Below are 109,326 nucleotides of genomic sequence, written 5' to 3'. Positions count from 1 at the left end.
TTGGTAAATATAGATAGCTAACAAAAGTATCTAGTTCCCAAGAAGCTCCCACTTCAATCAGACCGCAAGGTCGATAAGTGGTGAGTAGTTCACGGAAAGATCGTTAAAGCTTGGTCATAGTTCCAAGAAAGTGAAGTCAATATGGAAAATTATAATAGGAGACGTAGACTCGTTTGTCTTTTTTTGCTACATGAAAATCAGGGATCACTCGCGAGAATGTGAGAATAAGATTTTTCGTAAATTGACCTATTTTTAAATCGAGGGAGGAAAAATAATCATGTCATTTCAATCAAAGTCTTATCGTCATTTTTTAGCGACCTCAATGACTGCGGCATTGATTGCCACGGCTGCTGCACCTGCAACAGGATTGGCGGCGACAGAATTTAGTGATGTTAAAGAAGGTACAGCTTACTATGGCCCAATCACCGAACTTGCCAAAGCAGGGGTTGTGAATGGGTATAATGATGGGACATTTAAAATTAGAGGAAAAGTAAAACGAGCGGAAGCAGCTCAAATTATTGCAGCTATTCGCGGCTTAGATTTAAATGCCAGCAAGGCGCCATTTACAGATGTAAAACAGGATGCTTGGTATGCAAAAGCAGTTAATGCAGCTTTTGAAGCAGGTGCGATTTCTGGCGAAAATGGAAAATTTAAACCAGATGGAAAGCTGACTCGGGCTGAATTTGCACAAATGGTGATGGCTGCTTATGATATAGAACCAGTAAAAAATGCGGTGCATCCTTTCACAGATGTAAAAAAAGACGCATGGTACGAGAGTGCAATCGCTACACTTTCTTCTTTAGACTTAATTTCAGGGAAATCAGAAACAACTTTTGCTCCATCTGAGCATATCGATCGCGGCGATTTAGTATTGCTCATTTATAAAGTAGATCAGAAATACGGTAAAAACCAAGCAGAAACGCCAACAACACCACCGAAAAAAGAAGAGGAAGTAAAAAGTGTTAAAGCACTAAATACGACAACTGTAGAAATTACATACAAGGATGAAGTTGGTGCGATAAAAGCATCTGATTTTTCAATCGAAGGTCTAGACATCAAACAAGTAACGATGAAGCAAGATGATGATAAAACAGTTGTATTAACGACTTCTAAGCAGGAAGGCAATAAGACTTATCGCGTGAAGAAAGCTGGCATGGAGATTGGTACTTTTACAGGCTATTCAGCTGTTGTGCCAGATAAGTTAGAAGTAGCAAACACTACCCAACAAGGGATTGTTGGAAAACAAGTAACAGTGAAAGCCGATGTCAAAATGAAGACTGCTGGCATTCCTGTAACATTTCAAATTAATGCTGGCGACCATGCCAATAAAAGCGAGGAAATTCAAGTACTGACAAATGCTGATGGCATTGCAGAACTTAATTATACTCAATATAATCCAGGCGTTGATGACATTGCTGTCTATCCAACAGACGATCCATCTAAACGCGGCTTTGCCAAGGTATTTTGGGGTATGAAAGATATCCTTAAAATAACTGCTGAAGATAATAAAGGTACTAGCTTAAACAATAATGAAAGCAAATTTTATAAAGTTACTTATCTTGATCCACGAACTGGCAATCCATTAGCGAATGAAACATTGCATATCACTTTAGCAGAAAATATTGATGTAACGATTGACAAAGCTTCACGAGCATTAGTTAACGGGGATACGCCGATGCAGCTGACAAACGGCTCTGTTAAGACAATGAAAGTAATGACAAATATGCGAGGCGAAGCCACGTTTACGCTTAGCGGAGTAGAAACGAAAGCAACACCAATTGTCTTTGTAGATACTGCTCCAGCTAATAACATGTTAGATGCTGGAGATCTCCAACATAAAGCAGAAACGGTCACATTCGGTGCTGCTCAAGGAGCATACCAGATTAGCGTCACTCGCGACGGCAGTGAATATGCGGCAATTGGTATGGATGGCGGCCGTAAATATAAAGTAGTCGTCAAAGATAAAAATGGTAAAGCTGCTTCAGGAGAACGAGTCAACATTGCTTTCAATGAAAACATGGATAACAATCCTTCCACAAACACGAATGCCTTTTTCATTGAGAATGGAATACGTAAGGAAAAAGAGCTTACAATTCAGCTCGATAAAAATGGTGAAGGCAGCTTCATTGTTGGCAGCCTTCTTGAAAATGACTATGCAACGCCTTTCCTTTGGATTGATATTGATTCCCCGAATTCAAGAAGAGGGGTGTACGATAAAGGCGAACCAAGTAAACTGGCAGATATTGTCTACTTTGGCAAAGGAATTCTAGATAATGCATCATTAAATGTGTATCGCAATGAATATCAATTGAAAAAGGACGAAAAAGTCAATACGAGCGATTCTGTTATATTTAAATTTGAAGCACTAAACCAAAGCGGCAACACGCTGAGTTCACATCCTAGTTTAAGAGTTACTTTCACAGTTTATAATGCCGGTGGCGAAGAATTAACGGTACGAATTGGGAATCTCTCGGAGAAAACACTTCGTCCATACGAAAGCTATACGGAGACAATTGAGACAAATCGAGGACCTGGTCAAGTTTATGTAACTCCACGCTACAATGGTACAACGACAAAAGTAAGAGTCGAAGCTAATGCGACAACGATTCCAGCAACAAGCAATGAGCTTGCCAACTATTTAGGCAGCCATATTAGCGAATTGACATTTTTATCTGCGCGGGATATAGATGATACGATTTATACAGGCTATGTATCCAATATTGATGAAAACAAGAGAGAAATTACGTTTTCTGGTAAAGACCCAATCAGCTATGATGGTGCATCATTTTTCGCTGGTGGTGGAGAAATATCACCAAGATCGTTTATAGATGAAGTCAACAAAAATAAAAATAGCTATCAAGTAACATATAAAAAAGATGGAGACAAAGTTACGTTTAACATCGTTTATCCTTATCGATAAGTTGTAACTTAAATAGTTTATCTCTGATCAAATTAAAGGAATAAGGGTGCAGTCCATTTTAACGGATTAGCACCCGTTTTTGTGTTGTCAACCAGTTTTCCCCATCCCCTTATAGAGGTAATTCAGCCAATCTACGATCCTACTGTCATTTGAATATCTTGAAATAAATTCATTTTTTACCCAAATAAATGAAACCAAATAGGAAGATATACGTAAATATAGTATACTTCTCATAAGGAAGTAATCATTTCCAATGGGGAAAGGAAGGGAATTTATATGATGAAAAAGTATTTTTCTCTTGTTTTGGCATTCGTTTTTGTTTTTTCGCTTGCCTTCGGTCAGCAAGCAGCTTCTGCTAAAGCAGTAAAGCTAGTTGTTGATGGAAAAGAGGTAAATGACGAAGTAGCACCATTACTAGATAACGAGAAAGTATATCTGCCAGTCAAGAGTTTTGAGAAACTTGGAGCTAAGGTGGAATGGGATGGCAGCAGCAAGACAGCTACTATCACTAATGGAAATAATAGTTTAAAAGTAACCATTAAATCTGATGCATTTGATGTATCTTTAAATGGAAAAGCAGAAACTCTGAATGATCCTGTTAAATTAGTAAATGAGCGCCTTTATCTTCCACTTCGTTACGTTGCAACAACATTAGGTTTTGACGTGAAGTGGGATAAAGCTGAATGGATTGTTCAGTTAAACACAAAAAACGCTGAAAACAGCAGCCAACAGCCAGTTCCAGAAAAACCATACAATAAAACACAAGAACTATTAGAAAAGTTTGTTTCAACTGATTTAAAAAGTTTTTCTAGTAATATGAAAATCGATCAAACAATGACAGCTTCTTCTGAGCCTGGAGCGCTAAAAATGGGCATGGATTTCAAGATGGATGTTACACAAGAACCGATGTCCATGTATATGAAAACAAAAATGACGATGAATGCAGATGGAGAAACAATCACTGTTCCTGATTCAGAAACATATTTTACAAAACAAGGGTTCTTCCAATATGAGCCAATGAGTAAAACTTGGATTAAATTCGATGATAGCTTTGCAAAAGAGCTTGTAGATGCTTCTATGAATCAAGCAGATCCAGTTAGCCAGTTAAAAATGATGGAGAAATATATTACTGATCTTAACATTACAGAGCAAGATAATCATTATTTGATGACGTATTCAATGACAAATGAGCAAATGCATGAAATGATGGATGAGATGTTTGGTATTCTAGGCGACGACTTTACGGAAGAATTAGATGGCGCTGCTTTAAACATGAAGATTGACCAATCATCTATTTCAATTAAATTTGATAAAAAGACTTATTACCCAATTAGTGTAAGTGGAAAAACGGTTATGTCGATGACAATCGAAGGCGAAACAATTAAAATCAACCAAAATATTACTGGCACTTACAGTAATCATAATCAAGTAAAAGAAATTAAAGTTCCTGCAGATGTAGTGAAAGGTGCTAAAAGCATAGATAGCTTAGAGTTTTAAAAATAGAATTCAATATTCATAGAAAAGAGCCTGGCGAAGTCGCCAGGCTTTGTGTTTGGCAAGCACACGAACTGTTTCTACGAAAAAGTAGTTATGAGAAGCCTCCCATTGCATGAGCTAACATATATGAAAATTCGGCCTTGTTTATTGTTTGATCAGGCTTAAAGCTGCCATCAGGGTAGCCTGCTGCCAAATCATTTGCTGCCAAAATACTAATAAATGCTTTTGCCCAATGCTCTTCAGTATCTGAAAAAATTACATCTGAAGCACCTTTTAAATGAAAGGCATCGACGATTATTTTCGCTGCTTCGGCACGCGTTAATGTTCTTTCTGGATAAAAATAGCCATTTTCACCTGTTAAAATCCCATGCTCACTTAGCTTAGCAACGTCTCCATAGCCAGGCATATCTTTCTTCATATCGATATAGCCTGGGTCTTTAATCGGCATTAGATCAAAAATGAGACTGCGTTTTATCATAGAAGCAGCATGTAATCGTTTAATAGGTTCTTCGGATCCAAAATCATTAAGTTCATATTCTGCTGGAATAATGCCTTTTGCAGTTAGAAATGCTATTTCCTTTTCTGCCCATACTGGCACTTGATCATTTAAAATAACCTGATCATTCATATTAAATGCTTGCCAGAAACGATTTGCTATCACGAGATAACCTTCTCTGTTTGGATGAATGTCTAGGGGATTTGGCAAGTAGGCTTTTGCGTTTTCATTAAATGCTTCTGCTGTTGAGACATAGATTGCATCTCCATGATTTGCCGCCTGCTGCAACGTTTGATTCAAAGAATGAAGCAGCATTTTCACTATTAATTGCTGACGTTCAGGTAAATGCGGAAGAGGATTGTAATATCCCATCACGTGAATGACTGCATTCGGTTGCATTTTTTTAATTTCAGCGATGATCTGAGATGTATTTAAATGAACTTCTTTTAAAGCATCTTCGATGATGCCAAGGTCAATAGTGATACTGCCAGTTTTGTCATCAATCACTTTTTGGAGAAGGTCGTTTGCTCCAGCACTAATTGTAATATAGGTTGCGTTTGCTAGTACGTCTTGAATGGATGCACTGTTGCCGCTTACATCGGGTCTTTCAATATTTGCAATCATATCATCAAGTACATTCTTTGTTGTATACCCCGAGACAGCAAAGCGTTTATCAAAGCTACCCAGCGCATCGATTTCCTTTAGATGATTAGCTAAATAATCGCCGTAGCTAAGATCAAATTGTTTATTTGGTGTTTGTCCTGCAGCTAAGGAATCCCCTAAAGAAACATAATGAATTTGTTTGTTGTTTGCTAAAGAGACGGATGGAGCAATAAGAAATAACACAATAAATAATAAAATGTACTTTTTCATTTTTATTTCCCCCTGTAGGAACTTTCGATAAGAAGAGAAAATATCCTGCTTTGCGAAGACAAAAAAACTGATCCGAACATCGTGCTGGATCAGTTTTTGCAAGTTTACTGTTTTGGTGGATATGCTCTCCACTTTGAAAGGTCTGGTTTTGTTTTTTGAACAATTTTTTGTGGAAAGATAAAGCTCCATGGTTTGCTTGTATTTGCTTTCACTTCTAAGTTCTCAAGTGTAAAGCCGCCTTCTGCGACAATGTCGCCTGCTGCGTCTTCAATGATCAACGGCAATTTTTCAATTTTGATGTTTTTATGTGAGCCGTTGCGAATAAGCATGGTTACATGTAAATCGCCTTTATCTACTAGTTTCGCTTGTAGTCCCATGAAATTTACTTCACCAGGCTTTGGCGGATCAATTGTTTTCAGAAGTTCCTGTAGTTTGTCTTTATCTTGTTCTGAGAGGCTTTTTTCCCAGCTTTTTGCTAAATCTAATTGGTGTTCTTTTTTTAATTCAAAGGCCAGCTTCCATCCGTCTTCAGGGATAGTGTTGATATCAATTTCGCTTGCGTGAAAGATAAAGTTCCAAGGCCGGCTGCTTTCACCGGGAATATCGCCAACAACACTTAAATCAAATTCTTTTCTGCCGATTGTTCGTTCTTGATGATCAACAAGGATCAGTGATGTTTTTTCTAGTTGAATGGCTTGTTTAAGACTGTTGCGAATAAAAGCAGTCACATATAAATCGCCATTCGGCCCTATGTTTATCTCGATGCCTGACAACGAAATTTGGTTTGGCTTTAATGGTGGACATTCATTATTTAAAAACCGAAAAACGTATTCTTTTTCTTTTGGCAAATCCCAATCTGGATGTACTGAAAGAGCAGTTGTAACAGTTGTGTCTTTATCTGTTTCTTTGACGCTTTTACCAATTAGCTCTTCGGAAGAGACAGTGGCATCTTTTCCTTGCTTCTTATTATTTTTTAGAAAAAACATTGATTAATCCTCCTCGGTTACTGACTGTGCCGAATTTCTTTGGACGTTGGCAAGTGTCGCAATTTGTCTGCAATAGTCCATTTCAATTTGTCGATATGTATAAAGAAAGATTTCGTATCCTTCTTGTTGATACAATCTAATCGGATCTTCTTGGCCATATCCTCTTAAGCCAATGCCTTCTTTAAGGCGGGTCATTGATTCTAAATGATTCATCCAATGGTAATCAATAATAGAGAGCAGCTGCCCTTTTGCTTGCAGAAATAATTCTGGATCTGCAGCTCCTGCTTGTTCTATCAATGTGATTGTTTCATCCATATAAGAGGCAATGATCGCTTTTAATGCTGAAAGATTGTCAGCCGTTTCTTCTGAAAAATTCTCCATTTCTACTAATGAGAGTTCACTAATACTCTTCGTCAATCCTTCATAATTCCAATCCTCTGGATCTTCTCCTTCACAATGCTGTTTCATATAATGGTCAGCAACATGATGGTACATATCTTTAACATAATGAAGAATATCATCGCTTTTTAACACATTATCACGAAGCTTGTACACAATATTCCGCTGTTCGTTGACGACATCGTCTAACTTTAACGTATATTCACGAGCTCCGTAATTGCTTCCCTCACAGATGCGTTGGATGCGATCAACAAATTCATCAATGTTCTTATTAAGGATGATTCCTTTGTCATCCGTTTTTAATGATTTTTTCATCTTTTGCAGCTGTTCACCTGCAAATCTTGCAAAAAGATCGTCTTCAAGCGAGATTAAGAACTGACTGGATCCCGGATCACCTTGCCGGCCAGCCCTTCCTTTTAATTGGTTGTCAATTCGTCTGCTTTCATGCTTTTCAGTTCCAAGTACATGAAGGCCGCCTAATTCAGAAACGCCTTCTCCTAGCAGAATATCCGTTCCCCTTCCGGCCATATTGGTAGCAATCGTAATTTGCCCTTTTTGTCCTGCTAAGGAAATAAGCTGAACTTCCTTTTCAACACTTTTTGCATTTAAAAGTTCAAATGGGAGCTTTGCCTTTTCCAAATACTCAGCGACCAAGAGCGATTGTTCGATTGATGTAGTACCGATAAGCACAGGGCGCCCTTTTTCATGACACCGCTTTGCTTCAGCAGCCATTGCTGTGTATTTTTGATCCTTTGTTTCAAAGACGAGATCTTTCATATCGACGCGGATTTTTGGTTTGTTAGTCGGAATTGGAATAACATCCATTCCATATATTTTTTGAAATTCTTTTTCCTCTGTTTTTGCAGTACCTGTCATCCCTGAAAGGATCGGGTACATCCGAAAATAATTCTGAATCGTGACAGTTGCCTGCATTTTATTTTCCTCTGTAATAATGAGGCCTTCTTTTGCTTCTATTGCTTGATGAAGGCCATCGCTTAACGATCTGCCTTCCATAATCCTGCCAGTGAACATATCTACTAATTCGATCTTGCCTTCTCTAACAATATAATCGACATCTTTTCGGAAAATGACGTGAGCGCGCAACGATTGAATCATATAATGATAGAGTGTCTGATGCTCTAAATCATAAAGGTTCTCAATGCCAAAAGATTGTTCAATCTTTGTAATCCCATCTTCTGTAAAGTTCGTTGCCTTTGTCTCGGGATCATAAATATAATCCTTCTCATTTTTAAATCGTTTCACGAGCTGGGAGGTGACGCGAAACAACTCTGAATTTAGCCCGACTTTACCAGCAATAATAAGCGGCGTTTTTGCTTCATCAATTAAAATACTATCGACTTCGTCAATGATAGCGAAATGATAAGGCCGCTGCACGAGCTGGCTGGCATCTGTCGCCATGTGATCGCGCAAATAATCGAAGCCGAATTCATTTCCAACCCCGTAAGTGATATCTGCATTGTAGGCAGTTTGTTTCTCGCCTGCCGAAAGTTGGGCGACATTCAGTCCAACAGTCAATCCGAGAAATTGATGGATTTGCCCGATAATTTCATAGTCACGCTTCGCTAAGTATTCGTTTACGGTAATAACGTGAACACCTTTTCCTTCTAGTGCCCGCAAATAACTTGGCAGCGAGGCAACGAGCGTTTTTCCTTCCCCAGTAGCCATTTCAGCAATATTTCCTTCTAGTAAAGCAAGGCCTCCGAGCAGCTGAACGTCAAAATGGCGCATCCCTAAGACGCGCTTGGAAGCTTCGCGGACAACTGCAAATGCTTCAGCTTTTATATCATCAATTGTTGCACCTTCTGACAATTGCTCTTTAAATGCAACCGTTTTTGCTTGTAATGTTTCATCAGTGAGTTTTTCTATCTCTGGTTCTAGCTGATTTATTTTATCTACTATCTTTAAGTATTTTTTCAATGTGCGATCATGTTGGGTGCCAAAAGCTTTTTTCAAATATGTAATCATACGTTACGCTCCTTAAAAACTGGTATTTATAAGTATAACATAGAAGATTTTATTGCGCACTAACTGTTGATAATACACTGTTCCAGCCTTGGAAAGCAGAACTAAGCGATCGGAGCTCCACTTTAAACTTGTATTGAATATTTATTAAGATAGGAGGAATGAAATGCGAGTGAGTGAGGAGGAAAAGATAGGTAAAGCTTTTTTGCTATAAAGAAGAAATGAGATAAAAAAGAAAGGTATGTGAGTGCTGGAATGATAAGCGATTTAGGTTGTTGCTTCTGCTCTTATTCTAAGTCGTAATTGAAAAAAATCAACTGGTGAATAATGGTGAAATTTGATAGAGTAAGAGATAGATTCACAGATAGGAGGACTGCTCAACATGAAAAAGTGGAAGTTGTTTTTTGTCGCCTTTTTGATGGCCATTTCTGTTTCTTTCCCAGCGGCTGCTGCACAGAAAGACGATATTACCGGCCATTATTATGAACAAGACATGCGAACATTAATAAGCAAAGGAATTATTGCGGGAAATGGGAATGGTGTGTATGCTCCTGATGGAAATGTGACACGTGCAGAATTTGCAGCTTTTATTGACAGAATTTTAGGTTTAACAGACGATTCCGCTGAACCATCGAAGATGATTTTTTCAGATGTAATTCTAGGAAAATGGTATACAGGTTCTATCCACGCTGCCGTAAAAACTGGGATTGTCAGCGGTTATCCTAATGGAACATTTAAGCCAAATAACAAGATTACGAGACAAGAGATGGCAAGTCTCGTAGATAGAGCTCTGCAATATAAAGGAATTTCGGCAGAAAAAGCACCGCTAACCTTCAACGATAGCCGGCAGATCAATCCGGTCTTTCATGATTCAATTCAACGTTTGCTTTCTTTAAAGGTGATCATCAATGATGGCACATTTGGTCCTGAAGTGAAGGCAACAAGAGGTGAAACAGCAGCGGTTCTTAATCGAATGCTGCAAATAATTGAAACACCGCCTAAGGAAGAACATCCGTCGATAGAGACACCATCAAAAGAGGAACCGGCAACACCAGAACCTTCTAAACCGGATGCATCAAAAGATGAACCCGACAAACAAGAACCATCCAAACCAGAATTGCCAAAGGAAGAAGCGCTAGCTTCTGATTATCAGTTGGCAGTCATTAGTGAAAATGGCGATCTTCAGAATAATAAAATGTTTAAAACCTTTGAAGAGGCAAGAAACAATGCAACAGATAATCATGTCATTATGAAAGGCAAAGACATAGTCTGGATGAAAACGGGTGTTGCTGCAACGAATAAATTTACAATACTCTATGACTCGCCTGCATTAAAAGGGGAAGGTCGTACATATGTAAATGCAGGAACAGAAATGAAATTTTTAGATGCTACAGAAAAAGCGGTAAAAGTTGAGTTGGCTGGCGCCGTTAGCTATGTTGCACAAAGCAATGTGAAACTAATTCCTCCTGCATTAAGCAAAGGACGTTCCTATTATATAGCTTCCAGAGGCGACCTGATTCACTACATATACAACCCGATTGCAAATACCACTGTTGCAACAGGTGTCATCGGAAAAGCGCCGGCCTTTATGGCAGAAGGCCAAAAATATTACAGCTGGGATGGCATTTCTTTTACAAATGAAAGTGGACAAGAGGTTGGAGAAGCCTATCAATACTTTACTTTCTTGCCGCTTCATTCAAAATCGAATTATACAGCTGAAGAGCTGGACAACTATTTACTGCATCAGTATCCTGATACGTATAAAAAGCAATATCCGACTAGTCCACTGCTTGGAACTGGAGCCATTTTTAAAGAAATGGAAGAAAAGTATCATGTCAATGCCTTATATTTTATGGCGCACGCTATACATGAAAGCGCCTGGGGAACGAGCAAAATTGCCCAAGATAAGAAAAATCTATTCGGTATGGGTGCAAGCGATGGCAACGCTTATGAAAAAGCATATACATATGCAAGCTTCGAAGATTCTATTAAAGAAGTAGCAGAATATGTGTCGAAAGCGTATCACAATCCGACTAGCAAATATAGCAATACAGTTTGGGGCAGGACCAACTTAAACTATTATCAAGGAGCAGCAATTGGTAATAAAGCAGTTGGCATGAATGTTAGATATGCGTCTGATCCTTACTGGGGAGAAAAAATTGCCGGCTATATGTACCGCGCTGATCAATATTTAGGCGGCAAAGATCGCAACCAGCTTACACTTGCTGTCGTTAATACTGAAAATTTGAAAGTGCGCTCAGGAGCAGGTACTGGCAATGCCGAGCTTTACACATATAAGATAGTAGGAATACCAATGATTATACATGAAGAAGTTCAGGCAGAAGGAGCCACTTGGTATAAAATTAGCCTGGATTCGAATCCTAATGAGCATGGTTTTGTTTATAGTAATGGCTCACTTGGTCAATATGTGAAAAAAATACCATTGGCAAACTAAGCATTAAAAACAGGTGGAGAAACGCTTCACCTGTTTTTTTAACCAGTTCTAGAAGTGAGGAGTCATGATATGCCTGATGAGGAGAAAATTTCCTGAACCAGCATCAATGAAAAAATTTTTTTAAAAAAGTGAAGATTATCAAGGATTGCGGGTTGAACATCGTACTTTTAGCTTAGGATTTTATATTGGAGAAGAAATAATTCAAATGGTGAAGTCTCATTGTACATCTAAAATTCTTTAACCTGCTTCGTGCATCTTTTTACATAATTGCCACTGTAATCCTAATAGAAAGAATAATTAGACACAAAATAAAGAGAGTATAAGGATAGGCTGTCTAAAGTCCAAGTGTATTTCTAAGGAGCTGGATGTCCTTTTTATTTTTCCATAGATCAGAAACAAGAAGAGATTGACCAGTTGTTAAGTCATTTAACTGTTCATCAATGTAATCAAGACGTTTATTTATACCCACGGCAAACTGGTTCACCTTATTTGAATGATTCTGTTGAACTTCTGTGAACGAATCCATTTTATTTGAATGTTCCTGTATTTTTTTCAAATGCTCCTTCTGAACTTCCGTTAACGAATCTATCTTTTTCGAATGTTCTTGTTGAGCGTCTATGAACGAATCCATCTTTTTCGATTGTTTCAGAAGAATTTTCTCATGTTCTTGTAGAATTTTTCCTCGTTTTTGTAAAGCTTTCATCATGTCTTGTTGATTTGTATTTAATTCTTTAATTACTTGCAGCAACATTTCATTTGTTACCTCAGCCACTTTTTATCACTCCTTTGAATAAAATGATAGTATATTGAGGTTGCATCGACAACGAAGGAAAATGTAGATTTAGTAGTAGTGTCTTATTGAAAAATGGCATTTTAAAAGCTCTTTCTCACATTTTTGACTAAAAAACGAATAAAATGACAATTATCGACAAAATTGTCGTTAAACTTTTATCCCAAATCTACTGGCAGTAAGACCCCTACCCCAATTGTTAGATCTGTGTCTAACAATTGGGGTGCAGTTCAGAATCAAAGAAATCTAGGTGGGGGATAACTGAAAGTCAAATGTCCGATTGGTTCGGGCCGACAGGATAAGGAAAGCTTCTTGAATCAACATCGCACGAAGAAAAGGGGTTTCCTTTTCGAGGACGCCTGCGATCTTAGCCTTTGTTCTACTTCTTATCCCTGGGGGGATGAAAGAACCCCCACTCATGGAAGTTTCACTTTATTCCTGTGTTCGTCTTTCTGGATAGGTGCAAGTCCTTTTGAGCCGGCTTTTTCTGAAATAATCGATAGGATTTCTTCGACGAGAGTAAATAGAAGGATACTTGATAGAAGTATCATATATTTGAAATGGATGGAAAATTGAACAGCGAAAAGGAAACATCCATGTCGATTCCTCTATTTGTTTCTTTCTATTTTATGTTATATTTATTGAAGTAAAGGATAGATGTACAGCAGCAGGAGATGATTGATATGAAACGAGTCTCAATTCTTGGGGTTCCATTTATACATACAACAATGAAAGATTTTATATACTTACTGCAAGAAAGGATTGTACAAAAAGAAAAGACTTTTATTGTTACAGCTAATCCCGAGATTGTAATGAAAGCAAATGAAGATGAAGATTATATGAATATAATTCGGAAAGCCAATTTTGTAACAGCAGATGGGATTGGTGTTGTGAAAGCGGCAAAGCTTCTAAATGATCCACTGCCAGAGCGAGTGACAGGCTTCGATATGATGCAGGAACTGTTAAAAGCTGCTGATCAGCACCATCACCGTGTATATTTGTTAGGAGCGGAGGAAGCTGTTTTGCAAGGGGCAATGACAAAAATTGTAGAGGAATTTCCTGGCGTCGAAATCGTTGGCGGCCATCATGGTTTTTTTGATTGGGAACAAAATGATATTGCAAGTGATATAAAAAGGCTAGAGCCTGATCTTGTTTTTGTCGCTCTAGGGCTGCCTCGACAGGAGCAATGGATTGCTCAGCACTTCGCTTTATTTGAAAAAGGAATTTTTATTGGTGTTGGCGGATGTTTCGATGTGCTAGCTGGAAAAGTAGAGAGAGCGCCTGAATTTTGGCAGAAGGCGAATTTAGAATGGTTTTATCGGTTAATGAAGCAGCCAACCCGATTGAAAAGAATGCTGGCATTGCCGCACTTCGTGTTCAAAGTTTATGGACAGAAACTGAAGGGGAAAAAATGAGTAGAACATTTATTAAAAGTACGTTTATTCTAACTATCGCCACACTTGTTTCGAAAATATTGGGCAGTATTTTTCAAATACCATTGCAAAATATCGCAGGGGATGAAGTTTATGGGATTTTTAATCTTGTTTATCCAGTGTATATGGTTGCTTTGACACTATCAGTTGCTGGAATCCCTGTTGCGATATCGAAGCTAATATCGGAAGCTCGTGCCAAGCAGGAAGAAAGAGAGATTCGTGATATCTTTTTAACAGCTGGGATTCTTGGCATTTTGTTTGGGATTATAAGCTTCTTATTGATATATGTGTTTTCACCACAGATTGCTGTATTGTTAGGGGGCGAATCAACACGTTTAGCGTTAATTATTGTTTCAATTACGCTTTTAATCGCACCATATATGGCAGTGTATCGCGGTTATTTCCAAGGCTATGAAGATATGAAGCCTACTGCTATTTCCCAAGTGTTGGAGCAATTTGTTCGTGTTGCTTTCATTCTCGTGATCGCTTACGTACTTGTCCAGCAAGCACGTTCAAATGAAATGATTGCCGGCGGCATTATGGTTGGCTCCTCTATCGGTGCTTTATGTTCCTTGTTTTTTTTACGAGTGATCTTCCAGAAATCTTCGCTGAAGCCGAAAAAAACGGCAAAGTATACGTTCCAAACATTTAAAAAGGTTAGTAAAACGATATTAAAAATATCATTGCCTATTTGCGTGGGCGCGATTACGATGGCGTTATTAAAGTTTGTTGATTCCATCACCCTTCCTTATAGCTTAAAAGCATTCGGTTATCAGTCTGAGGAAATCCTTTATTTATCTGGTATTTATGCGAGAGGGACAGCGCTAGTCCAAATCGCAACGGTTGTTTCTTCTTCCATTGTATTGCCGATTATTCCCCTGATTACAGGAAATTTGCTGAAAAATAAATGGAAGGAAACAAAAGCAGTCATCGTAAAAGCGCATCACATTTCGCATTTTATTTCTTGGCCGGCTGCATTTGGTTTGTTGGCATTAACGCTGCCACTTAACCTTGCTTTGTTCCGGGATTTAGAAGGAAGCACGGTGCTTGCCATTATTGGGTTCAGTTCTTTGTTTACTTCGTTCACGATTTTAGGTACGGGGATTTTGCAGGGGATGAATCGCGCCAATCTTGCTGCTTTCATTATTATCGGCGGTGTACTTGTGAAGATTGGAACGAATCTACTATTTATTCAGCTATTTGGATTAGAAGGAGCAGCCATTTCGACATTAGTTGTTTACGTGCTGTTATGTGTTGTAAATACTTATTTTATCTGGAGAGAGATTCGCTTCCCAATTTGGCAGCGACAGACGATGATGATTGTTCTCTCTTCCACTATTATGGGAGCTATTGTTGGCTTGCCTACCCTATACTTTAATATTTCGTCTTGGGGGCGTTGGCAAGCATTAGGATATTCGACAGTTGCTATTATTGTAGGTGGAATCATTTATGGAATATTAGTGATTCTATTAAAAGGAATTGACAGAGAAACATTACAATCGTTCCCTGTCATTGGGAAACTATTCCAAAAAATGAGAAGACGTGCATAAAATTGCTTGTTGTAAAAAATAGGAGTAGGTTGACGCAAATGATAAAAAAGTGGTAAAATTTTCGAGAGTGAATAAAGACCGCTTGGAAATCGCCTGTTTAGCAGGATTATATTGTACTAAATGTGGGATAAAATTTCATTTACATAAGAATTGGCATCAGTATAGATTAATGCTGATGTCATTTTTATGATTTTTTGTTTCAAGTCTGCGATCAGCAAAAAAGATCGTACGGCATCATAGTTACCTAATGAATATTCAGGAACTATGAAGGTTAAATGTCTAATTAATCTATCAATCAGATGAATGAAAGGTTCAACTTAAAAAAGAATTTTAATGAAAAGGGAAAGGGTGTTGATTGATGAAAAAATGGCTTTCGATCATTTTAGTGCTTTCCATTATATTAACCATTCCTTCTATCTACAAGCGGGCAAAAGTAGAATGGAAGAATAATACATATGAAATGATCATTCCTTACGACGAGATTATGGAAATGATAGATACGGATTCTGAGTTCACTGTGGATGATGTGTTTCTCCTATTAAAAGAATCTGGCTTGACCTCTATAAGTATTGAAGTAGAGACATTAGATAGTTTACAGAAGCGAGGAATTATTTCCTATATCAATCGTGAGAAACTGTTAGAATCAATAGTATTGAGCGGGAAAAACATTGATTCTTTCGATATCCCAGAGAAAAAAGGATTGTTTATTTATGTAGATGAAGGTTCAGAGTTTATCGATAAAATTGAGTATGTTTTTGATGAGATCGAAACAATTACAATTGGAAAGAATCAGTTATATTTTGTTCCTGGCGAAGAAAAAAAGCTGAAAGAAAAGCCGATTGGCTTTAATGAGGATGCTATTGCCTTGATTAAGGGACATGGTTTTCAATTAGTGCCTCGTTTGCCAAGTTTGACCGCTGATAAGGATGGCCGTTTTGTTATTGATCAATTGTTAGCGTTGAAAGATGACCAAGTAAATAGCATGCTATTTTCAGGAAAAGAAGTATTAAGTCATCCAGATAAAAGTGCAATACAAAAATGGGCGAATCAATTTAAAAAAGCAGGATTTACCATTTACTCCATTGAAGGTTTTGAACAGAAAAGTTTTTCAACTGTTGCAACGATCATGGACTATGATGTCATTAGATTACATAGCCTCGACTTAGGCAGCGATAAAAAAACCTTTGCTGAGCTAGTGGATATAGCTATTCGTGCAGTAAAAGAAAGGAATTTGCGAGCACTCTTTATCCACTTAAACTCAGGGCATCCAGATAAGGTGTTAGAGGAAACAGTAGACTATTTAACAACGGTTCGTTCTGAAATGCCTAAACTGTTTAAGTTAGGGAAAGCGGAAACTTTTGACGATTTTAAAATCCCGCTTTGGGAAAAAGCTGCCGCACTCCTTGCTGCAATTGCTTTCGCTGGATTAGCGGCACATCAAGTGCTTCGGAACCGACTTGCGTATGTTGCGATTGCAGGTATGGCGCTGTTATCGGTGGCACATCTCGTTACAGGAAGGGCGATGTTCATTAAACTGGTGGCACTGGCGATTGCGGTTATCGCACCAGTCTATGCGATTATTCCAAAAAAAGGCCAGTTGGAAAAGCGGCACATCGTGCTGATTTATGCGCGGGCTGCGCTGATTAGTTTAATCGGCATTTGGATTATTGTTGCATTGTTAAATGGGAATCAATTTCTCATTAAGATCGATGCTTTTAAAGGCGTAAAATTAGTTTATATAATTCCAATCTTGTTTATGGTCGTGTATGCGGTATGGGGAAGTATAAGGCTTTCATTAAATGCAAGTATACGTTATTGGCATTTAATCATTATTGGAATTCTTGGCGCTGTTGTTTATTATTATATTAGCCGTACAGGAAATGAAGGGACAGCTAGTTCGTTGGAACTTTCATTAAGAGGAATGATGGAAAATATTTTATATGTAAGACCAAGATTCAAAGAAGTGTTAATCGGGTTTCCGTTTTTCGTGTTAGCCCTGTATGTGATGAAGCAACATAAACAGGCTGGTTTATATTTATTAATTCCGTCTGTCATTGGCCACCTATCACTTGTTAATACTTTTACCCATTTGCATATTCCATTATATGTATCATTGCTCCGCAGCGTTTATAGTTTAGCAGGAGGTCTTGTTATTGGTTTGATTTTTATTTGGCTCTATAAGCTTGGCGTCAAAGGCTATCATCTTCTAAAATTGAGGTTGCAGCAATGAAGGTAGTCATATCAGGATACTATGGTTTCGATAATATTGGGGATGAAGCAATATTATATGCAATCATCCATGCACTCCGACAACAGCAAGCGGATGTGGATATTACTGTTTTATCGAACAATCCGTCTGTGACTGAAACTACCTATGATGTAAAAGCTGTGAATCGTTGGAAATTAAAAGAGGTTATGAAAGCTATTAAACATGCAGATGGTTTCATTAGTGGAGGCGGGAGCTTGCTTCAAGATGAAACAGGCTTCAAGAGCATCCCTTATTATACTGGGATCATAAAGTTGGCGCAGTGGCTTGGGAAACCTGTTTTCGTTTATGCACAGGGCATGGGGCCAATTCATCGGGGCTTCAATAAATGGATCACGAAACAGACGCTGCAAAAAGCGGGACAGATTACGGTGCGAGATCGTGCTTCGAAACAATTACTTGAATCGATTGGTGTTCGGAAACAAATCGAGGTCGTACCTGACCCTGTCATCGGCCTTCATGCTGAAGAGTTTCACAGCAGCTGGTTTGAAGCCGCCTCTCTTTCGCATCCTGTTATAGCTGTATCTGTCCGTGATTGGCCGACGAATGTTGATTATAAAAATAAAATTGCAGATGGATTGGATCAATGCGTGCAGCAAGGAATGGAAATCGTTTTTGTGCCAATGCATGGAGAGCATGATGATCGCACTTCAAAAGAGTTGGCAAAAATGATGAAAGAAAAAAGCAAAATAGCGCCATATGATGCTTCCATTGAAGAAAAAATCGCGATTATCGGAAAAAGTGATGTGCTGTTTGCGATGAGGCTGCATGCACTCATTTTTGCAGCGATTACGTATACCCCGTTTATTGCGCTTTCTTACGATCCAAAAATCGATGCCTTTGCCGAGCAATGCAGCCAATGTTTAATTGGCCATGTAAAAGAGGATACGTGGGGAAGTGCAGATGTTCTTAAAGAAATAACTCGACTGCTTGCTAATGAAGAGGCAGAACAGCAGCGGCTGCGAGATATTGTTGCTCCTTTGCAAGCAGCTGCCAATAAGACCGCCTTGCAAGCAATCAATACATTTAGAGGATCTAAAAACTAAAAAATAAGAGCCCTTTTTCTAGTAAGCTATCATCAAGTATGAATAGCTTACTTTTTTTATGGCAAGAAAGGAAAAAGTATCAAGTAAAAATAAAGTGTTTTTCTAAACAATTTTCACAGTATTTTTTTGTATGAAAATTTAAATATGATGATGGAACAATCAGTGTCTAAAAGAAAATGGAGTGGACAGTAAATCAGGTCGCCGCTTCGAAAAAACGTTACTGCACAAAGAAAAATGATTGTCCTATTGATTAATTGCCAAACCTTAATTTTTTGTTTTTTTATTGATACTTTTTACTAAAAGCTGTATCGTTTAATGTGAACATGTTTTACAAAAATTTTACGAAATTTTTACATTTGAAACTATGGATTGATTAATTCTGGAAATCGTTCATAAAAGAAAAGTTTTGGGAAACAACCAACTGACGAAGGAAATCGATGCATTTATATCATAATTAGAGGGTGAAATGGAGTTTTTTCTCATTTCGTTAAAAAAGCAGAAAAATGGAGAGCTTCTTTTTTCAACATATCTGATTATATTCTAAAGTAAAGCATCTTTATTGTGGAATTAGTCTAGTTTGGGGAATGGAGGTTATTTTTTGCTTAAAAAAGCAACTCATTTTTTGAAAAGCAACATTGCTTTTGTTGTTTTTCTGATTGTGATTACTGTGAAGCTGCATTTATTTGCCAAATATACGGATACTCTTTTTGTGCTAAAAGATGCAGCATATTTTAAAGAAGCATTTAAGGCATTGTTTAAAGGGAATTTTGAGGTTTTCTATGAAGGGCTATTCTTAATTAGTATCGGCTCCATACTTGTGTTATCATTTTGGACCATTTTACTTAAAGGCAGAAAACATTATGTAACGCTTTTGATCTTGGATGTAATCATATCCTTTTTAATGTTTGCCGACTTAGTCTATTATCGTTATTTTCAAGATTTATTATCCGTCAGCGTGTTGGCACAGGCAAATCAAACGGGTGATATTAAAGACAGTATAATAGATTTAATAAAAACAAGCGACATCTTGTTTTTTATTGATTTGCTCTTGTTTATTCCAATTGTGGTTTATCTGTTTATCAAGAAAAAAACAGTGAACAATTTATCCTTCATGACAAGGTCTATTACGGCTGGTGCTGCCTTAGTTATCGGGATTTTGTTTATTAGTGGTCCGATTCAATCATATATTGATAAGTATGGCAATCAGCTGTTTACTCAAAATTGGTATAATATGGCTGTTTATTACCGTACTGGACTCATCGGGTTTCATGCGCTTGACGTGTACAATTATGTTGATGATCATTTTATAAATAAAAAAGTGATTGCAGAAGATCAAGAAGAGGCAGCAAAAAAATGGTTTAAGGAACACCAACAAAAATTGATGGAGCCAACACCATTTGCTGGTACTGCTGCAGGGAAAAATGTACTAATCGTTCAATTAGAAGCGTTTAATAATTTTTTCATAAACAAAAAAGTAAATGGCCAAGAAATAACACCGAATTTAAATCGTTTACTAGAAGAGACCATGTATTATGAAAATTTTTATCACCAAACTGCACAAGGAAGGACATCAGATGCCGAATTTTTAGCCAATGAATCGCTTTACCCGCTTTCTTCAGGTTCCGTCTATGTACGCTTTGCTGATAAAGAATATGATGCACTACCACGTATATTAAGTGAAAACGGCTATGAAACGGCTGCATTTCATTCATATGAAAAAAGCTTTTGGAATCGCTACGTCATGTATAACAATATCGGTTTTAACCACTTTTATGGGGAGTCCGATTTTGAACCAGGAGAAATTGCAGGGTGGACGTTGGGAGACAGACCTTTCTTTCAGCAAGCGGTTGATAAGTTAGTTACTTTTGAAAAGCCTTTCTACGGATTTCTCGTTGCATTGACGAGTCATCACCCTTATAATATCCAGGCAGAATATCAAAAGTTAAATGTAGAAGGCTATGAAGGGGTTTTTGCAAATTATTTGCATGCTGTCCATTATGTCGACCAAGCAGTTGGCGAACTGGTGGAGCGGTTAAAAAAAGAAGGCCTTTGGGATGAAACGATTTTTTTAGCGTATGGCGATCATGACTATGGAGTCGAGGAATATGAATGGATGCTGGGAGTCGCAGAGTTGGAAAATACACCACTTCATGCAGAAATGCTCTTAAATCAAATTCCATTTTTCATGCATCTTCCTCATGATGAAGGAAAAGGCATCTATTCCCAGGCTGCTGGCCAGATAGACATTGCTCCAACGATTTTGCATCTATTGGGGATTGACACTAGCCAATTATATATGATGGGAAATAATATGTTAGTTGAAGACCCTCATATTGTAGCTTTTCGCTATGGTTCTTTTACAGATGGCCAAGTCTATTTCAAGGCTTCCCCAGAATTCTTATTTGAAAAAGGTACTTGCTATGATTTGGAGTCAATGGAAGAAATAGAAGTAAATGCTTGTCGGTCTCGATATTTTGACGCTCGTGAGCAACTGTTGATTTCAGACGATATGATTACAGGAAATTTAATAAAAAAATTTAAGAAAGAACAATAGTTATTTCGTTTTGCCATAAGGAAAGGCTTCTGAATCCAATGTTGCCTTTCCTTTTCTATGCATTAATTCTATGAGATTCATAGGTCATGGGATGCAACTTTTGGTTAAGTTACTGAATCTAATATTTCGATGAATCTTTTTGTCTGTATTCAACGTCTATATATAGAGGTCTTATTTTCTAATTGCCTAAATAACTGCTTAAAAGATGGGAAATATGTTGAGTCAGAAGATGAAAGTATCATTGAACTAATAAATAAAATAGTGAAAAAAAGAATGGAAGATTTCTATCAGGGGAGTTACTGTCATTCCTCCCATACAATCCTAAAACATTGCGTCCTCGAAAAGAGCACTCACTTTTTCACCATGCGGTTTTTTTAAGAAGCCTTCCTTATCCTGCAGAGCTGAACTAATTGAACTTAGAATAAAATCAGAAGGGAGAAGAAAAATTACGTTCTACTTTTATAGGGGGATTACTGCAAGTTACAATGTTATAATAAATGATGCAAATATGTTATGGATAGAACAAAGTTTGTTTGCATATTTCATCTTGCAAGCAGTTTTGTTGCAAGGTATTTAGGAGATGACTTCAAATAGCATTAAAATACATAAAAGGACGAAAAAAATGAAGCAAAAAAAATTTTTATTTTTACTCTTGTTTGTCATTATTGTGTTAGGCGCTATTATTGCGTATAAGAAGGTTTGGGGGACAGAGGATAATACGATTTCTGTCGAACCTTATAAAAAACCAACATTTCAAGATGAGTATGATGTTATTGTCATTGGAGGAGAGCCGGAAGGAGTTGCTGCAGCCGTTGCAGCTGCTAGAAGTGGATCGAAAACACTCTTAATTGAGCACCGTGATGGACTTGGCGGTTTAATGACATTTGGCGAACTCAATTTTTTAGATATTAGCTATGATCAGAAAGGCAAGTTTGCTAATGAAGGAATTTTTAAAGAGTGGCACCATTTAGTAGATGAGAAGATTGGTTTTGATATTGATGATGCGAAAAATGCTTTTTTAAAGCTTGTGCAAGATGAGAAAAATCTTACACTTGCTTTAGAGACAAAAGTCTCTTCCGTCATCCGTGAAGGAAATACGCTAGTAGGCCTTGAAATAGAAGATGACAAAAATAATGTCAAACAAATAAAAGCCAAAAGATTCATTGATTCTACACAAGATGCTGATATTGCAGTAATGAGTGGAGCGCCTTATTTTGTTGGCGGCGGTGATATTGGTGTTGAAGATAAGAAGATGGCTGTTACGTTAATGATTCATTTAAAAAATGTAGATTGGAACAGCGTTAAAAAAGCAGCAAAAGATGGTCTGTACGGCGGTGCTGATATAAAAGGAAATGTAGCTTGGGGATTTACTGAATTACATGATGAATATCCACCGAAGTTTGAAAACACACGTTTACGTGGCTTAAACATTATGCAAGAAAAAAATGGCGATGTTTATATTAACGCATTACAAATATTTGGTATTGATGGACTTGATGAAGCTTCCAAACAAAAAGCGATTGATTTAGGGAAAAAAGAAACGGAGCACGTACTTGCTTTTCTAAAAGAAAATTTCCCTGGTTTTGAGAAAGCATCTATTGCTGATTTCCCAACAGAATTGTATGTGAGAGAAACGAGACATATTAAAGCAGAGTATCAATTGCCGATGTCAGATGTCTGGGAAAATCGCGATCATTGGGATAGCATTGGTTTTGGAAGCTATCCAGTAGATGTACAAGCAACATCTCCAGACGACTATGGATACGTATTATCCCGTCCAACTCAATACGCCATTCCATTCCGCTCTCTCATCCCGCTGGAAGTGGACGGATTATTGGTAGCAAGTAAAGCATCAGGATACAGTTCTTTAGCAGCAGGGAGTGCGAGGATTATTCCTACAGGGATGACAACCGGCCAAGCTGCAGGAGTTGCTTCATCACTATCCATTAAGCACGATGTTAGTTTCAAGAAGATGAGTGAAGATAAAGAAATCGTTGCGGAACTGCAAGAGCAGCTTAAGGAACAAGGGGCACGCATTTATGAGTTTGAAATTCCTTATTCTTACGAAGGTGAATGGTTCTATCCTGCAGTAAGAACACTTGTTAATTATGGTTTAGTCGTTGGCGGCTACGATAATACGCTTCCTGTAGATGATCCATTTAAAGAAATATCCTTTTTTGGCTTAATAAATGGCATCCAGCAGCGTGCTTATCCTGATGACTTTGAAAGCCGCAAGGACCAGCTTGCAGGTATCTATGGAATGATTGAAAGCGATACGACAGTGTTAACAAGAGATAAAGCAGCAGAAATGATGTTGGCGCTATTTGGCATCAGTGTTCAAGGAGAGGAAGCATGGAACATGCTTCAGGAAAAAAATATCCTTGATGATATGATAGTAGAAAAACTCACTTCAAACCGTGAATTAAAAGGGAATGAAGCATATTACCTCGTACATTTAATGCATGAGGGATATGATAAGTTTAAATAAACAAAGCATGAAACGCATACCCACTGTCATTTTGTTTATGCGGAATGACAGTGGGTATTTTAAACTGTTCTTTCAAGAATTTTTCACAATTACTTGAATAAAGGCTGTATCAGAGATGTTCATTAAACAATTGGCTGTTCTTTCTCTTTGCCGTTGAAATGTATATAATGAGCAATTCAGCTTAAGCATCTGTCCATTTTGAAATAAGACATAGAGGTCTTTGCCTTCGATAACATGTGTTTTAATATGTTTTGGAAAAATCCATATACAGTCATAAGCATCAGGTGATTTTGTTGGAAAAGCGGATAAATGATCATGATGACCAAAAACAAGAGGTGTTTTCTTGGGGTAGTATAATATTTTTCTAGCGGCTTCTATTCTTCCATTATAGGTATTAAAACGGTCCATACATGCTTCATCAAGCAGTTCTCTAGGAGTTTTTGTCGAATAGAAAACACCGTCTACATCATGAATCTCTACATTATATTCAGGAGTCAGTGCTTCTTTCAACGCCATTGTACTTTGGGAAATGCGATAATTTTCTTTTACAATCATGTTTATCCTCCTTGTAAAAAATAATTACGACAATTCCTATTATATCAATTATTTTTAAAAATGGGCACATGATCATATTAAAATAGATGATTGACTAGAAATAAGATTATTTTGTATTATTTTTATCCTTCTAAAAAGAGATATTAAAGTCTTATATGGTTGTGAGGATGGCAATAGCTTTCAAATATATACACTTGTTAATCGTAATCTTTTTGAGGACCCGATCGCACCATGCTTAACGAGTCCCCAATTAATTCAATGACTACAAATTTACTCTTTGAAACGCATTTTTATCTTTTCTATGGCAGTTTTTCGCCACTTTTTCACTGCGGAAATGGAGACTTTTTCTAACTGGGCAATTTCTTTTATATCCAAATCGTGATAAAAAGTATAGATGACCCACAATTTTTCCTTTTTCGTTAACGATCCACAGTAAGCAAGTAACATCTCTAATTCTAACGGCTGTTTTACTGAAAAGTCATGTGCTGTTTCGAAAAAGGCATGATCTTGACATACGCAGCGCTCGTCATGTCTATTCATTTTCGTCAATTCTGACAAGATTCGGCCTCTAATAAAAGAATAGGCATAAGTAGCAAAGGATGCTTTTCCTGGAATATATCGTTTATGTGCTTCCCATAGCCCAATTAACCCAATTTGATAATATTCTTCGATATTTTTGTAAAGATGCAGTCGATGAATGATGTGATAGATCATCCGCTTATATTGATTTGCCAGTTCTTCAAAGTTTTGCATCATGCTTTCCCTTTCTTTAGAAAGCGCGCTATCTAGTGGATTCCTAGGTCTATTTACATTAAGCAAGGAAAAGTAGTTTGGCGAATGGATAAAATGGAAGAATCAATCAAACAATCAACTTTTTATCTATGAATAGAAGAAGATTATTAAGTTTTACGATAGGATTTTTTTTGTATCATTGTTTTTACTGCTTTTTTTCTTATTCGTAGTTTGTAAGCTAAATGTAATATTAACTCTATTGGTTTTGCTAGTTTGGAAGTTTATAATGGTAGAAGGAAAATGTTACAACTAGAAAGGAGAAACTAGAAGGTGACAAAAAGAAGTTGGATGAAGCTGTTGTGCATGCTTCAAATATGTTTCTTAATTTTCGGCGGCTTAACAATTGTATTACCGCATCAAGCTCAAGCAGCATCGAATGTAAAAGAAAATTTTCAAGTATCAGGAGGTGTAAGTTATAAAGATACACGTTTATCTACTTCTTCAACAAAGCAAGCAATTCGAATGTTAGAAGTAAATATGAATGACCCATATACAACAGTCGGAATCGGAATCCCAAATCCATTGAATAGACTAGCAAAAACGACAACACAGGCTCTTGAACATCATACACAAGGAAATTTAGTCGTTGGTGCAATAAATGGAAACTTTTTTGATAGGGGCCTCCCTATGAATTTAATTTCAAAGGATAATCGCCTTGTCCACGCAGGAACTGTGTATAGCGGGAAAGATAAATATGTGAATGAGCCGATTGCATTTGGTGTAACTGCTAGTGGAAAAGGTTTAATTGATCATTACAACATACAGATGAGCTTTGTACATAATGGCACACCATATCCTATTACAAACACAAATTTCGAGCGCTCCGTAAATGAAACCATTTTATACACATCTAGTTATACGAAAGAGTATCCAAATACGAATGAATACGGGACAGAACTTGTTGTGACAATGCCTAATGCCCCAACATTTGAATTTGGGGCAGGAGAAACAGGAGTCGTAGAATCCATTAGGCATACTGGAGATAAAAATCATGTATATATTCCTAAAAATGGATTCGTCATTTCGGCTCATGGTGATGCAGGAGCTGCGATTAACCATATTCAAGTAGGCGATAGTATTACACTTTCTATCGATATAGATGAGAAATGGAAGAACTCAGCATACATGATTGCAAGCGGACCAATGCTCGTGAAAGACGGGCAAGTATCTCTCAGCATGGATCCGAACAGTCCAAATGCCAAGCAGCGTGCACCGCGAACAGCTGTCGCAACTGACGCTACTGGGGAAAAAGTATATTTGGTTACTGTTGACGGTCGACAAAAGGGCTATAGCAATGGTATGACTTTAACGGAATTTGCAGAGTATCTAGTCAGTATCGGAGCGAATCGAGCACTTAACTTTGATGGCGGCGGCTCAACGACAATGGCGGTACGTTATCCAGGAACAACCGCAGTGAAGCTTGCAAACAGCCCTTCAGATGGAAAAGAACGCTCTGTTTCAGCTATATTGATGGCTGTTTCTACTGCTCCTCCTGGAAAAGTCAAAACGTTGGACGTCAAAAAATCAAAAGAGGGCTCCATCTTAGTTGGAGAAACGATTACCGTATCACCTACCTTCGCCATGGATGAATTTTATAACCCAATAACGGTAGCAGCATCCGACTTAGCATTAACGGAAGCAAATGGATTAGGTACGATTAATGGCAATACGTTCACGGCCACACAAGTTGGGAAAAGCAATATTACAGTAACGGTTGGAGATGCTACTGTTAATGTTCCAATTGAAGTAGTGGATAAACCATTATTTAGTGATATAAAAAGTCCATTCTGGGCTGAGAAGGAAATTGCTTATTTAGTAAAAAAAGGCGTTATTTCCGGCTACCCTGATGGGACATTCAAACCAAATGCAACGATTAATCGCAGCCATGCTGCTATTATGTTAACAAAAGCATTAAACTTAGATACAAATAACGTTCAAGATCCAGGCTTCAAAGATGTTCCAAAAAGTTATCCTTATTATAAAGAAATTGCAGCAGCGGCCAATGCTGGCTTATTAAAAGGGAAAGGCTCAGGAAAATTTGATGTGAACGGTCAACTGACACGTGCTGAAATGGCAGCTATTATCCAAAGAGCATTTGAAATTCCAAATGTAAATAACAATTATTTTTCTGATGTAAGCAAAAATCATTTTGCTTATAACGCCATTAACGCTGTTACCGCACAAGGTATTGCAGCTGGCTATCAAGATGGGACATTTAAACCTTCAAAATCTGTCATAAGATCAGAATTTAGTGTTTTCTTGTATCGTTCTTTAACAAAATGAATAAGTTTTCGGGGATGACTCAACTTTTGATGAGTCGTCCTTTTTTTGATTAAATGATGGGGTCATTCATTTTCATTAAATTGTTGATCATTCGAATAAAAAAAGCTAAGGATAGATGTTTCCTTTTTTAGTAAAAACATGACAAAATTTGCAATTTTATTAATGCTGTAATAAATAGTTAGCTACTTCATTTCACAATGTGTCTCTGTTTTACGTTTTGCTTTTGGACAATCATGAGACGTATTTTTCCAAAATTCTACTTAACTCTTATTATATAGTTGATTATTATAGGGAAGATGACTATTATAGAAGATAGCGGTAAAAAAGAATTTTATAAATAATATTCAAAAAGTTTCTGAACATCAACAGTGTATTTCAATGTTCTGGCAAGAGTAGCTGTTATCTGAAAGACAATTTTAAGCCACGCTTAAAATAACTGGCTGTCATGAGCTTACATAATAGCAGGGGGGAGCAGAGCTTGAGTGACTGTCGATTGATGACTTTTTGAGGATGTACCTAATGAAAAAGCTAGATTTGTAATCTCATTGTTTTTCCTAAAAATAAGAAAAAAACGTCTATCTTGTATGAAAGTAACATTTTTAATTTCTTTTCATCTGGACATGATATGTACAAGGAGGTATTATATTGGTTTATCTTACCTTATTCGTTTGTTTGATTACCTCGATTATTTTAACACCAATTGTTAAAAAAATAGCGATCAAAATTGGAGCAATCGATAAACCAAACCATCGTAAAGTTCATAAAAACATAATGCCCCGTTTAGGTGGATTAGCGATCTATTTTAGTTTTATTATCGGAATTCTAGTATTGCGCCCTAATGATGAATTTACAATGCCTATTTTACTGGGAAGTCTTGTTATCATCATTACTGGGGTGTTAGATGATTTACTGGAACTGTCAGCTAAGATGAAGCTGTTAGGACAATTGCTTGCTGCATCGATTGTTGTATTTGCAGGAGTAAATATAGAATTTATTAATTTGCCGTTTGACGGACAGTTGCAATTTGGCTATTTGAGTATTCCGATTACAATCTTATGGATTGTTGGTATAACAAACGCAATTAACCTTATCGATGGCTTAGATGGCTTAGCAGCGGGTGTTTCATCAATTGCATTAATTACGATCAGTTTAATGGCGTTTATAAAACAAGATGTGTTCACGATGAGTATGGCTCTTATTGTGCTAGGCAGTACGCTTGGATTTCTGTTTTACAATTTCCATCCAGCAAAAATATTCATGGGTGATACAGGGGCATTATTTTTAGGCTATATTATCTCTGTTCTTTCACTGTTAGGATTTAAAAATGTTACATTCATCTCATTAGTCATTCCTGTTATTATTCTCGGAGTGCCGATTTCTGATACATTTTTTGCGATTATCCGCCGCATTGTGCATAAAAAGCCGCTGTCGGCGCCTGATAAATCTCATCTTCATCATTGTTTGCTAAGGTTGGGATATTCTCACCGACAAACGGTATTAATCATTTATGCAATCGCAGCAATGTTTGCACTTGCAGCTGTCATCTTCTCAATGGCAACGATGTGGGGAGCAATAATCGTTGTTGGTATTTTGCTTCTAGCAATTGAACTGTTTGTTGAAAGCATCGGGCTTGTTGGAAAAAATTATCAACCACTCCTAAAATATATACGGAATGCAACGAATATGAAAAACCGCTAATGATATCGTGAAACTTCCATCAGTGGGGATTTTTTCTTCTCCCTCACTGATAAGAAGTAGAACAAAGGCTAAGGTCGCAGGCGTCCGCGAAAAAGGAAACCGCTTTTTTCTTCGTGAGATGTATCACTGCCGAACCTTCCTTATCCTGTAGGGTCGAACGAATCGGACATGTACTGGTAGACTTCTTCGATTCTTCAAACTTTTGAAGGGCCTGTTAAATGTGAGATAAAAGAGAATGCCTGTCTTGAAGAAGGCATTTTTTTAATGTAAAAAACCCCGCTTCATCGTTTTGATGATGCGGGGTTTTACATTTTCTCATTTTAGCTTGCACTGCTGTCGTCTTTAATTCCGATTATTTTTTCTTCCTCTTGATTTAATTTATCTTTATGACGATCTTCTTTATTAGAAACATGCAAGTGTTTTTTTAACTTTGTTTTTAACTCTTCAAGGGATTGGTCATTTACTTGATAATAATAGACATCTTTAATATAAGAATCTTCCCCTTCAAGTACTAGCGTTTCAACATTTAATTTTCCAGAAACACCGTAGTCAATAAGAGCTTTCATTTCGTCAAAAGCCATGTTTGTTTTCATATTAGAGCCAATGGCATCAATGATTTTACCGTATTTTACTACTGATTGCAGCGAAACGGCTTTATCGAGGACTGCTTTCATTACTTCCTGCTGGCGTTTTCCTCTTTCTACATCACTGTCTTTTTTACGTGTTCGCGCAAATGCCAACGCTTCTTCCCCATTCAGCGTTTGCAAGCCAGCTTTTAAAGAAATCGCGTTCTGATTATCTTTGGAGTCCTGTTCTGTAAAGGCGTAAGGAACATCTACTTCAATTCCATCTAATGCTTCTACAACGTCCATGAATGCATTAAAGTCCATTCGAACATAATAATCAACTGGAATGTCGAGCAGTTTTTCCACCGCACGAATCGATGCTTCTGGACCTGCATAGGCGTGTGCGTGATTAATCTTTGTCTTATAGCCTACCTCTTCAATATACACATAAGTATCACGGGGGATGCTGAGTAATTTAACGGATTTTTCTTTTTGATTTAGTGTTGCAAGCATTAATGCATCCGTTCGTGCAGTTTCTCCATAATCTCGATGCTCACTAGTGTCAATACCGAGAAATAAGATCGAGATATTATCATCATTCGGATTCACTATTTCTTTACGCAGATCCGATTTTTTCCTGCCTTCAATCGCCTCATACGATTTATCCATGGTAACTTCCGCTTTTTTCACAAGCCATGTTCCATATGCGATTGTCGAAGAGGCGATTAATAAGATCGGAAAAAGGAGAAACCAAAATACGCGCTTCCGCCTTTTCTGCTTTTTCGCTTTCTGCTTCATCTGACGTCGATTCATCTATTTAGCCCCTTTTTTAACTGATACAAATCATGCTCATCTTTTCATCCTAATCGAATTAAAACTCCCACTTTGGAAAGGGGAACTCCCTTTGGCTGCTAATATAAAAAATATATCCGCCATTTCCACTTTTTTTGACATAATTCTACTTGTTTTATACAAGCCACTTTTCATTTTACTACTTTTTCTGCTCTTCGTAAAACAAAATATACAAACGATAAGTGGAAGGGAATCCCAAAGATAAGCTTTGGCGTCTTTTTTATCCCACATCTAACTGGCAGTAAGACCCCCACCTCAAGAGTTAAGAGGATTCGAAGAAGTCTAGGTGGGGGATAACTGCCAGTAAATGTCCGATTGGTTCAACTAACCATCAGTGGGGATGAGAGAAAACCCCCACTGATGGAAGTTTCACTTTATTCCTCCTGATGAGCAATTGGATTTTCTAAATAAAGCTTGTCACCTTCTACTATCTCTGCTTGACCATTCGTAAGTTCAATTATCCAATCGATAAATGGTTTTTTTTGATGATCAGTGACATATACTTCGATCTCTACCTTGTCTAAATAATGAATGTCGTTCAGTAAATATTCTGAAGCACGCAGCTCATTTTCAATTTTTCCAAGCCATGTATAGTCAATCGTAATGTGCATCGTGGAGACGAGCTTTCTTTCGACCAGGCCAGTTGCATTAATTCCTTCAGAAGTTGCTTTTCCATAAGCGCGTATTAATCCGCCTGCGCCGAGTTTGATCCCGCCGAAATATCGAGTAACGACAACTACCGTGTCTTTTAGATCACGTTTTTTAAGGACTTCAAGCATAGGGATACCTGCCGTTCCACTGGGCTCTCCATCATCGTTTGCTTTTTGAATTTGATTATGTTCTCCTATCATATAAGCTGAACAATTGTGTGTAGCATTCCAGTTTTTCTTTTTAATCTCTTGAATAAATTGCTGTGCTGCTTCTTCTGTAGTACTTCTATTGATGTAAGCAATAAATCGTGATTTTTGAATCACTATTTCATGCTCTCCATATCCTTTTATTGTATAATAGTGAGGTAACATATTTTTTTGCTCCTTTTTTCAGGTTGTTCAAAAGTCTGTGAATCATAACTGTTAAAATTTAAGTGGCGCGCACTCGCTTGATCTTCACGTATTCTTGCATACAGCTGCAATTTGATTAAGACGTTTTGTTTCCAATAAACCGACATTGTTCGTTTTATTTTTTAAACTTTTGTACTCAAAATTAAAAAAATGGGAAAAATATCAACAATATGTTTGCATCCTCTTTCATTGCTCTTGATGGATTTACTCTGATCGTTACGTGGCAGCCCAAGCTTTATGGTTTAGAAAAAACATCTCTATTTTACTATACAATGTTGTGAATAAGAAAAGAAGGAAGGTTTATACATACCCACATCATTTGCATCGTTTTCCTCTCAAACAGTATGTTCATCATCCATATTAAACATCAAACTGTAATACAGATTACAAAGAACTGCAAATAAAATTTAATATTCGTCAATAGGCTGGATGGTATAATAGATGCAGTCTTGAAAATAAACAATGATATCGGTAGATCTTGTTCGAAAAAATTTGGGGGAACTATTTTATTGATGAATGGATAGTAGTATCTTTATACTAGAAGTACATGATTAAAAAGAAGGATATAAAGAGCGTATATGTTCTAGCAGCGTGGACTTCAAACGTTGGATAGAATATGTGAGGGCGAAAAGGCAAGCTGACAAAGAAGTTTGCTGCAATTTTTCCAGCATTCTCGTGCTCTTGTCGTTGCGCAATCAGTAATTATTAAAATAAAAATAGTGAACTCACAGCTTTTCGATAAGATGAAAGTGGCTGAAAGGGGAGTAGCCCTGGAGGTAAAACAGATGACATTGAAAAATTTCGATACGAAGGAATTGGATAAAATTCTCGAAAAAATGCTTCTAACGGTTAATGACAGCAAGGATGAGGTTTTTCAAATAGGAGAGCAATGCCGTCAAGACTATGAAACGCTTTTAACTGAATTGAAAGATATTAGAGCTTTGGTGCTGCGAACGATTCAAGAAGGCGATGTTTTAGAAACAAAAGCAAAATTTGCAAGACAACGCTTATCTGAATTAAGCAAGCATTTCAGTAAATATTCTGAGGATCAAGTTAGGGACGCTTATGAAAAGGCACATATTCTTAATATGAAGCTTGTCGTAAATCGGCAAACAGAACAGCAGTTAAGGGTGCGTAGAGATGAATTAGAGAGAAGATTGCAGACTTTGCAAGACACAATCGATCGAGCGGAGCACCTTGTTTCGCAAATATCTGTCGTTTCAAAATATTTGACAAGCGATTTGAAAGAAATTGGTGAAGCAATTGAAAGTGCAAAAGCGAAGCAAGATTTTGGCTTAAAAATCATTGAAGCACAAGAAGAAGAGCGAAAAAGAATTTCACGTGAAATCCACGACGGACCTGCCCAATTAATTGCAAATGTTCTCGTAAGATCTGATTTAACCGAAAAAGTATATAGAGAAAAAGGAATGGAGCAAGGAAAACAAGAACTTCGCAGCTTAAAGGAAATGGTGCGTGCTGCTTTATCCGAAGTCCGTCGCATTATTTATGATTTGCGGCCAATGGCATTGGATGATTTAGGACTTATCCCAACCCTAAGAAAATATCTGGATACGATTGAAACGTACAATAAAACAGCGGAAATTACATTTAGTAATATTGGCGAAGAGACGAGATTGCCCTCTAAATATGAAGTAGCTCTTTTTCGTCTCGTACAAGAGTCGGTTCAAAACGCACTAAAGCATGCAGAAGCAAGCGAAATTCAAGTGAAAATTGAAGTTCAAAAGTCACGGGTAGTGCTCATTGTTAAAGATAATGGCAAAGGCTTTGATGTTGCAAAAAAGAAAAAGGATTCTTTTGGGATTATTGGAATGAAAGAAAGGGTAGAACTATTGACAGGAGAAATAAAGATTCATTCAAAGATCGGCAGTGGAACCCTTGTCATTATTCAAGTGCCAATTGAAAAAGAGGATAAATGAAAAGATTAGCAGAACATTCTTTTCTCACATGGAAATTATTAGTGTTTTTACCTCTAAATATCATAAAGACAAAGTACTATTTTCCAATATATTGAAATGATGAAGAGGTGTGGAAATGTCCTATTTTTTCTATACTTTGGCCTAAATTGTCCCATATTCGTGACAGAAAGGGAAGTTCATAGTAAAGTAAGGATAGCAGAAAGACACCAAATTAAATAAAAATCGCCTTTGTATCGTTCTTCACAAAAAACAAGGTGAGATACACTAGAAAAAGTATGGTAATAAATTTGTATAAGGAATATTCCATGAATTACCAACTATTATGACACCAGCTTTCTGTTATGCTCAATACAAACACTAACGATATATAACACCTTATCATAATGGAATTGTTTTTGGAGAGGGGAGATTTTGAATATGACGACGAAAATTGTGATTATTGATGATCACCAGTTATTTCGAGAAGGAATTAAACGAATATTAGATTTTGAAAAGTCATTTGAAGTTGTTGCTGAAGGCGACGATGGCCGTGAAGCAATTGCTTTAGTTGAGGAAAGCAATCCTGATGTTGTATTGATGGATATTAATATGCCTGAAGTAAACGGTATTGAAGCAACAGCTAATCTTGTCAAATCATTTCCAAATGTAAAAGTGATTATTTTATCTATTCATGATGATGAAAGCTATGTTACACACGCTCTTAAAACAGGTGCGACAGGCTATCTGTTGAAAGAAATGGACTCAGATGAACTAATAGAAGCGGTAAAAGTAGTTGCTGATGGCGGTTCATACATACATCGAAAAGTGACACATAAGCTTGTAGAGGAATACAGACGTTTGGCTAATCAACAAAATCAAGGCAGCGGCTATCAGCAGCCAGAAGTGCAAAGACCTTTACATTTGCTGACACGACGTGAGTGTGAAGTGCTGCAGCTGCTTGCAGATGGCAAAAGCAATCGAAATATAGGCGAGACATTATTTATAAGTGAAAAAACAGTCAAAAACCACGTGAGCAGTATACTGCAAAAAATGAGCGCCAATGATCGTACACAAGCGGTTGTCACTGCAATTAAAAATGGCTGGGTAGAAGTCCGTTAATCTTTTGCCAACAAAAAAACACACAATTTTGTGTGCTTTTTTGTTGGTGTTGTTTTTTCTTTCACTCTTCTAATGGCTCTTCAAAATGAAGGTTAGTCGGCTTATCTAACAGTTCAAATGAAAATTCGAGATTAGTAGAAGGAACATGATGATCCACTTCTTCGAAAATAAAGGCATCCGCCCAAACTGTTCCAGTGCCAGTTAGAATAATCCCAAATGAGATAATGGCACTGTTCTGAGGAACATCCAATACAATAGAATAATGATTCCAGTTGGTGTTTCCAACAATTGGGCGATTGTGCATATTGTCGAATTGCAACACATCTTCACTCGCACTATCTACACGCATCCACATCCCTGAGAAGATTTTAACTTGTTCCGTTTTCATAAAGCACGATAATCTCATTCTTTTTCCTCGGTACTTATCTGCTTTAAACTGCTGCATCATCGTAGCAAACTCATCATCATCTTTAACTGTGAAAGATTTTAAATAACCGGATGCCTTCCCTTGATGAAAAACTTCCCGATCAATTCCGATTTTGTAATGAAAAGGATGGCTTCCACTTAAAAACCAGCCGTTTTTAGCCTGTTTTTCCAATTTCATTTCCTCCTTTTTTTGATTGAACGCTGCCATAATCTTCCGATATTGTCCTGGCGGCAAGTGGTATACTTTTTTAAACGCCCTAGTAAAAACTTCTTGTGACTCAAATTGATAATAAAAGGCAATATCAATAATGCGTTCTTTCGTATGCAATAAAAGAGAGGCAGCATTTGCCAGCCTCCGTATCCGAACATACTCTGTTGCTGACATGCCAATATGTTTTTGGAAAAGACGATGAAAATGAAACTTTGAAAATCCAGCATAAGCTGCAATAGATTCCAAAGAAAGTGCTTCATGCAAATGCTGTTCAATATAATGAATAGTTTGTTGAATGGTGACTTTATGCTGCATAGACATCTCTCCTTGCTGTTATCATAACAAAGCGGAAGGAGATGCGTTTTGACTTTTTTTGCGTTGTTTTTTCTTCAGGAATGCACATTATGAAAGGAGATAGATTACATGCCGGAATATATATGCTAGTTTTTAAAGGAAGAAATATATTGTACGAAAAAAATAATTGTCTGTATGAAGGAAATGAGGATATGGAATGTTATCAAAGCTGATCTGTTTGAAGATCATGCTCTGACAACATTGTCTAAGACAGGGACTAATTGATCAAAATATGGTTTAACGATAAAATCTTTTGCGCCATTTTCAAGGGCTTCCATGATTAGGTTTTTTTGCCCCATCGATGAGCACATGACAATGTTAGCAGCGGGATCTAATTTTATCATTTCCTTTAAAGCAGCAATTCCATTCATGGATGGAAGCGTAATATCTAACATGACAATGTCGGGCTGCTTTTTAAAGTAAGCAACAATTGCTTCTTCGCCGCTCTCTGCTTCTCCAATGACGATATATCCATTTTTTTGCAGAATATTTTTCAACCAAGCCCTCATAAAAAAGGAATCATCAACAATTAAAACGGTTTTGTTCATTTTCTCACCTTCCCCTATAGGAAAATAAGCCTATGTAAAATCATAACATAGATTTTTTTACGAATAAAGAGAAAAATAAGTCTAAAAGCATATTTTAAAAGTACTATTTTTATATGTAGCAAACAAATTATTTATCAAGCTGTTTGATAAGAAAGATAAACTAGAATGTTAGATGTGATATGTTTCTACTATTTATCCCACATCTAACTGGCAGTAAGACCCCCACCTCAAGAGTAAGAGGGATCAAAAGAAGTCTAGGTGGGGGATAACTGAAAGTCAAATGTCCGATTGGTTCAACTAACCATCAGTGGGGGATGAGAGAAAACCCCCACTGATGGAAGTTTCACTTTATTCAATGAAAAATAGGTTTTTATTTACAATACTATCGTGAGTTTGTTGCAAACAAATGCGTTGTCGTTTACTGTGAAAGATATAAGCGGTTAAAACTAGAAAGGTGGATAAAAGTGAAGAAAAATTGGTGTGGTATATTGGTTTTTATGTTGTTAATAAGTATTTTACAAGCATGCGGAAAAGAAGATAATAACAAACAGGAAGCCGAGTTGCCAAAACAAAAGGAAGAGGAGATGCAAGCACCAGCTTTAAAAGAGGTAGAACATATTCCTGCTGAAGAAAAGGCTGCATTATTAGCCGTAATGGAGCAGCAAGCAGCAGCATTTAATAAGCGTGATTTAGAAGCATATATGACGCTCATATCCAAAGAACCGTCTTCATTTGATTACGATGAGGAAAAAGCATATATTAAAACGGTTTTTGAGACAATGGATATTAAATTAGAACCAGTAGAAACGGTTGTTACAGCGTTTAAAGCGACAGAAGCAACGATTGTAACAAAAATGAATACGATAATAAAAGATCATGCGAGCGGAAAAGAATTGACAACTCCATCAAGGCAGGTAAACACTTTAGCAAAAGAAGAAGGGCAATGGAGAATAAAAGCTGTCTTTGCAATCGGTGAACAAGATAGCACGAATTCGTAATTTAGCTAATGGAAAATAAAGAAGTCACCCCTCTCATTCACTAGGTAAGAGACATTCCTGCTATCCTAAACCAAACTTCCGCTGCTTTGAAAAAAACAGTCATTTCCGCTAAAATAAAAGAATGCGATCCAACATTTTCGCTCTGTTCAAAAAGCATGAAAAACCGAACTAGCTACTATTTATTATCTCTTTTTTCGATTCTGTTAGGATACGCTAGAAAACTTAAAGTCATAGAAATGTTAATAAATATAAGGAGATTCATCCATGAAGACAGCGATTGTGACAGATAGTACTTCCTATATTCCTGAAGAATTGCGGAAGCAGCTAGATATTTATATGATACCTTTGAGTGTCGTAATGGGAGGAAAATCATATAGAGAGGAAATCGACCTTTCTACAGCAGCATTTTATGAAGCGATTAAACATGAAGATCAATTGCCTACGACTACTCAACCTCCTATCGGAGAGTTCGTAAAATTATTTGAAACTCTTGGAAAAAAGTATGATGCGATTATCAGCTTTCACCTTTCCAGCGGGATAAGCGGGACATATCAAGGCGCAGTTTCAGCGGCTGCAATGGTTGAAGGGGTAGAGATTTATCCTTATGATTCAGAGACAAGCTGTATGGCACAAGGTTTTTTTACTCTAGAAGCAGCAAAAATGGCTCAAGAAGGAAAAGATGTAAAAGAAATCTTAGCAAGGGTTCGCGAGCTGCATAAGCATTTACGTGCTTATTTTATGGTCGATGACCTTGCCCATTTACAACGAGGCGGGCGTTTAACTAATGCTCAAGCTTTTATTGGGAGCTTGTTGAAAGTAAAGCCGCTGCTTCATTTTGTAGACAAGAAAATTGTTCCTTTTGAGAAAATCCGTACAAATAAAAAAGCGTTAAAGCGAATCGAAGATTTATTAGGAGAAGATGTACAAAAAGCATTGCCATTACAAGCTTCTATCATTCACGCTAATCGAGAACAAGAAGCACTGGAATGGAAGCAAGAGCTTGAAAGCAAATTTCCTCAAGTGGCTTTTTCCATCAGCTATTTCGGTCCTGTCATCGGAACCCATCTTGGTGAAGGGGCGATGGGACTTGCGTGGACGCTTAAATAAAATTTCACTATATAATGAGTTTCCTATATTGGGACGAAGAGTAGCGCTATAGAAATTTTTACAATAGAAATGGGATGTAAGAGGGAGAAAGCAGTTTCACTTCTTACTTCCCTCATTTTATCCCACATCTAACTGGCAGTAAGACCCCCACCTCAAGAGTAAGAGGGATCAAAAGAAGTCAAGGTGGGCGATAACTGAAAGTCAAATGTCCGATTGGTTCGGGCCGACAGGATAAGGAAAGCTTCTTGAATCTACATCGCACGAAGAAAAAGTGTCGAGGATGTCGGTCACAAAGGCGTTGCAACAGGACAAGGAAAGCTTCGACAGCGATACATCGCACGAAGAAAAAGCGGTTTCCTTTTTCGAGGACGTTGCGACCTTAGCCTTTGTTCTACTTCTTATCAGTGGGGGATAAGAGAAAACCCCCACTGATGGAAGTTTCACTTTATCTTCTATCTTTCTGCTACAAATGTTTATCGTAAAAAGGAGTGACCATGATTGCAATCAAAGAAATCACAACCTCAAAATCCCTTCTCACCTTCTAAGGAGCTGCAATTGTTTCTTGCAGGCCGCTCCCTGCTTCGCGAAGAACTCCCCTTTTCTCCAACAATAATCGAAACACATCTCCAACAAGGTTATTTGCAAAAACAGTCTGGTTTAGAAAAGATACAATCAAACTGGCAATGTAGACGCTGTGGAACTCAGAAGCCACATCGAATCGGAAGCTACCCCTGTGCAGTCTGTAAAAAAACTTGTTATTATTGCCGCCATTGTCTCATGATGAGAAGGGTAGCAAGCTGTTCCGAGCTCTTCCAATGGACAGGGCCGCCTCCTACCTATACAACTTTTTCCAAAAAGATGCTGCAATGGGAAGGTACGCTCTCACCAGGCCAACAACAGGCATCAGACAGCATCGTCAATAGAATAGCGAAAGCAGGAAAAAAAGCGGAAAAAATGCTGGTCTGGGCTGTATGTGGGTCTGGAAAAACAGAGCTACTATTTGCAGGCATTCATACGGCATTACAGCTTGGTATGAGAATATGTATTGCCACTCCTCGTACAGACGTTGTCCTTGAGCTTGTTCCCCGTCTCCAAGCAGCTTTCCCGAACACGGTGATAGCAGCTCTTTATGGCGGCAGCACTGACCGTGATAAGTTTGCTCCTTTAACGATTGCGACGACGCATCAACTATTTCGATTTGCGAATGCTTTTGATGTAATGATTGTGGATGAAGTGGATGCCTTTCCTTTTTCTTTTGATGAATCCCTTGCCTTTGCTGTAAAAAAAGCAAGTAAGGAAACGACTGTAACAATCTATTTAACAGCGACGCCAACGTCCGTATGGAAGCGTGCATGTCGAAAAGGAACAGCATCATGCATCACGATTCCTGCCCGTTTTCACAAACATCCCCTTCCTGTACCTACTTTACAATGGTGTGGAAATTGGCGTAAAAGCTTAGAAAAACAGCGTCTTCCACTAAACGTTAAGAACTGGGTGCTGTACCGTCTTAAAACCAAAAAGCAGGCGCTATTGTTTTTTCCAAGCGTTGCCTCAATAAAGCAAGCCCTGCCGTATTTTCAAGCAATCGATCCCCACATTCATCTCGTATATGCCGAAGATCCATTACGGAAAGAAAAAGTCCAGAAAATGAGAACAAAAGAGATCATGATTCTTTTAACCACAACGATTCTTGAAAGAGGTGTGACATTTCCTAACCTTGATGTAGCTGTTATTGGGGCAGAAAACGCTATTTTTACAGAAGCTGCACTTGTACAAATTGCGGGTCGTGTTGGCCGCAGTGCTCAATATCCTTTTGGAACTGTCACTTTTTTTCATCATGGCAGAACGAAAGCAATGCTTGCTGCCCTCTCGCAAATTGAAGGAATGAATCGCCAAGCAAGGCGAAGAGGCTGGTTAATGAATGATTAATATGATGGAAGGGGGATTTGTGGGGCCTAAATGTAATTTTGGTGAAAAACCGATTACGTGCTCCATACAGTAAGATTGATGAATGAACGTTGTTTATATTGTGAAAACCCGTGTATCCCAGAAACAAGCTGGGCATCGTTGTTTACATTCAAATCAAGGCAAATATATCTTTGTCAACATTGTCTCAGTCAGCTTGAATGTATTCAAGGAGAAGTATGTATCAAATGTTGCCGAATCTTGCATCATCTTCCTGTATCTTATGTTCAACAAGATGTTTGTCTGGATTGCATGCGCTGGGAGAAAGAAAAGAATTGGCGAGGCGTACTGCAGCGTAATGTTTCCCTTTATGTATATAATGCATTTTTAAAGGAAGTGTTAGCTCGCTTTAAATTTCGTGGAGACTATATATTAGCAAAAGCATTTTCACCTGCAATTCAAAAGGTGCTGCATCGTACACCATATGATTTACTTGTTCCGATTCCATTAAGCAGCGAACGCATTGCTGAACGGGGCTTTAACCAAGCAAAGGCCTTAGCTGATGAAGCATCACTGCAAACAACGGAAGTCCTCACTAGAATTCATACAGAAAAACAATCGAAAAAAAAGCGCTTTGAGCGGATTCATGATGTCCAAATTTTCCATGTTTCTGAACAGGCGAAAGTAGATGGGAAGGTCATTCTGTTAATTGATGATATTTATACAACAGGTGCGACATTGCATCAAGCGGCAAAAGCCTTAAAAGACGCGGGAGCAAAAACGGTAACATCTTTCACTTTGGCACGTGGATAGGTGAAAAGTCTGAGAATAACGTACAAGCAGAATGCGAGCAATTTGTATTTTTATGTAGTTGGTTTAAGAAGTAAATAAGACTTGAATCATCCTCCTTTTGACATCATTTTTATAAAAGTGATGTGGAAAAACAAGATAAACTTATACAATTTAAGATGAGTTGACGATATAATAGGAAGAGCGAGATGTCGAATAAAAGGAGGATGAATGATGGCAGAGTTGTCAAACTGTCCAGATTGCGGAGATATTTTTGTAAAAAACCTATTCAGAGAAAACTGTGAAAAGTGTTTTAAAGAAGAAGAAAGAATGTATGAAATCGTTTATCAATTTCTGCGTCAACGCAAAAACCGTGCAGCAACGATGGACGTCGTGATACGTGAAACTGGTGCATCGGAAAAGATGCTTTATAAGTGGATACGGAAAGGCCGTTTGCAGCGAGCGCTGTTTCCAAACCTTGGCTATCCATGCGAAAAATGTGGCAATCTGATCCAAGAAGGGAAGCTATGCAAAAATTGTATTTCTCAAATAAAAAAAGACCTTGATATTTTTGAAGAAGAAAAGAATAGACAACAAGAAATACAAGAACGTGAAAGAAGCAGAACCTACTATTCTGTTGATGATCGTTTTAAAGGGAAATAGCCCGAATTTAAAAAGTCAATGAGCCTCACAATCGAATACTAGCTCACTGCCAACTTAAGTCCCCACCCTCATTCTAGTGGCGCTCGTTTCTTGACTTTTGCATAACATGATTATTGTTAATAATAGGTATTTTTTTTGAATCTTCGTTGTCTGCTACTCTTCCGTTTTCCCACATATTTGAAGTGAGAAATGAAAAAGTAGGATGAAAGTGTTTTTCTCACTTCTCACACCTAATCAACAACTATCGATTGGTTCGACTCGTCAGGATAAAGTAATTTTTATTGGATCGGCAGCGTAAACTTTTGGGGTGTACTGGTCTTGCGCTCTTTTTTACACGTAGTTGAAAAAAAGAAGAAAAATCGCCTGTAAACTTTCTAAACAATCATAGTGAACGGCCGATATAAGGACTAGAAAGCAAAAGATGCTCGAAAAAGAATCATCATACTAAAAACATCAGAGCTTGTTTTTTCGGTTATAGGCGGGAAATATCTATTATGAATTAAGAACCTTTAAAATAACAATGAAATGTTGCCGTATCTCTTATAGGATTGTATATCGTAAAAAAACAATTAAGAGGAAAGTGAGGGGAGCAAAATGAAAATCAATCAATTAGGTCTGTCTGGACTGAATCCTTATAAAAATCAATTAAATAAGTACGAACAATTCGAGAAAGAAAACGGAAAAAAAGCCGATAAAGTGGAAATATCCTTAACAGCTAAAGAGATGCAGCAAGTATCACCGCTCGTGAAGGATCGTCAGGCCAGAGTCGAGGAATTAAAAATTCAAGTTAAAAACGGACAATATCAAGTCGACCCTCAAACTGTGGCAAAAGCGATAAAAAAATATTATTCCTCTAAATGAATTTGACAATAAATAAGGAGGCTAGCGTATGTCTGCTGAAGCACTCATCACAGCCTTAAAAAAATTACGAAGTTTACATGAGAGTCTCTATCAGCTTGCACTAAAAAAAACAGATTTGTTAGTAAATAATGAGATGGAGGCTCTTCAGCAAATTGTAGCCGACGAACAACAGCACATCAAGGCGATTGATATCCTTGAAAAGGAACGGCAGCAAGCTGCTAAAGACTTTTTAGGTAGAGAAGAGAATATCACGATTTCTGATTGTATCGACGCTGCCCCGCCAGAAATGGCAGCATCTCTATCTGAATTAAAGGAAAGCATTGTCGATACGGTGACTCAGCTTCAAAAGAAAAATGAATTAAATCAATCTCTCGTTTTTCAGTCTTTACAGCTCGTAAACTTCAGTTTGGATCTGCTCAGACCCCAAGAACAAAAAGCCACGTATGGCAGACCAGATCAACAACAGCGAAAATCGTCTTTGAGAGGATTATTCGATTCAAAAGCATAGATTTGATAAAGGTAATCGAAGAGAACTTGTTTAGGCTTTAATTATACTACGAGCAATAAGATGGAGATGTTCTTATAAGCAATTCCATCATTAGAATAAGTACGACATCATTTTAATCTGTAGGAGGCAATGACATGCGTTCCACTTTTCAAGGCTTAGAAATTGGAAAACGCGCCCTGTTTACTCAGCAAGGTGCATTACATACTGTTTCACATAATATTGCCAATCAAAATACTCCGGGCTATTCTCGCCAAAGGGTTAATTTTATCCAAACAGAGCCATTTCCAACGGCATCTTTGAATAGGCCGGATATTCCTGGACAAATGGGAACAGGCGTAAAAGCTGGCTCTATCCAGCGAATACGCGATTCTTTCTACGATTTTCAATATCGTGGGGAAAATACGAAGTTTGGCTATTATGCTTCAAAATCAGACGCGTTAAGTAAAATGGAAGATGTTTTGAATGAACCATCGGATAGCGGTCTCGCAAAAGTATTAAATTTGTTTTGGAATTCGCTAGAAGATTTAAGTGTTCATCCAGAGAATGAAGGAACCCGTAAAGTAGTCCTTCGGCGTGGTGAAGGGGTTGGGGAAACTTTTAAATATTTACGCAACTCCTTGGAAAAAATTCAAGGTGATCTCAGTAATGAAATTGATGTTTCGATGAAAAATGTTAATTCTATTTTAGCACAGATTGCCGATCTTAATAGGCAAATTGCGGAAGTAGAACCACATGGCTATTTGCCGAATGATTTGTATGATAAACGCGATCTATTAGTTGATCAACTATCCGGATATTTTGATATTGAGGTACGAAAAGAAAGCAACGGCGGTAATTCACTAGATATTGCCGAGGGAAATTATAAGATCTTCATCAAAGGTGCGGATGGTAAAAATATTCAGGTGGTTGGAAAAGATAGCTATGAAGCGATTACAGTAGTAAAAAAAGGTGGCAATTTGGGTCCTGTTACCGATGTTAAAGTTGGCGATAGATCAATCATGGAAGGTACGAAAGAAGACGGCGTTAAAATGCCATCAGGTAAAATCCAATCACTGATCGAAAGCTATGGTTATGAATATAAGGATGGCACAGACACAAAAGTAACAGGATTATACCCTGAAATGATTGATGACCTTGACAAAATGGCCTATTCGTTCGTAAAGATGTTTAATGAAGTGCATAGTAGAGGCTATGGTTTGGATGGGAAAGAGGGTAAAGATTTTTTTGAGTATCTAGGCGATGATTATAAAGGTGCAGCCGGCAAGATAAAAGTGAATGCTGACCTTAAACCGAGTGAAATTGCTGCCTCTACTGATGTAAAAAAAGCTGATCCAAATGATCCAAATTACGACCCTAGTGATCTAGATAAGGTGAAAGCTGGAAACGGGACTAATGCGATTAACCTTGCTAATATTAAGGATATCTTGATTGAAGGTGGTAGTATTGAATTTGAATTGGAAGGATTCGATGATCCTGATGAATCGAAATTAAGTATGAGTGATTTGGCAATTACAGACGGAACCGTGATGACGTTTTATGAAGGATTAATTGGTGGACTAGGTGTAGATGCGGAGAAGGCGAAGATGCTCGCAAGCAACAGTGCAACGCTGCGGCTATCAGTCGATTATGATCGTTTATCTGTTAGTTCCGTTAACATAGATGAAGAATTTATTGATATGATTCGTTTTCAAAGTGCATATAACGCAGCGGCGAGAAGTATTACAGTTGTCGATGAAATGCTTGATAAAATTATTAACGGCATGGGAATTGTCGGAAGATAGGTGGATGAATGATGCGTGTCACACAATCAATGCTAACAGGAAATATGTTGCGAAACTTGTCCAATAGCTATGAAAGACTTGCAATCTATCAAGAACAGGCTTACACTGGGAAAAAAATTACGAGGCCATCGCAAGATCCGGTCGTTGCCATGAAAGGGATTTATTATCGCACTAATTTAGGAGAAGTAGAACAATTTAAACGGAATTACGCTGAAGCAACCAATTGGTTAGAAAATGCAGATGAGGCATTGGATCAATTAGGCAAGGCCTTGCATAATATTCGTGAACTTGTTACACAAGCGGCAAATGATCCTCTTTCCGATGAGCAGCGCGGGTATATCGGAAAAGAAATTGAGGAAATTCGCAATCATATTGTCGAAATAGCAAATACAAAAGTTGGCAATAAATATATTTTCAATGGAACCGATACGTTAGAAAAACCAGTAGATCTTAGCGTAGAACCTCCTGTATATCCAACCAATCCGTATAAACCAGTAACAATTGAATTAGCAAAAGGTGTGTATATAGACGTCAGCGTAGATACATCCGATATTTTTGGCGACCAAGACGGCAAGCTTTTTAGTGATTTAGATAAAATTGTCAGTATGCTGAATGAAGGAACAACTGGAGAGGAATTAACATCTTTTATTCAGAAAATAGAAGACCATACGGATTCTGTCCTGTCGACACGCGCTTCCTTAGGGGCACAAACGAACAGGATCGAATTAATGCAAGAACGGATTGAACATCAAGCAGTCATTGCAGAGAGAATGATGGCTGATAATGAAGGTGTAGATGCCGAGAAAGCAATCACGGATTTAATTATGGAAGAGAGTCTCTTGCGTGCAGCATTAGGAGTAGGGGCACGGGTAATGCAGCCATCGTTGCTTGATTTCTTACGTTAAAAGCTATCTAGTTAGATAGCTTTTTTCTAACATATATCGTGACAAGGAAGAAAGTTTGAAAGAGGAGGTGTTAAGGATGCTATTACCTCAAATCCGTTTAGAATCGACGTTTGCTCGCATTGGCATCGAGTCTCCACGGGGCCAACAATCGATTGAGCAGCCACGTGCTGATATTGATATTCAACAGCCGCAGGCAGAAATGACGATTGATCGTACACCATCCAAGCTATCAATTGATCAAACGCAAGCGTGGGAAGAGATGGATTTAAAGCATATCTTTAGAAGAATTGAAGAATTTGCTGATCTTGGCTACCAGGATCATCTAACAGGAATTGCCCGTCGCGCTCAAGAAGGCGATGCGTTAATGCGCATTGAGAATGGCGGCAATCCAATTCCCGAAATCGCAAGACGGAATACTGAAAAAGTATATGACTACAAGCTTGGCTTTGTTCCTTCCCATTTTAGTGTCAAAATCGACTATCAACCATCTAAAGTGGATATTCAATGGAAGGTAAACAAGCCAATCATCAACTCAAAAGCTCGTAAAGCAATCACAGAATATAAACCTAGTCCAGTAGAGATTTCTATGAAACAAGACGCATCCTTGAAAATTGACTTTGCGTATTTAAAGTACAAAGGCTATCGCTACGAACAACACATTTAAGCTGGGAGAGGGAGGTGACACAAAGGGCGTAATAAGCGTGCTTTGGGTCACCTCCTTTATCGTTTCATTGCAGCAGACTCTGTTGGTTTTAACCTTATTGGTGTAAAATATAGAACATATTATATATATCCCCTCTAGTGCAGGGGCAGAACGGAGTTTGATAAGAATGAAGATTGAAACGAAGTACCATGGGGAAATCGTAATCAAGGAATCTGATATTTGGAAGTTTTACTATGGCCTGCCGGGGTTTCCAGACGAAACAGCATTTGTGATGCTGCCGCTTCCAAATAATGATCTGTTTTTTGTCCTGCAATCGATTGCCAATCCGTTGCTTGGCTTTGTAATTACAAATCCGTTTTCGTTTTTTCCTGATTACCATTTTAAACTGGATGACCAAACGCTTGAACAGTTAAAAATTGCAGGTGAAGAGGATGTCAACGTCCATATCATCTTAACAGTACAAAAACCATTTTCAGAAACGACTGCAAATTTACGTGCACCACTGATTTTTAATATGAAAGAAAAACAGGCAAAACAGATCATTTTAAATGAGGAACACTATACGACAAAGCACTTGCTCTTTCAAACACCTGCGGGAAAGGCTGGCGAGTGAATATGCTTATTTTAACGAGAAAAAAAGGCGAAGTGATTCAAATTGGCCCTGATATTGAAATCACGATTGCTGAAATCCGTGGCGATCAAGTAAAGATCGGCATTCAAGCACCGCAAAATATCGAAATCCATCGCAAAGAAGTCTATCTTCAGATTCAAGCGGAAAACGAAGCTGCTTCCGAAGCGATCGCTGATCTCTTCACACTCCTGCCGAAAACAGATAAGGAATGAACATAACAAAATCGTCCAATATTCAAACTTAAAATAATAGAAATTCGGGGACGTAGAAGCTGACGAAAACAACAGATTCTTATTTTAAGATGTACACGCTATAGAATCTGTCTAATAAACATGTATTTAGCGAATGAATAACAGGAGAAATTAAGCACCGGCAAAGCATATTTTGTCTTTATCATGAAGAAGAAATCTGTCGTTCATCTATTTTTTCGCCAAAAAGAAAAAATAAAATCGAAAAAATGACAAAAACGATTAAACAATTGTAAATGGAGCCGATATATATGTTGTAAGCAGGAAGGCAGGGGACGGCCGCCCTTGGCAACCTGTTTACGACCAATAAAACAATGGTCCATACGGATGTGGACCACACATTCAAGGAGGAAATCGAACATGATTATCAATCATAACATTGCCGCGTTGAACACTCATCGTCAACTTTCTATGGGATCAACCGCAGCATCCAAAAACATGGAAAAATTATCTTCTGGATTAAAAATTAACCGTGCAGGCGACGATGCAGCAGGTCTAGCAATTTCCGAAAAAATGCGCGCACAAATCCGCGGTTTAGACATGGCATCTAAAAACGCTCAAGACGGTATTTCCCTTATCCAAACAGCTGAAGGTGCATTAAACGAAACACACGCAATCCTTCAACGTATGCGTGAACTTGCAGTTCAAGCTGGTAACGATACAAACGCTGACAGCGACCGCGCAGAAATCCAAAAAGAAATCAACCAATTAACATCAGAAATCAACCGTATTTCCAACACAACTGAGTTTAACACGAAGAAATTGTTAAACGGTGGTGTGGAAGATATTGCAGTGACAACTACAACACCTGGAAAAGTTGCAACATATGACCCTGCTCCAGTAAAGGGTGTATACGAAATTGACCTTACTGGGTTAGCTACAGGTGAAAGTGTTACAATTGATGGCGGCACAGCAATTAATTGGACAACTGATATTGAAACAACTATCAAAGCTATTCAAGCTGACACTACTATAAGTGGGAATTATGACATTCAAGTTAATGGAAATAAAGTAACGTTCACACAAAAAGTTGCTTCAGATACAGCATTAGCTTTCGACAGTACTAATAATACTGTAAAAGGACAATTTGAAGTAAAAACAACAGGTGTTACAGGTACAGAAAAAGAACCGGGAACAGAAGGGGTTTACTCATTCAAATTAGATACATCAGAACTTAGAGATGGCCAAAAAATAGTAATTGATGACGAGACTTATGTTTACAATGGTGAAGGTGCTAACGGTTTTAAAGACTTGACTGAGCTAGCTGATAACATTGCCGCTTCTGGAAAGTATACAGCTTCAGTTGGTACTGATGAGAAAAGTATCACCTTAACGCAAGTAACAGCTTCTGAAGATGGACCAAAAGTTAGCAAAACAACTGGTGATGGAGAATCATTTAAAGCTACGTTGCAAATCGGTGCAAATAAAAACCAAACAATGCAACTTGACATTGGCAATATGAGTGCTAGCAAACTAGGATTAGTTGGTACAACTGTTACAGAAGGATTGGAAGTAACAAATGGTACAAACAACGTTGCAGTAGGAAGTGCATTAAATGTATTAGATCACGATAGTGCGGCTGATGCAGTTAAAATAATCAACGATGCAATTGAAAAAGTTTCTGCAGAGCGTTCTAAGCTTGGTGCGTTCCAAAACCGTTTAGAGCACACTATTAACAACTTAGGTACATCTTCAGAAAACTTAACAGCAGCTGAATCACGTATCCGTGACGTTGATATGGCGAAAGAAATGATGGAGTTCACGAAGAACAACATCCTTACACAAGCATCTCAAGCTATGTTAGCGCAAGCAAACCAACAACCACAAGGTGTACTTCAATTATTACGTTAATCTTTGATAAAATGGGGACTCTAGTTTTACTAGGGTCCCCATTTTTTACTTCGGAGTGAAAAGGATGTGATGTTTGGTTACTGTTCAAGTGAGAAATGGTGATGGGAAGGAGATTAGTGAGATAGCTTTTATACTATTATGCGTCTTTATTCTATAGGATGTACTTCAAAAACAAAGAAAATGCCCGATATATAAATAGTAGCATGATAGGTTTTTAAAAAAGGAGCAATGAAAAATGACAGCGAAGCAGCGAAGCATCTTAGTACCTTCCTATATCAAAACCTTTTCTTGTATTGGCTCAGCATGTGAAGACACTTGTTGCCGGGGCTGGCGTATTAGTGTCGATCATGATACCTATAAAAAGTACACCAATCTTGCCAATAAGGAGATCAAACAAGATTTAAAAAAGCATATAAAACGAAATCGATCTACTCCAAGTAAAAAATATTATGCGAAAATAAACTTAAATGCAAGTGGGGATTGTCCCCTTTTAAATGAACAAAAGCTTTGCAGCATTCAAGAAAAATTAGGAGAAGATTATCTATCTGTCACTTGTAGTACTTATCCAAGAATAACGAATCAAGTGAACAATACCCTCGAAAAGTCGGCAACGATGTCTTGTCCAGAAGCGGCTCGGCTTGCTCTCCTCAATACAGAGAGAATAGAGTTTGAAGAAATAGCAGCGTATACAACAACGTTGCGTGATGAACCATCCAAAAAAATAGATACGATGAATAGAGATGTCAATCAGATAGAGCACCACTTCTGGGACCTGCGGATTTTCACCATCCAAGTAATCCAAAATCGTCACTATTCGTTAACTGACCGCTTAATTATTTTAGGAATGTTTTATCAAAAGCTGCAAGAATATGTGAATGAAAAAAAAATCGAATATATACCACAACTCATCGCTTCTTATACAACAATGATGGAGAAACACGAGCTAGACGAAAGTTTATCGACTATTCCTGCTTTAACTACGATTCAGATGAAATTAGTGAAGGAACTTACGGATCTACGGTTGTTTAAGGGGGGAAATCACGAGAGGTATATGCAATGTTTTAAAGAGATGTTGATAGGAATAAATTATACAGTAGGGAATACTATCGAAAACATCTCTGTGTGCTATCAAGAAGCACATGATACATATTATTTGCCATTCATGAAAAAGCATGATTATATTCTTGAAAATTATCTTGTTCATTACGTTTTTAAGAACTTGTTTCCAATCAACAGGGGGAAACATGTTTTTGATGAATATGTGCTGTTCATTGTACATTACGCCATGATTAAACTCCATTTGATTGGGATGGCGGGGTATTATAAAAAGGAATTTTCTCCTGATCATGTGATTCGATTGATTCAATCCTTTTCAAGAGTAGTAGAGCACAATCATTCTTATCTTAGAGAAATTGAAAAATTATTAACGGAGAATGGTTTTACCACGATGGCATTTATGGCCATTTTAATTAAAAACTAACGGATAAAACTTCTATAAACAGACCAAAGGATGTGCAAAATTGGAAAAATATATAGATGTAATGAGACGAATAAATGAATTATTTGAAACGTGCGAAGAAGCTTTGAATCATATTCATTTGCAACTAGAATCAGGATATTTTGAACAAGCGCTGCCGTTATTTAGTGATGTCTTCACTGCAATATTTGAAATCGAAAAGTCAATTTCCCCTTTTTCAAAACAACTATCTTTCAACCATCTTGAAGAGTACTACAGTCCATTGAAAGATGCAATGGAAGACGTCATTAAAAGCTATGAAAATAGCCGCTTTGAAGAAATCAACATCATATTAAAGAGAAAGATAATGCCTCATTTTCAAAGCTTGAAAGAAAATATATTGACCAATTTACGTCCTTATATACTCTCGTAAACAGTACATCATCAGCAAGGTTTAGTTAGAACTGTAGTAGAACATTGCTGATATGATTGAACGAAAAGGAACTCTTAAAAACGAACGGTCAATGAAGACGTTATTGTTATTCATTTTTGCTGATTCATTGATAAGGCATGATGTCAAAATGCTCATAACAACACTTGTGTGAAAACGCTATTAACACACTTCGATAACCGGAATGCGATGATAGGCATATCCGGTTTTTTGCGTGAGTTTATAGGGGAAAAGTAATGATCGAATGAATCATTGAAGGTAACAGATACAACTGCAAACGCAGTTCAAATAATTACTCATTACACAAATAAACAGACAACTGATGTTGAACCGTCATATGATTCAAAGAACAGTGGAGTAGATATAAGACGGTAACGACTTGAAACAGATTCTTAGGAAATAACACAGATTATAGCAATGATCATAGTGCTGAGCAAACAATCCTTCGGAACTCAGCGCTTTTTATTGAAGCATCACAAGCAAGGGGAGAAAGGAAAGGGATGGGCGAGTTGTTACCGAGGAAATTCGGAAGCAGAACAATCTTCTTATGACACCAAAAAGGTAAATAAGACATTGGGCAAATTCAGCCAAGAAACAAGTGAAAAGATAAAGGAGATGTGGATGTAAAGCAGCGAGTTTAAGCTGGTGAAGTGAACGATCCTAAACGGGAAGTACATTTGCGTACATCTTGAAAACAGTAAATCAAGCGTTTAAGTCGGTTCAGTATGTTTCTGCAAAAGGATTTGAATGATTATCTAAGCTAATAATAAGCTCAAAAACTCATCTTCTGAAAAAATGTACACACATCTGGTAAAGCTTTGAGCGCAAAGCCCATTATCTGCAAAGTTCCCTATATGAAAGGGAAAATAATACAGGAGAGAGGTTTGATAAAATGGAAGATTGGAAGCGGTAAGCGATGTCTATTCTCCCTTACCACTTCTATTTTACTAATGTCCGTGATGAAAAAAAATTTATTTTACGTCTCTAAAGCTGACGATCTTCATTTTCTCTATTTACCATACATATCCATAAGGATAATATGGTGGACCATAAAGGTATGGATTAAATAATACACTCCCTGCTAATCCGCCTAATACCCCGCCTAAAAAAGGAGCTCCGAAAAAAGGTCCTCCGAAAAAAGGTCCGCCAAAAAATGGGCGACCAAAACCAAATGGTCGAATTCTTTCATCCGCTTCTCTGTTTCGAAAATAATAAGGTTCTTGTTGATAGGATGAATCCATAGAGAGATGGCTATATGAGGGTGCCTCATAGTAACTAACATCCATTTCAGGACCGTAAGTTAACGTCGTTTCATAAGGCATAGGTTGCATCTTTTTGTTCCTCCTCTAATTTCATTTTTTTGCTTCCCTACAGGATATGTACCTATACCTTTAAATTCTTGGGTGGATGCCCCTTTTATGGAGAATATGTTAAAAAGCACGAGTTTTCTCTCGTGCTAAGTGCTAAGCAAATAAAAATACCCTCTACAATAAGCTAGAGGGCATTTCAACATACATACTTCGGAGGTCATACATACTTATGGATAATTCTCTCAGAGCCCTTTTCCTATCATCTATATAAGAGAGGTTAAGTCTTTGAGAAATTATTGATTGTCTACATCTTAGCACCTTTTCAAAGCAACGTCAAGATGAATCATGATTAATTTAAAAAATGTCAAGTGTGTTCTATTTCCATTTATGGGTGATTCCTCATGAAACATCACTTATTCTTTACATCAAACAAAGTGAAACTTTCTAGTAGTGAAGGGGTTCTCAACATGTATAGAGTTCAAGCTAAGAACGAACATCCTCGAAAAAGAAGGAATCGTTTTTCCACGTACGATTTATGGATGCCGAAGCACTTCTTGTCATGTGACAATGCCTTTTGACCAAGCATTCTGCTGACCCGAACGAAACGGACATATAAATTTCCGTTATCCCTACCCAGCGCTTAGATTTTTTTACTCTTTAGGTAGGGGCTTACTGCCAGTTAGATGTGGGATAAAAATTTTCGATGATTTATTAAGTTTGTTTGTAAAACCATTTCATTAAAGAAGGTGGAGTCTTACGATTAAATTTAATAGGGGAAAATTTGTGCATGTAAGTAATTCATTTTCGCTTCCATTTGCTAAACAATAAGAAGTCTAACCCGATAATATAATTAGACAATTTAAAATGGTGAAGGGAAGAGAACGTTATGATTGAACGATTTGGGGGCAAGATTGGTTCTACTAATCTCATCGCTGATAGTCTTAAGAGTGAAATAAGTAAAGCAGCGGCTGTATCGAACATAGTTCAGTCTGATGCAAAGGATTGGAGAGACGGGATTTTTCCAAAAAAAGAAATCGATCATGTAGTTCAAGTCATGAACGAAGTGATGGAAAACTCTCATCGTCACTTGAAATTCGAGTTTCATGATCAATTAAATGAATATTATGTTACGATTATCGATCAAGAAACGAACGAAATTATTCGAGAAATCCCACCAAAAAAATTATTGGACATGTTTGCCGCAATGACAGAATTTGTAGGCTTGATGGTAGACAAGAAAATCTAGTAAAAGGAGTTAAGTATTACTAGAATCAATTTGTATTTTGGGAAACATAACGAAATAAAAATTTAAGGAGTGTTCAACATGGTGATGCGCGTGGGTGGATTAGCAAGCGGTATGGATATTGATTCTATTGTCCGCGATTTAATGAACGTAGAGCGGATTCCACTAGATAAGCTGAAACAAAAGAAACAAATATTGGAATGGAAACGTAATGATTATCGAGAAATAAATGCATCATTTTTCCAATTTAGGAATTTATTATTTGATATGAGACGAGAATCCTCATATAAAACAAGAACAGTAGCATCTAGTGATGAGGCAAAACTAAGCGCGGTTGCTTCTGCCGCAGCTAGCAGAGGATCTTATACAATATCAAATGTAAAGCAGCTAGCTAAAGCAGCTTATATGCTAAATGATGATGCTATCTCAAGTGGAGAAAAAATCGATGTCAATAAAGGCTTGTATAGCCAAATGGATAAATTCGCAGCAGGGAACGACTTTCAGTGGTCGGAAGGTGTTGTGCAACATAAAAACATTGATACCAAGGAAGATACAAAAGAGATTAATCTCAATATCGAAAATGCTAAGTTGCAGGATTTAGCTAAAATGTCTGTGAAAGTAAACGGAAAAACGTTTCAAGTTGTCACCGATGAAAGTGCGGTTTTAAAAGACAATGAAGTGTTAGTAAAAGAAGATGGCACAATGCAATTCGGTTCGGAAGTCAAGAAAGGCAGTACGGTTAAAGTCGATTATATCCTTGATGAAAAAACAGATACGCGTACGGCTTCAGAGAATGGCATTAAAACGTGGAATTTAGGTAGAGGGTCGATTGCAGAATTGACTGTTCAGATTAATAATAAGAAATATGAAGCAAAGACAAATAGCGAAGGGTTGACAGAGCTGATAAGCAGTGATGGCGAGGTTATTGGAACTGTCGATAAAGAAACAGGTGTTATTACTTTCACAGAAAATCAAGAAGAAGGAACAGAAATTTCTGTTTCTTACAAACAGCATTATGCTACATTTAACCTGACAACTCATACATCAAATGGGGAAATGAGTGAAAACTTTATTATCCAAGGGAATGAAACGCTAAATCATGTAATGAAAAAGGTAAACGAATCAAAACTTGGTGTCAACATGTTCTATGATGCTCATACGGACCGCATCTCACTTACGAGGTCGGAGACAGGGAAGTTTAATGAAGTCAATGACGAGCCTGATATCATTACCAATGGCGACTTTCTTCATAAGCTGTTGCAATTTGAAAATAAGCACTATACGGAAGGGCAAAATGCAGTGCTTACCATTAACGGTTTGGCTACAGAACGGAGTTCAAACACGTTTACGATGAATGGCGTTACGATTACATTAAAGCAAACATTTGATGAAGAACAAACGATAACGATTGGCAACGATAATCAAAAAACATTCGACAATATTGTTAATTTCGTTAATGAATACAATAAGCTCATTGATATGATCCAGAACAAAACTTCTGAAAAACGTTATCGAGATTTCCTTCCTTTGACAGATGAACAGAAGGGGGAGCTTTCTGATAAACAACAGGAAGCGTGGGAGGAAAAAGCTAAAAGTGGATTGCTAAAAGGCGATGTCATACTCTCTTCTGCGCTATCACAAATGCGGATCTCCTTGTATGGGAGTGTTGAAAATGATGGGATGTTCAAGCAACTTGCTAGTATTGGCATAACAACGACAAAAGACTATCTTTCTGGTGGTAAGCTCGAAATCAATGAAGAAAAATTAAAAGCAGCATTGGAAGCCGATCCTGAATCAGTTGAAAATCTATTTCGCGGCGGCGATGATGGCGGCGAAAATGAAAAAGGAGTCATCCGACGTCTTTACGATGATGCCACCGATATAATGGAGAAACTAAGGCTAAAAGCTGGGCAGGATAAATCAGGTAATAATGACTTTGCAATCGGAAAAGAAATAGATGATGTCGATAAACGAATTGATCGTTATACGGAACGCTTAAAAATGGTGGAAGAACGCTACTGGCGTCAATATACGAGAATGGAACAAGCAATACAGCGTGCAAACTCGCAGTCAGCTTATTTAATGCAACAATTCGGAATGGGTCAATAGAAATCCGATGTAAAATACAAATATTCATTTCACAAAATTTCATGTAGTGCTGGTCTCTTTGGATATAACTTCAAAAAAGTTAAGTTTTTAAAATAAAAGTGTTATTACATTACTAGGTATTTTTTAAGTGATATAATGAAAATAAGTGAGACTTTAGACTGGTATACAATTAACTATAAAAAAGTTTCACTTTATCCCACATCTAACTGGCAGTAAGACCCCCACCTCAAGAGTTAGAGTAATCGAGAAGTCTAGGTGGGGGATAACTGCCAGTAAATGTCCGATTGGTTCAACTAACCATCAGTGGGGGATGAGAGAAAACCCCCACTGATGGAAGTTTCACTTTATTTTTAGCAAGATAAAGGGAGTGTCCTGATTCATGGCAGCTAAAAATCCATATCAAACATATCAAAACAATTCGATCAACACTGCTTCTCCTGGTGAACTAACTTTGATGCTGTATAATGGATGTTTGAAATTTATTACACTCGCCAAAGCAGCGATGGAACAACAGAAAATTACAGAGAAGAACGAAAATATTCAAAAAGCCCAAGCAATTGTAAAAGAATTGATGGTAACATTAAAGCCAGATGCAGACATCTCAACTCATATGTTGGCTATTTATGACTTTGTTCATCGCCGATTAATGGATGCAAACGTGAAAAATGACCCAGCTATGCTTGATGAAGCCGCAGAATTAATAAGAGAATTTCGCGACACATGGAAGCAAGTGATTCAAGAAAATAGAATTCAACAATTTGGTACGGAAGGTGGACAAGCATGACTGCTGTAAAGGAATGCTATGAAACTACCGAACAGCTCCTTGCCTTAACGCAAGCGGCAACGAAAGAAAAGCGCGATGAGCAAATTGAACAAATCGACCGATTGCTTGCAAAACGAGAGCAATTGCTTCCGAGCATCCAGCCGCCTTATACAGAGGAAGAGAAAAAACTAGGAAGAGAAATGGTTGAAAAAAATAAGTTGATAGATTCTTTGCTGCAGCAGATTTACCAATCTATTCAACGCGATATGAATGGATTAGAGAAAGAAAAAGTGTCTGTGAAAAAATATGCTAATCCTTATGAAAACTTACAAACTGCCAGCGTCTTCTATGATAAACGTAATTAGTAAGTTGTCATTAAACATTTATCCCACATTTAACTGGCAGTAAGCCCCCCACCTTGGATAGTAAGAGGAATCGAAGAAGTCTAGGTGGGAGATAACTGAAAGTCAAATGTCCGATTGGTTCGGGCCTACAGGACGTAGGTCACAAAGGCGTTGCAACAGGACAAGGAAAGCTTCGGCAGCGATACATCGCACGAAGAAAAGCGGTTTCCTTTTCGAGGACGTTGCGATCTTAAGCCTTTGTTCTACTTCTTGTCCAGTAGGGGATGAGAAAAAACCCCGACTCATGGAAGTTTCACTTTATATTGCTATGTGACCTTAGCAAGTTGCACATTGACCAACTGCTTACAGCGTCATGAATACTTTTAATTGGCTGTCGCAATAAGACAGCCTGTCATTCAATCAAAATTGAATTCCTCATTCCTTCATTAATCATGAAGGTTAAATTCGAAAAGTTTTGTCACGATCTATTTCTAGCTGACATTTTGTGTATGTGAACGGGTATATTTGTGGAATGTTAGGAGTTGTGAAAGAAAGTATTTGGTCATTTTGAATGTCTCCTTTTGCATATGATGGAATAAAAGTTTAAAATAGAAGTAGTCCCACTACCATCTGCTCCCTGTTATTGACCAGTTTGCTTTAACAAATTGCTACACATACAAGCTTATTTGTCAACAGTATGACATATTCCTCAATCGGTCTATGCAGGGATTTAGATGTAATGTGGAGAAGTATATAAGTGAAGCATTTACAAAGGGAGGAATCCACATGATGAATTACAACATTCGTGGCGAAAATATTGAGGTAACGCCTGCAATTCGTGATTATGTAGAGAAAAAAGTAAGCAAGCTTGATCGTTACTTTAATGAAACTCCTAACGCCAATGTCCATGTAAATCTAAAAGTCTATCAAGATAAAACAGCCAAAGTGGAGATTACGATCCCACTTCCTAGCCTAGTATTGAGGGCAGAGGAAACAAATCTTGATATGTATGCAGCAGTTGACTTAATTGTAGATAAATTAGAGCGGCAAATCCGCAAACATAAAACAAAAGTAAATCGTAAATTTCGCGAACGCGGAAATACGAAAGAATTTTTTGCAAATGTGGCTGGGAACGGCGCAGCGCAAGATGAAGAGGAAAACGATTTAGAGGTTGTAAGAACGAAGCGTTTTGATTTAAAGCCAATGGATAGCGAAGAGGCTGTGCTTCAAATGAATCTTCTTGGCCATAGCTTCTTTGTTTATACAGATGCAGACACAAATAGCACCAATATTGTGTATCGCCGCAAAGACGGAAAATATGGTTTAATTGAAACAAACTAATAAAGACAGGACTGGCCCAAAGGTTTTGAAATGTTGGGCCAGTCTTTTTCTTTAGAAATGTTTAGTGGAAGCTGTTTGATGTGGCGATCATTTTTTGTTGTCTTTGGAGAGGTAATTAATGGGATATATACAAGGGGGAAATACGCTGAATCATCATTTCTAATCTGCTTTTAAGATGCTATTTATAACATAGAAATAGGTAGCGATCTATACACAAATCTCATCTTTACATATTTGAGGCATAGAAATGAACTTATATTTTACTCTTTTCACGATTGTGATGTTGAACATGCATAAATGAAAACTCTTATGTCTGTAAGGGCTTTCCTCATGCTGCAAGTTGTCACCTAAAGGTGATAGTGTTAATATTAAAAAGAAGAAATAGCGATGGAAGTTGTGAAAAAAAGTTTGGGAAAATAGCTAGCGGCTTTTCTAGTTATTGGTTTCACTGATTCGAAACGTTTTCTAGTCGATCCTTAGAAATTTCTCAGGAAAATTGATTATTTTTATCTATAACTTTTTCCTCGAACTTCTCTGCTGCTTTCCTTCAGTTTGAATCCTATTAATAGAACAGGTTTATCTCAAAAAAATACTTTTAAACTTCATTTATTTCTATAAGTGTCTTTCTATTAGGCAGAATCTTCATTCGTGTTTCACAAAAAGCAGCATTGCCTTAAAAACAAAACTTGGGATAAATGATAAGAATAGTGAAAACAGTGATTTTGTATCACTTTATAATAAAGGAGCGTTATATAGATGGCTGGTTTTTTATCGAAAGTGTTTGATGCGAACAGGCGGGAATTAAAAAGCCTGGAGAAAATAGCAGATAAAATTGATGCACTAAGCGGCACGATGGAACAGTTGACAGATGAGGAGCTCCGTCAAAAAACAACTGAGTTCAAAGAACGCTACAAAAATGGTGAATCACTTGATGATATGCTTGTAGAAGCTTTTGCTGTCGTTCGAGAAGGCGCAAAGCGTGTTTTAAATATGTATCCATTTAAGGTGCAGCTAATGGGGGGCGCAGCGCTCCATGATGGAAATATAGCAGAGATGAAAACGGGGGAAGGGAAAACACTGACAGCAACAATGCCCGTTTATTTGAATGCCCTCTCTGGCAAAGGTGTTCACGTCATTACAGTGAACGAATATTTAGCAAGCCGTGATGCTGAAGAGATGGGGCAATTATATGAATTTCTCGGTCTAACAGTTGGTCTTAATTTGAATAGTCTTTCCAAGGAAGAAAAGAAAGAAGCGTATGAAGCAGACATTACGTATGGAACAAACAATGAATTTGGCTTTGACTATCTTCGGGACAATATGGTCGTGTATAAAGAACAAATGGTACAGCGCCCTCTTCATTATGCGGTCATTGATGAAGTTGACTCTATTCTTATTGATGAAGCGCGGACGCCGCTCATTATTTCTGGACAAGCACAAAAGTCTACACAGCTATATATACAAGCGAATGCGTTTGTTCGGACGTTGAAAAAAGAGGAAGACTATACTTATGATGAGAAAACAAAAGGCGTACTATTAACAGAAGAAGGAATGAATAAAGCAGAACGGGCTTTTGGAATTGACAACCTCTTTGATATTACGCATGTCACATTAAATCATCATATCAATCAAGCGTTGAAAGCACATGTCAGTATGCATCTTGATGTTGATTATGTCGTGCAAGAAGGCGAGATTGTCATTGTTGACCAATTTACAGGACGTTTAATGAAAGGACGCCGTTTTAGTGATGGTCTACACCAAGCGATTGAGGCGAAAGAAGGAGTCGAGATTCAAAATGAAAGCATGACGATGGCGACGATTACCTTCCAAAACTACTTCAGAATGTATAAAAAGCTTGCAGGAATGACGGGAACAGCGAAAACCGAAGAAGAAGAATTTCGGAACATTTATAATATGAGGGTTATTCCAATACCGACAAATAAGCCAATTGTACGGGATGACCGTCCTGATTTGATTTATGCAAGCATGGAAGGAAAATTCCGAGCAGTTGTAGAGGACATTGCAGAACGGCATAAAGCCGGGCAGCCCGTCTTAGTTGGGACGGTTGCCATTGAAACCTCAGAATTAATCTCAAAGCTTTTAGTTAAAAAAGGGGTTCGGCATAATGTATTAAATGCCAAAAATCATGGTAGAGAAGCAGAAATTATTGCTGAAGCTGGCCATCAGGGAGCGGTTACGATTGCTACGAATATGGCAGGACGTGGTACGGATATTAAGCTTGGTGAAGGTGTAAAAGAGCTTGGCGGCCTTGCAGTTGTAGGTACAGAGCGTCATGAATCTCGACGGATTGACAATCAGCTTCGCGGTCGTTCTGGACGTCAAGGCGATCCAGGCGTAACTCAGTTCTATCTCTCGATGGAAGATGAACTAATGCGTCGATTTGGCTCTGATAATATGAAAAGTATGATGATGCGTTTAGGAATGGATGATTCTCAGCCAATTCAAAGCAAAATGGTAACCAAAGCGGTTGAATCTGCGCAAAAACGTGTGGAAGGGAACAACTTTGATGCAAGGAAGCAGCTGCTGCAATATGATGACGTGCTGCGCCAGCAGCGGGAGATTATTTATAATCAGCGCAACGAAGTATTAGAATCCGAACATTTGCGAGAGATTGTAGAGAAGATGATTCAATCAACAGTCGATCGAGTAGTCAGTGTCCATACGCCAAAAGCAGAGGAAGAAGAAGAATGGAACCTTCAAGGAATCATCGATTATGTCCATGCGAATCTGCTTCCTGAAGGGGACGTTGCCATAACCGATCTTCGCGGCAAAGAACCGGAAGAAATGGCAGAGCTGATGATGGAAAAAGTGAAAATGCGCTATAATGAAAAAGAAGAGCAAATGGCAGAAGATCAAATGCGAGAATTTGAAAAGGTTGTTCTGCTCCGAGCTGTCGATTCAAAATGGATTGACCATATTGATGCGATGGATCAGCTTCGCCAAGGGATTCATCTGCGTGCTTACGGTCAAATTGATCCGCTGCGCGAGTATCAAAATGAAGGCTTTATGATGTTTGAACGAATGATTGAGGCAATTGAAGAAGATGCTTCTAAATATATAATGAAAGCAGAAATTCGCAATAACCTTGAACGCCAGCAAGTAGCGAAAGGTGAAGCAGTCAATCCGAAAGAAGATGGCGAAAAGGTAAAGAGAAAGCCTGTTAAAAAAGGTCCGACCATTGGACGCAATGAACCTTGTCCATGTGGAAGCGGCAAAAAGTACAAGCATTGCTGTGGCAAAAACGCATAAGATCGTATATGATGTAAAACTTCACTTAGGGAAGCATACCCCTAAGTGAAGGGCGATGTTTGTGTAAAATGTTTCACAGTGATAATCATAATATATTTCATTTTACAGAGGTGAAGAAGATGGAATTATTTGAAATTCGATCAGAGTTAGAAAAAACCGCCAAGCGATTAGCGGATTTTAGGGGGTCTCTTTGACCTCGAAAATAAAGAGGTAAGAATTGCTGAGTTGGATGAAAGAATGCTTGATCCAGGATTTTGGGATCATCAGGATGAAGCGCAAACTGTTATTAATGAATTAAACGCACTAAAGGATTTGGTGCATGAATATAAAGAACTGTTAGAAACACAGGAAAATCTAGAACTGACATATGAGCTCATTAAAGAAGAGGAAGAAAAAGATGAAGCGATGGAAGCCGAACTTGAAACAGAGCTAAAAGCATTTACGAAGCAATTGAATGATTACGAGCTTCAGCTCTTATTAAGTGGTCCTTACGATAAAAATAATGCCATTCTTGAGCTTCATCCTGGTGCTGGCGGCACCGAATCTCAAGATTGGGGTTCTATCCTTTTACGGATGTACACACGCTGGGCGGAGAAAAAAGGCTTCAAAGTGGAGACATTGAACTATTTGCCTGGAGATGAAGCAGGGATTAAAAGTGTTACTTTATTAATTAAAGGCCATAATGCATATGGCTACTTAAAAGCAGAAAAAGGCATCCATCGCCTCGTCCGCATTTCTCCTTTTGATTCATCTGGAAGACGCCATACATCGTTTGTCTCTTGTGATGTCATGCCGGAGTTTAGCGATGGTGTTGAAGTGGAGATTCGTTCCGAAGATTTAAAAATTGATACGTACCGTTCCAGTGGAGCAGGCGGACAGCACGTCAATACGACAGATTCCGCAGTTCGTATCACACATTTGCCGACTGGTGTTGTCGTTACTTGCCAGTCAGAACGTTCTCAAATTAAAAACCGGGAGCGCGCGATGAATATGCTCAAAGCCAAGCTTTATCAACGTGAAATTGAAGAAAAAGAAAAAGCATTGGCCGAAATTCGTGGAGAGCAAAAAGAAATTGGCTGGGGCAGCCAAATTCGCTCTTATGTGTTCCATCCTTATTCAATGGTCAAAGACCATAGAACCAATACGGAAGTCGGGAACGTCCAAGCAGTAACTGACGGCGAAATAGACATATTTATTGATGGATATTTACGGTCGCAGGTGTAAAACTGAGCCCTAACGAAAAGGTGGAGAAATGAGATTATTTTTCTTCACCTTTTTTGGGATGGCAGCCACTAATCGGATGATTAAAGCGTGTTTGTCTTGGACGATATATTGGCAAAATCGGCCTATAACTAATACATTTCGGCTTAAAGATCTTTGAAATAGGCTTGTAACTAGTCCGTTCCGGCTAAACTGGTTGATTTAGCTGATAATCTATTTATATCGTGATCTCTCGTTATTTAATTTTTATCGTGAAACATCAGCTTTTTAACATGTTTAAAAAGAATAGATACTGTCTGAATTCGGTTCACAAAGTTGAAACAAATCCCCTTAACCTTTGAACCATCAGGCTTTGCGCATGTTTTAGACATTTTTGCAGCAATGGATAATGGTTTCAAAATAGCATAATGTTGGTATACTAATTTTGACAGCATTTTGTTTAAGAGGGGGACAAAAAACATGAAGAAGAAACTTTTCACTATTTTAATGGGGACGACGTTGGCATTTAGTCTTGCAGCTTGTGGAAGCGATTCCGACAAGGGAAAAGAGGATACTGTAACAAATGGTGAAACGGTAGCGGGAGCTGGAGACGAACAAAAAATTTACGATCAAAAATGTTCTATGTGTCATGGCGACAACTTAGAAGGGAAAAGTGCTCCATCATTAAAGACGGTAGGTGCAACCTATGACAAAGATGGCATTCTTGATATTATCAATAATGGGAAAGGCAGAATGCCTAAAGGGACAGTGAAAGGTGAAGAAGCAGAGAAAGTAGCCGAGTGGTTAGCTAATAAGAAATAAATCTTTTTAACCATTATTTTTAATAAAAACACGGTTGAAATGCTTTGATGTAAAAATAAACATCAAGGCATTTTTTTATGAAAAAAATGCTTCATTCATCGAACAATAGCAGTTTTTAGCATGTTTTATCGTTTTGAAATAAAAATGTAATATAAATTCACGTTAAAAAGACAATTGTTGATGTTATAATAGTTGTGATTCATTTTTCGATTTAACTCGATATAAAACTACATATTGCATTTCTTGCAACATATTAGCGAAATGCCAGCCAGTATTATATAGTTATATTTGCAACATGATTCGTGAAAAATCTCTCTTTCATGCATCATAGAACGATAGTTTCGGAAAAGTAAGGTGATTAAATGATAGAAATGCAAGACGTGTACAAAAAGTACCCGAACGGTATCATGGCTGCAAATGGGATGAATATAAAAATTAGGCAAGGAGAATTTGTTTATGTAGTTGGGCCTAGTGGTGCAGGGAAATCTACCTTTATCAAAATGATGTACCGAGAAGAAAAGCCAACGAAAGGAACCATCATAGTGGATGGCATCAACCTGGCCAACTTAAAGAATAAGCGAGTTCCATATATTAGAAGACAAATCGGTGTTGTCTTTCAAGACTTTAAGCTGCTGCCAACATTAACAGTATATGAAAACGTTGCTTTTGCACTAGAGGTCATAGAAGAACACCCTAAAAATATTAAAAAACGAGTGATGGAAGTACTAGAGCTGGTAAGATTAAAGCATAAAGTTAGAATGCTGCCGACGGAGCTTTCAGGAGGCGAACAGCAGCGGGTATCCATCGCTAGATCGATTATCAATCGACCTAAAGTTGTTATTGCTGATGAACCGACAGGCAATCTAGATCCAGAAACATCTTGGGACATTATGAGTATATTTGAAGAAATTAATACACGAGGGACAACTGTTGTCATGGCGACGCACAATAAAGAAATTGTCAATACATTAAAGCACCGAGTAGTTGCGATAGAAAATGGCAGAATTGTAAGGGACGAACAGCGAGGAGATTACGGCTATGAAGATTAGAACGCTTACTCGCCACTTAAGAGAAAGTGGAAAAAGTCTTCGCAGAAACGGTTGGATGACGTTTGCATCCACTAGTGCAGTAACCGTTACTTTATTACTTGTCGGTGTTTTCTTCGTCATGATGATGAACATGAATAAAGTTGCTGATGATATTGAAAAAGACGTTGAAATTCGCGTTTATATAGAATTAATGGCTACAAAAGAAGACCAGCAGCAATTAAAGAAACAAATAGAAGGACTCGATCATGTCGAATCTGTCACCTATTCTTCTAAAAAAGAAGAATTAGAGAAATTAATCAATGATTTGGGACGAGACTTCTCTCTATTTAAGCAAGATAATCCATTATACGATGTCTTTGTTGTGAAAGCTTCAGAACCAACTGAAACTCCTTCCATCTCAAAAAAGATAGAAAAATTTTCACATGTGTTTTCTGTCAAATATGGGGAAGGAAAAGTTGAAAAATTATTTAGTTTTTTAAAGATTAGCCGCAATGTTGGCATCGTTATGATTATTGGTTTATTATTTACAGCCATGTTCTTAATTTCAAATACGATTAAGATCACTATTTTTGCACGCCGGAAAGAGATAGAAATTATGAAACTGGTCGGTGCAACAAATTGGTTTATTAGATGGCCATTTTTGATGGAAGGTATGTGGCTGGGTATACTGGGGGCTATATTGCCTATTACCATTGTCTCTATTGCCTACCGTTATGCATATGCATTTGTTACTCCTAGGCTTGGTGGAACATTCATTAATATTCTCCCAGTATGGCCTGTCATCTTTCAAGTTAGTTCGATTTTACTTGCCATGGGCATTTTAATTGGCATGTGGGGAAGCCTCATGTCAATAAGGAAGTTTTTAAATGTATGATTGGCAGCGGTGCTGCCATATAAGCAAGGAGCTTTATGGCGGTTTACGTTGTTCATTTGCAAAAAACCATTTCCGTTCATTCAATCAAAATTTCTAGATATTGCTGAAAAAAATGTTTTAGTTTTTTTTACCAGTAAAAGTTTTTATACCTCTACATGATAATAGACGATTGAGTATGCTAAATGGTTTCATTCATTTAGATCGTCTATTTTATTGTAAGGTACATAACGGTGATATTTTATTTTTTTGTTATAAAGAAAAAGTTCAATCTATGATGGGAACACTATTATCTTTATCCCACATCTAACTGGCAGTAAGACCCCCACCTCAAGAGTAAGAGGAATTGAGGAAGTCTAGTTGGGGGATAACTGCCAGTAAATGTCCGATTGGTTCGGGCCGACAGGAGAAGGAAAGCTTCTTGAATCAGCATCGCACGAAGAAAAAGTGCTCTTCTTTTTCGAGGATGTCGGTCACAAAGGCGTTGCAACAGGACGTTGCGATCTTAGCCTTTGTTCTAATTCTTATGAGTGGGCAGAGAAAACCCCCACTCATGGAAGTTTCACTTTATCACTAGATTGGAAAAGTGCTAGAAAGGGGAATATTCTCTTGAAGAGACGCTCGTTGCTTTCAGTCACACTTGCAACTATGATAGGGGTTGGCAGTATTTTAGCCTCCAGTCCTGTTGTATCCGCTTCAAAACTATCAGAGTTGCAAAATCAACAAAAAAACATTCAAAATCAGAAGTCTAACCTTAAAACAAATATCTATCAAAAAGATATTGAAATTACGAGAATTGAAGGCGAAAAAAATCAAGTTGAGATTGAAGTACATACGCTAGAAGCGACAATTAACGAAACAAATGCCAAAATCAATGAAAAACAGCAGCAGATAAAAGATACGGAAGCTGAAATTGCGCTTTTAAAGAAAGAGATTGAAGAATTAAAAAAACGCATTGAAGAGCGTAATGAGTTGTTGAAGCAAAGAGCTCGTGCCATGCAGACAAACGGCGGTTCGGGCAGTTACATAGACGTTTTATTAGGAGCTTCCAGCTTTGGTGACTTTATTGATCGTTTTACAGCAGTTACCACTTTAGTCAATGCTGATAAACAAATTATGGAAGAACACCAAAAAGATAAAGAAGATGTTGAAAAAAAGCAAGCAGAGGTGGAAAGTAAGTTAAAAGAACATCAAAGCATGCTTAGTGACCTTGAAAAGATGAAAGCAGAACTTGATCAGCAAAAAGCCCGAAAAAATGAACTGATGCAGCAGCTTGAATTGCAAAAGCAACATTTTGAGGGAGAAAAATTAAGCTTAGAGGAAGAGCAGAGAATATTGGGTGCTCAAGAAGCAGCACTTCAAGAAGCCATTAAGTCGGAAAAAAGCCGAATTGCTGAGGAAGAACGGCAGCGCCGGATTGCTGCTGAGAGAGAAGCAGCAGCTCGCAGGAATAATGGTGGTGGAGGCCCTGTAAGCAGCGTGCCGCAACTTACACCAGGTATTTTCACAAGGCCAGCAGATGGCGTCGTTACTTCTGAATTTGGACGCCGTTCTGGTGGCATGCACTATGGCATTGATATTGCTAAACGCGGAACAGTGCCAGTTGTCGCAGCAGCAGATGGTGTCGTATTCCGTTCCGAACAATCTAGCAGCTATGGAAATGTCATTTACATCACACATAATATTGATGGACAAGTATATACCACTGTCTATGCACATTTATCGCAGCGAAATGTGACGAGTGGGTCTGTTTCAAAAGGAGAAGTCATCGGGTATATGGGTAATACTGGAAACTCTACTGGTCAGCATCTCCACTTTGAGATTTATGAAGGAGAATGGACATCGTCGAAATCAAATGCGGTTAATCCCCGTAACTATGTAAGCTTTTAAGTCAAAATAAAAAGTGGAAAGTCCCCTCCATTAAAGGATGGCGACTTTCCGCTTTTTTGATTCCTCATAATAGATTTGATTATAAATAGTGTATATAAGCCTATAAACAATGGAAAATGCTAATAATTTATGTAATTTGGCTTATATATTTGTTTTTTAACGGTGGAATTCAGTAGAGATGATAACCTCAATTGCTTGATCAATCCTACTTTAAACATAGAGTAGTGCAGGTGCGCAAAGCGCATTCCTTTTTAAAATAATAAACCGATCACATTCTACTACTGTATTTGTGTGTATAATATCAATAATATGTTATGATACATTTACACCATAGATATCAAGAAAGTGCAAAAAGGTCTCTTTTTTATTTCATAGACAGAACGGAACGTATAAAAATAAAAAAAACAGTAGTATAGCGAACTTCCTTTCTGAAAGGTCCCGCTGCAATAATAGTAGAAAATGAAGGAGCAAATAATGAGTATTTTGACGATTTCATTAAGCGTAATCATTTTATTAAATGTCGTTTTGGCAGGATTCGTCATTTTCTTAGAGAGGAGAGATGTAGGGGCTACATGGGCATGGCTTTTAGTTTTGCTTTTTATACCTGTTGTTGGATTTATTCTATATTTAATATTCGGACAAAATTTAAGCAGAAGAAAAATATTTGATTGGAAAGATCAAGAAAAAATTGGTATAAAGGAAATTACCCATACACAAATAGAATTGCTTAGCAACAGTATCTTCCCTTTTAATGATAGAAGGACAGCTGAATTTAAAGACTTAATCTATATGTTGCTTGTGAATGATGGAGCTGTCTTGACTCAAGACAATGATGTAGAAATTTTTATTGATGGCAAAGAAAAATTTGATGCCCTCATTAAAGATATGGAAGCAGCTGAAGATCATATTCATCTTGTATATTATATTATCCGCAATGATGAACTTGGGAAAAAAATTATGAGTACGTTAGTAAAGAAAGCAAAAGAAGGTTTAGAAGTTCGCCTGTTATTTGATGCAATGGGATCAAGGGGGTTACCTAAGCGGTTTTTCACCGCTTTAATTCATGCAGGCGGTAAAGTCAGCTCCTTTTTTCCCGCTAAAATTCCGTTGCTGAATATGCGCGTAAATTTCCGCAATCATAGAAAACTAGCGATTATTGATGGAAAGACTGGTTATATTGGCGGCTTTAACATTGGCGATGAATACTTAGGATTAGATAAAAATTTTGGCTATTGGCGTGACACTCATTTAAGAATTGTTGGCAAAGCTGTTTATGGCATGCAAACTCGGTTTGTCCTTGATTGGAACCAAGCATCTGCTCGAAAAGTAAAATATAACGTTAAATATTTTCCCGAAATCGAGTTTGAAGGTGAAACCGATGTTCAAATAGTTTCAAGCGGGCCTGACTCAGAATGGGAACAAATTAAATATGCCTATGTAAAAATGATTAATTCCGCCAAAAATTATATTTATATTCAAACACCTTATTTTATTCCTGATGGAAGTGTCCTTGATGCGTTGAAAATTGCAGCACTATCGGGTGTTGATGTACGTGTCATGATACCTAATAAGCCAGATCATATGTTTGTTTATTGGGCAACGTATTCACATGTCGGAGAAGTGTTAAAAGCGGGAGCGAGGGTATATGTATACGAAAATGGTTTTATCCATGCTAAAACACTTGTTGTCGATGGCAAAGTTTCGACCGTAGGGACTGCAAATATTGATGTTCGCAGTTTCCGTTTGAATTTTGAAGTGAATGCGTTTATTTATAGCCAACCGATTGCCGGCAGGTTGGAGAAGATTTTTCTTGATGATATGATGAATTCACAAGAAATTACGAAGGTCGCTTATGAAGAAAGACCGCTTATCATTAGATTTAAAGAATCAGTCTCTCGCTTGCTATCTCCAATACTTTAATGATTGCAAAATCCCCCATTTTAGTGCTGTTAACGGGGGATTTTTTGTTGCGAAGTGAAGTAAACATGCTAAAATACTTTGTTCGTTTTAAATGATGCTTGCCGTAGAAAATAGCATAAACAGGCGATTAGACAAGAGGAAGCGCATATGTTACGATACCGGCATAGGTATGAAGAGAGAAAAAAAGAGGATGGTGAATGATGATGACAGGAAAATTATTTCATTATGAAAAGGCGGCAAAGCTCGTAGATCCAAAAAGGCAAACATTACTTCCAATTGAAAAAGTACTTTCTTTACTAGATTTGCAAGAACATGATTTTGTAGGAGATTATGGATGCGGCAATGGCTATTTTACGATACCTATTGCTAAACAGGTGAAAACAAATGTAAAAGCAGTTGATTTACAAGTGGAGATGCTGCATCTTCTAAAGGAACGCGCAGTAAAAAAGCAAATATTTAATATTGATTATGTGCAAGGAGCACTTGGTCAACTATCATTTCAGAAACATCGCTTTGATAAGGTGTTGATTTCCTTTGTGCTTCATGAAGTAAAAAACCTTTCTTCTGTTTTAGCAGAAATGACGTCACATTTAAAACCTGGAGGTAAATGTGTTGTACTTGAATGGGAAGCAGTTGATTCAGAAACGGGACCACCTGTCCATCATCGCATTTCTTCAGATGTGATGGCGAGCAAGTTGGAAGCGAATGGCTTTGAGGTTGAAATCGGACATATAAACAAGGCTATCTATTATATTGTCGCAAGTATTCCAAATGCATCATGTTAGGTGAAAGGATGAATTGGTATACGATTGGATCATTCACGTTTCCAGCATCATGGGCTGCAATCGTTATTTCTTTTTTGCTGACGGGAATGATATTGAGATTGTTGTTTAAAAAACATAGTATTGTTGATTTGTATGGAAATGCAGTGTTTATTTTTATTATCATTTGGAAGTTAAGTATTGTGATTTTCGATTTTAAAACGAGCATATCGAACCCAATGACAATTGTATATTTTCATGGAGGCTTAAAAGGTTATTGGCTTGGCATTATGACTGTATGTATTTATCTAATATACATATGCTATAAAAAGCATTGTTTTTACCAAGAAAAGGCTATCATGGTCTTTGCTTGGATGATGACAGTTTCAATCTATGAGCTAGGAGTTGGATTATTAAATGGATATGCACTTTGGTTCGTAGGATTTCAAACAATAGTGAATACAACTATGCTTATTTGGCTAAAGCAGAAGCTGCAAGATTTGCAATGGCTTGTCCAACTGCTCATACTATTTACGATGTTTCAAGTTTTCTTTTATTCAATACGTCATGAGTTGCTAACAGTACCAGTTTTCACGTTTATAATTGTTGCAGCAGCATTGCTTTGTTATCTGTTCTATAGGAGGGAAAATAATGAGTAAAAAAATTTTCGCGCTTGTGTTAGTAGGAGTATTGGCAGGAATCTTATTTACCAATATTGTCCAAGAAGCTTCTGTAAAGAAAAAAGAAGCAGAATTACAAGCATCTTTTTTAACGAATAAAGCTGTAGAATCTGCAAGCGATGATGCTAAGATGGTACAAGCAAACCAAATTGGACTTTCAAATGGCGATACTGCTTTTGATTTCACCTTGAAAGACTTGGAAGGAAATGATGTGAAACTTTCAGATTTTCAAGGGAAAAAAGTATTTTTAAATTTTTGGGCTACTTGGTGTCCGCCTTGTAAAGCAGAAATGCCACATATGCAAAATTTTTATGAGTCAAAAGCAAATGAGATGAATGTAGAGATTTTGGCGGTGAATTTAACAAAAGAAGATAAAGGGATCGAAAAGGTAAAGAAATTCGCAGAGGATTATAAAATAACTTTTCCTATTCTATTGGATGAAAAAGGCCATATTGGAAAGAAATACAGATCCTTTGCTATTCCAACAACTTACGTTCTTAACACAGAGGGAAAAATTGAACAGAAAATTGTTGGGCCAATGAATGAAGAAATGATGATACGTTTAATGGAGAATGTGGACTAGCGGTATTAGAATATTTTCCAATATACTAGCAGCAAATAAATCCTAATATAAAAAATAAGAAGAAGGAGAATTGCTGGGTAGAAGATAATGGAAAGAAACATACTAAAAGTTCATACCTATAGGACAAGGTTAATCGCTTGAACGCTTTATGGCAAAGTGAAGAAGAATTTAAAATTGACTCATTTGATAAAATCTATTGACTTTTTATTATAGGTTATACTATAATGCAAATCATAAGTAAATGAGATTGGTCAAATGTGGAAGACTCTCCACAAAGCAATCCATTGAGATTTGTTTACATTAAGCGTACCGTAGCGTATGTAAATACGTGAGGAACGCAGCAGCAAAGTGACACAGAAATTCGCCGGTGATTTTCCCGGACATTTTTGAACATCATGAAACATAGAAGTTCAAAATGGAGGACAAAAGCACCAAGAATTTCAAGGAACAAAGCGTACGAGTCCCGTAGCGTATGTAAATACGTGAGGAACGCAGTAGCAAAGTGACACAGAAATTCGCCGGTGATTTTCCCGGACATTTTTGAACATCATGAAAATAGAAGTTCAAAATGGAGGACAAAAGCACCAAGAATTTCAAGGAACAAAGTGTGCGAGTCCCGGAGCGTATGCAAATACGTGAGGAACGCAGTAGCAAAGTGACACAGAAATTCGCCGGTGATTTTCCCGGACATTTTTGAACATCATTTATAACTCTTATCAAGAGTGGCGGAGGGATTAGGCCCTATGAAGCCCGGCAACCTTCAAGAAATCGTCTTGAAAAGGTGCCAATTCCTACAGGTCAGGATGATGATCTGAAAGATAAGAGGAGGAACCGTCAACACGTCCTCTTCTTAGTGAAGAGGGCTTTTTTTATATCCTTTTTTGTATTTTCATCATTCAGGCAACTAAAAAAAGAAAGAATGTTTATGAAATTGCTTTTATCTAATAAAAAATAGAATGAGGAGGAACTAAAAATGAGGCAAGAACAATATTCAGCAGATACATTATTATTGCATGGAGGACAAGAACCTGATCCAACGACAGGTTCCAGAGCAGTTCCAATTTATAAAACAACTTGCTATCAATTTAGAGATACAGAGCATGCTCAAAACCTTTTTGCTTTAAAGGATACTGGAAATATTTATTCAAGAATTATGAATCCAACAGTAGACGTTTTTGAAAAACGCGTAGCATTGGCTGAAGGCGGTACAGCAGCAGTTGCAGCCTCCTCTGGAATGGCGGCAATTACATTAGCTGTTTTAAATATTGCCAGTGCTGGCGACGAAATTGTAGCAGCAGGAAATTTATATGGAGGGACATATAATTTGTTTGCGGTGACGCTTCCCCGTTATGGCATTAACGTAAAATTTGTTGATGCGACAGATCCCGAAAACTTTCGAGCTGCAATAACCGACAAAACAAAAGCATTATTTGGAGAAATAATTGGAAATCCAAGCCTTCATGTTTTTGATATTGAGGCAGTGGCGAATATTGCCCATGAAAATGGACTTCCGTTATTAATTGACAGTACTTTTGCTACACCTGTGCTGTGCAAACCAATTGAATGGGGAGCGGATGTTGTTATTCATTCTGCAACAAAGTGGATTGGTGGCCACGGAACAACGATTGGCGGCGTTATCGTAGATGCTGGAAAATTTGATTGGACAAATGGGAAATTTCCTGACTTTACGGAGCCTGATGTTACCTATCACGGGATTCGTTATGGAATAGATGTAGCTGGAGCTGCTTTTGCTACTAAGCTTCGTGTCCAGCTTTTACGTGATTTCGGGGCTTGCCTAAGTCCAGAGAGCGCTGCTTCCTTTTTGACTGGTTTAGAGACATTGCATGTGAGAATTCCACGCCACAATGAGAATGCAAAGGAAATCGCAAAGTTCCTTCAAAGCCATGAAGCAGTTGAATGGGTAACACATCCGAGTATAGAAAGCCACCCATCTCATGAGCTTGCTAAAAAATATTTTCACGACGGTTTTGGTTCGATTGTCATCTTTGGAATTAAGGGTGGCCGTGAAGCAGGCAGAAAAGTCATTGATCATGTGCAGCTGTGGTCACATGTTGCAAATGTGGGAGATGCAAAGTCATTAATCATCCACCCAGCCTCTACAACGCATCAACAGTTGAGCGCTGCAGAATTAAAACTTTCTGGAGTAACCGAAGAGCTGATTCGGCTTTCTGTAGGTTTGGAAGCAATAAGTGATTTAACAGCAGACTTGGATCAAGCTATTCATACTACAGTAAATTCAAATTGATAAGACGATTCGTTTTAAAGTATTATGGGGCCTACACTTTGTAGGCCCCTACTCTAAAGGTGCCACAAAATCCAAAAGGATTTTGTTGTGAGACATTTCACGAAGCGTAAGGAAAAATACGATAGTGCAAACAATTCGGGTGCTCCCTTGATTAATGATCTACTACTTTTTGAGAAAAATTACTAGTTTCAATATAGAAAAAAAGGAGGAGCTTGAATGACAGTTATTAGAGCAGCATTATTAGGATTTGGAACAGTTGGGCAAGGGGTTTATGAAGCAATAAAAACCCATCAAAAACGTTTGCAGGAGCGATTAGGAAAAAAAGTAGAAATTGCAGGTGTTTTAATTCGTGATCTTCGCAAGCAACGATCTTTGCCTAAGCATATCCTAGTAACGGATAATATAGAGGATATTTTAGCTATTGATGATTTAGATATTATTTTTGAAGCGATTGTTGGAAATGAACCATGCTACACCTACTTAAATCAGGCTATAGAGAAAGGCTGTCATATTATTACTGCAAATAAAGCAATGTTTGCTCAATTCGGGACAAAATTGCTTGAAAAAGCAAAGCAGCACCGTGTACAAGTTGGATTTGAAGCAACGACAGCTGGGGGTGTACCAATTATCCGAACGATTGAACAGCTTTTACAAGTGAATAAAATCGAAAAGGTAGAAGCAATTCTAAATGGAACATCCAACTTTATTCTATCAGAAATGAGAAAAAATAAACTTTCTTTTCCAGATGCACTTCAGCTTGCTCAAGAAAGGGGCTATGCGGAAGCAGATCCTACGAATGATATTGAAGGAATAGATGCATTCTATAAATTAATGATTTTAAGTGAACTTATTTATGGTGGGCAGCCAGAATGGCGAACGGTAGAAAAGCAAGGGATTCGTACTTTAACAAGCGAAAAAGTACAATTAGCTGAACAAAAGCAAAAACGCTATAAGCAAATTGCTTCTTTGACAAAAAAAGATGGCAAAGTGCTTGCATCAGTCAAACCAATCTTAGTAAATAAAGCACACCCTCTCTATCACGTAGAAGATGTTGATAATGCGATTAAACTTGAAACTAGTTTAATTGGCACTTTTACACTCCAAGGGCCTGGAGCTGGCAAGCTTCCAACTGCTAGTGCAATGGTGGAAGATTTTATTTATGTGCTGGAAAAAGATAAAAGTATCAAGCAGCAGGGAGAAGTCGTTTATTCATAATCTAGAAAAGGGTCAATGGTTGACATTCGTCTTTTCTTTTCCTTCAATTATTTAATGAAAGTTTCCATTCATTGATCATAACTCGTCCACTTCTGCCATATAAATGGAGAAGAAGCAAGCAAGGAACATGATATTTGGAGAAAATTGCTTGTGGATGAAGGGGGACGAAAGATGAGTCGTAAACGGTTGTTAATCATGTTCATTAGTGCTATTTTGCTTGGGGCAAGCGGTATTTTTTTCGGCTTAAACTGGAGCGAAAAAGAGAAAGCACCTGAACATCAGGAAGAGGCAATCGAAGCACCGAAGAACAAAAAGGATTCTATCTCTACTGAAGTCAATTTGGACATGAAAAAGCTAGAACGGGCATATGAATTGATCACCTCTTCTTATGTAGAGAAAGTAAATGAAACTAAATTAATTGAAGGAGCTATTCAAGGAATGTTAAATACCTTGAATGATCCTTATTCTGTGTATATGGATGCGAAAACAGCTTCGCAATTTAATGAATCTTTAGACTCCTCTTTCAATGGTATTGGAGCGGAGATAACAGTTCGTGAAGGGAAGCTAATGATTATTGCACCTTTCAAAAATTCACCTGCTGAAAAGGCAGGGATAAAGCCAAAAGATCAAATAATAAAAATTGATGGAGAAAGTATAGTTGGCCTTGATCTTTATGAAGCAACTTTGAAAATTCGCGGTGAAAAAGGAACAACCGTAGAATTAGAGATTATGAGAGATGGAATAACAGAGCCATTGACATTCGATGTAAAGCGTGAGGAAATCCCATACGAGACAGTTCATGCCGCAGTGAAAGAAATAAAAAATAAAAAAATTGGCTACTTGGAGATCACTTCATTTGCTGAAAAAACTGCGGCAGATTTTAAAAAGCAATTAATGAAAATGGAGAAAAAAGGGATAGACGGATTGTTAATTGATGTGAGAGGGAATCCAGGCGGGCTCCTTTCAAGCGTTGAAGAAATAGTGGGATTGCTCGTTACGAATAAGAAGCCCTATGTTCAAATTGAACAAAGAGATGGAAAGAAAACGAAATACTATTCAAAGTTAAAAGAAAGCAAAGGTTATCCTATTGCAGTTTTAATTGATGAAGGCAGTGCTTCTGCTTCAGAAATATTAGCAGGCGCTTTAAAAGAAGTAGAAAATTATGCATTAGTCGGCGAAAAGACGTTTGGGAAAGGAACAGTTCAGCAAGCAATCCCAATGGGCGATGGCAGCAATATTAAATTAACGATGTTTAAATGGTTGACGCCTAATGGAAATTGGATTCATCAAAGTGGCATTAAACCGACTATAGAAGTAAAGCAGCCTGATTACTTTTATACACACTCATTAACTGTTGATAAACCTTTATCTTTAGATATGAGCCACTCACAGGTGCAAATTGCGCAAGAAATGCTGCGGGGTCTTGGCTTTGGAACAGGAAGGGTGGATGGATATTATAGTGAACAAACGGAAAAAGCAGTTCGCGCCTTTCAATTCCAAAGTGGACTTCCCCAAACAGGTATCATCGATGACAAAACAGCGCAAGCGTTAGAAGGCAATATATTAGAGGCTATTTCAAAAGAAGAAAATGATTTACAGCTGCAAGCCGCACTTCACCTTTTAGCACGTTAACTCGCTTCAACCTCCCTCTATTTAGCGAAAGCTAAGAGGGAGGTTGTTTGTATTTTAATGCAATTTAGACTCCAACAGATACTGTTTCTGGAAGAGTGCTTCCGCCATCGATAACGATTTGGGTTCCAGTAATATAGCTTGATTCATCAGATGCAAGAAAGGCAGCAAGTTCACCGACTTCTTCAATTTTTCCAAGACGACCAAGTGGTACGCCGCCAGCAATTCCTTGAATGACATCTTCAGGGTTGCTTGGATTTGTTTCTTCTGCAATTGTCTTCTTCATGTAAACTAGCCTCCTGTTTGCGGATACTCTTGCTGTTATAGTTTATGCTTCTCTTTTTTATATAAAATATTATAAAATATGATCCAGCTTCTTTTTTAACTGGATTTCCGAAAAGAATTCTCCCACTTCTAAATGTGAAGGGCATAGCCTAATGAAAGTGGGAGATGAATTTTCGGTTGGCGTAAGCCAAAAGATTGTTCTATGATTAGTCTATACAATACGGAGTTTGATAGCACTATAAAAAACCATGCTTGATTAAGTCTGTAACCATACTATGCAAGTAGTCAATTATGTTCTGAATGTGACTACCAAAATAAAGAAGTAAAAAACCTAAACCTTCGTGAGTGGACTTGTCCAAAATGTAATAGCCATCACAAATAGAGACGTAAATACAAGTAAAAATTTGCTGAAACTCGCCATGTAGTTGGTATTTTCTCTAGGGGTAGGGACTATCCTTATAGCTTGGTAAATATAGATAGCAACCAAAGTATCTAGTTCCCAAGAAGCTCCCACTTCAATCAGACCGCAAGGTCGATAAGTGGTGAGTAGTTCACTAGGAGTTAAAACCCAAAATATCATAGTTGAAGATAGGGGGAAAATCCTAAGTTCACGTTTTCAAAAACTCATGATAGGTTTTATGAACACTATTTGATAAAATGATGTTACAAAGCTTTTTTAAACGAACGCTCTAGCTATTTTTCCGATTTTTCAGATGTGTCGACTACGGAGCTTTTTAGACATGATTAGAGATTTCTTTAGAAAGGATGGTGAAGATTTTTTGGATAATATCTGGTTATTTTCTGTGTTAAAAGGGATTGGTTATTTTTTTCTTCAGCCTGTTTTCTATTATGCGATTATTTTAGCGCTTGTAGCTGGTTCTATAAGAGTGAAAAGAGAGCGTTCCGATTTTCATAGTAGTGTGAATGATGCTTTTATGGAACTGCGGTTTCTTTTTCCGATTGGCATTATAATGGGCTTGCTGCTGTCTATTTTTACATTTGTAAGTGGATTGCCGATTTCTATTCCTTTTCTTATAGTATATACATGTATAACAATTTTACTTAGCATCAATGGCAGCTTCCGTCTTTTATCACCGGCTTTTACAATTGGGACTGCATTTATGGTACTATATGCCATTGTTCATCTTCATGTGGAAATTCCATTTTTCGATACATATTTGCAAGAATTGACGGAACCATTGTTTGCCGCCATTTCCTTGCTCATCGGATTTCTTATGATTATCGAAGGGCTTTTGATGGCGATAAGCGGGTCAAAAAGGATTGCGCCGCTGCTGCGGAAAAGTAAACGAGGGCTATCGGTCGGCGCTTTTCAAGGAAAAAGATTGTGGCTCTTGCCTATCCTTTGTTTTCTGCCAGCTGGGCCATTAACATCTTCATTATCTTGGTGGCCAGTAATAGAATGGGGAACGAATACCTATTCAATAATGATCGTTCCTTTTCTAATTGGCTATCAGCAGCAAGTACAAACATCTCTTCCAAAACAAAGGATCAAACGCCTCGGCTTCGCTGTTAGTTCACTAGGGATTGTTGTTTCAGCCTTGGCATTGGCTGGGATCTGGTGGGGAATTTTCTCTGTTGCTGCTGTATTATTTGCTATCATCGGAAGAGTGTTGATTTCCTATCGTCATCGTCACCGAGAGAACACAACTCCGTATTACTTTGCACCTAGAGAGAAAGGTATTCTGATATTAGATGTCATTCCAGGTACACCTGCTGATAAGCTCGGGCTAAAAACAGGGGAAACGATCATAAAGTGTAACCAGCAACCTGTGGAAGATGCATCTGATTTGTATAAAGCGATCCAGACAAACAGTGCCTTTTGTAAGCTGGAAGTATTAGACATCAATGGTGAAGTACGTTTTGTCCAACGGGCATTATACGAAGGCGAGCACCATGAATTAGGCATTCTTTATGTAGAGAAAAGACGAAAAAGTGCTTGATTAAATAAGAGATTGCAGGTTGCCAACCACAGCCGCATGGTGTTTTTTAAAATTTAAAGATATTGATAGACAACCAGTAGTATATTAGCTGGTTGTTTACTTTTATCTATGTCTAACCCGTTCGGTTTTCATTTTTTAAACGATTCAGAATTTATAAAAAGATCGGAAAGGATTGAAATATATTGTTAACATTACAAACAAATCTATGTGAGCTATTAGGAATAGAGCATCCAATTATACAAGCAGGTATGGCAGGATCAACACCAGCAGCATTAGCTGCAAATGTATCTGACGCCGGAGCTTTAGGAACACTTGGAGCTGCTTATATGCAGCCGGATGAAATAAGAAAATGTGTACAAGAAATAAAGCAGCGTACAAATCGTCCATTTGCTGTTAATTTGTTTTGCACATCGATGATAGACGATCTCTCACGTATAGAGGAAGTACAGCCGTTATTAGATCGCTTTCGCGGAGCGTTGGGAATAAATAACGGTGCTTTCGATGTACAAACGCGAGACATGTTCAATGAACAGTTCCAAGTATTGATTGAAGAATGTGTTCCCATCATCAGCACAGCGTTTGGTGTTCTCTCTCCTGATAAAATGCACGTTGCAAAGCAGCAAGGAATCAAAATTATCTCGATGGCAACTACAGTAGCGGAAGCCATCATAGCAGAGAAAGCGGGGGCTGATGTTATTGTTGCTCAAGGGAGCGATGCAGGCGGCCATCGGGGTACATTTGATATGAGCATTCATCCGAATGGTGCTAATATTGGGACGTTTTCGCTCGTTCCGCAAGTGGTGGAAGCTGTCCGTGTACCAGTTGTGGCAGCTGGTGGAGTAATGAACGGAAAAGGACTAGTTGCAACGCTGGCACTAGGTGCTCAAGGCGTCCAAATGGGAACCGCCTTTTTAGTCTCTAAAGAATCAGGGGCAAATCGTGCCTATAAGGAAGCTTTATGGAGCAGTACCGAAGAAAGCACTGTTATTACAAAATGTTTTTCTGGCCGTCCTGCTCGCGGGATACGCAATTCATTTATCCAAACATTTGAAGCCGAAGGGATTGATCCTTTAGCTTTTCCAACGCAGAACAGTGCGACTAAGGATATTCGAAAAGCAGCAGCGGAACAGCAAAATGCTGACTATATGTCACTTTGGGCTGGGCAAGGGACGAGGCTGCTTCGTACTGAAGAGCCAGCACGGAAAATGGTCATGCAAGTTATAGAGGAAGCAGAAAACATTCTTTCTATCCGTAAAGTGTAGAGTTCAGATCGGCTAAAAGAGATTAATAGTGCTGAAATCCTTATTTCTCTTTTCACTATTTTGTTGTATTTTCTATTTAGGACTTTTCTTTTAGTACTATATAATGAAAGTAATAACAGATTGGAGGTGAAAAGATGAAGCGTTTAGATAATAAAGTTGCTATTGTTACTGGTGCAGGTGGAGGCATGGGAAAAGCGGAAGCGCTTTTATTTGCAAAAGAAGGCGCGAAAGTAGTCGTAACCGATGTTCAGGAGGACAAAGTCAAGGAAGTTGTAGCAGAAATAAAAGCGCTTGGCAGCGATGCACTTGGCTTTTATCAAGATGTTACATCTGAAGAGACATGGAGTCAAATTGTGAAGAAAACGGTTGATGTGTTTGGGAAAATTGACATTCTTGTTAATAATGCTGGGGTTTCTGGCGATGAAACGCCGATGCATGAGATCACATTGGAAAAATGGAGTCAGATTATGGATATTAATTTAAAAGGCACGTTTCTCGGCATGAAGCATGTTGTGCCATATATGAAGGAAAATGGTGGCGGTTCGATCGTCAATATTTCCTCTATAGCAGGTTTAACAGGGATGAGCAAAGGCGGCCCATATACTGCTTCTAAAGGCGGCGTCCGTATGATCTCAAAAGGAGCAGCGATTGAATATGCAAAGGATAATATTCGTGTCAACTCTGTTCATCCTGGTGTAATTGAGACGCCGATGACAAAAGCATTGCTGGAAAATGAACAATATGCCCAATGGTTTGCATCCATTACGCCAATCGGCCGCCTTGGAAAAGCAGAAGATGTTGCCGAAGGAGTGCTTTATTTAGCATCAGATGAATCATCTTTTGTTACAGGGGTTGAATTGCCGATTGATGGCGGCTTTACAGCACAGTAAGTGAATGATTTTAAACCTAGTTTAAAAATGGAGCATTAGATGCTAATCCACCTTACTAGGATAGAAGAATTAGAGAGGTCTAACCCAACAAAAATACTTAGACATAATGGATCCTCTCATGAAAAGAGAGGATTTTTTCATTGCTGCCCTATCTAACTTAGTACCGCTTGGATCCGATTACTTCTATATACTCATTTTCAGGAGTTTCGCCTTTTATCATCGATAATAGCATGTCAACAAGCAGCAAGGGATGAGCGAGACACCAGTTATGATGACCCTTTTTTACAATAAGGCCTGTTGCTTGGGGCATTATCGTTAATAATTTTTCTGCTGATTTTTTTATTAATCGAGACTCTTTTTCACCATAAACAAGGTAGCAGGGGGTGTTGCTTTTATCGAGATCGTTAGGTAGAGAAAAACGCATATTTTCTATCATGATCGTTGACAATGAAGCGGAAGTATGAAGCCTCGTTTCATCGCTGAATTGCTTGTGGTATTTAGTTGGAATCTCGAGCCATTTTCTGTTTGCCTGTATCATAATTTCGCGATTTTTAATGATCGTATACCCTTTTAGCAGTGGAGGTAAAAATCGTGTTCCTTTTACTGGACCGATCAGCAAGCCGCTTAAAAGACTGCCAAGAATAGCGGAAGGTTTAATGCTTAGCATTTCAAGAGCAACCTGAGCACCTAAAGATAGACCAACTACAAATGCTCTGCCCCCAATCGCTTTTGATTCGATTACCTTTAGCACCTCTTCCGCACTCTTTCGTATCTCAAAAGGAAGCGAAAAGTTTATCCCATGTCCCGGTAAATCTACTAGTAAACAATGATAATCTTTTAAACTTTGTATATGCTCGTTCCACATCCAACTGCTGACACCACCGCCATGCAAGAAAACAATACTACAAGTGGCTTGAGTAGATGAAAAGACTTCTGTATGATTTATCAAGTGATTCCCCCTCTATCGTCTACTGGCTGCTCTAAAGTTAGTTGGTCGTATAGTGTTTATTGGAAACTCTTCAGATAAGTTATATCGATTGACTACTGCGAATTTATATATGGGGTGTGCTGAAGTTCCATCTCTCTATTTTGGTCTGATGTTTTGTCCTATATCTGTACAGCCTGTTTTCAAAATATCTTTAGACATTTCGTTAATCTTTTTTATCCATTTAATATATCAGCTACAAATTGTGACCATGATTCTAAATTAATATAAACACTATTGTTCTTTAAATCTTTGATGTTTATCCAAAAACCTTCTAATTGTTCAGTCTCACGCACTGAAACAGATGTATTTTCTTCTAACTCTGCAATAAGCAATATTCCAAGATGAACTCTACCAACATCATTTTTATCATCATTTATTAATCCGATAGTTTTTAATTTAAAATTTTCATTGCTAATCCTAACTTCCTCTGATAGCTCTCGTTTCAGATTTTCATATAGCATTTCATCAAAATCTGTGTTATCGACATCATTGCAGTGACCGCCTAAGCCTATAGAGATTTTACTATGTAATCTTTTTTCTCCTCCACCTCTTAATCTCTTATAAGCGTAAACTTCATTTTTTCTTTTTAATACAACATATGGGATAGGTTGTTTAAAATCAAAGTTCTCTTCAGCATCACCTCTGCGCATGACAGAATATGTAATAGCCATATTTTTAGTTATTTTCTCTAAGCTAGTTTTATCTTTGCAAATCCCTTGAAAAGTCAATTTTTCATTTTCGAATATAGGTGTTCGTGGAGCTACAATAATCATTTCGTCCATTTTATTCATGTGGTAAATTCTCCTCCTGATTTGCTCTTTAACTCAAACATTAATTATAGATCACCAAACCTATGGTTAAAACACTTGTTTTTGTATATTGGCGATTCTTTTTTTCACCTTATCAATTTGTTTTAAACGGATTTAACAATTATTAAATATGTCTTTAATATCAATAGTAGCATGAAGATGTGATTACAATACTAGTTTTATGTTTAATAGTAAGGAAAAATCAAGATTTAATAGGGAGGTATTAAGATGAAATTAAATACAATCCCTTCTTGATATACAATCATCATTGTTTATTATATAGTTTTATTGATTAGGAGAAGGTTATTCTAAAGAAAATTAAATGAAGGATAGGAACAATGACTAATCTGTTTTGGATTTATTGCAGGATGGGTTTGCTAGGGATAAAATAGTGCTGTATAGATAAGGCTATTTTAGAGGAAGTTTAAAAAAGTCCGGTACAATCACCGTCGAATTTCGTCGTCACTCTGCAACTGCGGTCCTCACGTATTGTGTATACGCTGCGGTCCTCGTTGCTATCGTTCCTAGAACTTCTAGGTTCTAGTGTCCTCCTTTTTAAACAAGATGAGGAAGTTTAAAAAAGTCCGGTACAATCACCGTCGAATTTCGTCGTCAGTCTGCAACTGTGGTCCTCACGTATTGTGTATACGCTGCGGTCCTCGTTGCTATCGTTCCTAGAACTTCTTGGTTCTTGTGTCCTCCTTTTTAAACAAGGATGAGGTAGTTTAAAAAAGTCCGGTACAATCACCGTCGAATTTCGTCGTCACTCTGCACCTGTGGTCCTCACGTATTGTGTATACGCTGCGGTCCTCGTTGCTGGTACTGTTTGAATAGAATAAAAAATAGCAAAATAAAAGGGGAGAGCGTGATTGCATAAAATCTTAGTTGTAGATGATGAATCGTCGATTGTGACTTTGCTGCAATTTAATTTGGAAAGAGCAGGGTTTCAGGTCGTAACAGCTGCGGATGGAAAAACAGGTTTGCAGTTAGCTTTATCAGAGAAGCCATCTTTAATCATTTTGGATTTGATGCTGCCAGAAATAGATGGGATGGAAGTTTGCAAAATTTTGCGTCAGGAAAAAGTAAATATTCCAATTTTAATGTTGACTGCAAAGGATGAGGAATTGGATAAAATTCTTGGTTTGGAGCTGGGGGCAGATGATTATTTAACGAAGCCTTTTAGTCCTCGTGAAGTCGTTGCGAGAGTAAAAGCGATCTTGCGAAGAGTAGAAATGGAGCAATCGGTTGAAATAAAAGAACTTAAAAAACAAGAAACAGAATTGAAGATTGGTGAATTAACGATTTTTCCTGAAAAATATGAAGTATTCCGTAATGAAACAAAACTTGAGTTAACACCGAAAGAGTTCGAGCTGCTCTTCTATTTGGCAAGTAATATTGGCAAGGTATTAAGCCGCGACCAGCTTTTAAATGCTGTTTGGGATTATGATTATGCGGGTGAAACGCGGATTGTCGATGTCCATATTAGCCATCTGCGTGATAAAATTGAGGAAAATACGAAACAACCGAAATATATTAAAACGATCAGAGGATTCGGCTATAAATTGGAAGGATCATAACAATGAATAAACTATGGCTTCGCATCTCTCTCACCTTCTTAATTTTGTTGTTTTTTGCTTTACTAGGTGTTGGTTTTTTTCTAGCAAATGTAATGAAGCATACATATATTGAGATGACACGAAATCAACTTATTCAACATGCAAAATTCATGAAGAATGCGATAGGGCATAATGATCTAACTAGTGAAAGTCAGGCTTCCTTACAGGAGCAGCTTCGGCATTATGCTTCTTCAGTAGAAGCTCGAATGACACTTATCAATGAACAGGGGAAAGTATTAGCTGATTCAGAGGATCATCCTGAAAAAATGGAGAACCATAGCAAAAGACCCGAATTTCTAGCGGTTATTCGAGACAAACAGCCATTTGGAGAGGCGATTCACTATAGTGAGACGCTTGGTTATGAGATGTTATATGTTACCATTCCAGTCACAGATCATCAGCCGTTCCAAGGTGTGATAAGAGCAGCGGTTAGCTTAGAACAGATAGCTATTGTCATGAAGAAGCTTTGGATTAGCGTTCTTACTGCAATGGCGATCACGTTCATTTTTGCGGGGCTCATTAGTATGAGGCTTGCAAAAGGGATCACGCGGCCAATTGAAGAGATTATTGATGTATCAACGCAATTAGCAGAAAAAGATTATAGTAGCAGAGTAAAAATCGAGGCGAAAGGTGAAATCAAACAGCTTTCACGGGCAATTAATATTTTGGCTGCAAGTTTGCAAGAGCAGATGAAAGAAATTCGCGAAAACGAGCAACGTCTTACCGGAGTACTGACAAACATGGCAAGTGGTGTACTTTTAGTCAATCAAGAAGGTAAAATTGTACTTGTCAATAAGGCAATGGAACAAATGCTTGACACTCCGTCAGCTTCTCTTATTGGAAAGTTCCACATGGAAACAAGCAAAAGCTTTGGATTGAGCCAGTTAATTGAACGTTCTTTATCGTCGGAGGGTGTAGATTTGCATGATGAAATCCACCTTTATTATCCAAAAGAACGCATTCTTGACGCTCATGTTGCTTCATATCTAGACGATTCAGGGGAGCTCCAGGGTATTGTTGCGGTACTTCATGATATTACTGAAATACGCAGGTTAGAAAAAATGCGCAGTGAATTTGTCGCTAACGTTTCACATGAATTAAAAACGCCAGTAACGGCAGTGAAAGGCTTTGCAGAAACACTGTTGGACGGTGGAATGGAAGATGAGGATACGACGAAAGCTTTTCTACAAATCATTTATGATGAAAGCGATCGTCTACATCGACTGATTCGTGATATTTTGCAATTAACAAAAATAGAGCAGCATCGGATTCCCCTTCTTTTTACCGAAATCGATATGATCGATGTCGTACGGAAAACGGTCGCAACGGTTCAGGATACAGCCCAGAAAAAACAGATACGCTTGGTTGTGCCGGAGTCGTCGCAATCAATCATAATCGAAGCAGAGAAAGATCGAATTCAACAAATCATTTTAAACTTAGTTGCCAATGCGATCACACACACGTCCGAAGGAGGAATGGTTCAAGTTGACGTGTTAGAACAAGACGCGGCTGTTGCCCTCATTGTGCGTGATAATGGAGCAGGAATTCCGAAACAAGATTTGGAAAGGATATTTGAGCGCTTCTATCGAGTTGATAAAGCGAGAGCACGTCATTCGGGAGGAACTGGACTTGGCTTAGCTATTGTAAAACATTTAGTAGAATCTCATCATGGCAATATTGAAGTCCAAAGTGAGGAAGGGGAAGGAACAGAATTTACAATTACGCTGCCTAAAAAGCAGCCAAAAGCTGATCACGAAGAATAGCAGTTAAGTGTTAAATCTATCATAAGACATGAAGAGGTGACGGAGGTTTCCGGCACCTTTTTCTGTGGAAAAATATAGGGAACCGCTCTTTACAATTTCTTAACAAACCCTTCATATTAAATTAAAAATGAAGGATTACAGTAGTCAGTGTAAGGTGTTCAAAAAGTCCTAGATCATGAATCTCCTCATTTTTGAACAAAATAATATTTTTTAAAAAAAGAAAAGGGTGATCAACGAATGAAAAAACGCTTTATAGCAGTATTCACTTTGTTGCTTGTATTTGCAATGATTGCTGCTGGATGCGGCACTACTAACAGCAACGATAATGGAGGTAGCAGCACGAGTTCAAAACAAGAAGAAAAGAATGGCAATAACAACAAGGAAGATGCTGTTACAGGTTCGATCACCGCTGTTGGTTCTAGTGCATTACAACCTTTGGTAGAAGCTGCAGCGCAGCAATTTTCATCGGAAAATCCTGGTGCAACGATTAATGTTCAGGGCGGCGGCAGTGGAACTGGATTGAGTAAAATAAGTGAAGGCGCTGTTGATATTGGCAATTCGGATATTTTTGCAGAAGAAAAAGAGGGAATTCCTGCGGAGAAGCTGGTAGATCACAAAGTAGCGGTCGTTGGCATGGGGCCGGTCGTCCATCCTGATGTTGGTGTAGAGGGTCTTACAAAGGAACAACTTATTGATATCTTTACTGGAAAGGTGAAAAATTGGAAAGAATTAGGTGGAGCTGATCAAGAGATTGTTGTCATCAATCGAGCAAAAGGTTCAGGGACACGAACTACTTTTGAGCAATTCGGACTAGATGGGGCAGTTCCTATTGAAGCACAGGAGCAAGATTCTTCTGGAACAGTACGAAAAATTGTTAGTGAAACTCCTGGTGCAATTAGTTATCTAGCATTCTCCTACTTTGATGATTCCATAGTTGCATTAGCAATAGATGGGAAAGAACCTAATCAAGTAAACGTAGAAACAAATGATTGGAAAATCTGGGCATACCAGCATATGTACACAAATGGAGAACCAATGGGATTAACAAAAGCTTTTATTGACTATATTTTATCAGATGAAGTGCAAACAAGCTTAGTGACTGAATTGGATTACTTGCCAGTGACAGGTATGCAGATTGAGCGTGATGCGAATGGTGAAGTGACGAAAAAATAACGGTAATGCCAAGCCTTCTTGCCGCTAGCAGTAGCATGAAGGCTTATCCTATATAAAAATTGTTTCACATTGGATCGTTACTCGTGTTTCTCTCTTCTAAAGGAGCAGAGCTGCTTATCACGTAGATTTGGAGCTTCACCAAAGTACAACATTCTAAGAACGAATTGCGGTAACCACGTGTAAGAAAGGGGAATGCTGCTTGCAAGCGCACAAGAAAATAGATGCACCATCAACGAAAACCTGGTTAGAAAGAAAAGGGCGTTTGCTCACTTCTTTTTCCATCGTCATTATGATGGTGATTGCGATATCGATTTTGTATTTTGTTACTTCAAAAGGATTATCCACTTTCATCGTAAACAAAGCGAGTATTGTAGAATTCTTTACAGGCATGAAATGGGATCCCGGCAGCTTGAATGAAATAGGTAAGCCAATTGTTGGTGCTTTGCCGCTTATTTTTGGCTCATTTGCTGTTACATTTATGGCAGCTATTATTTGTACACCGATTGCGATAGGAGCGGCTGTGTTTATGACGGAGATATCTCCTCACTTTGGGCGGAAAATATTGCAGCCCGTTATGGAATTGCTTGTTGGCATTCCTTCCGTTGTATATGGTTTTGTCGGGTTAAGTTTGATCGTGCCGTTTCTAAGAGAATCTTTTTCTGGAAGCGGATTTGGGATTGCAGCCGGAACTATCGTACTGACGGTCATGATTTTACCGACAATAACCAGTCTCTCTGTTGATGCGATCCGAGCAGTGCCGATGCATTATCGAGAAGGCTCTCTTGCACTTGGCGCGACTCGTTGGCAGACGATTTATCGTGTTGTGTTGAAAACAGCGCGTCCGGGAATTTTAACAGCGATTGTTTTTGGCATGGCTCGCGCCTTCGGTGAAGCTTTGGCGGTGCAAATGGTCATTGGCAATGCAACTGTTATTCCGAGTTCTCTATTTGAGCCTGCATCAACGTTAACTAGTATTTTAACGATGGGCATGGGCTATTCGGTAATGGGGCAAGCAGAAAATAATGCGCTTTGGTCATTAGCATTGGTCTTATTAGCGATGTCTTTAGTGTTTATGATTATTGTTCGTTTCATTGGACGCAGGAGGACGTATAAATGAATGTCAAAATAGCTGATCGTATTGCGACTATCATGTTTTATATCATTGCCTTTATCATTGTTGCCATCTTATTTGGCTTGATCGGTTATGTGCTAGTGAAAGGCATTTCTATTATCAACTGGAGTTTTCTCACTTCTCCTCCTCAAGTATTTAAAGCAGGCGGCGGTGTAGGACCGCAATTATTTAACTCTTTTTATTTATTGTTTTTGACAATGGTTATCAGCGTTCCTTTATCACTAGGCGCTGGCATTTATTTATCAGAATATGCAAAGAAAAATGTTTTTACAGATTTATTGAGAACAGCGATAGAAGTGCTCTCATCTTTGCCATCGATCGTTGTCGGCCTTTTTGGATTCTTATTTTTTGTCCTTTATATGGGATGGGGATTTTCGATTTTATCTGGTGCCCTTGCTTTAACTGTCTTTAATCTCCCATTAATGATTAGGGTTGTAGAGGATTCGTTAAATAGTATACCAGCGGCGCAGCGAGAGGCAGGTCTCGCCCTTGGTATTTCGCGTTGGGAAACAGCTACACAAATTTTGCTGCCGGCGGCGCTTCCAGGCATTATTACCGGTGTTATTCTGGGCGCGGGACGTGTATTTGGAGAAGCAGCAGCATTAATTTATACTGCTGGAATGAGCTCGCCGGCATTGGATTTTTCAAATTGGAATCCATTGAGCCCGACTTCACCGTTAAATCCGTTAAGACCAGCTGAAACATTAGCAGTGCACATTTGGAAAATTAATGGAGAAGGAATCATGCCTGATGCACAAGCAGTTTCTGACGGTGCAGCGGCAATTCTAATCATATCCATTTTAATTTTTAATATATTGGCTCGTTGGGTTGGCAGCTTTGTCTATCGAAAAATGACGTCATCACATAAATGAAGGTAATTGAAACATGTACGAAAAGGAGCAAAAAAAGATGATCACAACGGTGAAAAAAAAGAAAGAAGAGGCGCCAATTAATTTTAAGAGAATAGAAAAAAAGCAGGTGCCACCTGCCCCCAACCGAGTAGAGGCGGCACTCGAAACTATCGACCTTCATGTTTTTTATGGAAAGCATCAAGCAATAGACAATGTATCGCTTGCTTTTCCTAAAAATAAAGTGACAGCTTTAATTGGTCCTTCTGGCTGTGGTAAATCCACTTATTTGCGTGCATTGAATCGGATGAATGATGAAATTGAAGGTTGTGTCGTAAATGGCAAGATTGTTTATAACGGTGTTGATATTAATTCAAAGGCAGTGAACGTTTTTGAAGTTAGAAAGAAGATAGGCATGGTTTTTCAACGTCCAAATCCCTTTGCAAAATCTATTTTTGACAATGTTGCTTTTGGCCCGCGGCGCCATGGTATAAAAAATAAAGCCAAATTACAAGAAATAGTAGAGAAAAGCTTACGTCAAGCAGCTTTATGGGATGAAGTAAAGGATCATCTGGGAAAATCAGCTCTCTCACTTTCCGGTGGGCAGCAGCAGCGCCTCTGTATTGCCCGCGCTCTTACGATAGAACCTGATGTGTTGCTATTGGATGAACCTGCTTCTGCATTAGATCCTATTTCTACTAGTAAAATAGAAGCACTTATTCATGAATTGAAAACAAAATACTCGATTGTGATAGTGACGCATAATATGCAGCAGGCTGCAAGGGTTTCGGATTTAACAGCTTTCTTTTATATGGGGAGTCTTGTAGAATTCGCTGAAACTTCCACTATTTTTACAAAACCACGGGAGAAAAGGACAGAGGATTATGTGTCAGGAAACTTTGGATAAAAAGAAGGTGAGGTCTTTGGAGGCTGCATATGCAAAAAAGGAAACGATGAACACTTCGATCATTCGTGTCCGGAATTTTCAGCTTTGGTATAGTGAGTTTCAAGCGTTGAAGAATATTAATCTTTCCTTAAAGAAAAATAGGGTTACCGCCTTTATTGGTCCTTCTGGCTGTGGAAAATCTACCTTTCTGCGCTCGATAAATCGGATGAATGATTTAATTCCTAGTGTTCGGATAGAAGGAGATATTTTTCTTCATAACCAGCCTATATACGAGGAAAAAGTGGATGTTGTAGAACTGCGAAAACAGGTTGGCATGGTATTTCAACAGCCAAATCCGTTTCCTATGTCTATCTACGACAATGTTGCATATGGTCCGCGAATCCATGGCTTGAAAGATAAAAAACAATTGGATGAGCTTGTGGAAACGAGTTTACGCAATGCTGCCCTATGGGATGAAGTGAAAGATCGTCTGCATAAATCAGCAATTGGCATTTCCGGCGGGCAGCAGCAGCGTTTAGTGCTAGCGAGGGTGTTGGCTGTTCAGCCTACTGTCATATTAATGGATGAACCAACATCTGCGTTAGACCCGATTTCGACAGCAAGGCTAGAAGAGCTTATGATTAAATTAAAACAGCAATATACGATTCTCATTGTGACACATAATATGCAGCAGGCTGCGAGAATATCTGATGAAACAGCGTTCTTTTTGAATGGGGAAGTGATGGAGTTTTCACCTACAAAACAACTTTTTATGAATCCAAAAGGAAAGCAGACAGAAGACTATATTTCCGGACGTTTTGGCTAATATACTTAGCCGAATTGCAGAACATACAAGATTAAGTAAGCATACAGCAGCAAGAGAATTAAAATCAAATGGAACGAATATGATAGAAGGATGCTGAAACTCGAAAGACATTATAATGAAGAAAAGGAGCAGTGACATGACAGTCAGACAGATGTTCGATTCTCAGTTGCATGAGCTTCATAAAAATCTTTTGTCGATGGGGATGCTAGTAGATGCGGCGATTTATAAGGCTGTTAAATCTTTAGTCGATAAGGATGCAGCGTTGGCTCAGGAAGTTGTCGAAGGTGATCAGACTATTAATGAAATGGAATTAGAAATTGAACGCCGCAGTTTTGAATTAATTGCACTGCAACAGCCAGTTGGAAGTGATTTACGCAGAATTGTTACGACAATTAAAGTGGCAACTGATCTCGAAAGAATGGCTGACCATGCTGTTAGTATTGCGAAGGTAGCCATCCGTCTCCACAACGATGCTTATGCGAAACCACTTATAGATATTCCAGAAATGGGTGAGCTCGTAAAAGACATGGTTCACAAAGCACTAAATGCTTACATTGATATCGATTTAGAGGCAGCTAAATCAATTGCTGCTCGTGATGATCAGCTAGATCATCATTTTTATGCTATATATGGCGATTTAGTTAACTTAATGATTCAAGATAGCCGCCATATTGAACAGGCAACGTATTTAATCTTTGTAGCTCAATATTTAGAAAGAATCGGCGATTATGTGACAAATATATGTGAATGGATTATCTATTTGAAAACTGGGAAATTGGTAGAATTGAATTAAAAAAGAAGGCGGCCAAATTGGCTGCTTTCTTAAAAAGAGTGTTTTTGAAAACGCTTTTTTTGATACTGACAAATTAGTGGGGACAAGCTAATGTGAGCATTATACAATACAAAATCATTTTTGCTTGTGTTCATATTATATAAAAATGGTTTAAAGGAACGCATTTGCGTCCTTTTTAAACCAATCTCACATGAATTCGTCTTCTGGAGTCTCATTTTCTTTTTTAGATTTCTTATTGGCAAAAAGCTCTAATAGAATAATAATCAAAAAGATAGAAAAGATAATAATGGCATTACTAATACTGCTTTCTTTCCAGAATAGATGCGTTCCTCCAGCAACTACAGCAATAAAAATGGAAAAATAAATATATGTCATAAAAATCCCTCACTTCCAAATGTTTCAGACGATACATATTGGATATTTACAGATGGAAAATCCTCACTAATCTGCAAGCTTTCTAACGTTCTGATATGCATGTTAGAAGATATAAGAGACGCGTTTAACATTGGTTTTTTCTAGTGGACTAACTGATTGAAGCCCATCCTTATTACTATAACTTTAAAAGCTGTATATAGGGTAAACAGTACCTTACCATTACCTTAAGAGATTTATTCGATGTGAGAAAAATGTTATTTTATCTTCAATTTTTTGTCATTGGCTTCATATCCTCACAAAAAAATAATAGTTTTACATATAAGCAATGTCCGTTTTAGAGGTATTTTATCAATAAAAAATTCAATACCCTTTACATAGAAACCTCTCAAGTAAAAATACAATGTCCTCGAAAAAGAAAAGCACTTTTTCTTTCTTCCAATTTTCAAGAAACTTTCCTTATAGGCTTTTACTTGCAGGAGGGAGTCTTCCTTTTAATTAAGGAGGGGTAAAATATGAAGTATTTTATTAAATAGGGTACATAAAAATAACAAAGCTGGTAAAAATAACAGTATGAAACAAATGATGTTGCTTACTAAAAAACTTTTGCTATCGTTTCTTCTTCTTTTGACCTGCTTTCTTGTTAACACGAACGAAGAAATAGAAAAATTAATTCCGCATTTTTTCTTACAGCCGATTGCTGCAGAAAATAAACTTAATCTCGATTTTTTTAATGATCCATTGTTTTTTTTTCCGATGATAGAGTCGGAAAAAGTGGTGTACTTAACATTTGATGATGGACCTACTCCACAATCTGGACAACTGCTTGATATGCTGCATCAATATGATGCTAAAGCAACATTTTTTATGCTTGCACCGAAGATGAAAAAACATCCTGATTTTGTGAATAGAATGGTAAAGGAAGGCTTTGCTGTCGGACTCCATGGAGTAACACACGATCCAAATTTATTTTATCGGTCAAAGGAGAGTGCTTTACAAGAAATGGTTGAAGCACAAAAAGTCTTGGAGGAGATTACTGGCGAAAACTCGATGATGATTCGAACTCCTTATGGCAGCATACCTTATTTGCTTGACTCTTATCGTAAAGCCATTGAGACGTATGGCTTTCAAATTTGGGATTGGCATATCGATAGCAGAGATTGGGAATTGAATGAACAATCGTATGTAGAGAAAACGATTGAGGAGATAGAAAAATTGACGCAAGAAGGAAAACACCCAGTAGTCCTTCTTCACGAATTAAACGAGACGCTTGAACATTTGCCTGAGCTGCTAAGTTATTTGCGTGAAAACAATTTTCAAATGAAAACGTTGAATGATAGCATTGAACCAATCTTTTTTGAGTGTAACAATCGCTGCTATGAATATGGGAGCGAAAAAAAGGAAAAGTAAGAGAGCTGAATACAACATTAATGATGAAAACAAAAAAGGAGGGAGAATGAAACATATTTGTGTTTCATCACGGTTGTGACAGCCTTAAAATCAGACTAAGAAGGCTAGAATAACGTTGATCACTCAACCACAGCGGTTTGAGAACCTTTTATCCCACATCTAACTGGCAGTAAGACCTCCACCTCAAGAGTAAGAGGGATCGAAGAAGTCTAGGTGGGGGATAACTGCCAGTAAATGTCCGATTGGTTCAACTAACCATGAGTGGGGGATGAGAGAAAACCCCCACTCATGGAAGTTTCACTTTATATGAAAAAAGTTTAGAATAATGCTTGACTTTCAGGCATTATTTTTTTAAACTAAAATCACATACATGAACACATATTCATATATTGAAATAGGAGTGGATAATAAATGGGAGAAGAACCAAAAAAAGAAAAAGATGCTAGCAAGTATGAGGAATTGGATAAGGAAACATTATTTATAGTGGCACAAACATTTAAAGCTTTATCAGAGCCAACGCGGATTAGAATTTTACATTTATTATCAGATCAAGAGCATTCAGTGAACGAAATTGCAGAAAAGTTATCGCTTCTACAAACAACGGTTTCTCATCAGCTGCGATTTTTAAAAAATCTTCGCCTAGTCAAATATCGGAGAGCAGGAACTACTTTATATTACTCGCATGATGATGAACATGTTATGAATGTGTTGGAACAAACAATTGATCATGCTCGCCATCATTAGAAATGAAAATGGAAGGCGGTATTAAAAATGGCCGAATATAAACTAAAAGGTCTTTCTTGCGCAAATTGTGCTCGAGAAATGGAAACGGAGATTCAAAAGCTTAAAAATGGTGAGAATGCCAAAATCTTATTTAATTCAAGTAAGCTAATTGTTGAAGAAAATATTGAAATGGAAAAAGTTGAAAAAATATTAGCAAGCGATGGAGCAACAATCGTAAAAACAGATGCAGAGCACGATCATGATCATGTGCACGATCATGGAAATAGCAAAAAATTAAAGATGCTTATTGCAACTTCCGTCATTCTTTTTATTTCAGCTATTTTCGTGGAATCCTATAGTGAAATGACAGCAATTTTTATGTATTTGCTTGCTGCTGCATTGAGTGGATATCTTACATTTATAAAAGGTTTGAAGAATCTGGCTAAATTCAAGTTCAATATTGATACGCTCATGACCATTGCCTTGATTGGTGCCTTTGGAATTGGTGAATGGAAGGAAGGAACATTGGTTGCTATTTTATTCGGTATTAATGAATATTTAGAAGGACTTGGAATGGAAAAAGCCCGTCAATCAATGGAAACACTCCTTCAAGTAGCCCCGAAAGAAGCCGTTATTATTAAAAATGGCATGGAACAAGTTGTCCCTATTGATTCTTTAAAGAAAGGGGATTTAGTTCTTGTTAAGTCTGGAGAAAAGATTCCTTCTGATGGAGTAGTAAAGGATGGAAAAAGTTCTGTCAATGAAGCAGCTATTACCGGAGAATCGATGCCAGTTGAAAAGACCGTTCATGAAACTGTATTCGGAGGCAGCATTAATAACGAAGGGATCTTAAAAATAGAAATTACGAAGGCATATGAAGATTCTTCGTTGGCAAAAATTTTGCACCTAGTAGAGGAAGCACAAGAAACGAAAACGCCAACAGAACAATTTATTAATCACTTTGCCAAATATTATACACCTTTTATTATGATGGTTGCTGCAATTGTGATGCTCGTGCCGCCGCTGTTTAATGGCGAGTGGGGAGCATGGTTTTATCAAGGGCTTGCAGTTCTCATTGTTGGTTGTCCTTGTGCTTTAATCATTTCTTCGCCAATTGCGATTGTGTCTGGCATTGCTAGAAATGCACGCAATGGTATTTTAGTAAAAGGCGGCGTATTTTTAGAACAACTAGGGAAAATCAATACTATTGCATTTGATAAAACTGGAACCTTAACAAAAGGTGAGCCACACGTAGAAACAATGAAAGTATACGATGAAAAATCATTTCTTTTTGTTGCAGGCTCCATTGAAAAAACCTCGTCTCATCCACTTGCAAAAGCAGTACTAAAAAAAGTGGCGGAATTCAATATTGACCTGCAAGAGCCCGAACAAATTCAAACAGTGACAGGGCAAGGAATGACGGCAATCTTAAATGGAAGAAAGTATCAGCTTGGCAATGAAAAAAGTGTGAATGAAGCACTGCTTACAAACAGCATACTACAAGATATTGAAACATTAAAAGAAAACGGACATACACTTGTCATTGTGTCCGATGAAGAAAAGGTTCTAGGTATTTTTGGGATCACAGATGAGATTCGTAGTGAAAGCAAGGAGATTATAAAGCAACTATACGATGCTGGTATTAAAAACACAGTCATGCTAACAGGCGATCACCAAAAAACAGCTGAAAAAGTAGCATCATCAATTGGCCTCTCTCATTATTATGCCGGCCTGCTGCCAGATGAAAAGGTAGAAAAAGTAAAAGAACTAACGGAACATGGAAAAGTAGCAATGGTAGGGGATGGTATTAATGATGCACCAGCATTAGCGACAGCTGATCTCGGCATTGCAATGGGGAAAGGAACAGATAGTGCTATTGAAGTTGCAGATGTCGTATTAATGCAAGACCATTTAGGAAAGCTTCCATCTGCTGTTAAAATTGCTAAAAAGGTAAATAAGATTATTAAAATCAATCTATCCTTAGCATTAGGATTGAAGCTTATTGCTTTGTTGCTAACAATTCCTGGCTGGCTTACTCTCTGGATTGCGATTCTTTCTGATATGGGGGCGACCGTTTTAGTTACGTTAATTAGCTTGACGGTTCTCATTGAGGGGAAAAATCAAAACAAGGATACGAAAAAAGATACAGTGCTTTCTCCTGCTTAGGAGAAAGCATTTTTTTAGAAATTATCGTGATAATGAAATAATAAGTAATACAAAAGAATCAAAAATATAAGAAAATTTGCATTTTAATTAAAATTGTTTTAATATTATTATAATAATAAATAGGAGCGATTTTATTGAAAAGTATCATCAAATTAACTATTTCTTTTTTTGTCGTTACTTTTATGATGATTTCAAGTTTTTCCTACAACATATTAGCAGCGAGTAAAGATAATAACCAAACAGAATTTGAATCATTTTTAATTGACTTAGCTAAAAATGACCCACAAGCTAAAGTTGCTTTTGATCAATATTCTAATCTTTCTGAAGCTGAGAAAGCAAAGTTTGTAGACATACTTTATAGTGAAGAATATGTAAAAGCTGTAAGCGCTATGCCCGATGTAGAAGTAGGTGAATCAAGATTATTCCACAATGGGGATATTGTTGTACAAACAAGAGCATCTAATGACTCTACACTTAACTCTAGTGGGAGTGATTCAAATGGTATTGTTCATGAAGTTAAGGTTTATGGAATTTTTGTAACACAATATTACTTAACTGTATATTTTAAATACAAGAATCACTATTACGTAACAGAAACAACAAGTGCAAAAAATTCACATACTAATGTAAATCCTGCCATTCTCGTAAGTGATGGTGCTACTAATCATTGGGCTGAAGATGGCTGGGCGAGGGCTTGGGGGAAATTCAATGTGACATTAACTGCGACTCCTTGGCGTACCCAAACGCATGTTCTTAATATTCAGTGTAATCCATACGAGGTAGATGGGTGGCTAGATTGATGAACTTTATCAAGAAACATAAGATATTTTGTATTGTTTTATTTTTGTATATTGCTTTATTGCTGTTAGGATTATATACAGTCAATATAACATTTAATGGATTATGATTAATATAGCAGTAATTTACATGTATGCTATAAAATAATTGCATAAAGAATAGGATGAAAAAGGCGAACAGGCGATAGTGGTTTGCCTTTTTCATATGTTTTTAAAGGCTGATAATGGAAGAAGCGTATTTTTTTATAAAAACGTTTGACTCTACTTTTTTATTAAAATATGATCATGCTGCGAATCGGCATTTTGTTTTTTATGGCGCATAATTTTTTTAGGTGAACTTCCACAAATATATATACTACAATAGCAAGGAAAAGGCGCTTATCTTTTATAACTTTTAATGAAGAAATTAGCTGCTTATCGATTTGTTAACATCATCTTAAAACGTGAAATCCTTTTACTTTAGTACAGAAGCATATTGTAATAAATTATGACCAGTGTATCTCGTTCAACACTAATAGGGAAATAACTAAATGAATGTTTTTTCCTTTGAACTGCTTTTTTTATGTCATAATGAGTATCATCGTGAATCTTCAACGAGACAAGAGGCGCACTTTCAATTAAAATAAGAGAAAGAACAAAAAGTACGAGAACAGCATACGACACATAAGGAAGTGAACGCTTTGGGTATTCACCACTATTTTAAAAGTCTATCTGATTTAGAACAAATTTATCGCTGCCCAGGGAAGTTTAAATATCAGAACCATTCTGTTGCAAGCCATTCTTTTAAAGTGGCAAAAATTGCTCAATTCTTAGGAACAGTTGAGGAACAGACGGGAAACAAAGTCAATTGGCGAGCTCTTTATGAAAAAGCATTGAACCATGATTATGCCGAGCTTTTTACTGGAGATATTAAAACGCCAGTAAAGTATGCATCAAAAGAATTGAAAGAGCTCTTTAGTCAAGTTGAAGCGCAAATGGTAAAAAAATTTATCGACAAAGAAATCCCGCCGCGCTTTCAGGCTATTTATCTGGAACGTTTGCAGGAAGGAAAAGATCAGACGCTAGAAGGTAAAATTCTTTCTGTTGCTGACAAAATAGACTTGCTTTATGAGGCTTTTGGAGAAATTCAAAAAGAAAATCCCGAACCGTTATTTTTAGAAATTTATCAAGAAGCATTGACGACCATATTAGCATTTAAAGAAATGGCATGCGTTCAATATTTTTTGGAAGAAATTCTTCCAGATATGATGAGAGAACCATTTATTGAGGATAGTGAAGTGACAAAAATGACAGAAAAATTACTGAAAGAGATAGGTAAAGAGCAATAAACCCCTTCTACTTATATTCTTCTATCTTTTAGAAAGGAAAACGTCCATACATCGTGAAGACATCAACAGAGCAAATGGTGTTGTTAGAGGTGAGTTAAATGATTGATAAAATATTGTCTGCATTATTGCTGCCCGGGCTGCTAGTTCTATTTTTTACAAGGGTTACCTATCATCATATAGTTGGTTTAGTGCTAACTGTAGCATTAATTGCTGCATCTGTTTATGCAGGTTATACACATACATGGGAACTGATTATTATCGATGCGGCTTCTCTCACAGTAGGCTTTTACTTTGCTAAAAAAATGATAAAAAAGAAAAAAGATCCAAACGCTTAATGTAATGGCGCTACGACCATACCATGAAGCGTTTTTTTTGTATCCTCCGCATGATTTCCACACCAAAAGCTTGCGAAATCAAAGATTCCGGGCTGTTTAAAGTGATGGGAAGTAGACCTCTTTCACCGTTTTTTTTAGCTTACATCTTTTCTAAATAAATGTCCGATGTGTGACTAGAGACGAGGACGCTCATTTTGAACATTGCGTTTTATTGTATGGAAGAAGAAAGACCTTACTGATTGGACATTTCGCTTTTAATGATTTTTGACCAGACGTTCTTTTCGAGCAGTGATTCAGAAGATGATCACCGAAAATATATTTTTGATCATCAATCTTTTACACTTTGTACAGAAAATGTTCATCTGCTAATAGTATATTAATCTTTAAAACATGTTAATACTATGACAATAGTAAAAATCAGAAAGAGGAAATGAGATGAAGATTGATCATACAGATCGAAAAATATTACATATGCTATCTGAAAATAGTCGTTTATCATTTGTCGAAATTGGGGATGTTTTAGCACTGTCGCGTGTAACTGTGCGGGAGCGTATTAAAAGATTGCAACGTGAAGGGATTATTGAAAGTTTCACGATTCAACTAAATCCTGTTGCAATAAATAAGAATGTTACAGTCATATTTATGATCACATGTGAGCCTGCATTTTTAGTGAAGACAGCACATCAATTAATGGAACATTCACAAGTGGAAACTTGCTATCAATTAACAGGGCCAAGTATGCTCCATGTCTGTATATCCTTTGAAAACATGGAAGAGTTAGAAAAATTCCAACGGAAGACAATAGGGAGTATAGAGGGCATTATACAAGTGGAGACTCACATGGTGCTAAAAAAATTTACAACCTAGACAATGTATCTACTTTAACTCCGATACCTTCAACATTTGAAAGTAATGAAGAAAGCTATGGCAAAAACTTTTGCCATAGCTTTTTTTCTAAACTTTTTTCTGCATTTCACTGTTCAGAAAGTGTATATGCCGAAGCGTTATTATAGCTTATTGTAGACTCTTCAGTTGATCCTTTCACACATTTTAAACAAGAGAAGATATAGGTGCTTTCTAAGTGAAGGGAGTCTTAGTAGCGGAAGAGGAGAGAGGAGATGATTCCTGCGTTCGTGTTAAAAAAAATGAATCAACCATAGGCAAGTACTGTACACATCAATAAAAGAGGAGGGAAAAATCGATATGAAAGGCTCGAAAAAAGTACAGTCGGTTATGCTTATCTTGCTCCTGCTTTTAAGTACTTTTCTTCCACAAACAGCTGTTTTGGCAGTTTCAGATGATACGGAAAATCTTGAATTAAACGAGGCTGTAGAGATTCAGAATGATAATGATCATGCTCTCGGGGATGATGAAAAAGAGGAATTGATAGATAATCACGAGCAGGAAGATGTCATGGATGAAGAAAAGCAGCCAAAAGAGACAGAACCGCCAAATGAAGAAAATAATGCTCCAAATGATGAAGAAGAAAAAGAAAAGCCTAATGAGGAGCAGAAAGAAACTGACAAACAAGCACCTGGAAAAGAAACGGGTATCGTCGAAAACAGCAGCAGTCAGCTCACGATGAGTGCCAACGAAACGGTATTGTCTGGAGAAACATTTATATACTCCATTGACTATGTTCTTTCTAGCACAGGGGGTCATGCTGCGATAGAAGTTACACTGCCTGAAGGTGTCGAATATGAAGGACAGGCAACAACAAGTAATCATATTGAAAAGTATGAATACGATGATGAAAACCACAAAGTGATTTTTACATTTAATGATGGAATAGCACCAGGTGCTGAAGGTAAAATCACATTTCATGCTAAATTCCCTAATTACACGACTCCGGATGAAACAGAAGCCGACATAAGGAGTGTTCTTAAGATTGGCGAGAACGTAGTAGCGGAGTCTGAAGCAGTGACGGTAACGGCGAAAGCAGAGTCAAATTGGAAAATAGAGAAGAAAGTATTAAAAGCGGATTATAATGGCGAAACAGAATACGAGATGGCATTTAGACATGATCCCAAAAATGGTGAGTTAGGATGGCTTGACTTAGATGAAGTCACGTTTTTTGATAAACTTCCTGAGGGTGCTGAATTTGTTTCTGCTACTTTTGGTGGAACGTATCATCCAGATACGCACACTGTTACTTGGTTGAATCCAGGAGGAATAAAGCATAACCATGCAAACTTCCAAGCAGATAATCCACGGAGATTTATCGTCGTTGTGAAGTACCCTAATGCTACTGAAGCGACGAAAGTAACCAACCAAGCAAGTGCTGAATATACACCATTCGGTTCAGCCAGCTCTGTTACAGTTGAGACGGAGGTTGAGCATGGTTTTACTAAAAAGCCGAATACACCAGATCAAGATGAAGGTGTTGTCTTGCAAGGGAGCGCAACAAAAGAGAATCCCCTGTCTGGAGAACATTTTTCTTTTCTGATTGACTATAGTCTTTCAGCTTTAACAGGCAGCTTTACTAATGGCGAGTTGGTTGTGCAACTGCCGCCTGAACTTGAATTTAATCCGCCACACGTTCAGTTGACTAGTCATTTTAAAACGTATAAATATGATAAAGAGAATCACCGAATTGTCTTTACGCTTCAGGACAATCAGTCAGCTGGAGCAGTTGGCCAATTGCGTATAAATAACCTGAAATTTCCTAATTATACAACTTCAAATGGGACTGAGGCAGTCATCAAAACTGAATTTACAAGCACTGAAACATCCGGAGAGGCTGAAGATGTGACAGTTAGAGCCCAAGCTGAAGCGAAGTGGGAGCTAACGAAGAAAAAAATAAAACCGCATCCTGAGCCGATGCCTAATACCGATGTCGTATATGAGATTGTATTCCGTAATACGAAAGGAACTGGCAACGATAATGGATCTTTGAAGCTTGAAGATGTGAGCATCGTTGATCAGCTTCCTGAAGGGGCAGTGTATGTATCATCTTCTCCAGAGGGCGTCTATGATTCTAATAACAATACCATTACATGGATTCCGTCTATAGGAGCAGACGATAACTATCATCGATTTACTGTTACAGTGACATATCCTGATGCGAAAGCTGATACAGAAGTCATTAATAAGGTAATTGGAGAGTATACACCTCTAGGGGAAGAGCGAGTCTCATTGGAGGCTGAAGCTAAACATGGCTTTACTCTCAAACCAGGTGACTGGGGAGCTTGGATTTATAAATCCATCAATGGTGCTCAACGAGAAATCTCGCCAGGACAAGAGGTTACCTTTTATGTCGGTGGGATCACAAATGCAGCGAATGACACATTGAAAGAAGCTGAACTTGTCGATATGTCTCCAGAAGGCTTGCATTTAAAAAGAATTCACACACCAACATTCACAGGAATTGACCAGTATAAAATATATATTACAACAACGAAAGATTCTGCTAATTGGGTCGAATGGCAAACGGTCTCTGCAAATGACAGCAAGTGGCTGCCGCAAGTACCAGAGACAGTAAAAGGCATAAAGATTGTTTTTGGTGATATACCGACTTCATTTGAAATGTACGGCGCCTTTACATTTATTTACCAGTTGGATCCAAATTATAAAGTAAAACTGACTGAAGATAAGCCTTATGAAACGATTACAAATACTGCAACATTGACTTACACTTTTGAAGGTGCAAAAAAGCAACAGAGTGATAGTGAAAATGTATATGTGACAGACAACCGGCCGCTTCTCAAAGTGCAAAAGTGGGCAAATAATAATAACTTTAAGACAGAAGATACGGTAACATATACGATTAGAGTCGATAATCATACACTTAGCAGTGACTTATTCAACAATCCGGTGATAGAAGATTTACTACCTGAAGGATTAGAGTACGTAGAAGATAGCTGGACATTCGATAACAATATAAGCGGACTGCAAGCACCAAAGTTCGAAGCAATTCCGAATTATAACGAAACAGGCCGTACATTGTTAAGATGGTCTTGGGATGAGAATCATTCTGGAAGTATCCCAATAGATAAATTTTTTGCTATAAAATTCACAGCAAAAATAAATGAAGAAGTTCTTAAAGGAAAGATAGAAGGCACAGTTGAAAATCGTGCGGAAGTGAGCTCAAATGCACATGGATATGTCAATGATGCAAACTTCAAAAACCAGCAATACGATAAGAATAAAGGCTGGTACATTTTTGCTGATACAAATATTGCTGTCAGCTCCGCCGTTAACTTAGAAGCGATCAAGTGGGTGAAAGGCGAATTAGATGATCAATGGTCAAGACATCCTGAAGTTGCCAATACAACCCCTGGTGGAAAAGTAGATTACAAGTTAGCAGTCAAAAACAACAGTACTATTACAATGAAAGAAGTAACCATTGTTGATGTTCTGCCTCGAATCGGCGATACAGGTGTGATTGTTGATGGTCTACGAGGAAGTGAATGGAGCCCTGTTCTATCGAGTGCTGTTACCGTTCCTGACGGTGTCCAAGTGTTTTACAGCACGAGCAACGATGTAAAGATGAATCCATTAACTGGTGTAATAACAGGGACTTGGGATGCACAGCCTCCTCAAGATTTAACAACGGTTAAAGCATTAAAATTTGTCTTCAATAATGAGTTAAAACCTGGTCAAGAAGTAGCGCTTGCTTGGTCGATGAGAGCGCCAGTTGGTGCACCAGAAAATGGCGAAATCGCTTGGAACTCATTTGGATTTACAGCGACAAGAACAGATACTGGTAAATTATTACTTCCAGCAGAACCGATTAAAGTTGGAGTGAAAATTCAACCAAGTGAAAAAGCCGAAATCGGCGACTATGTTTGGTTTGATGAAAATGGCAATGGCATCCAAGATGAAGATGCAGATCACGGAATTAACGGTGTCCTTGTAGAGCTATATGATAAAGATGGAAACTTACTTGAAAAGACAGTAACTGCTGATGATATGAATGGCAATCCTGGCTACTACCTGTTCCCTAACTTGGAAGCAGGCGAGTACTACGTGAAGTTTCATCTTCCAGAAGGCTACAAAGGCTTTACGAAATATCAGCAAGGTGAAGATAGAGCACTAGATTCTGATGCAAAAGAAGATGGCACAACAGAGATCATTAAGCTTGAAGCAGGGGAGAAAAATCATACGATTGATGCTGGATTGATAAAAGAAGCACCTGTTACACTAGAAAAAGGGGAAATCGGCGACTACGTTTGGTTTGATGAAAATGGCAATGGCATCCAAGATGAAGATGCAGATCACGGAATTAACGGTGTCCTTGTAGAGCTATATGATAAAGATGGAAACTTACTTGAAAAGACAGTAACTACTGATGATGAAACAGGCAATCCTGGCTACTACCTGTTTCCTAACTTAGAAGCAGGCGAGTACTACGTGAAGTTTTATCTTCCAGAAGGCTACAAAGGCTTTACGAAATATCAGCAAGGTGAAGATAGATCACTAGATTCTGATGCAAAAGAAGATGGCACAACAGAGATCATTAAGCTTGAAGCAGGGGAGAAAAATCATACGATTGATGCTGGTTTAATAAAAGATACAACGGATCCAGGTAAACCGACAGATCCAGGTAAGCCGACAGATCCAGGTAAGCCGACAGATCCAGGTAAGCCGACAGATCCAGGTGAACCGACAGATCCAGGTAAACCAACAGATCCAGGTAAACCAACAGATCCGGGTACGCCGACTAGTCCGGGTACGCCATTTGATCCAGGCACGCCAACAGATCCAGGTAAACCGACTGATCCGAGCACGCCGACTGATCCTGGCAAACCGACTGATCCGAGCACGCCGACTGATCCTGGCAAACCGACTGATCCAAGCACACCAACTGATCCAAGCACACCAACTGATCCAACAATCGATCCAGTTGATCCACTTGCTCCAGTTGATCCAACTACTCCGGTTGATCCGCTTGCACCTAGTGCGCCAACTGATCAAATAAAGATTAAAAAGAATAACGCAGCGGATAAAGGAAAAGAAGTTTTACCAAGAACAGGAGATAGCAACTCACTATATGTACAAATTTTTGGTGTATTATTCCTACTTGCATCCATCATCGTTTTAGCAAGACGAAAAAAAGCTGATTAAGCAACGTAGTAAGCTGACCATCTCCAATCTGGTCAGCTTACTTCTCTTCAATAGGAGGTGGGTGGTTTCTATGAAAAAAGTAAGCATTGCAGTTATATTATTTGTCAGCGGTTTATTGCTTATCTTTAGCCCTTTTATAAAGAACTACCTGATACAGCTAAAGGTAAACAATTCTTTAAATGAGTTTACCGATCAAAGTGCTGATGAATTAAAAAGAAACCGCAACAAGGAGAATAGTAAAGAAAAGGAGTTAATAGCGCCGCCAAGCGAATTAGATTTGCTAAAAAATGTTCGTTTTAAAGGCAAGCCAGTTGGCGTCATTTTCATTCCTGCAATTGATCTCCAGCTCCCTATTTATGGAACAATGACGCAGGAGAACTTAATGTTTGGAGCTGCGGAAATGAATGATCATCAACAAATGGGGGTTGGAAATTATATTCTAGCAGGCCATCATATGAAGCAAAACGGGTTATTATTTCAATCAGTACCGACATTAGAAAATGGCGATATGATTCGAATAACAGATAAGACAACTATCTATGAATACAAGGTTACATCAAATATCATCGTCCACGAAACCTCCATAGAAGTAATGGAAAGCAATGATAAAAATGAAATCACACTTGTAACATGCGATGAGCCTTATTATACGGAAAATAGAACGATTGTAAGAGGAGAGCTTGTAAAGGAGACGCCTTTTAAAGGGCAGGAGGCTTTCTTCGCTTGTACTTCCTGTTCATGAACTCGTTCATCATGCATTGACTCAACGGAGAGAGAAAAATAAATTTGGGGTTAACCCATAAGATTGGCTTTAACCCCTGATTGTTGCACGTTTTAAGCAATTAGTTTAAAGATCTAGGTAATATCTTGCTTAATCTTTTGTAATAATGAATATTGCTCGATTGCAGCTTCTATATTTCCGACTTTATTATATAAATCTATTAATGTATGATAGATTTGCTCTTGATATGGATCAATTGTCTGGATTCTATAGCAAATTTTTATCGCACGCTCGTATGCTTTTTTTTCTATGAGAAAAGCAACAATTTGCTGCGCATGCTGCAGCCATAAATGCTGCAGCCTCATTTTTTCGGATTCAGCCCAAACATAATCATAGTAATCAAAGTATGGCTGTGTATAATACCCCATCATCTCTAAATGTTTCTCTATATTATCGTCTTTTACGTTTCCAAGACGCTGCAGTGATGTTTCCCATTCATCAACATCTACTAATACATCCTGTAATTCTAGCTGATACCCTGTTTCATAGCGAGTAAGCTTTATATCTAAGTGGATCGTATGTAATGTTTTTCTTATTTGATAAATTGTAGAGTAGAATTGTGTATTTGCACGTTTGATATCAATATCAGGCCAAAAAAGATCAAGAAATATATCTTTGCGTATAATCTTATTTCGATAATGTAATAAATAGCAGAAAAGTTCCCTAGCTTTAGATGTTCGCCACTTTACTTCCCGTTCTTTATGTGGTTCTGTAGAAACAGTAAATGCAAGACTTCCAAAACAATGAATCATTCCCTCTTGTTTTTTTGTCTGCTCTTTTTTTGTGCTTGTTTTGGCAAGTTGTGCCCTTTCAATTGATATTTTTAACCGCTTTTTTGTAACTGGTTTAACAATATAATCAAGTGCATTCATTTCAAATGCTTTCACTGCATATTCATCAAATGCAGTAATAAAGACTATATGAACATGAGGATAAAGAGATTGGATTGTATCTGCTAACTCGATTCCGCTGATAATTGGCATTTCGATATCGAGAAAAGCAATATCAAAAGCATTATTTTTGACATATGCACGAGCATCAACTGCGTCATTAAATGTAACGATTGTGCTGAACATGCGACTCTCTTTTAGTAATCGGTACAGTTGCTTCATAGCAAGTGGTTCGTCATCAACAATCAAAGCAATCATCAAGAATCTCCTCCCTTGGTACTGAAAAAAATATTTTTGTTCCTGTTAATTCTTGGCTGTTGATGAAGAGGCCTTGTCCAAACATTTGTTTTAAGCGATGATGTATATTCTTGACACCTACACCATTTTTATTATTGTGATTGAGAATATCAGCAATCGTTTTTTCACTCATACCTACGCCGTTATCTTCTACACTAACATGAAGCTCATCTTGTTTATCAATAACACAAATTAAAATTTTTCCGCCTTTTCTTTTTTTTAAAATGCCATGATGCACAGCATTTTCTACAAGAGGCTGAATCGTTAATGGTGGAATGGCTAGTGAAAGGTTATCTGGAATCATTAGCTCGTACTCAAGCCTATCTTGAAAGCGCACTTTTTCGATGTTCAAATAGGCATCTACAAGCTTTATTTCTCTTTCTAAAGAGGAAAGGGGCTTTATATTATTAAAGCTAAAACTTTCCTGTAAATAATAGCCAAAATGAATTAAGAGCTCTTTCATTTTGTCATTGTCTTCCTCACTCAGTGCTGCAACGGCATTTAATGTATTAAATAGAAAATGCGGTCTTACTTGAGCTTGCAGAAATGTTATTTCCATACAAATTTTATCTTCAACCGATTTTTTTAAATATAGCAGCATTTGAATGCGAGATTTCAGTTCATTCAGATCGATTGATTTAAGGATCATGTCGTTTGCTCCAGCAGCAAATGCAGCGCTTGTTTGTTCAGGGATTTGCTCACTAGACATCATCATAATAGGTAATTCAAACATGGTATATACTTCGCGCAATTTCTTGCAAATTGTTAAACTATTCTCCGATAATAGATGAATATCAAGTAAAATGAAATCCCACTCTTTCCCTTTTGTTAAAGGCGAAAGGATCTCTTTTCCATCACTTACTGCGATGACTTTTGTAAACTGAGCAGTGAGCAGTCTAACAAGCTTTTCACGAAAAGCCTCATCTTCTTCTACTATTAAGATCGTATTTTCCTGCTTTTGAGGTAAATCAGAATTTATCGGTTTAGATGGTGTTTTACTAGCAGCAACTTCGCTGGCAGATGGAGCAATGGGTTCATAAGTAAATTGATGTGCTAATGGCAGCGAAAACTGAATCGCATTATTTTCATTCAGAAGGTTTTTATTCGCTGTAACTAAGTGCCGAAATAAGGCAAAAAAACGCTCCATCATGATTGCGATAATGGCAACAATTAGCACCAATAGTTGTACGATCCAAACGTTATTTATTTCTAGCACATTTATCATATAGAAGAGATTGGTAATGCTAGCTCCGATATAGCAAGTGACAATGATAAAAATGATGAGTGGCGCATTTTCTTTTGGATGTTTGATCGTTGTTTTCCATAATATCCACAATAGCAAAATCTCCATGATAAAGATGAATGGCAGCCAAAAAAGCAAAGCTTTCAACATGAAAGGAAAATCTGCACATAAAAAAATAAATCCAAAGAGAAAAAAGATCATATTTACAAGGTAAATAAGACCTGTAAAAGAAAGATATTTTAGGTGCTTTTTTACAATAACATGAGATAATGATTGTTTGGCTGTTGAATCTGGAAAATACATCCATTTTAAAGTGTTGCTGTTCAGTTGAACATCATCTTTTTTGCCTTTAACTCCATGCTCATCAATCTTTTTATTTTTTAAATAAATGGTATGGGCATTGAACGCAGGGAAGAAATTAAAAGCAAACACCTCTGCTTCTTCGATATTTGGCAATATCATTTTTAAATGATAGGTGCCGTTATTTTTTTTTGTTTTTTGATTGGAAAAAAGTTGAATAGTAGATGGAATTTTTACAAACATTTTTTTTTGATTGTCATCATGTGACGTTTGTTGATCTGGATAATAGATCCATTCACCTCTTAAAGGAATATCTCTGTTTAAGGCTAGATATTTTTCCGATAGATTAAGGATTCCTTGTTTTGCTTTTGGGTAATAATGGAGGGGCATGATGTTTAACAAAACAATGCATATTTGAACAGTAAAGATTACTAGAATGATTGCAGATAACAATAATCGTCTGTGCATCATACATTCTCCTATTAGAAAAAAGTGTATAGCTACTTATTATAAATGATAGCACTGAACAAATTATATACATTAGTACAAAGCACTGTTTAATCATATTAGAAGATGGGAAAATACAGGTAATAAGACTTATTTTTCAAATATCGAGTTGGAATGTATTAACCTAAAAACAAACCGAAAATTTGTTCGCTTTTTACTGGTTAGAGATGAATTGTTTGTGGTAAAATAAGATATACAGTATTTTTCCATATTAGCTGACTATTCATTGTCAAGAAGTGGGAAGTGAACATTTTTCTTACGTCTTCAGTAAATATTGTTTCTAACCGACAGGGCAATGGTCGCTTTTGCATCTATATAATAGGGGAAGAAAACCCATTGATGGAAGTATTTCTGGGTGAAAGTTTATCGTTTTCCGACAGAAGACTACCTCCTCAATCGTGTAAAGGGCGAAGCCCAACGATAGGTGGGAGATGAATGTGGTTAGGCGTAAGCCTAAAGGTTACCTGCAAAAAATCTCTACTAAAATCATCAAAAACCACGATGTAATAGGTATTGAAGATTTGCAAGTATCCAATATGCTAAAGAACCACAAGTTAGCATAAGCAATCAGTGAAGTATCTTAGTCACAGTTTAGAACTATGCTTGAGTACAAAGCAAAATGGTATGGTAAACAAGTCATTGCGGTATCTAAAACATTTGCTAGTTCCCAACTTTGTT

The 109,326-nt window shown here is 37.7% G+C and carries 81 protein-coding genes, 5 pseudogenes and 1 riboswitch; of the genes and pseudogenes, 69 read left to right on the top strand and 17 right to left on the bottom strand.

Going from position 1 to position 109,326, the window contains the following annotated elements:
- Nucleotides 1–277: 277 nt before the first annotated feature.
- A complete protein-coding gene (locus tag J2S08_RS14885) occupies nt 278–2,920 on the top strand; it encodes an S-layer homology domain-containing protein (protein WP_307230835.1) in 2,643 nt (880 codons plus the stop codon).
- A gap of 276 nt (nt 2,921–3,196) precedes the next feature.
- On the top strand, nt 3,197–4,417 hold the full coding sequence (locus J2S08_RS14880) for a copper amine oxidase N-terminal domain-containing protein (protein ID WP_307230832.1): 1,221 nt from the start codon (nt 3,197–3,199) through the stop codon (nt 4,415–4,417).
- Between the two features lie 91 nt (nt 4,418–4,508).
- Here J2S08_RS14880 and J2S08_RS14875 read toward each other — a convergent pair whose 3' ends face one another.
- The 3 genes from J2S08_RS14875 to secA2 form a co-directional block, all read right to left on the bottom strand.
- Entirely contained in the window at nt 4,509–5,786 is a 1,278-nt protein-coding gene (locus J2S08_RS14875; protein ID WP_307230830.1) for an S-layer homology domain-containing protein, read from the bottom strand.
- A 104-nt stretch (nt 5,787–5,890) separates the two neighbouring features.
- Nucleotides 5,891–6,772, bottom strand: a complete 882-nt coding sequence (locus J2S08_RS14870; RefSeq protein WP_307230828.1) for an accessory Sec system S-layer assembly protein — start codon at nt 6,770–6,772, stop codon at nt 5,891–5,893.
- 3 nt (nt 6,773–6,775) lie between these two features.
- Complete coding sequence (secA2, locus tag J2S08_RS14865; protein WP_307230826.1) at nt 6,776–9,157, bottom strand: accessory Sec system translocase SecA2; 2,382 nt, start codon at nt 9,155–9,157, stop codon at nt 6,776–6,778.
- Between the two features lie 379 nt (nt 9,158–9,536).
- Here secA2 and J2S08_RS14860 point away from each other — a divergent pair, with 379 nt between their 5' ends.
- Nucleotides 9,537–11,609, top strand: a complete 2,073-nt coding sequence (locus J2S08_RS14860; RefSeq protein WP_307230825.1) for an S-layer homology domain-containing protein — start codon at nt 9,537–9,539, stop codon at nt 11,607–11,609.
- A 334-nt stretch (nt 11,610–11,943) separates the two neighbouring features.
- On the opposite strand, the gene J2S08_RS14855 is transcribed toward J2S08_RS14860, so the two are convergent.
- Nucleotides 11,944–12,381, bottom strand: a complete 438-nt coding sequence (locus J2S08_RS14855) for a hypothetical protein (protein WP_307230823.1) — start codon at nt 12,379–12,381, stop codon at nt 11,944–11,946.
- 701 nt (nt 12,382–13,082) lie between these two features.
- Here J2S08_RS14855 and J2S08_RS14850 point away from each other — a divergent pair.
- The 6 genes from J2S08_RS14850 to J2S08_RS14825 all read left to right on the top strand — a co-directional run bounded on the left by J2S08_RS14850 (nt 13,083) and on the right by J2S08_RS14825 (nt 23,736).
- A complete protein-coding gene (locus J2S08_RS14850; protein WP_307230822.1) occupies nt 13,083–13,814 on the top strand; it encodes a WecB/TagA/CpsF family glycosyltransferase in 732 nt (243 codons plus the stop codon).
- Nucleotides 13,811–15,382 (top strand): putative polysaccharide biosynthesis protein, encoded by a 1,572-nt coding sequence (locus J2S08_RS14845; protein ID WP_307230842.1) that lies wholly within the window; start codon nt 13,811–13,813, stop codon nt 15,380–15,382. Before J2S08_RS14850 ends, J2S08_RS14845 begins: the two co-directional genes overlap by 4 nt.
- A 358-nt stretch (nt 15,383–15,740) precedes the next feature.
- The gene (locus J2S08_RS14840; protein WP_307230820.1) at nt 15,741–17,612 is read left to right on the top strand and encodes a DUF5693 family protein; all 1,872 of its coding nucleotides are present in this window, start codon (nt 15,741–15,743) and stop codon (nt 17,610–17,612) included.
- Entirely contained in the window at nt 17,609–18,694 is a 1,086-nt protein-coding gene (csaB, locus tag J2S08_RS14835; protein ID WP_307230818.1) for a polysaccharide pyruvyl transferase CsaB, read from the top strand. The genes J2S08_RS14840 and csaB overlap by 4 nt, the downstream gene beginning before the upstream one ends.
- Nucleotides 18,695–19,292: 598 nt before the next feature.
- Nucleotides 19,293–21,248 carry an LTA synthase family protein gene (locus tag J2S08_RS14830; protein WP_307230816.1) on the top strand — a complete coding sequence of 652 codons (1,956 nt, stop codon included), beginning with the start codon at nt 19,293–19,295 and terminating at the stop codon, nt 21,246–21,248.
- 622 nt (nt 21,249–21,870) lie between these two features.
- Nucleotides 21,871–23,736: an FAD-dependent oxidoreductase gene (locus J2S08_RS14825; protein ID WP_307230814.1), complete on the top strand. Its 1,866-nt coding sequence runs from the start codon at nt 21,871–21,873 to the stop codon at nt 23,734–23,736.
- A gap of 72 nt (nt 23,737–23,808) precedes the next feature.
- Here J2S08_RS14825 and J2S08_RS14820 read toward each other — a convergent pair whose 3' ends face one another.
- Both J2S08_RS14820 and J2S08_RS14815 read right to left on the bottom strand, forming a co-directional pair.
- Nucleotides 23,809–24,291: a competence protein ComK gene (locus J2S08_RS14820; RefSeq protein WP_307230812.1), complete on the bottom strand. Its 483-nt coding sequence runs from the start codon at nt 24,289–24,291 to the stop codon at nt 23,809–23,811.
- A 270-nt stretch (nt 24,292–24,561) separates the two neighbouring features.
- On the bottom strand, nt 24,562–25,044 hold the full coding sequence (locus tag J2S08_RS14815; RefSeq protein ID WP_307230810.1) for a sigma-70 family RNA polymerase sigma factor: 483 nt from the start codon (nt 25,042–25,044) through the stop codon (nt 24,562–24,564).
- 309 nt (nt 25,045–25,353) lie between these two features.
- Between J2S08_RS14815 and J2S08_RS14810 the strand changes: the two genes are divergently transcribed.
- Together J2S08_RS14810 and J2S08_RS14805 are read left to right on the top strand one after the other, a co-directional pair.
- A complete protein-coding gene (locus J2S08_RS14810) occupies nt 25,354–27,366 on the top strand; it encodes an S-layer homology domain-containing protein (protein ID WP_307230808.1) in 2,013 nt (670 codons plus the stop codon).
- A gap of 645 nt (nt 27,367–28,011) precedes the next feature.
- Nucleotides 28,012–29,064 carry a glycosyltransferase family 4 protein gene (locus J2S08_RS14805; protein ID WP_307230806.1) on the top strand — a complete coding sequence of 351 codons (1,053 nt, stop codon included), beginning with the start codon at nt 28,012–28,014 and terminating at the stop codon, nt 29,062–29,064.
- A 320-nt stretch (nt 29,065–29,384) separates the two neighbouring features.
- Here the strand turns inward: J2S08_RS14805 and J2S08_RS14800 are convergent, their stop codons facing one another.
- Together J2S08_RS14800 and J2S08_RS14795 are read right to left on the bottom strand one after the other, a co-directional pair.
- A complete protein-coding gene (locus tag J2S08_RS14800) occupies nt 29,385–30,443 on the bottom strand; it encodes an LCP family protein (RefSeq protein WP_307230805.1) in 1,059 nt (352 codons plus the stop codon).
- 413 nt (nt 30,444–30,856) lie between these two features.
- Entirely contained in the window at nt 30,857–31,504 is a 648-nt protein-coding gene (locus J2S08_RS14795; RefSeq protein ID WP_307230803.1) for a YigZ family protein, read from the bottom strand.
- Nucleotides 31,505–32,328: 824 nt separating this feature from the next.
- Between J2S08_RS14795 and J2S08_RS14790 the strand changes: the two genes are divergently transcribed.
- Nucleotides 32,329–33,480 carry a sensor histidine kinase gene (locus J2S08_RS14790; protein ID WP_307230801.1) on the top strand — a complete coding sequence of 384 codons (1,152 nt, stop codon included), beginning with the start codon at nt 32,329–32,331 and terminating at the stop codon, nt 33,478–33,480.
- A 417-nt stretch (nt 33,481–33,897) separates the two neighbouring features.
- Nucleotides 33,898–34,578, top strand: a complete 681-nt coding sequence (locus J2S08_RS14785) for a response regulator transcription factor (RefSeq protein ID WP_307230799.1) — start codon at nt 33,898–33,900, stop codon at nt 34,576–34,578.
- A 61-nt stretch (nt 34,579–34,639) separates the two neighbouring features.
- On the opposite strand, the gene J2S08_RS14780 is transcribed toward J2S08_RS14785, so the two are convergent.
- On the bottom strand, nt 34,640–35,530 hold the full coding sequence (locus tag J2S08_RS14780) for a helix-turn-helix transcriptional regulator (protein WP_307230797.1): 891 nt from the start codon (nt 35,528–35,530) through the stop codon (nt 34,640–34,642).
- Between the two features lie 224 nt (nt 35,531–35,754).
- On the bottom strand, nt 35,755–36,117 hold the full coding sequence (locus tag J2S08_RS14775; RefSeq protein ID WP_307230795.1) for a response regulator: 363 nt from the start codon (nt 36,115–36,117) through the stop codon (nt 35,755–35,757).
- A gap of 464 nt (nt 36,118–36,581) precedes the next feature.
- Between J2S08_RS14775 and J2S08_RS14770 the strand changes: the two genes are divergently transcribed.
- From J2S08_RS14770 to J2S08_RS14700, 16 genes and pseudogenes are all read left to right on the top strand, one after another.
- Entirely contained in the window at nt 36,582–37,115 is a 534-nt protein-coding gene (locus J2S08_RS14770; RefSeq protein ID WP_307230793.1) for a YybH family protein, read from the top strand.
- Between the two features lie 264 nt (nt 37,116–37,379).
- The gene (locus J2S08_RS14765) at nt 37,380–38,222 is read left to right on the top strand and encodes a DegV family protein (RefSeq protein ID WP_307230792.1); all 843 of its coding nucleotides are present in this window, start codon (nt 37,380–37,382) and stop codon (nt 38,220–38,222) included.
- Between the two features lie 498 nt (nt 38,223–38,720).
- On the top strand, nt 38,721–40,151 hold the full coding sequence (locus J2S08_RS14760; protein ID WP_307230789.1) for a DEAD/DEAH box helicase: 1,431 nt from the start codon (nt 38,721–38,723) through the stop codon (nt 40,149–40,151).
- 288 nt (nt 40,152–40,439) lie between these two features.
- Nucleotides 40,440–40,940 (top strand): ComF family protein, encoded by a 501-nt coding sequence (locus tag J2S08_RS14755; protein ID WP_307230787.1) that lies wholly within the window; start codon nt 40,440–40,442, stop codon nt 40,938–40,940.
- A 210-nt stretch (nt 40,941–41,150) separates the two neighbouring features.
- On the top strand, nt 41,151–41,579 hold the full coding sequence (locus tag J2S08_RS14750) for a TIGR03826 family flagellar region protein (protein WP_307230785.1): 429 nt from the start codon (nt 41,151–41,153) through the stop codon (nt 41,577–41,579).
- A gap of 594 nt (nt 41,580–42,173) precedes the next feature.
- Nucleotides 42,174–42,440, top strand: coding sequence for a flagellar biosynthesis anti-sigma factor FlgM (gene flgM / locus J2S08_RS14745; RefSeq protein ID WP_307230783.1), 267 nt, complete (start codon nt 42,174–42,176; stop codon nt 42,438–42,440).
- Between the two features lie 28 nt (nt 42,441–42,468).
- On the top strand, nt 42,469–42,948 hold the full coding sequence (locus tag J2S08_RS14740; protein ID WP_307230781.1) for a flagellar protein FlgN: 480 nt from the start codon (nt 42,469–42,471) through the stop codon (nt 42,946–42,948).
- A 134-nt stretch (nt 42,949–43,082) separates the two neighbouring features.
- Nucleotides 43,083–44,729, top strand: a complete 1,647-nt coding sequence (flgK, locus tag J2S08_RS14735) for a flagellar hook-associated protein FlgK (protein WP_307230779.1) — start codon at nt 43,083–43,085, stop codon at nt 44,727–44,729.
- Nucleotides 44,730–44,740: 11 nt separating this feature from the next.
- Nucleotides 44,741–45,634, top strand: coding sequence for a flagellar hook-associated protein FlgL (gene flgL / locus J2S08_RS14730; protein WP_307230777.1), 894 nt, complete (start codon nt 44,741–44,743; stop codon nt 45,632–45,634).
- 76 nt (nt 45,635–45,710) lie between these two features.
- Complete coding sequence (locus J2S08_RS14725) at nt 45,711–46,298, top strand: DUF6470 family protein (RefSeq protein WP_307230775.1); 588 nt, start codon at nt 45,711–45,713, stop codon at nt 46,296–46,298.
- Between the two features lie 166 nt (nt 46,299–46,464).
- Nucleotides 46,465–46,911, top strand: a complete 447-nt coding sequence (gene fliW, locus J2S08_RS14720) for a flagellar assembly protein FliW (RefSeq protein ID WP_307230773.1) — start codon at nt 46,465–46,467, stop codon at nt 46,909–46,911.
- Nucleotides 46,912–46,913: 2 nt separating this feature from the next.
- A complete protein-coding gene (gene csrA / locus J2S08_RS14715; protein ID WP_307230840.1) occupies nt 46,914–47,141 on the top strand; it encodes a carbon storage regulator CsrA in 228 nt (75 codons plus the stop codon).
- Between the two features lie 363 nt (nt 47,142–47,504).
- Nucleotides 47,505–47,891: pseudogene (locus tag J2S08_RS22570) on the top strand (flagellin N-terminal helical domain-containing protein); the annotation flags it as partial.
- Between the two features lie 876 nt (nt 47,892–48,767).
- Nucleotides 48,768–49,028, top strand: a pseudogene (locus tag J2S08_RS22565) (flagellin); the annotation flags it as partial.
- 235 nt (nt 49,029–49,263) lie between these two features.
- Nucleotides 49,264–50,508, top strand: a complete 1,245-nt coding sequence (gene fliB, locus J2S08_RS14705; protein WP_307230770.1) for a flagellin lysine-N-methylase — start codon at nt 49,264–49,266, stop codon at nt 50,506–50,508.
- Between the two features lie 40 nt (nt 50,509–50,548).
- On the top strand, nt 50,549–50,917 hold the full coding sequence (locus J2S08_RS14700) for a hypothetical protein (protein WP_307230768.1): 369 nt from the start codon (nt 50,549–50,551) through the stop codon (nt 50,915–50,917).
- Between the two features lie 1,031 nt (nt 50,918–51,948).
- Here J2S08_RS14700 and J2S08_RS14695 read toward each other — a convergent pair.
- Nucleotides 51,949–52,176, bottom strand: coding sequence for a hypothetical protein (locus J2S08_RS14695; protein ID WP_307230838.1), 228 nt, complete (start codon nt 52,174–52,176; stop codon nt 51,949–51,951).
- A gap of 955 nt (nt 52,177–53,131) precedes the next feature.
- Here J2S08_RS14695 and flaG point away from each other — a divergent pair.
- The 18 genes from flaG to J2S08_RS14605 all read left to right on the top strand — a co-directional run bounded on the left by flaG (nt 53,132) and on the right by J2S08_RS14605 (nt 76,204).
- Nucleotides 53,132–53,491, top strand: coding sequence for a flagellar protein FlaG (gene flaG / locus J2S08_RS14690; protein ID WP_307230766.1), 360 nt, complete (start codon nt 53,132–53,134; stop codon nt 53,489–53,491).
- A 78-nt stretch (nt 53,492–53,569) separates the two neighbouring features.
- A complete protein-coding gene (gene fliD / locus J2S08_RS14685; RefSeq protein WP_307230764.1) occupies nt 53,570–55,597 on the top strand; it encodes a flagellar filament capping protein FliD in 2,028 nt (675 codons plus the stop codon).
- 379 nt (nt 55,598–55,976) lie between these two features.
- The gene (fliS, locus tag J2S08_RS14680) at nt 55,977–56,381 is read left to right on the top strand and encodes a flagellar export chaperone FliS (protein WP_307230762.1); all 405 of its coding nucleotides are present in this window, start codon (nt 55,977–55,979) and stop codon (nt 56,379–56,381) included.
- Nucleotides 56,378–56,725, top strand: coding sequence for a flagellar protein FliT (locus tag J2S08_RS14675; RefSeq protein WP_307230760.1), 348 nt, complete (start codon nt 56,378–56,380; stop codon nt 56,723–56,725). The genes fliS and J2S08_RS14675 overlap by 4 nt, the downstream gene beginning before the upstream one ends.
- A 765-nt stretch (nt 56,726–57,490) precedes the next feature.
- Nucleotides 57,491–58,045: a ribosome hibernation-promoting factor, HPF/YfiA family gene (hpf, locus tag J2S08_RS14670; protein ID WP_307230758.1), complete on the top strand. Its 555-nt coding sequence runs from the start codon at nt 57,491–57,493 to the stop codon at nt 58,043–58,045.
- 756 nt (nt 58,046–58,801) lie between these two features.
- Entirely contained in the window at nt 58,802–61,315 is a 2,514-nt protein-coding gene (gene secA / locus J2S08_RS14665) for a preprotein translocase subunit SecA (protein WP_307230756.1), read from the top strand.
- A gap of 119 nt (nt 61,316–61,434) precedes the next feature.
- Nucleotides 61,435–62,539, top strand: a protein-coding gene (gene prfB / locus J2S08_RS14660) for a peptide chain release factor 2 (protein ID WP_307230754.1) whose coding sequence is annotated in 2 segments (ribosomal slippage) — nt 61,435–61,506 and nt 61,508–62,539 — 1,104 coding nt in all. Because the reading frame shifts where the segments join, the coding sequence is not laid out codon by codon here.
- Between the two features lie 456 nt (nt 62,540–62,995).
- A complete protein-coding gene (gene cccB / locus J2S08_RS14655; RefSeq protein WP_307230752.1) occupies nt 62,996–63,337 on the top strand; it encodes a cytochrome c551 in 342 nt (113 codons plus the stop codon).
- 362 nt (nt 63,338–63,699) lie between these two features.
- The gene (ftsE, locus tag J2S08_RS14650) at nt 63,700–64,386 is read left to right on the top strand and encodes a cell division ATP-binding protein FtsE (protein WP_307230750.1); all 687 of its coding nucleotides are present in this window, start codon (nt 63,700–63,702) and stop codon (nt 64,384–64,386) included.
- Nucleotides 64,376–65,260 (top strand): permease-like cell division protein FtsX, encoded by an 885-nt coding sequence (gene ftsX / locus J2S08_RS14645; RefSeq protein WP_307230748.1) that lies wholly within the window; start codon nt 64,376–64,378, stop codon nt 65,258–65,260. The genes ftsE and ftsX overlap by 11 nt, the downstream gene beginning before the upstream one ends.
- 378 nt (nt 65,261–65,638) lie before the next feature.
- A complete protein-coding gene (locus tag J2S08_RS14640; protein WP_307230747.1) occupies nt 65,639–67,147 on the top strand; it encodes a murein hydrolase activator EnvC family protein in 1,509 nt (502 codons plus the stop codon).
- Nucleotides 67,148–67,621: 474 nt separating this feature from the next.
- A complete protein-coding gene (cls, locus tag J2S08_RS14635; RefSeq protein ID WP_307230745.1) occupies nt 67,622–69,067 on the top strand; it encodes a cardiolipin synthase in 1,446 nt (481 codons plus the stop codon).
- Between the two features lie 200 nt (nt 69,068–69,267).
- Nucleotides 69,268–69,852 carry a class I SAM-dependent methyltransferase gene (locus tag J2S08_RS14630; protein WP_307230743.1) on the top strand — a complete coding sequence of 195 codons (585 nt, stop codon included), beginning with the start codon at nt 69,268–69,270 and terminating at the stop codon, nt 69,850–69,852.
- A gap of 8 nt (nt 69,853–69,860) precedes the next feature.
- A complete protein-coding gene (locus J2S08_RS14625) occupies nt 69,861–70,487 on the top strand; it encodes a hypothetical protein (RefSeq protein ID WP_307230741.1) in 627 nt (208 codons plus the stop codon).
- Nucleotides 70,480–71,091 carry a peroxiredoxin family protein gene (locus J2S08_RS14620; protein ID WP_307230739.1) on the top strand — a complete coding sequence of 204 codons (612 nt, stop codon included), beginning with the start codon at nt 70,480–70,482 and terminating at the stop codon, nt 71,089–71,091. The genes J2S08_RS14625 and J2S08_RS14620 overlap by 8 nt, the downstream gene beginning before the upstream one ends.
- Before the next feature lie 710 nt (nt 71,092–71,801).
- Nucleotides 71,802–71,916: riboswitch (SAM riboswitch) on the top strand.
- Nucleotides 71,917–72,064: 148 nt separating this feature from the next.
- Nucleotides 72,065–73,357, top strand: a complete 1,293-nt coding sequence (locus J2S08_RS14615; protein WP_307230737.1) for an O-acetylhomoserine aminocarboxypropyltransferase/cysteine synthase family protein — start codon at nt 72,065–72,067, stop codon at nt 73,355–73,357.
- 216 nt (nt 73,358–73,573) lie between these two features.
- The gene (locus J2S08_RS14610; RefSeq protein ID WP_307230735.1) at nt 73,574–74,572 is read left to right on the top strand and encodes a homoserine dehydrogenase; all 999 of its coding nucleotides are present in this window, start codon (nt 73,574–73,576) and stop codon (nt 74,570–74,572) included.
- 171 nt (nt 74,573–74,743) lie between these two features.
- A complete protein-coding gene (locus J2S08_RS14605) occupies nt 74,744–76,204 on the top strand; it encodes a S41 family peptidase (RefSeq protein WP_307230733.1) in 1,461 nt (486 codons plus the stop codon).
- Nucleotides 76,205–76,268: 64 nt separating this feature from the next.
- On the opposite strand, the pseudogene J2S08_RS14600 reads toward J2S08_RS14605, so the two are convergent.
- Nucleotides 76,269–76,487, bottom strand: a pseudogene (locus J2S08_RS14600) (SDR family oxidoreductase); the annotation flags it as partial.
- A gap of 273 nt (nt 76,488–76,760) precedes the next feature.
- On the opposite strand from J2S08_RS14600, the pseudogene J2S08_RS14595 reads away from it, so the two are divergent.
- From J2S08_RS14595 to J2S08_RS14580, 4 genes and pseudogenes are all read left to right on the top strand, one after another.
- Nucleotides 76,761–76,911 (top strand): annotated as a pseudogene (locus J2S08_RS14595) (zinc ribbon domain-containing protein); the annotation flags it as partial.
- 354 nt (nt 76,912–77,265) lie between these two features.
- On the top strand, nt 77,266–78,447 hold the full coding sequence (locus J2S08_RS14590) for a PDZ domain-containing protein (protein WP_307230731.1): 1,182 nt from the start codon (nt 77,266–77,268) through the stop codon (nt 78,445–78,447).
- Between the two features lie 182 nt (nt 78,448–78,629).
- Complete coding sequence (locus J2S08_RS14585; protein ID WP_307230730.1) at nt 78,630–79,709, top strand: NAD(P)H-dependent flavin oxidoreductase; 1,080 nt, start codon at nt 78,630–78,632, stop codon at nt 79,707–79,709.
- Between the two features lie 134 nt (nt 79,710–79,843).
- Complete coding sequence (locus J2S08_RS14580; protein WP_307230728.1) at nt 79,844–80,599, top strand: SDR family NAD(P)-dependent oxidoreductase; 756 nt, start codon at nt 79,844–79,846, stop codon at nt 80,597–80,599.
- Between the two features lie 157 nt (nt 80,600–80,756).
- On the opposite strand, the gene J2S08_RS14575 is transcribed toward J2S08_RS14580, so the two are convergent.
- Both J2S08_RS14575 and J2S08_RS14570 read right to left on the bottom strand, forming a co-directional pair.
- Nucleotides 80,757–81,548, bottom strand: coding sequence for an alpha/beta fold hydrolase (locus J2S08_RS14575; RefSeq protein ID WP_307230725.1), 792 nt, complete (start codon nt 81,546–81,548; stop codon nt 80,757–80,759).
- Nucleotides 81,549–81,760: 212 nt separating this feature from the next.
- Entirely contained in the window at nt 81,761–82,378 is a 618-nt protein-coding gene (locus J2S08_RS14570; RefSeq protein WP_307230724.1) for a hypothetical protein, read from the bottom strand.
- Nucleotides 82,379–83,265: 887 nt separating this feature from the next.
- Here J2S08_RS14570 and J2S08_RS14565 point away from each other — a divergent pair.
- The 8 genes from J2S08_RS14565 to phoU all read left to right on the top strand — a co-directional run bounded on the left by J2S08_RS14565 (nt 83,266) and on the right by phoU (nt 91,433).
- Nucleotides 83,266–83,973 carry a response regulator transcription factor gene (locus J2S08_RS14565; protein ID WP_307230722.1) on the top strand — a complete coding sequence of 236 codons (708 nt, stop codon included), beginning with the start codon at nt 83,266–83,268 and terminating at the stop codon, nt 83,971–83,973.
- Nucleotides 83,974–83,975: 2 nt separating this feature from the next.
- Nucleotides 83,976–85,775: a two-component system histidine kinase PnpS gene (pnpS, locus tag J2S08_RS14560; protein WP_307230720.1), complete on the top strand. Its 1,800-nt coding sequence runs from the start codon at nt 83,976–83,978 to the stop codon at nt 85,773–85,775.
- A gap of 237 nt (nt 85,776–86,012) precedes the next feature.
- Nucleotides 86,013–86,948, top strand: coding sequence for a phosphate ABC transporter substrate-binding protein (locus tag J2S08_RS14555; RefSeq protein WP_307230718.1), 936 nt, complete (start codon nt 86,013–86,015; stop codon nt 86,946–86,948).
- 199 nt (nt 86,949–87,147) lie between these two features.
- Nucleotides 87,148–88,065, top strand: a complete 918-nt coding sequence (gene pstC / locus J2S08_RS14550; RefSeq protein WP_307230716.1) for a phosphate ABC transporter permease subunit PstC — start codon at nt 87,148–87,150, stop codon at nt 88,063–88,065.
- Nucleotides 88,062–88,952: a phosphate ABC transporter permease PstA gene (gene pstA / locus J2S08_RS14545; protein WP_307230714.1), complete on the top strand. Its 891-nt coding sequence runs from the start codon at nt 88,062–88,064 to the stop codon at nt 88,950–88,952. Before pstC ends, pstA begins: the two co-directional genes overlap by 4 nt.
- A gap of 37 nt (nt 88,953–88,989) precedes the next feature.
- Entirely contained in the window at nt 88,990–89,835 is an 846-nt protein-coding gene (gene pstB, locus J2S08_RS14540) for a phosphate ABC transporter ATP-binding protein PstB (protein ID WP_307230711.1), read from the top strand.
- 46 nt (nt 89,836–89,881) lie between these two features.
- A complete protein-coding gene (gene pstB, locus J2S08_RS14535) occupies nt 89,882–90,640 on the top strand; it encodes a phosphate ABC transporter ATP-binding protein PstB (RefSeq protein ID WP_307230837.1) in 759 nt (252 codons plus the stop codon).
- A 136-nt stretch (nt 90,641–90,776) separates the two neighbouring features.
- Entirely contained in the window at nt 90,777–91,433 is a 657-nt protein-coding gene (gene phoU, locus J2S08_RS14530) for a phosphate signaling complex protein PhoU (RefSeq protein ID WP_307230709.1), read from the top strand.
- Nucleotides 91,434–91,619: 186 nt separating this feature from the next.
- Here the strand turns inward: phoU and J2S08_RS14525 are convergent, their stop codons facing one another.
- Nucleotides 91,620–91,808, bottom strand: a complete 189-nt coding sequence (locus J2S08_RS14525) for a hypothetical protein (protein WP_307230707.1) — start codon at nt 91,806–91,808, stop codon at nt 91,620–91,622.
- A 570-nt stretch (nt 91,809–92,378) separates the two neighbouring features.
- Here J2S08_RS14525 and J2S08_RS14520 point away from each other — a divergent pair.
- From J2S08_RS14520 to J2S08_RS14480, 9 genes are all read left to right on the top strand, one after another.
- The gene (locus tag J2S08_RS14520; RefSeq protein ID WP_307230705.1) at nt 92,379–93,215 is read left to right on the top strand and encodes a polysaccharide deacetylase family protein; all 837 of its coding nucleotides are present in this window, start codon (nt 92,379–92,381) and stop codon (nt 93,213–93,215) included.
- A 411-nt stretch (nt 93,216–93,626) separates the two neighbouring features.
- The gene (locus J2S08_RS14515) at nt 93,627–93,959 is read left to right on the top strand and encodes an ArsR/SmtB family transcription factor (protein WP_307230704.1); all 333 of its coding nucleotides are present in this window, start codon (nt 93,627–93,629) and stop codon (nt 93,957–93,959) included.
- 27 nt (nt 93,960–93,986) lie between these two features.
- Nucleotides 93,987–96,104, top strand: a complete 2,118-nt coding sequence (locus tag J2S08_RS14510; RefSeq protein ID WP_307230703.1) for a heavy metal translocating P-type ATPase — start codon at nt 93,987–93,989, stop codon at nt 96,102–96,104.
- Between the two features lie 134 nt (nt 96,105–96,238).
- Nucleotides 96,239–96,904 (top strand): hypothetical protein, encoded by a 666-nt coding sequence (locus tag J2S08_RS14505; protein WP_307230701.1) that lies wholly within the window; start codon nt 96,239–96,241, stop codon nt 96,902–96,904.
- 677 nt (nt 96,905–97,581) lie between these two features.
- Entirely contained in the window at nt 97,582–98,229 is a 648-nt protein-coding gene (locus J2S08_RS14500; protein WP_307230699.1) for an HD domain-containing protein, read from the top strand.
- A gap of 98 nt (nt 98,230–98,327) precedes the next feature.
- A complete protein-coding gene (locus J2S08_RS14495; RefSeq protein WP_307230697.1) occupies nt 98,328–98,564 on the top strand; it encodes a DUF2198 family protein in 237 nt (78 codons plus the stop codon).
- 435 nt (nt 98,565–98,999) lie between these two features.
- Nucleotides 99,000–99,431, top strand: a complete 432-nt coding sequence (locus J2S08_RS14490) for an Lrp/AsnC family transcriptional regulator (protein WP_307230695.1) — start codon at nt 99,000–99,002, stop codon at nt 99,429–99,431.
- Nucleotides 99,432–99,767: 336 nt separating this feature from the next.
- Nucleotides 99,768–104,630, top strand: coding sequence for an SdrD B-like domain-containing protein (locus tag J2S08_RS14485; protein ID WP_307230692.1), 4,863 nt, complete (start codon nt 99,768–99,770; stop codon nt 104,628–104,630).
- A 70-nt stretch (nt 104,631–104,700) separates the two neighbouring features.
- On the top strand, nt 104,701–105,372 hold the full coding sequence (locus tag J2S08_RS14480) for a class A sortase (RefSeq protein WP_307230690.1): 672 nt from the start codon (nt 104,701–104,703) through the stop codon (nt 105,370–105,372).
- A gap of 113 nt (nt 105,373–105,485) precedes the next feature.
- On the opposite strand, the gene J2S08_RS14475 is transcribed toward J2S08_RS14480, so the two are convergent.
- Both J2S08_RS14475 and J2S08_RS14470 read right to left on the bottom strand, forming a co-directional pair.
- Nucleotides 105,486–106,559, bottom strand: coding sequence for a response regulator (locus J2S08_RS14475; RefSeq protein ID WP_307230688.1), 1,074 nt, complete (start codon nt 106,557–106,559; stop codon nt 105,486–105,488).
- A complete protein-coding gene (locus J2S08_RS14470) occupies nt 106,540–108,609 on the bottom strand; it encodes a sensor histidine kinase (protein WP_307230686.1) in 2,070 nt (689 codons plus the stop codon). The genes J2S08_RS14475 and J2S08_RS14470 overlap by 20 nt, the downstream gene beginning before the upstream one ends.
- 494 nt (nt 108,610–109,103) lie before the next feature.
- On the opposite strand from J2S08_RS14470, the pseudogene J2S08_RS14465 reads away from it, so the two are divergent.
- Nucleotides 109,104–109,326, top strand: a pseudogene (locus tag J2S08_RS14465) (IS200/IS605 family accessory protein TnpB-related protein); the annotation flags it as partial.

This window comes from Bacillus chungangensis (assembly GCF_030812995.1).
Taxonomy (GTDB): Bacteria; Bacillota; Bacilli; order Bacillales; family Bacillaceae_C; genus Bacillus_CF; species Bacillus_CF chungangensis.
The sequence above is the reverse complement of the archived record's forward strand: the minus strand, read 5'-3'. Positions and strand labels throughout refer to the sequence as shown.

What these genes read in the sequence shown, in the direction of transcription:
- J2S08_RS14885 (WP_307230835.1), top strand. Translation starts at nt 278, where the DNA reads ATGTCATTTCAATCAAAGTCTTATCGTCATTTTTTAGCGACCTCAATG.
- J2S08_RS14880 (WP_307230832.1), top strand. Translation starts at nt 3,197, where the DNA reads ATGATGAAAAAGTATTTTTCTCTTGTTTTGGCATTCGTTTTTGTTTTT.
- J2S08_RS14875 (WP_307230830.1), bottom strand. Translation starts at nt 5,786, where the DNA reads ATGAAAAAGTACATTTTATTATTTATTGTGTTATTTCTTATTGCTCCA.
- J2S08_RS14870 (WP_307230828.1), bottom strand. Translation starts at nt 6,772, where the DNA reads ATGTTTTTTCTAAAAAATAATAAGAAGCAAGGAAAAGATGCCACTGTC.
- secA2 (WP_307230826.1), bottom strand. Translation starts at nt 9,157, where the DNA reads ATGATTACATATTTGAAAAAAGCTTTTGGCACCCAACATGATCGCACA.
- J2S08_RS14860 (WP_307230825.1), top strand. Translation starts at nt 9,537, where the DNA reads ATGAAAAAGTGGAAGTTGTTTTTTGTCGCCTTTTTGATGGCCATTTCT.
- J2S08_RS14850 (WP_307230822.1), top strand. Translation starts at nt 13,083, where the DNA reads ATGAAACGAGTCTCAATTCTTGGGGTTCCATTTATACATACAACAATG.
- J2S08_RS14845 (WP_307230842.1), top strand. Translation starts at nt 13,811, where the DNA reads ATGAGTAGAACATTTATTAAAAGTACGTTTATTCTAACTATCGCCACA.
- J2S08_RS14840 (WP_307230820.1), top strand. Translation starts at nt 15,741, where the DNA reads ATGAAAAAATGGCTTTCGATCATTTTAGTGCTTTCCATTATATTAACC.
- csaB (WP_307230818.1), top strand. Translation starts at nt 17,609, where the DNA reads ATGAAGGTAGTCATATCAGGATACTATGGTTTCGATAATATTGGGGAT.
- J2S08_RS14825 (WP_307230814.1), top strand. Translation starts at nt 21,871, where the DNA reads ATGAAGCAAAAAAAATTTTTATTTTTACTCTTGTTTGTCATTATTGTG.
- J2S08_RS14820 (WP_307230812.1), bottom strand. Translation starts at nt 24,291, where the DNA reads ATGATTGTAAAAGAAAATTATCGCATTTCCCAAAGTACAATGGCGTTG.
- J2S08_RS14815 (WP_307230810.1), bottom strand. Translation starts at nt 25,044, where the DNA reads ATGCAAAACTTTGAAGAACTGGCAAATCAATATAAGCGGATGATCTAT.
- J2S08_RS14800 (WP_307230805.1), bottom strand. Translation starts at nt 30,443, where the DNA reads ATGAATCGACGTCAGATGAAGCAGAAAGCGAAAAAGCAGAAAAGGCGG.
- J2S08_RS14795 (WP_307230803.1), bottom strand. Translation starts at nt 31,504, where the DNA reads ATGTTACCTCACTATTATACAATAAAAGGATATGGAGAGCATGAAATA.
- J2S08_RS14790 (WP_307230801.1), top strand. Translation starts at nt 32,329, where the DNA reads ATGACATTGAAAAATTTCGATACGAAGGAATTGGATAAAATTCTCGAA.
- J2S08_RS14785 (WP_307230799.1), top strand. Translation starts at nt 33,898, where the DNA reads ATGACGACGAAAATTGTGATTATTGATGATCACCAGTTATTTCGAGAA.
- J2S08_RS14780 (WP_307230797.1), bottom strand. Translation starts at nt 35,530, where the DNA reads ATGCAGCATAAAGTCACCATTCAACAAACTATTCATTATATTGAACAG.
- J2S08_RS14775 (WP_307230795.1), bottom strand. Translation starts at nt 36,117, where the DNA reads ATGAACAAAACCGTTTTAATTGTTGATGATTCCTTTTTTATGAGGGCT.
- J2S08_RS14765 (WP_307230792.1), top strand. Translation starts at nt 37,380, where the DNA reads ATGAAGACAGCGATTGTGACAGATAGTACTTCCTATATTCCTGAAGAA.
- J2S08_RS14755 (WP_307230787.1), top strand. Translation starts at nt 40,440, where the DNA reads ATGCGCTGGGAGAAAGAAAAGAATTGGCGAGGCGTACTGCAGCGTAAT.
- J2S08_RS14750 (WP_307230785.1), top strand. Translation starts at nt 41,151, where the DNA reads ATGGCAGAGTTGTCAAACTGTCCAGATTGCGGAGATATTTTTGTAAAA.
- flgM (WP_307230783.1), top strand. Translation starts at nt 42,174, where the DNA reads ATGAAAATCAATCAATTAGGTCTGTCTGGACTGAATCCTTATAAAAAT.
- J2S08_RS14740 (WP_307230781.1), top strand. Translation starts at nt 42,469, where the DNA reads ATGTCTGCTGAAGCACTCATCACAGCCTTAAAAAAATTACGAAGTTTA.
- flgK (WP_307230779.1), top strand. Translation starts at nt 43,083, where the DNA reads ATGCGTTCCACTTTTCAAGGCTTAGAAATTGGAAAACGCGCCCTGTTT.
- flgL (WP_307230777.1), top strand. Translation starts at nt 44,741, where the DNA reads ATGCGTGTCACACAATCAATGCTAACAGGAAATATGTTGCGAAACTTG.
- J2S08_RS14725 (WP_307230775.1), top strand. Translation starts at nt 45,711, where the DNA reads ATGCTATTACCTCAAATCCGTTTAGAATCGACGTTTGCTCGCATTGGC.
- fliW (WP_307230773.1), top strand. Translation starts at nt 46,465, where the DNA reads ATGAAGATTGAAACGAAGTACCATGGGGAAATCGTAATCAAGGAATCT.
- csrA (WP_307230840.1), top strand. Translation starts at nt 46,914, where the DNA reads ATGCTTATTTTAACGAGAAAAAAAGGCGAAGTGATTCAAATTGGCCCT.
- fliB (WP_307230770.1), top strand. Translation starts at nt 49,264, where the DNA reads ATGACAGCGAAGCAGCGAAGCATCTTAGTACCTTCCTATATCAAAACC.
- J2S08_RS14695 (WP_307230838.1), bottom strand. Translation starts at nt 52,176, where the DNA reads ATGGATTCATCCTATCAACAAGAACCTTATTATTTTCGAAACAGAGAA.
- flaG (WP_307230766.1), top strand. Translation starts at nt 53,132, where the DNA reads ATGATTGAACGATTTGGGGGCAAGATTGGTTCTACTAATCTCATCGCT.
- fliD (WP_307230764.1), top strand. Translation starts at nt 53,570, where the DNA reads ATGGTGATGCGCGTGGGTGGATTAGCAAGCGGTATGGATATTGATTCT.
- fliS (WP_307230762.1), top strand. Translation starts at nt 55,977, where the DNA reads ATGGCAGCTAAAAATCCATATCAAACATATCAAAACAATTCGATCAAC.
- J2S08_RS14675 (WP_307230760.1), top strand. Translation starts at nt 56,378, where the DNA reads ATGACTGCTGTAAAGGAATGCTATGAAACTACCGAACAGCTCCTTGCC.
- hpf (WP_307230758.1), top strand. Translation starts at nt 57,491, where the DNA reads ATGATGAATTACAACATTCGTGGCGAAAATATTGAGGTAACGCCTGCA.
- secA (WP_307230756.1), top strand. Translation starts at nt 58,802, where the DNA reads ATGGCTGGTTTTTTATCGAAAGTGTTTGATGCGAACAGGCGGGAATTA.
- cccB (WP_307230752.1), top strand. Translation starts at nt 62,996, where the DNA reads ATGAAGAAGAAACTTTTCACTATTTTAATGGGGACGACGTTGGCATTT.
- ftsE (WP_307230750.1), top strand. Translation starts at nt 63,700, where the DNA reads ATGATAGAAATGCAAGACGTGTACAAAAAGTACCCGAACGGTATCATG.
- ftsX (WP_307230748.1), top strand. Translation starts at nt 64,376, where the DNA reads ATGAAGATTAGAACGCTTACTCGCCACTTAAGAGAAAGTGGAAAAAGT.
- J2S08_RS14640 (WP_307230747.1), top strand. Translation starts at nt 65,639, where the DNA reads ATGTCCGATTGGTTCGGGCCGACAGGAGAAGGAAAGCTTCTTGAATCA.
- cls (WP_307230745.1), top strand. Translation starts at nt 67,622, where the DNA reads ATGAGTATTTTGACGATTTCATTAAGCGTAATCATTTTATTAAATGTC.
- J2S08_RS14630 (WP_307230743.1), top strand. Translation starts at nt 69,268, where the DNA reads ATGATGACAGGAAAATTATTTCATTATGAAAAGGCGGCAAAGCTCGTA.
- J2S08_RS14625 (WP_307230741.1), top strand. Translation starts at nt 69,861, where the DNA reads ATGAATTGGTATACGATTGGATCATTCACGTTTCCAGCATCATGGGCT.
- J2S08_RS14620 (WP_307230739.1), top strand. Translation starts at nt 70,480, where the DNA reads ATGAGTAAAAAAATTTTCGCGCTTGTGTTAGTAGGAGTATTGGCAGGA.
- J2S08_RS14615 (WP_307230737.1), top strand. Translation starts at nt 72,065, where the DNA reads ATGAGGCAAGAACAATATTCAGCAGATACATTATTATTGCATGGAGGA.
- J2S08_RS14610 (WP_307230735.1), top strand. Translation starts at nt 73,574, where the DNA reads ATGACAGTTATTAGAGCAGCATTATTAGGATTTGGAACAGTTGGGCAA.
- J2S08_RS14605 (WP_307230733.1), top strand. Translation starts at nt 74,744, where the DNA reads ATGAGTCGTAAACGGTTGTTAATCATGTTCATTAGTGCTATTTTGCTT.
- J2S08_RS14580 (WP_307230728.1), top strand. Translation starts at nt 79,844, where the DNA reads ATGAAGCGTTTAGATAATAAAGTTGCTATTGTTACTGGTGCAGGTGGA.
- J2S08_RS14570 (WP_307230724.1), bottom strand. Translation starts at nt 82,378, where the DNA reads ATGAATAAAATGGACGAAATGATTATTGTAGCTCCACGAACACCTATA.
- pnpS (WP_307230720.1), top strand. Translation starts at nt 83,976, where the DNA reads ATGAATAAACTATGGCTTCGCATCTCTCTCACCTTCTTAATTTTGTTG.
- J2S08_RS14555 (WP_307230718.1), top strand. Translation starts at nt 86,013, where the DNA reads ATGAAAAAACGCTTTATAGCAGTATTCACTTTGTTGCTTGTATTTGCA.
- pstA (WP_307230714.1), top strand. Translation starts at nt 88,062, where the DNA reads ATGAATGTCAAAATAGCTGATCGTATTGCGACTATCATGTTTTATATC.
- pstB (WP_307230711.1), top strand. Translation starts at nt 88,990, where the DNA reads ATGATCACAACGGTGAAAAAAAAGAAAGAAGAGGCGCCAATTAATTTT.
- pstB (WP_307230837.1), top strand. Translation starts at nt 89,882, where the DNA reads ATGAACACTTCGATCATTCGTGTCCGGAATTTTCAGCTTTGGTATAGT.
- phoU (WP_307230709.1), top strand. Translation starts at nt 90,777, where the DNA reads ATGACAGTCAGACAGATGTTCGATTCTCAGTTGCATGAGCTTCATAAA.
- J2S08_RS14525 (WP_307230707.1), bottom strand. Translation starts at nt 91,808, where the DNA reads ATGACATATATTTATTTTTCCATTTTTATTGCTGTAGTTGCTGGAGGA.
- J2S08_RS14520 (WP_307230705.1), top strand. Translation starts at nt 92,379, where the DNA reads ATGAAACAAATGATGTTGCTTACTAAAAAACTTTTGCTATCGTTTCTT.
- J2S08_RS14515 (WP_307230704.1), top strand. Translation starts at nt 93,627, where the DNA reads ATGGGAGAAGAACCAAAAAAAGAAAAAGATGCTAGCAAGTATGAGGAA.
- J2S08_RS14510 (WP_307230703.1), top strand. Translation starts at nt 93,987, where the DNA reads ATGGCCGAATATAAACTAAAAGGTCTTTCTTGCGCAAATTGTGCTCGA.
- J2S08_RS14495 (WP_307230697.1), top strand. Translation starts at nt 98,328, where the DNA reads ATGATTGATAAAATATTGTCTGCATTATTGCTGCCCGGGCTGCTAGTT.
- J2S08_RS14490 (WP_307230695.1), top strand. Translation starts at nt 99,000, where the DNA reads ATGAAGATTGATCATACAGATCGAAAAATATTACATATGCTATCTGAA.
- J2S08_RS14485 (WP_307230692.1), top strand. Translation starts at nt 99,768, where the DNA reads ATGAAAGGCTCGAAAAAAGTACAGTCGGTTATGCTTATCTTGCTCCTG.
- J2S08_RS14480 (WP_307230690.1), top strand. Translation starts at nt 104,701, where the DNA reads ATGAAAAAAGTAAGCATTGCAGTTATATTATTTGTCAGCGGTTTATTG.
- J2S08_RS14475 (WP_307230688.1), bottom strand. Translation starts at nt 106,559, where the DNA reads ATGATTGCTTTGATTGTTGATGACGAACCACTTGCTATGAAGCAACTG.
- J2S08_RS14470 (WP_307230686.1), bottom strand. Translation starts at nt 108,609, where the DNA reads ATGCACAGACGATTATTGTTATCTGCAATCATTCTAGTAATCTTTACT.